Source organism: Oceanisphaera pacifica (assembly GCF_017498065.1).
GTDB classification, from domain to species: Bacteria; Pseudomonadota; Gammaproteobacteria; order Enterobacterales; family Aeromonadaceae; genus Oceanimonas; species Oceanimonas pacifica.
On sequence record NZ_JAGDFX010000002.1, the window covers coordinates 114,959 to 230,301 of the forward strand.

109 protein-coding genes (2 of these 109 running past the window's edge) are annotated in these 115,343 nt (G+C 47.5%); 53 read left to right on the top strand and 56 right to left on the bottom strand.

Going from position 1 to position 115,343, the window contains the following annotated elements:
- Positions 1–1,484, bottom strand: the 5' portion of a protein-coding gene (locus J3U76_RS01955) for a sensor histidine kinase (protein WP_208003990.1). Its footprint begins 376 nt before the window's first position; the window shows 1,484 of its 1,860 coding nt (coding positions 1–1,484); it begins with the start codon at positions 1,482–1,484; its stop codon lies beyond the left edge, outside the window.
- An 806-nt stretch (positions 1,485–2,290) separates the two neighbouring features.
- Between J3U76_RS01955 and J3U76_RS01960 the strand changes: the two genes are divergently transcribed.
- From J3U76_RS01960 to J3U76_RS01975, 4 genes are all read left to right on the top strand, one after another.
- Complete coding sequence (locus J3U76_RS01960; protein ID WP_208003991.1) at positions 2,291–3,697, top strand: cytochrome ubiquinol oxidase subunit I; 1,407 nt, start codon at positions 2,291–2,293, stop codon at positions 3,695–3,697.
- Positions 3,697–4,689 carry a cytochrome d ubiquinol oxidase subunit II gene (gene cydB, locus J3U76_RS01965; RefSeq protein WP_243453995.1) on the top strand — a complete coding sequence of 331 codons (993 nt, stop codon included), beginning with the start codon at positions 3,697–3,699 and terminating at the stop codon, positions 4,687–4,689. Before J3U76_RS01960 ends, cydB begins: the two co-directional genes overlap by 1 nt.
- Before the next feature lie 419 nt (positions 4,690–5,108).
- Complete coding sequence (locus J3U76_RS01970; protein ID WP_208003992.1) at positions 5,109–6,593, top strand: aldehyde dehydrogenase; 1,485 nt, start codon at positions 5,109–5,111, stop codon at positions 6,591–6,593.
- 123 nt (positions 6,594–6,716) lie between these two features.
- Positions 6,717–7,691, top strand: a complete 975-nt coding sequence (locus tag J3U76_RS01975) for a transposase (protein ID WP_208003993.1) — start codon at positions 6,717–6,719, stop codon at positions 7,689–7,691.
- Between the two features lie 399 nt (positions 7,692–8,090).
- Here J3U76_RS01975 and fis read toward each other — a convergent pair whose 3' ends face one another.
- The 14 genes from fis to J3U76_RS02045 form a co-directional block, all read right to left on the bottom strand.
- Complete coding sequence (gene fis, locus J3U76_RS01980) at positions 8,091–8,390, bottom strand: DNA-binding transcriptional regulator Fis (protein WP_208003994.1); 300 nt, start codon at positions 8,388–8,390, stop codon at positions 8,091–8,093.
- A gap of 25 nt (positions 8,391–8,415) precedes the next feature.
- The gene (dusB, locus tag J3U76_RS01985) at positions 8,416–9,381 is read right to left on the bottom strand and encodes a tRNA dihydrouridine synthase DusB (RefSeq protein ID WP_208003995.1); all 966 of its coding nucleotides are present in this window, start codon (positions 9,379–9,381) and stop codon (positions 8,416–8,418) included.
- A gap of 172 nt (positions 9,382–9,553) precedes the next feature.
- Positions 9,554–10,429: a 50S ribosomal protein L11 methyltransferase gene (gene prmA / locus J3U76_RS01990; protein ID WP_208003996.1), complete on the bottom strand. Its 876-nt coding sequence runs from the start codon at positions 10,427–10,429 to the stop codon at positions 9,554–9,556.
- Between the two features lie 108 nt (positions 10,430–10,537).
- Positions 10,538–12,037, bottom strand: a complete 1,500-nt coding sequence (gene panF / locus J3U76_RS01995) for a sodium/pantothenate symporter (RefSeq protein WP_208003997.1) — start codon at positions 12,035–12,037, stop codon at positions 10,538–10,540.
- The gene (locus tag J3U76_RS02000; RefSeq protein ID WP_208003998.1) at positions 12,027–12,338 is read right to left on the bottom strand and encodes a DUF997 family protein; all 312 of its coding nucleotides are present in this window, start codon (positions 12,336–12,338) and stop codon (positions 12,027–12,029) included. Before J3U76_RS02000 ends, panF begins: the two co-directional genes overlap by 11 nt.
- A gap of 176 nt (positions 12,339–12,514) precedes the next feature.
- Positions 12,515–13,855, bottom strand: coding sequence for an acetyl-CoA carboxylase biotin carboxylase subunit (gene accC, locus J3U76_RS02005; RefSeq protein WP_208003999.1), 1,341 nt, complete (start codon positions 13,853–13,855; stop codon positions 12,515–12,517).
- A gap of 10 nt (positions 13,856–13,865) precedes the next feature.
- Positions 13,866–14,333, bottom strand: a complete 468-nt coding sequence (gene accB, locus J3U76_RS02010; protein ID WP_208004000.1) for an acetyl-CoA carboxylase biotin carboxyl carrier protein — start codon at positions 14,331–14,333, stop codon at positions 13,866–13,868.
- Positions 14,334–14,356: 23 nt separating this feature from the next.
- Entirely contained in the window at positions 14,357–14,821 is a 465-nt protein-coding gene (gene aroQ, locus J3U76_RS02015; protein WP_208004001.1) for a type II 3-dehydroquinate dehydratase, read from the bottom strand.
- Between the two features lie 399 nt (positions 14,822–15,220).
- Positions 15,221–17,170, bottom strand: a complete 1,950-nt coding sequence (acs, locus tag J3U76_RS02020) for an acetate--CoA ligase (RefSeq protein ID WP_208004002.1) — start codon at positions 17,168–17,170, stop codon at positions 15,221–15,223.
- 265 nt (positions 17,171–17,435) lie between these two features.
- Positions 17,436–17,867, bottom strand: a complete 432-nt coding sequence (locus J3U76_RS02025) for a YqaA family protein (RefSeq protein WP_208004003.1) — start codon at positions 17,865–17,867, stop codon at positions 17,436–17,438.
- Complete coding sequence (locus tag J3U76_RS02030) at positions 17,867–18,607, bottom strand: gamma-glutamyl-gamma-aminobutyrate hydrolase family protein (RefSeq protein WP_208004004.1); 741 nt, start codon at positions 18,605–18,607, stop codon at positions 17,867–17,869. Before J3U76_RS02030 ends, J3U76_RS02025 begins: the two co-directional genes overlap by 1 nt.
- Entirely contained in the window at positions 18,595–19,563 is a 969-nt protein-coding gene (locus J3U76_RS02035; RefSeq protein ID WP_208004005.1) for an amidoligase family protein, read from the bottom strand. The genes J3U76_RS02030 and J3U76_RS02035 overlap by 13 nt, the downstream gene beginning before the upstream one ends.
- 41 nt (positions 19,564–19,604) lie before the next feature.
- The gene (locus J3U76_RS02040; RefSeq protein WP_208004006.1) at positions 19,605–19,964 is read right to left on the bottom strand and encodes a DUF2956 domain-containing protein; all 360 of its coding nucleotides are present in this window, start codon (positions 19,962–19,964) and stop codon (positions 19,605–19,607) included.
- Entirely contained in the window at positions 19,965–20,585 is a 621-nt protein-coding gene (locus J3U76_RS02045) for a molecular chaperone TorD family protein (protein ID WP_208004007.1), read from the bottom strand.
- A 293-nt stretch (positions 20,586–20,878) separates the two neighbouring features.
- On the opposite strand from J3U76_RS02045, the gene glyA reads away from it, so the two are divergent.
- The 6 genes from glyA (at position 20,879) to J3U76_RS02075 (ending at position 27,176) form a co-directional block, all read left to right on the top strand.
- Complete coding sequence (gene glyA / locus J3U76_RS02050; protein WP_208004008.1) at positions 20,879–22,132, top strand: serine hydroxymethyltransferase; 1,254 nt, start codon at positions 20,879–20,881, stop codon at positions 22,130–22,132.
- Between the two features lie 531 nt (positions 22,133–22,663).
- A complete protein-coding gene (nrdR, locus tag J3U76_RS02055; RefSeq protein WP_208004009.1) occupies positions 22,664–23,113 on the top strand; it encodes a transcriptional regulator NrdR in 450 nt (149 codons plus the stop codon).
- The gene (ribD, locus tag J3U76_RS02060) at positions 23,114–24,262 is read left to right on the top strand and encodes a bifunctional diaminohydroxyphosphoribosylaminopyrimidine deaminase/5-amino-6-(5-phosphoribosylamino)uracil reductase RibD (RefSeq protein ID WP_208004010.1); all 1,149 of its coding nucleotides are present in this window, start codon (positions 23,114–23,116) and stop codon (positions 24,260–24,262) included.
- A 102-nt stretch (positions 24,263–24,364) separates the two neighbouring features.
- A complete protein-coding gene (gene ribBA, locus J3U76_RS02065; protein ID WP_208004011.1) occupies positions 24,365–25,474 on the top strand; it encodes a bifunctional 3,4-dihydroxy-2-butanone-4-phosphate synthase/GTP cyclohydrolase II in 1,110 nt (369 codons plus the stop codon).
- A gap of 615 nt (positions 25,475–26,089) precedes the next feature.
- Entirely contained in the window at positions 26,090–26,755 is a 666-nt protein-coding gene (locus J3U76_RS02070) for an alpha/beta hydrolase (protein WP_341534284.1), read from the top strand.
- A gap of 76 nt (positions 26,756–26,831) precedes the next feature.
- Positions 26,832–27,176 carry a HopJ type III effector protein gene (locus tag J3U76_RS02075; protein ID WP_208004012.1) on the top strand — a complete coding sequence of 115 codons (345 nt, stop codon included), beginning with the start codon at positions 26,832–26,834 and terminating at the stop codon, positions 27,174–27,176.
- Positions 27,177–27,221: 45 nt separating this feature from the next.
- On the opposite strand, the gene J3U76_RS02080 is transcribed toward J3U76_RS02075, so the two are convergent.
- On the bottom strand, positions 27,222–28,121 hold the full coding sequence (locus J3U76_RS02080; RefSeq protein ID WP_208004013.1) for a DMT family transporter: 900 nt from the start codon (positions 28,119–28,121) through the stop codon (positions 27,222–27,224).
- Between the two features lie 323 nt (positions 28,122–28,444).
- Here J3U76_RS02080 and J3U76_RS02085 point away from each other — a divergent pair, with 323 nt between their 5' ends.
- The 11 genes from J3U76_RS02085 to fusA all read left to right on the top strand — a co-directional run bounded on the left by J3U76_RS02085 (position 28,445) and on the right by fusA (position 42,586).
- Complete coding sequence (locus J3U76_RS02085; protein WP_208004014.1) at positions 28,445–29,395, top strand: mechanosensitive ion channel family protein; 951 nt, start codon at positions 28,445–28,447, stop codon at positions 29,393–29,395.
- A 130-nt stretch (positions 29,396–29,525) separates the two neighbouring features.
- On the top strand, positions 29,526–29,993 hold the full coding sequence (gene ribH / locus J3U76_RS02090) for a 6,7-dimethyl-8-ribityllumazine synthase (RefSeq protein ID WP_208004015.1): 468 nt from the start codon (positions 29,526–29,528) through the stop codon (positions 29,991–29,993).
- A 13-nt stretch (positions 29,994–30,006) separates the two neighbouring features.
- Positions 30,007–30,417, top strand: coding sequence for a transcription antitermination factor NusB (nusB, locus tag J3U76_RS02095; RefSeq protein ID WP_208004016.1), 411 nt, complete (start codon positions 30,007–30,009; stop codon positions 30,415–30,417).
- A gap of 46 nt (positions 30,418–30,463) precedes the next feature.
- A complete protein-coding gene (thiL, locus tag J3U76_RS02100; RefSeq protein ID WP_208004017.1) occupies positions 30,464–31,429 on the top strand; it encodes a thiamine-phosphate kinase in 966 nt (321 codons plus the stop codon).
- Positions 31,430–31,537: 108 nt separating this feature from the next.
- A complete protein-coding gene (locus J3U76_RS02105; RefSeq protein ID WP_208004018.1) occupies positions 31,538–32,017 on the top strand; it encodes a phosphatidylglycerophosphatase A family protein in 480 nt (159 codons plus the stop codon).
- Positions 32,018–32,557: 540 nt separating this feature from the next.
- Positions 32,558–34,297, top strand: coding sequence for a dipeptide ABC transporter ATP-binding protein (locus J3U76_RS02110; protein ID WP_208004019.1), 1,740 nt, complete (start codon positions 32,558–32,560; stop codon positions 34,295–34,297).
- Positions 34,298–34,332: 35 nt separating this feature from the next.
- Positions 34,333–35,892, top strand: coding sequence for an ABC transporter substrate-binding protein (locus J3U76_RS02115; RefSeq protein ID WP_208004020.1), 1,560 nt, complete (start codon positions 34,333–34,335; stop codon positions 35,890–35,892).
- A 306-nt stretch (positions 35,893–36,198) separates the two neighbouring features.
- Positions 36,199–37,173, top strand: a complete 975-nt coding sequence (locus J3U76_RS02120; protein WP_208004021.1) for an ABC transporter permease — start codon at positions 36,199–36,201, stop codon at positions 37,171–37,173.
- A 4-nt stretch (positions 37,174–37,177) separates the two neighbouring features.
- Complete coding sequence (locus tag J3U76_RS02125; RefSeq protein WP_208004022.1) at positions 37,178–38,113, top strand: ABC transporter permease; 936 nt, start codon at positions 37,178–37,180, stop codon at positions 38,111–38,113.
- Positions 38,114–38,713: 600 nt separating this feature from the next.
- Positions 38,714–40,036: a hypothetical protein gene (locus J3U76_RS02130; RefSeq protein ID WP_208004023.1), complete on the top strand. Its 1,323-nt coding sequence runs from the start codon at positions 38,714–38,716 to the stop codon at positions 40,034–40,036.
- 456 nt (positions 40,037–40,492) lie between these two features.
- Positions 40,493–42,586, top strand: coding sequence for an elongation factor G (gene fusA / locus J3U76_RS02135; RefSeq protein WP_208004024.1), 2,094 nt, complete (start codon positions 40,493–40,495; stop codon positions 42,584–42,586).
- A gap of 93 nt (positions 42,587–42,679) precedes the next feature.
- On the opposite strand, the gene J3U76_RS02140 is transcribed toward fusA, so the two are convergent.
- The 4 genes from J3U76_RS02140 to xseB form a co-directional block, all read right to left on the bottom strand.
- Positions 42,680–43,351, bottom strand: a complete 672-nt coding sequence (locus tag J3U76_RS02140; protein WP_208004025.1) for a class I SAM-dependent methyltransferase — start codon at positions 43,349–43,351, stop codon at positions 42,680–42,682.
- A gap of 273 nt (positions 43,352–43,624) precedes the next feature.
- Positions 43,625–45,502 (bottom strand): 1-deoxy-D-xylulose-5-phosphate synthase, encoded by a 1,878-nt coding sequence (dxs, locus tag J3U76_RS02145; RefSeq protein WP_208004026.1) that lies wholly within the window; start codon positions 45,500–45,502, stop codon positions 43,625–43,627.
- Positions 45,503–45,522: 20 nt separating this feature from the next.
- Positions 45,523–46,413: a (2E,6E)-farnesyl diphosphate synthase gene (gene ispA, locus J3U76_RS02150; protein ID WP_424022291.1), complete on the bottom strand. Its 891-nt coding sequence runs from the start codon at positions 46,411–46,413 to the stop codon at positions 45,523–45,525.
- Position 46,414: 1 nt separating this feature from the next.
- Positions 46,415–46,660: an exodeoxyribonuclease VII small subunit gene (gene xseB / locus J3U76_RS02155; protein ID WP_208004028.1), complete on the bottom strand. Its 246-nt coding sequence runs from the start codon at positions 46,658–46,660 to the stop codon at positions 46,415–46,417.
- Positions 46,661–46,892: 232 nt separating this feature from the next.
- On the opposite strand from xseB, the gene pomA reads away from it, so the two are divergent.
- The 3 genes from pomA (at position 46,893) to thiI (ending at position 50,198) form a co-directional block, all read left to right on the top strand.
- On the top strand, positions 46,893–47,648 hold the full coding sequence (gene pomA / locus J3U76_RS02160) for a flagellar motor protein PomA (protein WP_208004029.1): 756 nt from the start codon (positions 46,893–46,895) through the stop codon (positions 47,646–47,648).
- The gene (locus J3U76_RS02165) at positions 47,648–48,541 is read left to right on the top strand and encodes a MotB family protein (protein ID WP_208004030.1); all 894 of its coding nucleotides are present in this window, start codon (positions 47,648–47,650) and stop codon (positions 48,539–48,541) included. Before pomA ends, J3U76_RS02165 begins: the two co-directional genes overlap by 1 nt.
- A 202-nt stretch (positions 48,542–48,743) precedes the next feature.
- Positions 48,744–50,198: a tRNA uracil 4-sulfurtransferase ThiI gene (thiI, locus tag J3U76_RS02170; protein ID WP_208004031.1), complete on the top strand. Its 1,455-nt coding sequence runs from the start codon at positions 48,744–48,746 to the stop codon at positions 50,196–50,198.
- A 115-nt stretch (positions 50,199–50,313) separates the two neighbouring features.
- Here the strand turns inward: thiI and J3U76_RS02175 are convergent, their stop codons facing one another.
- Positions 50,314–51,216 carry a ketopantoate reductase family protein gene (locus tag J3U76_RS02175; protein ID WP_208004032.1) on the bottom strand — a complete coding sequence of 301 codons (903 nt, stop codon included), beginning with the start codon at positions 51,214–51,216 and terminating at the stop codon, positions 50,314–50,316.
- 170 nt (positions 51,217–51,386) lie between these two features.
- Here J3U76_RS02175 and J3U76_RS02180 point away from each other — a divergent pair, with 170 nt between their 5' ends.
- Positions 51,387–51,869, top strand: a complete 483-nt coding sequence (locus tag J3U76_RS02180) for a YajQ family cyclic di-GMP-binding protein (RefSeq protein ID WP_208004033.1) — start codon at positions 51,387–51,389, stop codon at positions 51,867–51,869.
- Between the two features lie 146 nt (positions 51,870–52,015).
- Here the strand turns inward: J3U76_RS02180 and J3U76_RS02185 are convergent, their stop codons facing one another.
- The 4 genes from J3U76_RS02185 to J3U76_RS02200 are packed head-to-tail and all read right to left on the bottom strand — an operon-like array spanning position 52,016 to position 55,706.
- Positions 52,016–53,392 carry an AmpG family muropeptide MFS transporter gene (locus J3U76_RS02185; RefSeq protein WP_208004034.1) on the bottom strand — a complete coding sequence of 459 codons (1,377 nt, stop codon included), beginning with the start codon at positions 53,390–53,392 and terminating at the stop codon, positions 52,016–52,018.
- On the bottom strand, positions 53,393–53,977 hold the full coding sequence (locus J3U76_RS02190) for a peptidylprolyl isomerase (protein ID WP_208004035.1): 585 nt from the start codon (positions 53,975–53,977) through the stop codon (positions 53,393–53,395).
- Complete coding sequence (locus tag J3U76_RS02195; protein WP_208004036.1) at positions 53,974–54,555, bottom strand: YajG family lipoprotein; 582 nt, start codon at positions 54,553–54,555, stop codon at positions 53,974–53,976. Before J3U76_RS02195 ends, J3U76_RS02190 begins: the two co-directional genes overlap by 4 nt.
- Before the next feature lie 11 nt (positions 54,556–54,566).
- Positions 54,567–55,706, bottom strand: a complete 1,140-nt coding sequence (locus J3U76_RS02200; RefSeq protein ID WP_208004037.1) for a methyltransferase — start codon at positions 55,704–55,706, stop codon at positions 54,567–54,569.
- Positions 55,707–55,844: 138 nt separating this feature from the next.
- On the opposite strand from J3U76_RS02200, the gene J3U76_RS02205 reads away from it, so the two are divergent.
- The 10 genes from J3U76_RS02205 (at position 55,845) to dinB (ending at position 64,949) form a co-directional block, all read left to right on the top strand.
- Positions 55,845–56,162 carry a BolA family protein gene (locus J3U76_RS02205; RefSeq protein ID WP_208004038.1) on the top strand — a complete coding sequence of 106 codons (318 nt, stop codon included), beginning with the start codon at positions 55,845–55,847 and terminating at the stop codon, positions 56,160–56,162.
- 351 nt (positions 56,163–56,513) lie between these two features.
- Entirely contained in the window at positions 56,514–57,857 is a 1,344-nt protein-coding gene (locus J3U76_RS02210; protein WP_208004039.1) for a Na(+)-translocating NADH-quinone reductase subunit A, read from the top strand.
- Between the two features lie 3 nt (positions 57,858–57,860).
- Entirely contained in the window at positions 57,861–59,099 is a 1,239-nt protein-coding gene (locus J3U76_RS02215) for an NADH:ubiquinone reductase (Na(+)-transporting) subunit B (RefSeq protein ID WP_208004040.1), read from the top strand.
- Positions 59,092–59,862, top strand: a complete 771-nt coding sequence (locus J3U76_RS02220) for a Na(+)-translocating NADH-quinone reductase subunit C (protein WP_208004041.1) — start codon at positions 59,092–59,094, stop codon at positions 59,860–59,862. The genes J3U76_RS02215 and J3U76_RS02220 overlap by 8 nt, the downstream gene beginning before the upstream one ends.
- Positions 59,855–60,487, top strand: a complete 633-nt coding sequence (locus J3U76_RS02225; RefSeq protein ID WP_208004042.1) for an NADH:ubiquinone reductase (Na(+)-transporting) subunit D — start codon at positions 59,855–59,857, stop codon at positions 60,485–60,487. Before J3U76_RS02220 ends, J3U76_RS02225 begins: the two co-directional genes overlap by 8 nt.
- Positions 60,488–60,489: 2 nt before the next feature.
- On the top strand, positions 60,490–61,086 hold the full coding sequence (gene nqrE, locus J3U76_RS02230; protein WP_208004043.1) for an NADH:ubiquinone reductase (Na(+)-transporting) subunit E: 597 nt from the start codon (positions 60,490–60,492) through the stop codon (positions 61,084–61,086).
- 25 nt (positions 61,087–61,111) lie between these two features.
- Entirely contained in the window at positions 61,112–62,335 is a 1,224-nt protein-coding gene (gene nqrF, locus J3U76_RS02235) for an NADH:ubiquinone reductase (Na(+)-transporting) subunit F (protein WP_208004044.1), read from the top strand.
- Positions 62,336–62,392: 57 nt separating this feature from the next.
- Positions 62,393–63,451 carry an FAD:protein FMN transferase gene (locus J3U76_RS02240; RefSeq protein WP_208004045.1) on the top strand — a complete coding sequence of 353 codons (1,059 nt, stop codon included), beginning with the start codon at positions 62,393–62,395 and terminating at the stop codon, positions 63,449–63,451.
- 1 nt (position 63,452) lies between these two features.
- Positions 63,453–63,677 (top strand): (Na+)-NQR maturation NqrM, encoded by a 225-nt coding sequence (nqrM, locus tag J3U76_RS02245; RefSeq protein ID WP_208004046.1) that lies wholly within the window; start codon positions 63,453–63,455, stop codon positions 63,675–63,677.
- A gap of 213 nt (positions 63,678–63,890) precedes the next feature.
- Positions 63,891–64,949, top strand: a complete 1,059-nt coding sequence (gene dinB, locus J3U76_RS02250) for a DNA polymerase IV (protein WP_208004047.1) — start codon at positions 63,891–63,893, stop codon at positions 64,947–64,949.
- A 48-nt stretch (positions 64,950–64,997) separates the two neighbouring features.
- Here dinB and J3U76_RS02255 read toward each other — a convergent pair whose 3' ends face one another.
- From J3U76_RS02255 to J3U76_RS02265, 3 genes are all read right to left on the bottom strand, one after another.
- Complete coding sequence (locus tag J3U76_RS02255; RefSeq protein WP_208004048.1) at positions 64,998–65,360, bottom strand: hypothetical protein; 363 nt, start codon at positions 65,358–65,360, stop codon at positions 64,998–65,000.
- Between the two features lie 208 nt (positions 65,361–65,568).
- Entirely contained in the window at positions 65,569–67,047 is a 1,479-nt protein-coding gene (locus J3U76_RS02260; RefSeq protein WP_208004049.1) for an aminoacyl-histidine dipeptidase, read from the bottom strand.
- A 167-nt stretch (positions 67,048–67,214) separates the two neighbouring features.
- A complete protein-coding gene (locus tag J3U76_RS02265; RefSeq protein ID WP_208004050.1) occupies positions 67,215–68,849 on the bottom strand; it encodes a cache domain-containing protein in 1,635 nt (544 codons plus the stop codon).
- A 347-nt stretch (positions 68,850–69,196) separates the two neighbouring features.
- On the opposite strand from J3U76_RS02265, the gene gpt reads away from it, so the two are divergent.
- The 7 genes from gpt to J3U76_RS02300 all read left to right on the top strand — a co-directional run bounded on the left by gpt (position 69,197) and on the right by J3U76_RS02300 (position 73,754).
- Positions 69,197–69,658, top strand: a complete 462-nt coding sequence (gene gpt / locus J3U76_RS02270; RefSeq protein ID WP_208004051.1) for a xanthine phosphoribosyltransferase — start codon at positions 69,197–69,199, stop codon at positions 69,656–69,658.
- Between the two features lie 191 nt (positions 69,659–69,849).
- The gene (crl, locus tag J3U76_RS02275; RefSeq protein ID WP_208004052.1) at positions 69,850–70,248 is read left to right on the top strand and encodes a sigma factor-binding protein Crl; all 399 of its coding nucleotides are present in this window, start codon (positions 69,850–69,852) and stop codon (positions 70,246–70,248) included.
- A gap of 112 nt (positions 70,249–70,360) precedes the next feature.
- The gene (proB, locus tag J3U76_RS02280; protein WP_208004053.1) at positions 70,361–71,464 is read left to right on the top strand and encodes a glutamate 5-kinase; all 1,104 of its coding nucleotides are present in this window, start codon (positions 70,361–70,363) and stop codon (positions 71,462–71,464) included.
- 14 nt (positions 71,465–71,478) lie between these two features.
- The gene (locus tag J3U76_RS02285; RefSeq protein ID WP_208004054.1) at positions 71,479–72,735 is read left to right on the top strand and encodes a glutamate-5-semialdehyde dehydrogenase; all 1,257 of its coding nucleotides are present in this window, start codon (positions 71,479–71,481) and stop codon (positions 72,733–72,735) included.
- Positions 72,736–72,832: 97 nt separating this feature from the next.
- Positions 72,833–73,261 carry a hypothetical protein gene (locus J3U76_RS02290; protein WP_208004055.1) on the top strand — a complete coding sequence of 143 codons (429 nt, stop codon included), beginning with the start codon at positions 72,833–72,835 and terminating at the stop codon, positions 73,259–73,261.
- A 54-nt stretch (positions 73,262–73,315) separates the two neighbouring features.
- Entirely contained in the window at positions 73,316–73,498 is a 183-nt protein-coding gene (locus J3U76_RS02295) for an OsmC family protein (RefSeq protein WP_208004056.1), read from the top strand.
- Between the two features lie 22 nt (positions 73,499–73,520).
- Positions 73,521–73,754 (top strand): OsmC family protein, encoded by a 234-nt coding sequence (locus J3U76_RS02300; RefSeq protein WP_208004148.1) that lies wholly within the window; start codon positions 73,521–73,523, stop codon positions 73,752–73,754.
- A gap of 6 nt (positions 73,755–73,760) precedes the next feature.
- On the opposite strand, the gene J3U76_RS02305 is transcribed toward J3U76_RS02300, so the two are convergent.
- The 9 genes from J3U76_RS02305 to J3U76_RS02345 form a co-directional block, all read right to left on the bottom strand.
- On the bottom strand, positions 73,761–74,999 hold the full coding sequence (locus J3U76_RS02305) for an FAD-dependent oxidoreductase (RefSeq protein WP_208004057.1): 1,239 nt from the start codon (positions 74,997–74,999) through the stop codon (positions 73,761–73,763).
- 596 nt (positions 75,000–75,595) lie between these two features.
- Positions 75,596–76,951, bottom strand: a complete 1,356-nt coding sequence (locus J3U76_RS02310; protein WP_208004058.1) for a cytosine permease — start codon at positions 76,949–76,951, stop codon at positions 75,596–75,598.
- A gap of 288 nt (positions 76,952–77,239) precedes the next feature.
- A complete protein-coding gene (locus J3U76_RS02315) occupies positions 77,240–77,791 on the bottom strand; it encodes a protein disulfide oxidoreductase (protein ID WP_208004059.1) in 552 nt (183 codons plus the stop codon).
- Positions 77,791–79,869, bottom strand: a complete 2,079-nt coding sequence (locus J3U76_RS02320; RefSeq protein ID WP_341534285.1) for a protein-disulfide reductase DsbD family protein — start codon at positions 79,867–79,869, stop codon at positions 77,791–77,793. Before J3U76_RS02320 ends, J3U76_RS02315 begins: the two co-directional genes overlap by 1 nt.
- Positions 79,870–79,924: 55 nt before the next feature.
- Positions 79,925–80,329, bottom strand: a complete 405-nt coding sequence (locus tag J3U76_RS02325) for a hypothetical protein (RefSeq protein ID WP_208004060.1) — start codon at positions 80,327–80,329, stop codon at positions 79,925–79,927.
- On the bottom strand, positions 80,311–80,913 hold the full coding sequence (locus J3U76_RS02330) for a LysE family translocator (protein WP_208004150.1): 603 nt from the start codon (positions 80,911–80,913) through the stop codon (positions 80,311–80,313). The genes J3U76_RS02325 and J3U76_RS02330 overlap by 19 nt, the downstream gene beginning before the upstream one ends.
- A 176-nt stretch (positions 80,914–81,089) precedes the next feature.
- Positions 81,090–81,635 (bottom strand): YceB family lipoprotein, encoded by a 546-nt coding sequence (locus tag J3U76_RS02335; RefSeq protein ID WP_208004061.1) that lies wholly within the window; start codon positions 81,633–81,635, stop codon positions 81,090–81,092.
- Positions 81,636–81,676: 41 nt separating this feature from the next.
- Positions 81,677–82,114 carry a YaiI/YqxD family protein gene (locus J3U76_RS02340; RefSeq protein WP_208004062.1) on the bottom strand — a complete coding sequence of 146 codons (438 nt, stop codon included), beginning with the start codon at positions 82,112–82,114 and terminating at the stop codon, positions 81,677–81,679.
- Positions 82,115–82,119: 5 nt separating this feature from the next.
- Positions 82,120–82,512, bottom strand: a complete 393-nt coding sequence (locus tag J3U76_RS02345) for a DUF2750 domain-containing protein (RefSeq protein WP_208004063.1) — start codon at positions 82,510–82,512, stop codon at positions 82,120–82,122.
- Between the two features lie 479 nt (positions 82,513–82,991).
- On the opposite strand from J3U76_RS02345, the gene aroG reads away from it, so the two are divergent.
- Positions 82,992–84,047 (top strand): 3-deoxy-7-phosphoheptulonate synthase AroG, encoded by a 1,056-nt coding sequence (gene aroG / locus J3U76_RS02350; protein ID WP_208004064.1) that lies wholly within the window; start codon positions 82,992–82,994, stop codon positions 84,045–84,047.
- Between the two features lie 138 nt (positions 84,048–84,185).
- Here the strand turns inward: aroG and lipA are convergent, their stop codons facing one another.
- From lipA to leuS, 14 genes are all read right to left on the bottom strand, one after another.
- A complete protein-coding gene (lipA, locus tag J3U76_RS02355) occupies positions 84,186–85,151 on the bottom strand; it encodes a lipoyl synthase (protein ID WP_208004065.1) in 966 nt (321 codons plus the stop codon).
- Positions 85,148–85,816, bottom strand: a complete 669-nt coding sequence (lipB, locus tag J3U76_RS02360) for a lipoyl(octanoyl) transferase LipB (RefSeq protein ID WP_208004066.1) — start codon at positions 85,814–85,816, stop codon at positions 85,148–85,150. The genes lipA and lipB overlap by 4 nt, the downstream gene beginning before the upstream one ends.
- Before the next feature lie 32 nt (positions 85,817–85,848).
- Positions 85,849–86,112 (bottom strand): DUF493 family protein YbeD, encoded by a 264-nt coding sequence (gene ybeD, locus J3U76_RS02365; RefSeq protein WP_208004151.1) that lies wholly within the window; start codon positions 86,110–86,112, stop codon positions 85,849–85,851.
- A gap of 231 nt (positions 86,113–86,343) precedes the next feature.
- Positions 86,344–87,516 carry a serine hydrolase gene (locus J3U76_RS02370; RefSeq protein WP_208004067.1) on the bottom strand — a complete coding sequence of 391 codons (1,173 nt, stop codon included), beginning with the start codon at positions 87,514–87,516 and terminating at the stop codon, positions 86,344–86,346.
- Between the two features lie 58 nt (positions 87,517–87,574).
- Positions 87,575–88,492, bottom strand: coding sequence for a septal ring lytic transglycosylase RlpA family protein (locus J3U76_RS14585; protein WP_279382266.1), 918 nt, complete (start codon positions 88,490–88,492; stop codon positions 87,575–87,577).
- Positions 88,473–89,447: a lytic murein transglycosylase B gene (mltB, locus tag J3U76_RS02380; RefSeq protein WP_208004068.1), complete on the bottom strand. Its 975-nt coding sequence runs from the start codon at positions 89,445–89,447 to the stop codon at positions 88,473–88,475. The genes J3U76_RS14585 and mltB overlap by 20 nt, the downstream gene beginning before the upstream one ends.
- 12 nt (positions 89,448–89,459) lie before the next feature.
- Complete coding sequence (gene rodA / locus J3U76_RS02385; RefSeq protein WP_208004069.1) at positions 89,460–90,566, bottom strand: rod shape-determining protein RodA; 1,107 nt, start codon at positions 90,564–90,566, stop codon at positions 89,460–89,462.
- Positions 90,559–92,451, bottom strand: a complete 1,893-nt coding sequence (gene mrdA, locus J3U76_RS02390) for a penicillin-binding protein 2 (protein ID WP_208004070.1) — start codon at positions 92,449–92,451, stop codon at positions 90,559–90,561. Before mrdA ends, rodA begins: the two co-directional genes overlap by 8 nt.
- A gap of 2 nt (positions 92,452–92,453) precedes the next feature.
- Positions 92,454–92,924 (bottom strand): 23S rRNA (pseudouridine(1915)-N(3))-methyltransferase RlmH, encoded by a 471-nt coding sequence (gene rlmH / locus J3U76_RS02395; RefSeq protein ID WP_208004071.1) that lies wholly within the window; start codon positions 92,922–92,924, stop codon positions 92,454–92,456.
- Positions 92,924–93,265: a ribosome silencing factor gene (rsfS, locus tag J3U76_RS02400; RefSeq protein WP_208004072.1), complete on the bottom strand. Its 342-nt coding sequence runs from the start codon at positions 93,263–93,265 to the stop codon at positions 92,924–92,926. Before rsfS ends, rlmH begins: the two co-directional genes overlap by 1 nt.
- Before the next feature lie 34 nt (positions 93,266–93,299).
- Positions 93,300–93,947: a nicotinate-nucleotide adenylyltransferase gene (gene nadD, locus J3U76_RS02405; protein WP_208004073.1), complete on the bottom strand. Its 648-nt coding sequence runs from the start codon at positions 93,945–93,947 to the stop codon at positions 93,300–93,302.
- Positions 93,948–94,230: 283 nt separating this feature from the next.
- Positions 94,231–95,253, bottom strand: a complete 1,023-nt coding sequence (gene holA / locus J3U76_RS02410; protein ID WP_208004074.1) for a DNA polymerase III subunit delta — start codon at positions 95,251–95,253, stop codon at positions 94,231–94,233.
- Positions 95,253–95,738: an LPS-assembly lipoprotein LptE gene (locus J3U76_RS02415; RefSeq protein ID WP_208004075.1), complete on the bottom strand. Its 486-nt coding sequence runs from the start codon at positions 95,736–95,738 to the stop codon at positions 95,253–95,255. Before J3U76_RS02415 ends, holA begins: the two co-directional genes overlap by 1 nt.
- A gap of 163 nt (positions 95,739–95,901) precedes the next feature.
- Positions 95,902–98,496: a leucine--tRNA ligase gene (gene leuS / locus J3U76_RS02420; protein WP_208004076.1), complete on the bottom strand. Its 2,595-nt coding sequence runs from the start codon at positions 98,494–98,496 to the stop codon at positions 95,902–95,904.
- A 125-nt stretch (positions 98,497–98,621) separates the two neighbouring features.
- On the opposite strand from leuS, the gene J3U76_RS02425 reads away from it, so the two are divergent.
- Positions 98,622–99,107 (top strand): zinc ribbon-containing protein, encoded by a 486-nt coding sequence (locus tag J3U76_RS02425; RefSeq protein WP_208004077.1) that lies wholly within the window; start codon positions 98,622–98,624, stop codon positions 99,105–99,107.
- Positions 99,108–99,289: 182 nt separating this feature from the next.
- On the opposite strand, the gene lnt is transcribed toward J3U76_RS02425, so the two are convergent.
- The 5 genes from lnt to miaB form a co-directional block, all read right to left on the bottom strand.
- Positions 99,290–100,846, bottom strand: coding sequence for an apolipoprotein N-acyltransferase (lnt, locus tag J3U76_RS02430; protein ID WP_208004078.1), 1,557 nt, complete (start codon positions 100,844–100,846; stop codon positions 99,290–99,292).
- A gap of 2 nt (positions 100,847–100,848) precedes the next feature.
- Entirely contained in the window at positions 100,849–101,730 is an 882-nt protein-coding gene (gene corC / locus J3U76_RS02435) for a CNNM family magnesium/cobalt transport protein CorC (RefSeq protein WP_208004079.1), read from the bottom strand.
- A gap of 9 nt (positions 101,731–101,739) precedes the next feature.
- On the bottom strand, positions 101,740–102,204 hold the full coding sequence (ybeY, locus tag J3U76_RS02440) for an rRNA maturation RNase YbeY (protein ID WP_243453998.1): 465 nt from the start codon (positions 102,202–102,204) through the stop codon (positions 101,740–101,742).
- On the bottom strand, positions 102,201–103,280 hold the full coding sequence (locus J3U76_RS02445; protein ID WP_208004080.1) for a PhoH family protein: 1,080 nt from the start codon (positions 103,278–103,280) through the stop codon (positions 102,201–102,203). The genes ybeY and J3U76_RS02445 overlap by 4 nt, the downstream gene beginning before the upstream one ends.
- A 127-nt stretch (positions 103,281–103,407) precedes the next feature.
- Positions 103,408–104,838 carry a tRNA (N6-isopentenyl adenosine(37)-C2)-methylthiotransferase MiaB gene (gene miaB, locus J3U76_RS02450; RefSeq protein ID WP_208004081.1) on the bottom strand — a complete coding sequence of 477 codons (1,431 nt, stop codon included), beginning with the start codon at positions 104,836–104,838 and terminating at the stop codon, positions 103,408–103,410.
- 262 nt (positions 104,839–105,100) lie between these two features.
- On the opposite strand from miaB, the gene J3U76_RS02455 reads away from it, so the two are divergent.
- The 9 genes from J3U76_RS02455 to J3U76_RS02495 form a co-directional block, all read left to right on the top strand.
- Entirely contained in the window at positions 105,101–106,279 is a 1,179-nt protein-coding gene (locus J3U76_RS02455) for an FAD-dependent monooxygenase (protein ID WP_208004082.1), read from the top strand.
- A 427-nt stretch (positions 106,280–106,706) separates the two neighbouring features.
- Positions 106,707–107,825 carry a dual-specificity RNA methyltransferase RlmN gene (gene rlmN, locus J3U76_RS02460; RefSeq protein WP_208004083.1) on the top strand — a complete coding sequence of 373 codons (1,119 nt, stop codon included), beginning with the start codon at positions 106,707–106,709 and terminating at the stop codon, positions 107,823–107,825.
- Between the two features lie 270 nt (positions 107,826–108,095).
- Positions 108,096–109,064 carry a RodZ domain-containing protein gene (locus J3U76_RS02465; protein ID WP_208004084.1) on the top strand — a complete coding sequence of 323 codons (969 nt, stop codon included), beginning with the start codon at positions 108,096–108,098 and terminating at the stop codon, positions 109,062–109,064.
- A gap of 14 nt (positions 109,065–109,078) precedes the next feature.
- The gene (ispG, locus tag J3U76_RS02470; RefSeq protein ID WP_208004085.1) at positions 109,079–110,197 is read left to right on the top strand and encodes a flavodoxin-dependent (E)-4-hydroxy-3-methylbut-2-enyl-diphosphate synthase; all 1,119 of its coding nucleotides are present in this window, start codon (positions 109,079–109,081) and stop codon (positions 110,195–110,197) included.
- A 78-nt stretch (positions 110,198–110,275) separates the two neighbouring features.
- Positions 110,276–111,559 (top strand): histidine--tRNA ligase, encoded by a 1,284-nt coding sequence (gene hisS / locus J3U76_RS02475; protein WP_208004086.1) that lies wholly within the window; start codon positions 110,276–110,278, stop codon positions 111,557–111,559.
- The gene (locus J3U76_RS02480; RefSeq protein WP_208004087.1) at positions 111,549–112,193 is read left to right on the top strand and encodes a tetratricopeptide repeat protein; all 645 of its coding nucleotides are present in this window, start codon (positions 111,549–111,551) and stop codon (positions 112,191–112,193) included. Before hisS ends, J3U76_RS02480 begins: the two co-directional genes overlap by 11 nt.
- A 2-nt stretch (positions 112,194–112,195) precedes the next feature.
- Complete coding sequence (gene bamB / locus J3U76_RS02485) at positions 112,196–113,365, top strand: outer membrane protein assembly factor BamB (RefSeq protein ID WP_481130277.1); 1,170 nt, start codon at positions 112,196–112,198, stop codon at positions 113,363–113,365.
- 75 nt (positions 113,366–113,440) lie between these two features.
- A complete protein-coding gene (gene der, locus J3U76_RS02490; protein ID WP_481130278.1) occupies positions 113,441–114,973 on the top strand; it encodes a ribosome biogenesis GTPase Der in 1,533 nt (510 codons plus the stop codon).
- Positions 114,974–115,203: 230 nt separating this feature from the next.
- On the top strand, positions 115,204–115,343 hold the beginning of the coding sequence (locus J3U76_RS02495) for a universal stress protein (protein WP_208004090.1). Its footprint extends 301 nt past the window's final position; the window shows 140 of its 441 coding nt (coding positions 1–140); it begins with the start codon at positions 115,204–115,206; the stop codon falls past the right edge of the window.

Genomic DNA, 115,343 nt, shown 5'->3' on the forward strand with positions numbered 1-115,343 from the left:
AATTGCTCACGCAAACTGGTGAGCAGTGGCAAAACAGAAATGGGCTGGCGCTGAACGCTGATGGTGCCAGAATAAGTGAGCATATCGGAAATAAGCCGATCGGCGCGCTTAAGTTGGCTTTGGATCATGGCTTTGCGATCCGGAGCTAACCCTGCGCTGGCCATAGAGATAATATTCAGCGGATTACGCAGCTCGTGCGCCATGGCAGCGGACAAGCCCCCCAGCTCTACTAAATGCTGTTCTGATAAACGTTTACGCTCGGCTTCGGCTAACTGTAAAGAACGTTCAAGCAAGCTACAGCGGGTGGTTAATAGCGAGGCAAATACCTCTGCAGCTAGGCGCACACTGGGCGTGACATCATCAAATCCTTGTAAGCGAGATTGCCAGCCACCAGCATGATAAGCACAAATAATGCAGGGCCCGGAGGCACGTTGCTCGGGTTGCTGAGCGGGCAGCAGTTGTACGCAAATCGCTTGGCCCATTTGTTGGCGCAGTAATTGCTCGGCAATGGTGCTTAGCTCTGACCAATCGCGCGCCTCGGCTAAATGCTGCAACCAATCATCGAGGCGTTGCTCATCTAGCTGGCTGCCAGGATAAATAACACGCCTTACCAACTGGCTAACCGGCTGATATAGCGCTAAAGCCAGCGTGAGCAGTAGCATTGAATATAGCCATAATTGCCAGTTTGGGACGCTAGCCAACGCCTGCATACCAAACTGGCCAGCCATTGAGCTAAGCAGGGCAATAATCCCCAATATCAGGACAGTCATGAGTATCCATAACAGCGCGCGGTTGGCCCAGGCGTTAATATCCAACATTTGATAACGCACCACGCCATATACCAGCAGCACCACATAACTGGGCAGCAGTAACATGGGCCAAGGGTACCAATGCAGGCCAAGAGAGGGAAAAATAAAGCTGCTGGCCAACAAAAGCCCCCATGCACCGGCGGCAAACATAGCAGCAATAGAGCGACGTCGGTTACCGCGATGAATATGGCCGCCCCACAGCAAGAGCGCGTGCGCTAATATGCCAACAATAATGGTATAGGCGATGTTAAGCCACCCTATGCCGCTAAACACAAAATAGTGGCTAAAAGGACCAAAAGCGAGCACTTTGCCGCCCTGACCGAGCAAGCTAATGGCAATCACAAAAATGGCAGCGACATAAAGCAGCGCGCGCTTTTTGGCAAGGCGGGTGAGCCAAGCTCGTTGTGCGGGGCCTTGGTTAACAAAGCCGATGGCAAAGTCGAGAAAAAAGGTGGGCATAAGTGGGTTGGCTAAAATAAGTAACTTGCCCAATGGTTGCCAGCCATAAAACACCGACACATGGCCGCAACACCACAGCGCCATCATAATGCCAAAACCAGCCAGCGCTTTCATACTGCGCTGTTGGCGTGCGTGCCAAAATAGCCAAGCCGAGACTAACAGCGCACATGCCGCCGTAAGCAACATCATAAGTTCAAAAGCTAAATCAAGCGGCATTATTACCCTTTGTTTAAAGAAGCCTTAACCAGACAGGCATGAAATTAGCGCCGAGCGCCCAGCACCAAGCTAAACATGAACCCTTAGCCGACAGCTATACGCCTTACGCCGACCGCTAACAGACAGCTATACGCTTTACGCCGACCGCTGTACGAAAAGTCACCCTAGAGGCCCGTGTTTTAGGTAAAGAGCAGCTGGCCGGTGGCGCGCAGCGGCACAAAAAACCATCAAACCACGCCATATTCAAAGCCGATGTTATTTGTGAAATGTTTAAACCATGGGCGATTCAAACCTGATATTGTCTGTCGGTTCTTGTTTTGTTGCACAAAACCGGCCAGCTGAAGCGGCCTCTATCTTGGTGCATCATATAAACGTAGGCGCTGCTTTAGCTGCGCGGTCTTTAGGTTTTTCGTACGGCATACAGCGTAAAACGTACAGCGTTAATCGTATAGCGTTGATTTATCGGTATTTTCTCTTTTACTGATAGCTTACAGCTGTTCTAAGCTCGGCGCTGTTTCTTACCTGTCAACCTTGTTAACGCTGAGGTGGATGATAACTGTAAACCTTGTTGTCGGTTGAGACAAGAATTTATGCTTAATTGATCTAAGTTAAGGTAATTGCTGATGTTTTAGTTTATGGCACGCTTTATGCTTCATTGAAGGTATAACGATATAACTATTTTCTATATGAGTGTTTTTATGAACATTGTCACGTTATTACTGGAGTTTTCTGCCATCTTTATTGTATTGCTATTGGCTATTCTGCCGGCGGCAGTCAACCATTTTCAGCAGGCTTAAGGGGGCATTATGGAATTAGATTCGGCTATGCTGTCGCGCATTCAATTTGCGTTTACTATCAGTTTTCATATTATTTTTCCGGCCATTACCATAGGGCTTGCCACGGCGATTGCCATTTGGGAAGGCTTATGGCTAAAAACTCGTAATCCGGTTTATTTTCAGTTAGCTAAGTTTTGGATCAAACCCTTTGCGATTACCTTTGGTATGGGGGTGGTCAGTGGCATTGTGTTGTCTTATGAATTTGGTACCAATTTTTCTGAATTCTCCAAAATTGTGGGGCCAGTGTTAGGGCCTTTGCTGGCTTATGAAGTGCTAACGGCCTTCTTTTTAGAAGCCGGCTTCTTAGGCATTATGTTGTTTGGCTGGCGCAGAGTGGGGGAGAAGCTGCACTATTTTGCCACTTGTGTGGTGGCGCTGGGCACTTGGATCTCCTCGTTTTGGATTATTGCTGCTAACTCTTGGATGCAAACCCCGGCAGGATACATAGAGGTAGATGGTCATTTTGAAGTGGCCAGCTGGATGGAAGTTATTTTTAATCCTTCTATGCCGTATCGTTTAACGCATATGTTGCTGGCTGCCATGTTAACGGCAACCTTTTTAATTGGCGGCGTGAGTGCGTGGTATTTGCGTAAAAATCGTGACTTGGCGTTTGCCCGCAAGGGGTTGTCTATGGCGCTATGGGCGGCGCTTATTTTGGCTCCTTTACAATTAGTTGTTGGCGATTTTCATGGGTTAAATACCAAAGAGCACCAACCGATTAAGGTGGCGGCCATGGAAGGTATTTGGCCAGAGCAAGAAGCAGGCGCCCCTTTACTGTTGTTTGCCGCCCCAGATATGGAAAACGAAACTAACCATTTTGAAGTGAAAGTTCCTAAAGTGGCGTCTTTGATTTTAACGCATTCGTTAGACGGAGAGGTGCAGGGGCTCACTTCTGTGGCCAAAGAAGATCGACCTTATGTGCCGCTCATCTTTTTCTCATTTCGCATTATGGTGGGCTTAGGCATGTTAATGATAGCGGCGGCGGCTTGGGGATTATGGCTGCGTCGTAAAAGGAAAGTATTTGAAAGTAAGCCCTTCTTATTATTAATGAATCTGATGATCCCAACCGGCGTTATTTGCACTCTAGCTGGGTGGTATGTGACAGAAGTGGGACGTCAGCCTTGGTTGGTGCAAGGTTTAGTGCGCACCATGGAAGTGGTAACGCCACTTCCTGCCGAGCGCGTATTATTTTCGCTTACGTTATTTGTTGTGACCTACAGCACGCTGTTATTGGTGTATTTGTACTTTATGGCCAAGTTAGTTCGCAAAGGGCCTGCGGATTTAGCGCGCCTAGAAGAGGACATGGTGGGTGTAAACGCCCCAAGCTTTGCCCTTGAGTGGGTGAAAAAGCTGCAACGTGATGTGGTGGAGGACTAATGATGGATTTAGCGCTGTTTTATTACTTATTAATGGGCTTTGCGGTACTGATGTATGTGGTACTGGACGGCTTTGATTTAGGCTTGGGGATTTTATATCCCTGGTTTAAAAGCGAGAGTGAACGCGATCATATGATGCGCTCTATTTCTCATGTGTGGGATGGTAACGAAACCTGGTTAGTGTTTGGCGGTGTGGTGTTATTTGCCGCGTTTCCAGCCGCCTATGCGGGTATTTTATCAACTATGTATACGCCCATTATTATTATGCTGATTGGGTTAATATTTAGAGGTGTGGCTTTTGAGTATCGCTTTAAATCTCATCGCTCTAAGCCGCTGTGGGATGTGGCTTTTTGTTTAGGGTCGGCAATGGCTACTTTTTGCCAAGGCGCTATTTTAGGGGCCGTAGTGCAAGGGGTTGAAGCAGGAAAACAAGGTGCACTAGATTGGTTAACGCCCTTTAGTATTTTTACAGGCTTTGCATTAATGGCCGCTTACGCCTTATTGGCTTGTTGTTATTTGGTGATGAAAAGTCGCGGTAATATTATGGCTCGCTCTGCCCATTTAGGCAGAAAGTTAGTGCTAACGGTCATGATGATTTTTGCCATAGTGAGCCTGTGGACCTTATTGGCGAATGCCGAAGTGCGCGGGCGCTGGTTAGATGGTCTGAACTTTATCTACTTATTACCCCTGCCGCTGTTAAGCGCCTTGTTTGGTTGGTTGTTATACCGTGATTTAGACGGTGAACCCCACGAGACGCGTCCATTTTGGTTAGCCGTGGGCTTGTTTATTTTAGGCTTTGCAGGGCTGGTTGTAGGGCTATTCCCCTATTTAATCCCTCATCAGCTAACCTTATGGGAAGCCAGCGCGCCAGAATCAAGCATGATGTTTTTATTGCCGGGTATCTTCATCTTCTTACCGTTAATTTTTGCGTATACCTTATGGGGGTACCGTATATTTTCGGGCAAAGTGGAAGACTTTGAAGAAGGGTACTAAGCCATGTCGAACAATAAAAAAGGCTGGCTGTGGTTTGCCACTCTGTATGTAGGAGGCGTGCTATTGCTTACCTTAGTGGGGAGCGCCATTAAATTACTGCTCGCCGGTTTATAAAGGCCTGTATTCAACAAAAAAGTCGCAGTAGCGGCTTTTTTTATGTTTTAAATTTATATTTAACCAGACACCCATGATGGAGCATTAAGGGAGGGAGTATTAACCAGACACCCACGAAACCAGCGCCAAGCGCCGAGCACCAAGCTAAACAGGAACATTGCGGCGTACAGCGTTAAACGTATGGCGCTGTTTGTTGTATGGCAGTTAATTTGCCTTGTCGTGGGTGCCTTAGCCGATTAGAGTAAATATGCGTGCAGCGTCTTGTTGCTTGTTATCACACTATTGTACGTAGGGAGAGCATCGTTATGGAGTATAAAGACAAGGCGTATTGGCAGGGCTTAGCAGACAAAGTGACGCTTGAGTCGAGATTGTTTATTGCGGGTAAATATCAAAAATCCCATGCCAATGAGCGTTTTAATTGCATTAACCCAGCAACAGAACAGATCTTAGCTGAGGTGAGTCGCGCACAAGATGCCGATGTCAATAAAGCCGTGGCTGCTGCCAGAAGCAGTTTTGAATCTGGGGTATGGGCAGACGCTTCTCCTGCAGAGCGCAAAGCGGTGTTGCTGCGTTTAGCAACACTAATAGAAAAACACCAACATGAATTAGCATTGCTAGATACCTTAAATACCGGAAAACCAATCCGCCACAGCTTAAATGATGATGTGCCCAATGCCGTGCTAGCGATACGTTGGTACGCAGAAGCGATTGATAAAGTCTATGGTGAAGTTGCACCTACGCCAAACAATGTGTTGGCATTGATTACACGAGAGCCTGTGGGTGTGGTGGCCGCCATAGTACCGTGGAACTTTCCCTTGCTGCTTGCATGCTGGAAAATAGGTTCAGCGCTGGCAACCGGCAACTCTGTAGTACTTAAACCTTCTGAAAAAGCGCCGTTAAGTGCGATTCGTTTAGGGGCCTTGGCGAAAAAGGCAGGCTTGCCTGATGGGGTGCTCAACATTATTCCTGGTCTTGGCTTAGAGGCGGGTAAGTCACTGGCACTCCATCACGAGGTAGACTGTTTAAGCTTTACCGGCTCCACCGGAGTAGGCCGTCGCTTATTAGAATATGCGGGCAGTTCAAACATGAAGCGGGTGTGGATTGAAGGCGGTGGCAAAAGTGCCAATATTGTTTTTGCCGATTGCCCTGATCTAGCGAAAGCCGCAGCCACCTGTGCTGCTGCTATTTTTTATAACCAAGGTGAAGTGTGCATGGCTGGCGCGCGTTTATTGGTCGAGGCCAGTATAAAAGACGCTTTTATGGCTGAGTTTAAAAAAGCTGCCGCTAATTTTGTGCCCACAGACCCACTAGACCCCCAATCAATAATGGGGCCATTGGTTGATAAAAATCATCATGCCAGTGTGTGCCGCTATATTAACTTAGGGGTTGAAGAGGGCGCTAAGCTCACTTTAGATGGCCGAGATCATCAAGGTAACTTTATGGGGCCGACTGTATTAGAACAGGCAACTCCGAACATGCGTATTACCAATGAAGAGATATTTGGCCCCGTGCTTGTTATGGCCACTTTTACAAGTGATCAAGAAGCACTTGAACTGGCTAACAACAGTAAATATGGCCAAAGCGCCGGTGTGTGGACCGCTAATTTACAGCGAGCACACAGGCTGGCGCGTAAGCTTAAAGTGGGAGCTGTTTTTATCAATAGCTATAACGAGAGTGACATGACAGTGCCACTGGGGGGCGTTAAAAAAAGTGGTGATGGCCGAGATCAGTCATTACATGCGTTTGAGCGATTTACCGAACTAAAAACTACTTGGTTAACGCTAGATTAGCCACCCACTCTATCAGCCAAGCTTCGAGGCCGAATACTAATTAGACACCCAAACTTTGTGGTTGAGTATTGTACACTTGTCTACACTTAGTATGTTCACTCCTGAACATGCAAGGAGGCAAGTATGCCTAAGCCACGAGTAGAGCAAATTAGTTTACAGGATACGCCCTTTTATCACTGTGTGAACCGCACAGTGAGAAGGGCATTTTTATGTGGTGAAGATGATGTCACAAAGCGTAGCTTTGAGCACCGCAGAACATGGTTAGAAAAACGAATAATATACCTATCAAAGACCTTTTCTATTGATGTAGCAGCCTATGCAATTATGTCTAATCATCTGCATTTGGTGTTACATATAGATGCAGAAAAAGTGAAGGTTTGGAGTGATATTACGGTTGTAAAACAATGGCATAGAGTATTTAAAGGTACTGTCGTTACGCGAAAGTTTGCCAGAAGTGAGCCCATTGAGGCGCACGAAATTGAGCACCTTAATGAGCGAGTTGCGGAGTTTAGAAATCGGCTGATGGATATTAGCTGGTTTATGCGTTGTTTAAGTGAGCCACTAGCGCGAAAAGCCAATAAGGAAGATGAGTGTACTGGGCATTTTTGGGAAGGTCGTTTTAAATCACAAGCTTTGCTAGATGAAGCTGCCGTGTTGGCCTGCATGACTTATGTAGACTTAAATCCGATTCGCTCAAAAATGGCAAAAACGCCCAAAAAATCGAATTACACCAGTATTAAACAACGCATTGCGGCCGCAAAAAATAGCAAACAGCCGGAGTGTTTACTGCCTTTTATTGGCAATGAGAAAAAAGAGTCACTTAAAGGCTTGGTGTTTGATGTGCAAGACTATATCGCATTAGTGAATGATATGGGCCGTATACAACGGGATGATAAGCGCGGCGCCATTTGTGATAGTACAGCTAACTTATTGGAAAGGCTGAACATTACACTAGAAAGCTGGCAAGAAATTACGCAAGACTTTAAGCTTTTGTTTACAGGCCCTGTGGGTACGCTTGAAGACCTAAGCCGTTACTATACGCACTTAGGTCGCCAGCGCCGCTCACATATACAAAGTTGCCGACACTGGTCTCATTGAGGTTACTTATATTGACCTCGTTGAAGTTGTAAGCGACTTGTAGCTAAATAATCTTTCACCCTCTGAGCTTGAGTGGCTTTGTGCTGCCTAGCATTGGGCATTTTTGCTGATATTTTCTTATTTTTAGTCTTTTTCTTCGCCATGCAGATATTTACGCCTGTTTGCTCAAAGATAATACCAATTAATCATCCTATTAAGATTCGATTGAGTTTGGATTTAGACCGTTATTAATATTGCCTGTCTGGTTATCGGGGAATTTATTAGTGGTCTGGGGGTCAATATATGGTGTTAGTAGTCTGGGTGGCCGTATATGGGGGGGCTTGGTGCGGCACTTTCACAAAAAAAGCGTTACCTCCTATGAGGCAACGCTTTTAAATTCAACGATTTAATTAGACTACTCTAATTCATGCCATATTTTTTGAGCTTTTTGCGTAACGTACCGCGGTTGATGCCCATCATGTTGGCGGCGCGGGTTTGATTGCCGCGGGTGTATTGCATGATCACGTCTAGCATGGGAGCTTCGACTTCGGCGAGGACCAACTCATACAGCTCAGTTACTTCCTGACCGTTTAGCTGGGACAGGTAATTACGCAGCGCTTGGTCTACCGAGTTGCGCAAAGGGCGCTGAGTAGGTTGCTCTGAAGTGGGAGATTTAGTGGTAGTAACCAATGCATCAGGAGTTGTAGTTTGTTCGAACATATTTAGTCGGCTCTTCTTTTGTTCGTTAAGCTATATTCGCGAAATAATGCCCTAAGGCGTCAAGTTGATGCTCGGCGTCTGTGATGGCATTAAATTCACTGCGAAAGTCACGGCCCGCATCACTATCTTTTAGGTACCAACCCACATGTTTTCGGGCTATACGCACTCCCATTACTTCACCATAAAATGCGTGTAGTGCAATGAGGTGCTCCCGGATCATGGCGCGCTCCTGGTCCTTGTGAAGCGGCACGGGAAGGGTTCCGTGTTCAAGGTAGTGGCGGATTTCTCTAAAAATCCATGGCCGTCCCTGCGCAGCCCGGCCAATCATAATGGCATTAGCGCCTGTGTAATCTAATACAAAGCGCGCTTTTTGCGGGCTGTCGATATCCCCATTGGCAATAACGGGAAGTGAGACGGCTTGTTTTATTGCTCTAATAGTATCGTATTCGGCTTCCCCTCTGTACATGCAGGCGCGTGTACGGCCATGCACGGCTAGGGCCTGAATACCGCAGTCTTCGGCAATGCGAGCAATGTGCACGCCGTTGCGGTGCTCAGGATCCCAACCAGTACGAATTTTTAGGGTCACGGGAACCGATACTGCATTTACCACTGCACTAACAATTTCTTGTACCAGCTGTGGGTATTGCAACAGGGCGGACCCTGCCATTTTTTTATTCACTTTCTTTGCAGGGCAACCCATATTAATGTCGATTATTTGCGCGCCTTGGTCCACGTTGAACCGGGCTGCATCGGCCATTAATTCGGGATCTGCCCCTGCAATCTGGACGGATCGAATACCTGTTTCACCTGCATGATCCATACGCCGCAATGACTTCTCGGACTGCCATACCTTGGGGTTAGACGACATCATTTCTGATACGGCCATGCCCGCGCCCATGCGTAAGCATAAGGTACGAAATGGTCTGTCAGTTATGCCAGCCATCGGTGCCACCAATAATGGGGTAGACAGTTTGTAAGGACCAATTTCCATTAAGTAACAGCTATCTTTGCTCAGGGTCGCGTATATTACGCATTTTTTATGAGTCTGAAAAGGTCATAAATTGAGCAATTGATAAATATTTATAAGTCAAGATGATGAAGCGCCTTTTTGTGTAAAAAAACGGCGCTAATGGGCTGCAAATTTATTGAATTTAGTGCTAGGGCTAGCGCTTTTTACCGCTTAGGCGCGCCCATTCTTCACGCAGTTCAGGGGAGTCCATGGTAAACCATTGCTCATAAAGTGCATTTAGCCCCTCGGCTTGGCTGTCGAGAATGCCAGATAAGGCTAACTGACCGCCTGGGGTAACTAGGCTGCTTATTAGCGTAGAAAGCTCTTTTAACGGGCCAGCTAAAATATTAGCCACCACAATGTCGGCGGTTAAATGCTCAGGTTGCTCGTGAGGTAGGTAAACTTTTAGCCTGTCTGCCACGCCATTACGCTCGGCATTGTCACGGCTGGCTTGCAGCGCTTGGGGGTCTATGTCGATACCAATAACCTGTTTTGCCCCAAGCTTTAATGCGGCCAAAGCTAAAATGCCTGAGCCACAGCCAAAATCGATGACTGTTTTATCACTTAAGTCTTGGCCATCTAACCACTCTAGGCATAAGGCGGTAGTGGGGTGGGTACCGGTACCAAAAGCTAACCCTGGGTCTAGCATCACATTTACGGCACTGGGGTCGGGCACATCGCGCCAACTCGGACAAATCCACAAACGATCACCAAAGCGCATGGGATGAAAGCTGTCCATCCATTCACGTACCCAGTCTTTGTCTTCTAGCTGCTCAATTTTGTAGTTAAGATCTTTGCGGTAGAACTTTTTGAGAAAGCCGATGATAGGATCAGGATCTGTGGCTGCATCAAACATACCCACCACCACAGTATCGTCCCACAGTAGGGTCTCACCAGGTAGAGGCTCGTAGACGGGCACGTCTTCGGCATCCATATAGGTAACGGCTTGAGCCCCGCGACCCATCAGCATGTTGCTAACTTTGTCGGCGGTCTTTTCAGTGGCATTAATGCGAATTTGTATCCAAGGCATGGCGTGACTTCATCAAACAATAAAACGATGATTCTAGCATAAAAGCCTAGCGCTAGAACTTGTAGGGTGAAATTTGGCCTTACAAAGTCATTATCGCTCTGTCGGTTGTTAGGTATTTGTCTTGTGCTGTGCGCCTAGAGCTTGGTGCTGGTCGCTGTTTTTGCCAAATAAATCCTGTACTTGTGCGCAAGGAGCTGGGCTAAGCAGTGAGCCAATAACATAGGCTAACCCTGATAAAAACAGGCTAGGGATGATGGCATGTAAGCCTAATACTTTTATGCCCAAGGTCGCCAGAAGTCCGTAGCATATAGCGCCAGTAAGCATGGAGGCTAATGCGCCTACGGCCGTGCCGCGCCACCAGTATAATCCGAGCACTAATGGCCAAAAGAAAATGGCCTGTAGGGCGCCAAAGGCCAGTAAATTAAGCCAAATGATCATATCAGGTGGGCTAAGGGCGGCCCATAGTACGATTAAGCCAATCACTAAGGTCACCCCTCTGCTGGCTCGCTTAATCAATTGTGGCGAAGGCGGTTTGCGGCTCAAATAGTTAAGGTATAAATCTTTTACCAGTGTGGCTGACGCTTGGATTAACTGAGAGTCTATGGTCGACATAATTGCCGCCATGGGGCCGGCTAAAAATAAACCTGCCACTACCGGAGGAAGCACGGTTAGCATTAGGGTAGGCAGTACTTTATCGGGCACCGTTAGCTCTGGCACTAACACTCGACCAAGGGCACCGGCAAAGTGCATACCAAACATGAGTAGCGCGCCAACTAAGGTGCCAATTATAATGCCCCTGTGCATGGCTTTGCTGTCTTTATAGGCCAAGCAGCGCACGGCAGAATGAGGCAAGCCAATCACGCCAAAGCATACCAGTACCCAAAATGACAACATAAAACTGGTGCTTAAAAAGCCATCTGGCCCTTGAGGAGTGATAAGCCCTGGGTCTATCTCGGCCAGCTGACTAAACATGGCGCTGGCTCCGCCTCCGGTGTGTAATACACCCACTAACAGCACCAGCGTGCCAATCAGCATTAAAACACCCTGTACTGCATCGGTAAGCACCACGGCTCTAAAGCCGCCAATTAGGGTATAAAGCAAGACTGTGCCGGCAAAAATAATTAAGCCACCCTGATAGGGAAGTCCGGTCACGGTTTCAAGTAGGCGAGCACCGCCAATAAATTGCACCACCATGGTGGCAACAAAAGCCGCTAATAAGCCTAAGGCGGCCAAAATGACTACCAATGAGCTTCGATAACGCGCATAAAGCATATCGTTGATGGTTAAGGCGTTCACGCGTCTGGCAATATACGCAAATTGTTTGCCTAGCACGCCCAAAGTCAACCATACGGTGGGCACTTGGATCATCGCCAGCAACACCCAACCCAAGCCCATGCGATACGCAGCCCCCGGCCCCCCAATAAAAGAGGATGCCGAGGCATAGGTGGCCACCATTGTCATGGCCAATACAAAGCCACCCATGGAGCGGTTACCCAAAAAGTAATTTTCTATAAAGCTGCCTTGCTGTGGCCTGCGATTTAAATAAAAGCCCAGACCAAGCATCAGTATGAGATAGCTAATAAGGGGAAGGGTGAGTTTAAGATCCACAGAGTTTGTCTCTTTGTCGGCTATGGTTTGATGCTGAGTGGTGTTGCGCTAAATTGTGCGTGTTTAGAGATTTGGAGCTAAGTGCGACTGCGTTAAAGCAATAGCGCACCATAACCACACATAAGCCAACAAAAAGCAGGGGATTAAATAAGCAGCTTAATAAAAACCACAGTGGCCAGCCACCTAATGTGAGATGGGAAGGCGTTGCGTAGGCGCTTAGCCACCAAGCCAGCATATAAAGCACGGCCAATAACACGCTTAATAGTGCCTCGCGCCGAGCGATTGTGACAATCTTGTTCATTTTTTAGCAGGATCCTCTTTGCATTGGGAAAAGAGTAACATAAAAAATAGCGCCAAGCCCTAACAGACAGCTATACGCCTTACGCTTAGCGCTGTATTTCCGCTATAAAAAAACGACACCCTAGGGTGTCGTTGAGTTTTTATGCTGTTACCGGCTTTCACCAGTGCAAACCATCATTACAAACCGAGTTTTTTCTCTAGGTAGTGAATGTTGGTACCGCCGTTGCGGAAATTTTCGTCACGCATAATTTCTTGATGCAAAGGAATATTGGTTTTAATTCCTTCAATGACCAGCTCGTTTAAAGCGTGGGTCATGCGAGCGATAGCAATATCACGGTTTTCGCCGTAGCAAATAAGCTTGCCAATCATGGAGTCGTAATAAGGAGGTACCTTATAGCCGGCATAAATATGCGAGTCCCAACGTACGCCTAAACCACCAGGTGAGTGAAATAAGGTAATTTCACCCGGGCTTGGAATAAAGCTTTGTGGGTCTTCGGCGTTAATACGACATTCAATGGCGTGGCCGTGTACTGTGACTTGCTCTTGAGTAATAGACAGCGGCATGCCGGCAGCAATGCGCAGTTGTTCTTTTATCAAGTCAACACCGGTGATCATTTCGGTAATTGGGTGCTCTACCTGAATACGGGTGTTCATTTCAATGAAATAAAACTCGCCGTTTTCATATAAAAATTCAAAAGTACCGGCACCGCGATAGCCAATATCAACACAGGCTTTACAGCAGCGCTCACCAATAAATTTACGCATGGCTTCAGTAATGCCAGGAGCGGGGGCTTCTTCTACCACTTTTTGGTGGCGGCGTTGCATAGAGCAGTCGCGCTCACCTAAGTGAATAGCTTTACCTTGGCCGTCGGCTAAAATCTGAATTTCAACGTGGCGTGGGTTTTCTAGGAATTTTTCCATGTAAACCACGTCGCTACCAAAGGCGGCACCGGCCTCTGCTTTGGTCATAGCGATGGAGCTTTCTAGTTCGCTCTCGCTGCGTACCACACGCATACCACGACCACCACCGCCAGCGGCAGCCTTGATGATCACCGGATAACCAATGCGCTTAGCAATGGCGGCGTTTTTCTGGGTATCGTTACTAATAGGGCCGTCTGAACCAGGTACACAAGGTACGCCGGTTTTTTTCATGGCTTCAATGGCTGACACTTTGTCACCCATTAAGCGAATGGTATCGCCGGTTGGGCCTACAAATACAAAACCAGACTGCTCTACTTGATCAGCAAAGTCGGCATTTTCAGCCAAAAAGCCATACCCTGGGTGAATGGCTACCGCGTTAGTCACTTCTGCGGCGGCAATAATAGAGGGTATATTTAAGTACGACTGAGCAGACTGATTGCCACCAATACAGATGGATTCGTCGGCCAGTAATACGTGTTTTAGCTCACGGTCAGCCGTAGAGTGCACGGCCACCGTTTTAATTCCTAGCTCTTTACAAGCGCGTAGGATACGTAAGGCTATTTCACCGCGGTTAGCGATGACTACTTTATCCAGCATGAGACTTCCTTTATTCGATGATGAACAGCGGCTCGTCAAACTCAACCGGTTCGCCATTATCAACCAAAATTGCTTTCACTACGCCACTTTTTTCGGCTTCAATTTGGTTCATCATCTTCATAGCTTCAACAATGCAAAGAGTGTCACCCACATTAACGGTTTGACCCACTTCCACAAAGTTTGCCGCACCTGGGCTAGAGGCACGATAGAAGGTACCTACCATAGGTGAGCGCATGGTATGGCCACTTACGGCGGCTGGCGCGGCTTCTTCAGCAGCAGTTGCTGGTGCTAAAGCGGCTGCCATTGGCGCTGCAGGTGCGGCTTGAATTTGTTGATACTGCGGCTGTACTGCTTGTTGCTGGCCTGGGTTACCGTAACGGCTGATGCGAACCGACTCTTCACCTTCAGCAATTTCGAGCTCGGCAATGCCAGATTCTTCAACCAGTTCGATCAATTTTTTAATTTTGCGAATATCCATAAGTATTCTCTTGTTAGGTTGTACTAATTATTAAGTGAGGAAGGGTGGCGCAGTTGTCTGGCCGCCGCTTCTAGGGCAAATTCGTAACCATGGGCACCCAAGCCACTGATCACTCCTACTGCTTTATCTGCAAGGTAAGAGTGCTGGCGAAAGGGCTCACGGGCATGCACATTCGACAGATGTACTTCAATAAAAGGAATATTCACTCCTAATAACGCATCGCGAATGGCCACACTGGTGTGTGTAAACGCAGCAGGATTAATAATAATAAAATCTTGCTGGCCGTAAGCTTGGTGAATGGCGTCTATAAGTTGGTGCTCTGCATTAGACTGTAAATGGCTGAGTGTAACCCCTGCCTTGTGAGCTTGCTGCGTTAGCCTATCAACAATGTCGTTTAGGCTGTCTTGGCCATAGATACCGGGCTCGCGCTGTCCCAATAAGTTTAAATTGGGGCCGTTGAGCAATAAAATTCGGAATTTGTCGGCCATTGTGCAGCAATCCTCGTCTATCTTGCAGTGTTTGCAGTTAATTACAGAGAGACTAGCCGTTTTTACCTAGTGCTGGCAAATAAAATTACTCGACCGGGCTCAGATTGGTTAATTATAGTGATTTCGTGGAAATTGGCAGCAAAATACTGGTCTAATCACTAAATAAAGCTTCAATTTCTCTAAGAGGTTGCCTTAATTACGAATAAAGACAGCATCAGCCAAACGAATGCCGACCAGTAAAGCGCATATAGGCGATATTTCTGTGACCTATTCGATATTTTCGCCACTTAATTACAATTTTCCGCTTTTTCTCCATAATTGCCCTAAACCTTGAGCAAGCTTTATAAAAAAACGCCGCATCAGGCGGCGTTTGGTTTGCGGTGTGAATAAGCGGACTACTTAAGACGCTTGGCCGCGCTCTTCAATAAGGCGATCTACCACAGCCGGATCTGCCAGTGTTGACGTATCCCCTAAGCTGTCGGTTTCACCCGTGGCAATTTTACGCAAAATACGGCGCATAATTTTACCCGAGCGAGTTTTAGGTAAGCCTTCTGCCCAGTGAATAATATCGGGGGTGGCAATGGGGCCTATTTCTTGTCGTACCCACATCTTAATCTCTTTGTGCAGCTCAGCGCTCGGCTCTTCACCGTCGTTAAGGGTGATATAGGCATAAATGCCTTGGCCTTTAATGTCGTGCGGGACCCCCACAATGGCCGCTTCGGCAATTTTGGAGTGCGCCACTAAGGCCGACTCAATTTCGGCGGTGCCCATGCGATGCCCAGATACGTTAAGCACGTCATCTACCCGACCGGTTATCCAGTAGTAACCATCTTCATCACGTCTTGCGCCATCCCCACAAAAGTAGGTGCCAGGGAAAGTAGAGAAGTAGGTTTGTTCAAATCTGTCATGGTCGCCATAAATGGTGCGCATTTGGCCTGGCCAAGAATCTAAAATAACCAAGTTACCGTCTGTGGCCCCCTCCAAAACCGTCCCCTCACCATCAACCAAGGCTGGCTGCACACCAAAGAAAGGACGAGTGGCAGAGCCGGCTTTAAGTAAGGTGGCGCCGGGCAGTGGCGAGATTAAAATGCCGCCGGTTTCGGTTTGCCACCAAGTATCAACAATGGGGCAGCGCTCTTCACCAATAACGCGGAAATACCATTCCCAGGCTTCTGGGTTAATGGGCTCACCTACCGAACCCAAAATTCGCAAGCTACTGCGACTTGTGCCCTCAACGGCTTCATCGCCTTTGGCCATAAATGCACGAATGGCAGTGGGGGCTGTATAGAGAATATTCACCTGATGTTTATCAACAATCTGGCTCATGCGATTAGTTTTAGGGTAATTTGGCACACCTTCAAACATTAAGGTGGTGGCCCCGTTGGCTAAGGGGCCATACAGAATATAGGAGTGACCGGTAATCCAGCCCACATCGGCGGTACACCAATGCACATCACCCTGATGATAATCAAAAATATATTCAAACGTTAACGAGGCATACACTAAATAGCCGCCCGTGGTGTGCAATACCCCTTTAGGGGTGCCGGTAGAGCCTGAAGTATACAGAATAAACAGCGGATCTTCTGCACTCATCTCTTCGGGATCGCACTGAGCATCAACTGTGGTTATGGCTTCATGCCACCAAATATCGCGAGACGCATCCCAATTTATATCGCCACCCGTGCGCTGATAAACAATCACCTTGCAGTCGGGATGAATGCCAGGTTTTGTCAAAGCACTGTCTACGTTTGCCTTTAGCGGCACGGCTCTGCCACCGCGCAGGCCTTCGTCTGCGGTAATTACCACTCTGGCGTCTGAGTCAATCATACGGCTGGCTAGTGCATCTGGCGAAAAGCCGCCAAACACCACTGAATGCACGGCACCAATACGGGCACAGGCCAACATGGCCACGGCGGCTTCTACAACCATGGGCATATAAATGCTGACCACGTCGCCTTTGTTAACCCCTTGGGCTTTGAGTACGTTGGCAAAGCGGCAAACTTGTTCGTGTAATTGGCGATAAGTGACTTTTTTATCGTCGTCTGGGCTATCGCCTTCCCAAATAATGGCCACTTCATCGGCTTTGGTGGCTAAGTGACGGTCAATACAGTTAGCGGAGAGATTGAGAGTGCCGTCTTCAAACCATTTAATACTGATATGGCCGGGATCGTAAGAGGTATTTTTAACTTTGGTGTAGGGTTTTATCCAGTCTATGCGCTTACCTTGCTCGCCCCAAAATTGCTCTGGGTTGGCAATAGACTCTTGATACATGCGCTGATAGCCCGCCTCATCGACTAAGGCATGTTCAACAATATGAGGCATAACAGGATGAACCTTAGCTTCACTCATTATTCCGCTCCTTGGTGTAGTAACCAATAACCCTAGGGGATAGCTTATCGGTAAAGGGTATAAGGTTTATGTCATAATAGTTTATGTAGTAAAGGGATTATGTAGTTAAAGGCTAATGCAGTTAAGGTGGCGCAGAATATTTTTGCGCTCAATTAGACTTTTAGCTAACCATACCTCCATTACTAACATAAATTTTTGTCATTGTTATGGTTTTGTATGCTAATTGTGTGCGCCTTGTTCAACTTTTACCCGTTAACAGGCTTACTTATAATAAAAAGCGCTCGGCAAAGTAAATAACCACCCCATAGCGAGTAGCTTTACCGATAAAAACTAATAGGGTAAAGGGCAAAAGGCGCACTTTCATAATGCCGGCAATTAAGGTGAGGGCGTCGCCGCCAATGGGAGCCCAAGAGAGTAATAAGGTCCAAATACCAAAGCGTTGAAAGCGTGCCTGAGCGCGAGTGAGTGCTTTTTCTTTGATAGGAAACCAGCGTTTATGGCGATAATGCAGCAAGTATTTGCCCATCCACCAGTTGATGATTGAGCCTAAGGTATTACCTATGCTGGCCAATAACCAGAGCAATAAGGCGGCATCGGGCTGGCGGGTGAGCACAGCGGCTAACACCACCTCAGAATAAAAAGGGGCTATGGTGGCGGCCAATAAGCTGGCGCTAAAAACAATCAGGTAATCGAGCATTAGGGATAAAGTCGCTCAGCTGGTGCGGCTTTGGCTTTACTTACTAGGTGTTTAAAAATCGCCCGCTGATTGGCTAAGTAGGGCAGATACTCAGGGTGCCACTGCACGCCTAAAATATCATGCTCCCCTTGGTATTCAATGGCTTGAACAAAGCCATCTAAATCTGTCACCGTGACTTTGCATTGTTCGCCTATGCGCTTAATGGCTTGATGATGCAGGCTATTAATACGCCACTGGGGCTGGCCTATAAGTTGATATAAGAGACCGCTTTTGGTGCTGAGCGCGGTTTTCCGAGGCAGCAGGGTGCGACGGTTAGAAGTGTAATGACGTAGCGGACGAATATCTTGGTGCAGTGAGCCGCCTAACACCACATTGATTAACTGTGCGCCACGGCAAATACCCAATAAGGGTAATTGGGTGTGTAATGCATGCTGGATAAGGTCTATTTCAAAGGCGTCGCGCTCGGCATCGGCTGGGGCGCGCCCAGGCTCTGCAACATAAGGTTCTAACCCAGACTCCTCCGCATATAAAGCGGCATCGATATCGTCGCCACCGCCAATAATTAGCCCTTGTAACTTTTCTCTTTTATAAGTTTGAATACGTGATGGCGTGAGACGCAGTGCTTTGCCCCCTGCTAAAAAAATGGCAAAACGAGTGGCCCACCAAGCCCAAGGTAAGCGGCTGTCGGGGCCGGTTACGCCAATAAGAGGGGGATGAGTGTGCGCCTTTAACTGAGCCATTGTGCCACCTTATATTTCCAAGGATCTAAAAAGTCAGGCGTTAGCTGATCGAGATGATCAGCATAATGCTGGCATACCTGAGCCAGTTTTTGTTCATTATTGGCCAGCGCCTCTACTTGCAGCCAACCTTGCCAAGCATGAGCAAATGACCAATGCGGGTTATCAATATCTGAGTTGGGCAGTCGGTAGTGCAGGGTGGGCCTTTTATTTACTTTTGGGTCTTGTACCGCGCTTTGTACTAAGGCTTCATCGTGCCATGCCAATAGAGGCAATAAATCTAAAGCGCGATTACGACTTGGATTAAAGGCTAAATAATCGATACTAAAAGCTGCGATGCTTGGCCAGTATTGGGCATCAATCACTATGCGGCTATATTCTTGACTAAAGGCACGAATATAAGGGGACATTTTGCGCGCAGCAACTATGTCTTCGTGTGCTTCTAACCAATCGTGCAGGCATAAATAGGCTTTAACATAGCGCAGCAAAGTATAGCAGTCGGTGTTAGGCAGCTCGGGATTTAAGTGCAAACCAAAGGCGTAGTGTAGGGCATGGCGCGTGCCTTTGGCGCCGGCTTGTGCCAACTGGCTAAATAACGGCGTTAAGCTGTCTAGTTGCGACAGTGCCAAGGGCGGAGTGACCAGTTCAAGGGGCACTAATTGAAACGCTAACGAGCCCAGTAGTTCGGTAGCGGCTTGCTCTAACTCGCTGGGGGCTTGTTCGCGTTGCGCTCGAGCAAGGCGCTTTAAGTAGTCAAAATCAAGCTCAGCCCTAAAGGTGCCCATGGCGGTGGCAATATTAATTTCATAGTCTGAAACTGGCTCTAATTCACCCTTTAGTTGTGTGGCTAATATTTGGGCAAGTTGTGATAGAGACAGGCCATTTAACTCCAGCTCTACCCCAACACGGCGCTCATGCCCTTGAGCGGTGTGTGTATGTGCCGGTAAGCGAAGGGCCATGCTGCTTCCTTATGAAATACGCGATAAATGCCTAATATGGATCAGGCTGCTTGTTGTAACCACCAATAACCGGCAAAGCCGAGCCAACTGGCGATAAGTAATAGCCATGGTATCCAAGAGGGTAAGCCCGTCTTGCCATGGGGTGGCTCTGGTTGCTCCTGGTTTGGTTCATCACTTTGCTGGCTTTCAGCACGCAGCCGCTGTTTTTTTGCTTTATCTGCAGCCCGAGCGCGTGCTTTTTGCTGCTTTTTATATTCGTCTATGCCTTTTTGAATACCTTGAGCAATCAGTTTGGTTTGTTCTTTGGTTTGCCCAGGCTTTTGGGTGGCTTTGGCCATACGTTCGGCCTCGGCTTGGGTTTGTACCGACACCCCAGCTTTGCTTTTTTTGGGAGCGGCCATTTATTGTGCAACATTATTTAAGTAATGAATATCCATGCTAAACATGGCAAGTAACAAGGTGGCGGCACTGCCATAAAAGCCTTGTTTATCCTGTTGCTCGCATTGGCTTACAAATGCCGGTAATTCATTAAGCAGTACGTTATTAGCCAGCTCGCGCTGTTGGTCTAATAATGCCGTGCGGCTAGCATCGTCAGGGGCTGCTGCGGCTTTCATCGCCAGTGTAGCTACCATCTCTAAATGGTTGCAGATATTCAGCGGATCGTCGTCGGGCAATTGGGTGCCGTGCTCATGCAAGAGCACGCTTACAAAAAGTAACGATTCTTCACCACATTCAATTAAGGTGGAAACATCAAGTAATTGTTGCTCTACAAACAATTGCTGATAGTGCTGGCTAAGTTGATGTTGGGGGCTGGTGAGTGTTAATACTTTGGCAGTTTGTGCACGAAAGGCTTCTGTTGCTTCACGCAAGGGGTCAAGGGTTGCCAGACTGTCTAAAAAAGCGTGCATATCATAGCCACCAAATTGCTTTACTTCATCCTCCACTAACGGAGCGGCAAATAAAGCAGTAAACCAAGCGTAAAGTTCGGCTCGGCGCTGCGAGGTGACGTTAAAATGTGGCATAGGTTCCCCAACAAGTGTGGTTGTTATCGTATTCAAAAATAGGAGCATATTAAGCAACTGCTTAATATAATTGCGCTATTCTAGCGGCTTTATCTGCCAGATCTACCCCAGCATGCCTGACAATTCATCTCTATTTAAGGCGAGTTTGAAGCGATAACGGCCATCATATTTTACATAAAGATAAATAAGTGCTGCTAAGTGTGCAAGCGGGGCTAGGCTGCGCGCAGCCTAAAGGGTAAACTTAACAGATAAGGGTCGATTGATCCTATCCCCCCATGAGTCAGGAGAGACGGATGTTAAAGCGTGACATGAATATTGCCGATTATGATCCCCAGTTGTGGCAAGCTATTTGTGATGAAACCCAGCGCCAAGAAGAGCACATTGAGCTGATTGCATCAGAGAACTACACCAGCCCTCGAGTGATGCAAGCGCAGGGCTCTCAGCTGACCAATAAGTATGCTGAAGGGTATCCTGGCAAGCGCTTTTATGGCGGTTGTGAGTATGTGGATATTGCTGAAGAATTGGCCATTGAGCGTGCTAAGCAGTTATTTGGTGCCACTTATGCCAACGTGCAGCCGCACTCGGGCTCTCAGGCAAACTCGGCAGTATTTATGGCATTAGTGAAGCCTGGCGATACGGTAATGGGCATGAACTTGGCCCACGGTGGCCACTTAACACATGGTTCGCCGGCTAACTTCTCAGGAAAAATGTACAACATTATTCCTTATGGCATTAATGATGAAGGTGTCATTGATTACGAAGAAATGGAGCGCTTAGCGCTTGAGCATAAGCCAAAAATGATCATTGGTGGCTTCTCGGCCTTCTCTGGCATTGTCGATTGGGCGCGTATGCGTGAAATTGCCGATAAAATTGGCGCTTGGTTTATGGTTGATATGGCCCACGTTGCCGGCTTAATTGCCACCGGTCACTACCCAAGCCCGATTGAGCATGCGCATGTGGTCACCACCACCACCCATAAAACACTGGCCGGCCCTCGTGGTGGTCTAGTCTTGTCTGCCGCTAATGATGAAGCGCTAGAGAAAAAGCTAAACTCTGCTGTGTTCCCAGGTGGCCAAGGTGGCCCACTCATGCATGTGATTGCCGGTAAAGCCGTGGCCTTTAAAGAAGCCATGGAGCCTGAGTTTAAAGAATACCAAGGTCAGGTGCTAAAAAACGCCCAAGCCATGGCCGCCGCTTTTATTGAGCGTGGCTATAAAGTGGTGTCTGGTGGGACTCATAACCATTTATTTTTGGTTGATTTAATCGATAAAGGGATCACGGGTAAAGAAGCTGATGCCGCCTTAGGCAAAGCCTTTATTACGGTGAATAAAAACGCGGTCCCTAACGATCCTCGTTCTCCTTTTGTTACTTCAGGTATTCGTATTGGTACCCCAGCAGTAACACGCCGCGGCTTTAATGAAGCGGATGTACGCCAATTGGCGGGTTGGATTTGTGATGTGCTAGACAATATCAACGATGATGCCGCGATTGCTGGTGTAAAAGAGCAGGTGCAAGAAATTTGTCGCCGTCTGCCTGTTTATGCCTAATGGCCTAAGCTAAAAGATGAAAAGCGGGGCCTCGGGGCCCCGTTTTTTTTGCCGTCATCCTGACGAAAGTCAGGATCTCAAACAGACAGCTATACGCTTTACGCTGACCGCTATACGAGAAGATCAAAACAACACCGGTTTTAAATGTGGCGTGGTTTGATGGTTTTTTGTGTCGCTACGCGCCACCGTCCGCAAACAGATAGCTGACGCCGAGCGCTATACGAAAAAAATCAAAACCGGTGTGTTTCTTTAACGTACGGCGTGAAACGTACCGCGCTGGTTTTGGTGTTCAAACCATGCCGGACCTTAAAAATCACACCGTAGAGGCCGTTTCAGCTGGCCGGTTTTACTCACGGGGTTGACCTTGTCTTATATTAAAAATTAACCATTCATCATTAACCATTGTCGTTTGGGTGTTTGGTTTAACTGATAGCTGACGGCTGATAGCTGACAGCTTTCCTATAGCCGTTACTAGCATTCTTATGTCTGCTTATTTACACTAAAGGCCGATTTTTAGCCCTTGGAGGCCTCATGCACTGTCCTTTTTGTCAAACAACCGATACTAAAGTGATTGACTCGCGTTTAGTTGGCGAGGGCTTGCAGGTGCGCCGTCGGCGGGAGTGCTGCGCTTGTAAAGAGCGTTTCACTACCTTTGAAAGCGCAGAGCTGGTAATGCCAAGGGTGATTAAAACCAACGATGTACGAGAGCCTTTTAACGAAGCCAAGTTAGAAGCTGGCATGCAACGCGCATTAGAAAAGCGCCCTGTAAGTATCGAAGCAATAGAGCAGGCCGTGTGTCGCATTATGTCTCAATTACGCGCCACGGGTGAGCGAGAAGTTAAGTCTGAATATATCGGTAACTTGGTGATGGAAGAGCTTAAAGGGCTGGATAAAGTGGCCTATATTCGCTTTGCTTCTGTGTATCGTTGTTTTGAAGATTTACGTCAATTTGGTGAAGAAATCGCCCGGCTGGAGCAATAAGTGTTTAACTCTCAAGATGCGACTTATATGGCTCGCGCCTTGGCATTAGCCGCGCGCGGGCGTTTTACTGTTAGCCCTAACCCCGCAGTGGGCTGTGTGCTGGTCAAAGATAACCAGATTGTGGGGGAGGGGTATCACCAACAAGCCGGTGGCCCCCATGCCGAGGTGTTTGCCCTTCGCCAAGCCGCAGAGGCTACTAAAGGCGCCACCGCTTACGTTACCTTAGAGCCCTGCTCTCACTATGGCCGAACCCCACCTTGTGCTCAGGCGTTAATTGATGCGGGTGTGGTGCGTGTGGTGGTGGCCAGTGAAGATGCCAACCCTCAGGTGTCAGGCAGTGGCCTGCGCATGTTGCACGCGGCGGGCATAGATGCGAATGCCGGTTTAATGACCGCAGAGTCAGTGGCCATTAATCGAGGCTTTATGCACCGCATGCAAACCGGCAGGCCCTTTGTGACGCTAAAACTTGCCGCTACTCTAGATGGAAGAACCGCACTGGCCAATGGCCAAAGTCAATGGATCACCGGCCCCGCAGCACGACGCGATGTACAGCATCATAGAGCATTAAGCTGCGCCATTTTATCGGGGGCCGATACGGTGTTAGTGGACAACGCCAGCCTTAATGTGCGCTGGCAGGAGCTGCCCACCCAAGCACAGGCTGATTACGCCAACGCAATCTCTGACCAGAGTAAATGCCCAAGGGTGCGCCAACCGCTGCGCGTCATTATTGATACGCGCAACCGCCTGACTCCCTCGCTTAAGTTATTTAGTGTGCCAGGCCCCATCTTATTGGTGCGCGGCCAAGTGACTGGGGGCTTTACCGACCAAGTAGAAGAATGTGTACTCCCTCTTAGGGCAAACCATCAGCTTGATTTAACCGCTTTATTAACTGAGCTTGGCCGTCGCCAAATTAATGCGCTTTGGGTCGAAGCGGGGGCACGCTTAGGTGGGGCGCTATTAGAGGAAGAGCTAATTGATGAGCTGGTGTTATATCAAGCGCCTAAGTTAATGGGCAGCAGTGCCCGTGGATTATTTGATGTGCCAGAGCGTATTGCTATGAGCGAGGTCACTCAATTGCAGTGGCAAGATTGCCGCCATATCGGTAATGATATTAAATTAACGGCAACTTTTGTTAAAAACGAATCTTGAACCATGTAAAGGCGCCGGTTTATTGCATGCGACCCTGGCCGCTTGCGAATGTTGGCGCTTTCATCTCTATGTTCACCTGTTATAAAGCTGAAGGAAAATCCAATGGCGTTAAGTAGTCCCCAAGACATCATCGACGATATTCGTCAGGGAAAGATGGTTATTTTAATGGATGATGAAGATCGCGAGAACGAAGGCGATTTAATTATGGCCTCACACCATGTGCGCCCAGAAGACATTAACTTTATGGCGAAATACGGTCGTGGCCTTATCTGTTTAACGCTGACTGAGGCGCGCTGTCGCCAGTTAGATATCCCCCAAATGGTGAGTAATAATACCGAACAGTTTTCTACTGCTTTTACCGTGTCTATTGAGGCAGCTGAAGGGGTGACCACAGGTATTTCTGCCGCCGATCGTGCCCGTACCGTACAAGCGGCTGTGGCACCCGACGCTAAACCGAGCGATTTGGTGCAGCCTGGGCATATTTTTCCGCTAAAAGCACAAAACGGCGGTGTATTAACGCGCGCAGGCCACACCGAAGCCGGTTGTGATTTGGCCCGCTTAGCGGGATTTGAGCCCTCTTCAGTGATTGTTGAAATATTAAACGAAGACGGCACCATGGCGCGCCGCCCCGACCTAGAAGTGTTTGCTAAAGAGCACGACATTAAGCTTGGTACTATTGCTGATTTAATTGAATATCGTAATCAAAATGAAACCACCATAGAGCAAGTTTCGCGCTGTAACTTGCCCACCGAGTTTGGTGATTTTGAGTTAGTGACCTTTAGAGACACTATTGATAATCAAGTACATTTTGCTCTTAAAAAAGGCGAAGTTAACGCCGATGAGCCGGCTTTAGTACGGGTGCATATTCACGATATGTTTACTGATGTGTTAATGACAGACCGCCACTCGGCGCGCACTTGGCCGCTGAATAAGTCGATGCAGCGCATTGCCAATGAAGGCGGCGTGTTAGTGATTTTAGGCCGTGAAGAAACTCCTGATCATTTATTATCCCTAGTGCGCCAGTTTGAAGCGGTTGATAAAGGTGAGCGTCCAGCTGCGGCTAAGTGGCAAGGAACGTCTCGTCGAGTGGGGGTAGGCTCACAAATTTTGCAAGCCATGGGGGTGGGCAAAATGAAGCTGTTAAGCTCGCCTAAACGCTACCATGCCTTATCAGGGTTTGGCCTTGAAGTTGTTGAATATATTACTGATTAATAACTCATTGTCCTGTCTCTTCATCATATGTTTTCGTTGATGTTTGAGGAGGAGTCAGGCAGAGCGCACAACTGCGACCGACTCGCCGCTGGGCTAGCCACCTTTTCTGGGTAACGGCTGCAAATATTCACAGAATATTTGGTCCATTACCCCGCAAAGGTACACGGCAGCAAGCTGCCCCATACGGGTTCCGCCGCGCTATCTGACCGCCAAGGATGGCGGGAATGCAGAAATGGCAGGAGCATTTTTCTGCCATGGCGCGGAGGGTCGGCGAAGCTGATGCCCTCTGCCTTTCCATTAACATCTGAGTTGCCTGTCATTACAAACAGTCGGCATCGAAACATGAAGAAGAGACGGGAGGCATTGTCGTAGCCAACCGTCAAATGCCAGGGATGGCATTTGCCGAGCGCCGATGGGGCGAGCTTGTCTCGCCGTGACGAATTGTTTCTGCCTGACCGAACGTCCAGTGAATGTTCGCAGTAGGCAGAAACGATGAGTGTCATCAAACCAAGCGAGTTGGCGCAGGCAAGTCTGCCGGCTCTTCCTGCGTAATGACACTTTACAGACTTGTGACTAAGAGACAGGCTACTATCCCTTTGCTATGGAGAACTTCAAGTGACGCTTAATGCCATTATAAAAGAAACGGCTGCTAATCCGAGTGCTTGTGTGATTTGGTTACATGGCTTAGGTGCCAATGGCCATGATTTTGAGCCCATAGTGCCCGAGTTAGGCCTGCCCGCGAACAGCGCGGTACGTTTTATTTTTCCTCATGCACCGCAAATACCAGTGACCATTAATGGCGGGCATCGCATGCCAGCTTGGTACGATATAATGGCCATGACCTTAGACCGAGAAGTAGACGAGCGCCAGTTACGGGTATCGGCACGAGCTATTCAGGCCATTATTTACCAGCAAATAGCGGCCGGCATCGACAGTCGACGTATTTTGTTAGCCGGGTTCTCCCAAGGCGGTGCCGTGGCTTATGAAGCGGCGCTGAGTTGTGAGCAACCGCTGGCAGGCCTAATTGCCATGTCGACTTATTTAGCCACGGCGGACACAGTGCAGCGCCATCAAGCTAATAGTGCATTACCGATCAAGGTAATGCACGGCACCCGAGACGCGGTGGTGCCGTTAGCGCTCGGTGAGCGAGCCTGTCAGCAGCTGCAACAGTGGGGCTACACGCCTGAGTTTCACTCTTATTCGATGGAGCACAGCGTGTGTGCGGCAGAAATTGCCGATATCAGCCGCTTCTTATGCGCGCGCTTAGGCCTAGAAGGTTAACTCTAGGCCTAAGCAATTCATACCATTAGCGTCGAGTGATCGGCGCTATCTTTAATCTAACCTATCAGGAATATCCATGACCGAAAACGAGCTGATAACGGCATTGCAGCAATGCCCAGAACAAGTGGCTTTTGCCGATGCAATCGCGGTAATTGATGCCAACTACGAGTTTACGCCCACGGCTTTTACCAATGGCGGCTTAACGAATGAAGCAGGGCAAAATACGGGTTCGTGCAAAATTTTTGCCTTTGGCCAGTTACACCAGCTTACGCCAGATCAAACCTTAGGTTGTTTTGGTGAGCATTATCGAAGCGTACTATTGGATTTAGCAGGAGACAGCCACCAAAATATCCGCCACTTTATGCAACATGGTTGGGCGGGCATTGAGTACCAAGGCCAGGCATTAACCGCTAAAAGATAGTTCCCAGCACCAAGCCAGACACAAGGTGTGCATGTTGGCTTGGTACTAGGCACTAGGTGTGTGGCGCTTGCTTCTTAGACGATACCAAGTGAGTAGGCTGGCGCTGCGATAGCTAAGCAGGGCGGTGAGGATTAAGATACACCCCATTACTTTTTGGGCGGGCATGGGCTCGTGATACCAAAAAACACTGATCAAGACAGTCCAAATGGGCTCTAACATCATAATAAGTGCCGCATTACCCACGTTGCTGTACTTTTGGCCAACTGTTTGACTGCCAAAACGCAGTGAAGTAGCCAGTAATACACTGGCGGCAAACCATCCCCAAGTAACTGGCGCTATGTACGCCGGCCATTGTTCAAATAACACCGAATACAGCAAGTGCATTAAACCCACCACGGCTAGCTGAATGCAGGTGAGTGCCACAGGGTCGATGCGCCGTGCGAAGCGACTATTTAAATTAAAGTACATGGCCAGTGATAAGGAGGCGGCTAAGAAAAACGCTTGCCCTTTAGAAAAGCTTAAGCCATTGCCCATAGTCAGCAAAAATAACCCTACCACAGCAATAGGCAAGGCTAGCCAAAACGAACGCGTTGGTCGCTCTTTAAAGGTTAACCAGGCTAAAGGTGGCACCAGCAACATGGCCAAGCTCATAATAAAAGCGCCTTCGCCTATACCATGACTATTCGAAATTCCTTGGATCCAAAAAACTAAGTTTAAGGTCATGACCAAGCCAATGGCGGCAGCTTTTAGCAATAGCGCCAACGGCAGTGCAAACAGCTGTCGATAACAAAAGGGCAGCATAATGAGTGCGGCCAGAAAAAAGCGCCAACCAATAAAGCCAATGGGCGGAAGACCTGCAATGGCTTCTTTTGAAAAAAGCCAGCCCGCAGAGGCGAGTAGGGTGGCCAGTAATATGAATAAATCCCCTCGGCGTTCTGGCAACATAAATACCTCGTATTGTATGAAAGAACAAAGACAGAGCGCAGACTAGGTGCTCTCATTTATAACAGTGTGGTTCGGCCAAATATAAAGCTTAGTATGACTTATATTTGGCCGTAATTAGGACATTTTAACGCATAGTGAACTAACTGGTTATCAGTTTTACCTTATTTTATATTGCAATAATGCCTTGTTATTGTGTGATTGCAAAAGAAAGAGGAGAGGCGGTGGTGCGCTCGAGATGGCAGAACGTCATTCTGTTACTAAACTTCTAATGTAGGTGTAACGCTACAGAGTCGGCGTTATGGCGTGACTTCTTGGAGGTACCAATGGCAGAGAAAATTGAAAGCGCATCGACAGCTGAGTCCAGTGCTATTCAAGATACGCCACAACAAGTGGATATGGACTTTGGGGTTGCCATAGAGCGTATAGATAGTTGGATTGATGGCAGCATCCGCTTATTGCCTAACCTGATTGTTGCCACGTTATTTTTTGTTCTGTTTTATATTGTGGGTGTGTTGATACGGCGCTTTATTTTACGCCAAACCAGCCAGCGTGGCCGCGATAACTTAGGGGAGGTATTGGGGGGCTTTGTTAAGTGGGCTATTATTTTATTGGGCTTTTTATTGGCCGCGACCATAGTGATCCCCAGTTTAAAGCCCGGTGATCTTATTGCCGGTTTAGGGGTTAGCTCGGTGGCCATTGGTTTTGCATTTAAAGATATTTTACAAAACTGGTTGGCGGGCTTACTTATTTTGCTACGCCAACCCTTTAATCTTAACGATCAAATAGCGGTAAATGGTCACGAGGGGACAGTACAGCGCATAGAGACCCGAGCCACCCTGATTAAAACTTATGATGGCCAGCGTATTGTGATCCCCAATAGTGATATTTATACCCATGCAGTTAGGGTGATGACGGCGCATGATTATCGGCGTAGCCAATATGATGTAGGCATAGGTTATGACGACGATATAGATAAAGCATGTCAATTATTAGCGGCGGCCGTGTCTAAAGTGGCGGAGGTAGAGCAGGCGCCCGAAGCAGAAGCGTTACCTTGGGATCTCGCAGCCAGCTGGGTAACGATTCGAGTACGCTGGTGGACGCACAGCCATAGAGCTGACGTGACGCGTGTGCATGCACAAGTGATTCGTACTATTAAGTTGACCTTAGAGGAGGCGGGCATTGATATGCCAAGTGAGGGTTTAGTGTGTTGGCTACAAAAAACCGATGACACTGAAAATGAGAACGAAGGGCAAGATCCCACCGCTTTGACATAGCGGCATGAGTGATTTCCCTCCCTGATAATGTAGGGGATAAAGTATGATTGCTAAGTTCGTCATCTAATGACTTTTGTCACTCTCAGGTTGTGTTAGAATACGACCACTTTTTGTCTACACAGGGATTCCCATGAAGGTAATCGAAGGGCTAATGGCCGCTCCCGAAGCCAAGGTGGCGATCGTTGTCGCCCGCTTTAATAGCTTTATTAACGACAGCTTAGTGGCTGGCGCACTGGATGTGATCAAACGTCAGGGACAAGTAAAAGACGATAATATAACCTTAGTTAAAGTGCCTGGCGCCATTGAAATGCCATTGGTATGTAAAAAGCTAGCTAAAACCGGTGATTACGACGCCATTATTGCGCTGGGTTGTGTAATCCGTGGTGGTACCTATCACTTTGATTTAGTGGCGAATGAAAACAGCGGCAGCATGGCGCAGGTCATGATGGATCAAGAAGTTCCCATTGCCTTTGGCGTATTAACCACAGAAAACATAGAACAAGCCATTGAGCGTGCTGGCACCAAGGCGGGTAATAAGGGCGCAGAAGCCGCCCTCAGCGCACTTGAAATGATTAATGTCCTGCAACAGCTGGACTAAGAGGAGTATTGCATTGAAACCGTCCGAACGCCGCAAGGCCCGCCGTCTCGCTATCCAAGCCCTGTACCAGTGGCAGGTCACTCAGGATAACGTGGCAGATATTGCCCAGCAGTTTGCACTAGAACAAGATACTAAAGGTGTCGATTTGGATTACTTTCGTGATCTATTATTTGGCGTCTCTGTGCATGTTAACGAGCTGGATGCGGTGTACTCGCCTTATTTATCTCGTCCACTAGCCGATTTAGACTTGGTTGATAAGGCAGTATTGCGCTTAGCCTCTTATGAGCTAACGCGACGGGAAGATGTACCTTATCGCGTCGTGATTAATGAAGCCATTGAACTGGCTAAAGCATTTGCTGCTGAAGAAAGTCATCGTTTTGTGAACGGTGTGCTAGATAAAGTCACTAAGCAGTTGAAAAAATAACAATAAGTACGGGAAAAAAGCCAGCAATTGCTGGCTTTCATTTTTTATGAATGAATTCGATATAATAAAAAACTATTTTACGGTGGCCAGCCATCGTACAGACGTAGTGATGGGGCCTGGTGATGACTGCGCCCTGTTACAGATGCCGCCTAATACTCTACTAGCAGTAAGTACTGACACTCTGGTAAGCGGTGTACACTTTTTTGCTGATATGGCACCCGAGGCCTTAGGTCATAAAGCGCTGGCAGTTAATTTGTCTGATTTGGCCGCCATGGGCGCAGATCCTTGTTGGGTCTCGTTGGCGCTAACCTTACCTGATGTTGATCAAGACTGGATTCAGCAGTTTTGTGCGGGTTTTTTTGAGTTGGCAGAATATTATAATGTGGCGCTCATTGGCGGCGATATGACCAAAGGGCCGCTATCCATTACGGTTACAGTGCAAGGCACCTTACCAGAAGGAAAAGGGCTCAAGCGCAGTGGGGCGGAGGTTGGCGATGGTATTTATGTCACTGGTACGCTAGGCGATGCCGCGCTGGGTTTGCAACAGGCGTTAGGTAATATTGTGGTACCTGAAGCGCATAAAGAGTTTGTGCACCATAAGTTTGAGCATCCTCATCCGCGTATTTTAGTGGGACAGGCGCTGCGCGATATAGCCTCTAGCGCCTTGGACTTGTCCGATGGCCTACTGGGAGATTTAGCGCATATTACTCGTGCATCCGGTATGAGAGCTAAAATTGAACTCGAGCAGATCCCGTTAAGTGATGCGATGCAAGCGTCGGTATCACAAGAGCAAGCGTGGGAATTAGCCCTTACCGGCGGCGATGACTATGAACTCTGCTTTACGGTACCTGAGCTATACCGTGGTCAATTAGAAACCGCCTTAGCACATTGTGGCGTCAAGTTTACCCGTATTGGTCGCATGTTAAAGGGAGACCCTGAGGTTGCGATCACCTTAGAAAATGCGCCTTATCAGCTACAAAATCAAAGCTGGGATCACTTTCGCCAGTCTTAGTAGCCGTTAAAGAAAGTCGTTTTTTAACGTGATACGCCTAACGTTAAACATAAACTTAATGTTGTAGTACGGCGTTTAACCGCTTGTTTTGACTCAGGAGTGTGAATAATGAGAAAGCCTGAATTGGCGCCATTAAAGCTATCTAACCCTGTGCATTTATTAGCGCTCGGGTTTGGTAGTGGGTTAAGCCCCATTATGCCCGGCACCATGGGAACGCTGGCGGCCATTCCCTTATATTTGTTGATACAGGGCTTATCGGCACCTTGGTATATTGCCATTTTAGTGCTGGGCTTTATTGTTGGTATGTGGATTTGTGATGTGGCGACAAAAGCCATAGGTCAGCCCGATCACGGTGCCATAGTGTGGGATGAAATTATTGGTTTTGGCATCACCATGTTTGCCGCCCCTGCCGGTGTCGTCTGGATTGTGGTGGGCTTTGTGCTGTTTCGGATTTTCGATATTTTAAAGCCGTGGCCCATTCGCTGGTTTGATCGACGTATTCACGGTGGCTTTGGCATTATGTTAGACGATGTGATTGCCGGTTTATTCGCCTTAGCCTGCTTACAGTTACTAGCCCAGTATTTTTAGTCAAATCTAAACACCGCGAAAACAACGCGGTACGTTTTACGCTGACCGCCTTACGTTAAAGAAAACACCGTTTTTTCGTACAGCGGTTGGCGTAAAGCGTATGGCTGTTTGTTGGATGGATTGCCGCGTCGCTACGCTCCTCGCAATGACGAAAGGGGGATCTGGTTTTTTGTAGGGTCGAATTCATTCGACCAAAAAAGAGCAGCCCAGCGCCGATAGAGTGCGCATTCTCCATCACGGACAAACCACATTGTTTTTCTTTAACTTATAGCTGACAGCTTTCCCTTTCACACCACTTTTAGAATAAAAACTCCAGTAATGTTGCGCTTATGCTTGACCTTTGCCGTGCGCTCAGTCATAAAACCTATCTACTGTATTGTCTTTGACATTTATTGCTGGTTTTGTGAACTCATCCCGAATCAGTGGGGATTATCTTGGTATAAAGAGACGCGCATAATAACAAAAGCAGCAAGATGCGAGTGGCTGAGGCTATCAGTCCCGTGTAATGGATGATGGCGTAAACGGATTTTGAGGATCAGCATGTCCCTGTTAGAAGTAAAAAACCTACGAATTGAATATCCTTCTCGCCATGGTGTGATGGCCGCGATTGATGATCTTTCATTAAATATCGAAAGAGGTGAGATCTTAGGCGTAGTCGGGGAATCGGGGGCGGGTAAGTCTACCGTGGGTAACGCTGTTATCGATTTATTAAGCCCGCCTGGGCGCATTGCCAGTGGTGATGTTTTTTTAGATGGCCAGAAGATATCTGGTTTAAGCCCAAGCCAAATGCGCACCCTGCGTGGCAGCCGTATTGGCTTTATTTTTCAAGATCCCATGACCTCGCTTAATCCACTGTTTAGTGTGGAATACCAAATGGTGGAAACCCTGCTCGCCAATACGGACATGAGTCGGGAGGCGGCCCGTAAAAAATCCATTTCGTTATTAGATGCGGTAGGTATTCCTGAGCCTGAGCTGCGCATTAAGCAATATCCCCATCAATTTTCCGGCGGTATGCGCCAACGGGTGGTGATTGCCATTGCGCTATCTTGTGATCCTGAGCTGATTATTGCCGATGAGCCGACCACGGCACTGGATGTGTCGATTCAAGACCAAATTTTGACGCTTATTAGAAACTTATGTAAAGAGCGTAACGTGGGTTGCATGCTAGTGACGCATGATATGGGCGTGGTATCGAATGTGACCGACCGAGTCGCCGTTATGTATCGTGGTCGGTTAATGGAAATGGGCTCCACAGAGCAAGTGCTGGGCGCGCCTAGTCATGATTATACCAAGAGTCTCATTTCTGCCGTCCCTCGATCAGATGTGAAGTTACATCGCTTTCCGCTGGTGTCTTATATTGAAGACGCCAGAGAAAAAGTCACCCTAGATCTGAAAAGCCACTGGCTAGGCCAAAGCCAAGATCAACGTGAATATAGCGGCCCCTTATTACGCGTTGAACATTGTAATTTGCGCTTTATTACCAAAGATTCAATGTTCGCCGCTCGCCGTCAATATATACAAGCGACCAATGATGTGAGCTTTAACATTGAAGAAGGCGAAACCTTTGGCTTAGTGGGGGAGTCAGGATCGGGCAAGTCGACCATAGCCCGCTCTATTACTGGGTTATACCCACCCGATAGCGGCAAGATTTGGTTTGAGGGCGTTGATCTCACCGCCATTAAAAGTGAAAAAGCGCGTCGTCCTTTACGCCGACAAATGCAAATGGTGTTTCAAAACCCTTATTCTTCACTTAATCCGCGAATGCGAGTTGCAGATATTATTGCTGAGCCGATTCGCTTTCATCAATTAGCCAATAACGAGGCGCAAATTAGCGGCATTGTGCATGATCTGCTCGATTATGTGGGCTTGGGGCGCGCGGCGGGTTTGAAGTTTCCTCATGAGTTTTCTGGCGGACAGCGCCAGCGAATTTCTATTGCTCGCGCACTGGCTACCCGCCCTCGATTACTGATTTGTGATGAGCCAACCTCGGCGTTAGATGTGTCGGTGCAGGCGCAAATTCTTAACTTATTAAAAGACTTACAAGACGAATTAAAACTGACCATGCTGTTTATTAGTCACGACTTGCCAGTGATCCGTCAAATGTGTGATCGCATCGGTGTGATGAAGCAAGGGCAGTTAGTGGAAGTGGCAGCAACCGAACAATTATTTACCCATGCCAGCGATCCTTACAGTCGCTCGCTTATTTCGTTAATGCCCGAGTTTAAGGGGATGTCACGAGAAGGTCTGGATATTGCCGAGGCAAGCGCAATATCTTCATAATTAGTTGATCGTTAACCATATCAATGGAGTGTTACATGAAAAAAGGACTCAACAAAATAACCACCGCCTTGCTGGCTGCAGGCATGGCATTTAGTGCACAAGCGGCAGATATCACTATTGCTTATGATGCCGATCCTGTGTCTATGGATCCTCATGAGCAAATATCAGGTGCTACATTAGAAATGTCTCACTTGTTGTTCGACCCCTTAGTGCGTTGGACCAAAGACTTTGAAATTGAGCCGCGTTTGGCTGAAAGCTGGGAGCGCCGAGATGAAAACACAGTGCGCTTTCATTTGCGCCAAGGGGTTAAGTTTCATAGCGGTAATGAGTTTAGTGCCGACGATGTTGTATGGACCCTTAATCGCCTCAAAGCCTCGCCTGACTTTAAGGCCATTTTTGACCCCTTTAGTGCCGCCACTAAAGTGGATAAATACACGGTGGATTTAGTAACGAAAGGGCCTTTTCCATTAGTGCTTAATACCGTTACCTATTTATTCCCAATGGACTCTCAACATTACAGTGGTCAAACCGCCGAGGGGAAAGATAAAGCTGCATTGGTAAAACACGGTAGTTCTTTTGCCTCTACCAACCCCTCTGGTACTGGGCCATTTACCCTTAAATCTCGCCAGCAAGGCGTAAAAGTGGAATATGAGCGCAACGCTGATTATTGGGACACTGAGTCTAAGGGCAATGTGCAAAACATGACCCTAGTACCCATTAAAGAAGATGCCACTCGAGTAGCGGCCTTGTTAGCTGGGGATGTTGATTTTATTAAGCCGGTGTCACCTAACGATCAAAGACGCGTTAAATCTGCCGATGGCGTTAAGCTGGTGACCGAATCTGGTACGCGCATTATTACCTTTCAGTTAAACCAAGATAGCTTTGAACCCTTTAAAGATGTACGAGTTCGCCAAGCCATCAACTATGCGGTTAATCAAGACGGCATTGTAAAACGCATTATGCGCGGCTTTGGTACCACGGCTTCTCAGCAAACGCCTGCCGGCTATGTGGGGCATAATGCTGAGCTTAAACCCCGTTATGATGTGAAAAAAGCCAAAGCCTTGATGGCCGAAGCCGGCTACGAAGAGGGCTTTAAAATCAGCATGATTGCGCCTAATAACCGCTATGTGAATGACTTTAGAGTTGCCGAAGCGGTAAAAGCCATGCTGGCGCGCATTAATATTGATGTCGATCTGAAGACAATGCCGGTGGCGCAATATTGGCCTGAGTTTGATAAGTGTGCGGCAGATATGCTGATGATAGGCTGGCACTCAGACACTGAAGATGCGGCTAACTTCTCTGAGTTTTTAACCATGACGCGCAGCGAAGAAACCGGCCGTGGTCAGTACAACTGTGGGCATTATTCTAACCCTGAGCTCGATGAGCTAGTGGAATCGGCAAACTTAGAAACCGACGGTGAAAAGCGCGGCCTCATGTTACAAAAAGCAGAGCGAATTCTGTATGACGATGCGGCATTTGTACCACTGCACTGGCAAGATCTTGCTTGGGGGGCGCGTAATAATGTGGGCGCAGAGGCAGTGGTTAACGCCATGGATTTCCCCTACCTAGGTGACCTAGTCGTTAACGACCAATAATTACCCGTGCAGCTAAGTAACACTACGTAGTTGATATGGATTCCGTGGCCAACTTTCTTTAAAGACTAAAGATTTTCTTGGCCACGGAATACACGGAATCCACGGAAAAATTAAGACCAAAATGAATGTTGGCGTGGTAAGACCTTAAAAGAGTAATTGTCGCTCTTATCTTGCCGTTTTGGTCCGTGTTCTTCCGTGTATTCCGTGGCAAAAATAGCCCTTGGTTTTGGGGGAAGCTTTGGGGGTATGTCGTCCACTTTACCCCTCACGCTTTACTCTTCACTTTTTACTGTATTGGAATAGACAATGTTAACGTTTTTACTGAAGCGGCTGTTTCAGATGGTGGTGGTGATGTTCGTCATCAGTCTGATCGCGTTTTCGATTCAGGATAATTTAGGCGATCCGTTGCGTGAGCTGGTTGGCCAGTCGGTATCGGAAGAAGCGCGCCAACAAATGCGCACCGAAATGGGGCTAAACGATCCCTTTTTGGTTAAATACAGTCGCTTTGTGGGCAATGCGCTACAAGGTGACTTTGGTGATTCTTATTTTTATAAGAAGCCAACCCTTGACGTTATTTTTGAGAAGTTACCCGCCACCTTAGAGTTAGTATTCTGTGCCAGTGTGCTCATTATTGCCTTGAGTATTCCCATGGGCACCTACTCGGCCATTAAGCCGCGGGCCTTTTTATCTCGGCTGGTGATGGGCATCAGTATAGTGGGCATTTCGGTACCGGTTTTTTTAACCGCGATTCTTTTGATGTATGTGTTTTCAATTGAACTAGGATGGCTACCCGCTTATGGCCGCGGCGAGCTAACCAGCCCTTTGGGGTGGGAGTCGGGCTTATTTAACTGGCAAGGGTTTCGTAACTTGATCCTGCCAAGTGTTGCGCTGTCTTCTATTATGCTGCCGTTATTTATTCGGTTAGTGCGCTCAGAAATGCTGGAGCAGCTTAGCTCAGAATATGTAAAGTTTGGTCATGCTAAAGGCTTGTCTAAATACCGTATTTGGTTTGTACATGCGCTAAAAAATACCTTATTGCCACTGATCACCGTAGGCGGTGTGCAAATTGGTACCATGGTGGCATACACCATTTTAACTGAGACGGTGTTTCAGTGGCCGGGGATTGGCTTATTGTTTTTAGATGCGATTAATCGCGTAGATACGCCGCTTATTACCACTTATGTGATTTTTGTGGGCTTTGTGTTTGTGCTAACCAATACCTTAGTGGATTTGATCTATGGCGTGGTTAACCCCACGGTGAACTTGGCTGCAAAGGGATAATACAATGACAACAAATGCAAACCTTGGCCGCTGGGCTCGTTTTAAACAATCCGATTTTTTATATCATTTTGGCCGCGACAAGGTGGCAATGTTCAGCTTTACCTTGTTTGTGGTGTTATTGGCAGCCGCCTTGCTCTCGCCCATTATTGCACCGCATGACCCTTATGATTTGGCGACCATTGATATTTTAGACTCTGAGTTACCACCGAGCTGGTTAGAAATGGGGGATGAGCGCTTTTTACTGGGCACGGATATTCAAGGCCGCGATATTTTAAGCACCATTTTATATGGCTCGCGAGTCTCTTTGATTATTGGCTTGGGCGCGGTGGCCTTGCAGTTGCTGATTGGGATTACGGTAGGTTTATCGGCAGGCTATTTTGGTGGCCGAATCGATAATCTATTAATGCGTTTTGCCGATGTGCAATTATCATTTTCCACCATGATGGTAGCCATTATTGTCTCGGCGGTGTTTCAGGCCACACTGGGAGCCGACTTTTATGCGCAATACGCGGTATTAATGTTGGTGGTGATTATTGGTCTGGCCGAGTGGCCGCAGTATGCTCGCACCGTGCGCGCGACTGTGTTGGCGGAAAAGAAAAAAGAATATGTAGAAGCGGCGCAAGTGATGGGCTTTAAGTCGATGCGCATTATGTTTCGTCATATTTTGCCCAATTGCTTGTCGCCGATTTTGGTCATTTCTACGGTACAAGTGGCCAATGCCATTATGAGTGAAGCCGCCTTGTCTTTTTTAGGCTTAGGTATGCCGGTAGACAAACCTTCGCTGGGCTCCTTGATCAGCATGGGCTTTAGTTATATTTTCTCGGGATCTTGGTGGATTACTGCATTTCCGGGCATGTATTTAGTGGTATTGGTGTTAGTGATAAACCTACTGGGTGACTGGTTGCGCGATGTGTTTAACCCTAAATTGTATAAGGGATAAGTGCAGCTGGGAGCTTTCAGCCGTCAGCTATCAGCTAAAGAATAGGTTGAATTTTGAGCGCTGTGTGAATGTTGGTGTATGCCATTGGTTTTGTGCACTGTTTTTCCTTAACTGACGGCTGACAGCCTTCCTGCACGGTGTTAAGCAGCTGGGAGCTTTCAGCCGTCAGCTATCAGCTAAAGAATAGGTTGAATTTTGAGCGCTGTGTGAATGTTGGTGTATGCCATTGGTTTTGTGCACTGTTTTTCCTTAACTGACGGCTGACAGCCTTCCTGCACGGTGTTAAGCAGCTGGGAGCTTTCAGCCGTCAGCTATCAGCTAAAGAATAGGTTGAATTTTGAGCGCTGTGTGAATGTTGGTGTATGCCATTGGTTTTGTGCACTGTTTTTCCTTAACTGACGGCTGACAGCCTTCCTGCACGGTGTTAAGCAGCTGGAAGCTTTTAGCCGTCAGCTATCAGCTAAAAAATTGGTTGAATTTTGAGCGCTATGTGAATGTTGATGTATGACGTTGGTTTTGTGCACTGTTTTTCTTTAACTGACGGCTGACAGCTTATGGCTGACAGCTTTTCTTTAAGCGCTGTTTTTGTAAGGATATTTTATGTTGGTTGGTCGCCGTGTGGCGGGTGGGCTTATTTTGTTGGGCATGCTGCTGATTAGTGCCCAATTGTTAGGCTTGCCTGTGCCGCAGGGTGGGGCTGGGGTGGCGTATTGGTTGGCGGCAGGCTTATTGTGGCCTGGGCTGTCGTCACGTAACCGACTGCAAGCGAGTGTGCTGCTTATTATTGGGCTGGCTTGCTTAGGCATCAGTGTTTGGCTAGGAGGCGACTTTGAGCTTAGGCGTTTACTGGGCAGTAATGCTAACTTGCTGTCGATGCTGGTGGCAGTGAGCTTTTTAAGCTTGGTGAGTCGGCCGACTAACGAGCAAGATAAGCCCCTGCCTCGTGGGCGCGCAGCGCTGGCATCGACCTTGGCGGCGGTGCATGTGTTTGGCTCTGTGATTAATTTATCTTCGGTGTTTATTATTGGCGATAGGTTAGCCCAGCTTGCCAACTTAAGCCGTGAGCAGTCCATTGTATTGGTGCGAGGCTTTACAGCTGCGGCATTTTGGTCGCCGTTTTTTGCTGCCATGGCGGTGGCATTAAGTGTGGCGCCAGAGGCTAAACTAACTCAGTTATGGCTGGTGAGTATACCGCTGGCAGCACTAGGGTTGGGGCTAACCTATTGGCAGCTGGCTCGGCAAACATCAAGCCTTGTGGCCAAGCATGGCTCTCAGACCGAAGTGGCGGACTTTATTGGCTATCCGCTGCACCTTGGGGCTTTGTTATTACCTTGCATGCTTGCCATAGCAGTGTTGCTCTTTCATCAGTTGTGGCCTGTGTTGTCTATTTTAGCTGTCATTACCTTATTAGCGCCGCTGTTTAGCTTAGTGGTTTTAGTGGTGACTCAGCGCTCTGTACTGGCTGGCATTCGGCAGCTAACCGCTGGGCGTTTGCCGCAAATGGGCAATGAATTAGCGCTATTTTTAGCCGCCGGTGTTTTGGCTTATGGATTAGAAAGCCTATTACTCAATGCTAACCTTAGTTTACCTGTGCAACATTTTGGCGCGCTGGCGGCCAGCATCACCTATCTTGCGATTGTGTTGTTAGCACTGCTTGGCATACATCCTATTGTTTGTATTGCATTAGCAGCAAGCCTGCTCTCGCCGCTAGCCCCCGATCACACCTTGCTGGCGCTGGTGTTTTTATCCTCTTGGGCGGTGGGCACCTCGACTGGGCCTTTATCGGGCATTAATTTGGCGTTTCAGGGCCGCTATGGTGTGGATTCTTTTAAGATGATGCGCTGGAACTTAAGCTACTTAACCCTAATGTCGGTATGCGTACTGATAGGCATTGGCTTGTTAGCCCATTTATTGGAAGTTTAATGGATCTTAACGACTTAAAGAGCGCAGATCTGAGTAAACAAGAGCGATGGCATAAGGAGTACTATGAAATACATTTGGCTTAAGATTTTGATAACGATAGTTATTTTTGCAGGCTTATTTGCTTGGGTTTACTACAAAGTTGCGAGTGGAACGCTTTGAGTGGGCGTGTATTTAGACTCAACGTATACTCAGGATAAAGAGTTGTTTGTTGGCATTTGTTGTGAAAGGGTAGTTAAAAGCGCTGAAGTAGGGGGTGAAGTAGGGGGTGTTTAGCTTGATAAGTCGTGACTCTCTTTTTTTAAACGGACTATTGCTTAAAAAACCGTCCATTTTCATTCTTCCTGTTTGCGCCCCGTTAGGTTTTCAGCCATAATATGCGGCCTAAAAAAGGTGTCGGTGTATCAGCTATTTTTGGATGCTCCGTCTATTTCTTAAACTAATCATTAAAGTTGAATCATGGCCGAATTATCCAAATACAGAAACATTGGTATCTTCGCGCACGTTGATGCGGGTAAAACCACAACAACTGAGCGTATCCTAAAATTAACCGGTAAAATTCATAAATCCGGTGAAACTCACGATGGTGAATCTACCACCGACTTTATGGATCAGGAAGCAGAGCGCGGTATTACTATCCAGTCTGCTGCTGTTACCTGTTTCTGGAAAGACCATCAGTTTAACGTTATTGATACTCCCGGACACGTTGACTTCACTGTTGAAGTTTACCGTTCATTGAAAGTACTTGATGGTGGTGTAGGCGTATTCTGTGGTTCTAGCGGTGTTGAGCCTCAGTCAGAAACCAACTGGCGTTATGCTAACGAATCAGGCGTTGCACGTTTGATTTTCGTTAACAAACTAGACCGTTTAGGCGCTGACTTCTTGCGCGTAGTACAGCAAACTCGCGACGTATTAGCCGCAAACCCAGTGGTAATGACCTTGCCTATTGGTCGTGAAGACGAGTTTAAAGGCGTGGTTGACCTGTTAACTCGCAAAGCTTACATCTGGGATGAATCAGGTGATGCAGAAAACTTCGTTGTTGAAGATGTGCCTGCAGACATGGTTGATCAAGTTGAAGAGTATCGTGAGATGCTGGTTGAGTCTGCTGTTGAGCAAGACGATGACTTGATGGAAGCCTACATGGAAGGGACTGAGCCTTCTATTGAAGAAATTAAGCGCTGTATCCGTAAAGGTACTCGCACCATGGAAATCTTCCCTGCTTTCTGTGGTTCAGCCTTTAAAAACAAAGGTATGCAGCTAGTACTCGATGCGGTTGTTGATTACCTGCCAAGCCCTGTAGAAGTTGATCCTCAGCCACTGACCGATGAAGAAGGTAAAGAAACCGGTGAGTTCGCGATAGTTGACACTAAAGAGCCACTGCGCGCGTTAGCCTTTAAAGTAATGGATGACCGTTTTGGTGCCCTTACCTTTATTCGTATCTACTCAGGTGTGATCAACAAAGGTGATACTGTACTGAACAGTGCAACAGGTAAGACTGAACGTATTGGCCGTATGGTTGAAATGATGGCAGATCAACGTTCTGAAATTAGCCACGCAGAAGCCGGTGACATCATCGCTGTTGTAGGCATGAAGAACGTACAAACTGGCCACACTTTGTGTGATACCAAGCACCCTTGTACGCTAGAAGCCATGGTATTCCCTGATCCTGTAATCTCTATTGCAGTGGCGCCAAAAGACAAAGGCGGCTCAGAAAAAATGGGCGTGGCTTTGGGTAAACTGTTGGCCGAAGATCCTTCTTTCCAAGTAGAGACTGATCCAGATTCAGGCGAAACCATCCTGAAAGGTATGGGTGAGCTGCACTTAGATGTTAAAGTTGACATCTTGAAGCGTACTTACGGTATTGAATTAATTGTGGGTGAGCCACAAGTTGCTTACCGTGAAACCATTACCGCAGAAGTTGAAGACAGCTACACCCACAAGAAGCAGTCTGGTGGTTCTGGTCAGTTTGGTAAAATTGACTACATCATTCGCCCTGGTGAGCCTAACTCTGACTTCGTATTTAGCTCGTCAGTGGTGGGTGGTAACGTACCTAAAGAGTACTGGCCAGCAATCGAGAAAGGTTTTGCTAGCATGATGAACACAGGTACCATTGCTGGTTTCCCTGTGTTGGACGTTGAGTTTGAGCTAACTGATGGTGCTTTCCACGCGGTTGACTCTTCAGCCATTGCATTTGAAATTGCTGCTAAAGGCGCGTTCCGTCAGTCTATTGCTAAAGCTAAGCCGCAGTTGCTTGAGCCTACAATGAAGGTAGACGTGTTCACTCCTGAGGATCACGTAGGTGATGTAATTGGTGACTTGAACCGTCGTCGCGGTATGATCAAAGATCAAAACGCTGGCGTAACCGGTGTGCGTATCAAAGCAGACGTTCCTTTGTCTGAAATGTTTGGCTACATTGGTTCTTTACGTACTTTAACCTCTGGTCGTGGTCAGTTCTCTATGGAGTTCTCTCACTACTCCCCTTGTCCTGCTAACGTAGCAGAAAAAGTTGTAGCACAAGTTGCAGAGCGTAAAGAAGCTGAAGCGAAGAAGTAAATTCGTTTAAGGCTTTGAGCTAATAGTAAAAACCGCTGTCAAGACAGCGGTTTTTTTATACGTATTTAACGGAAATTGAAGGTGGGGATGACTTTAATCTGCTGCAATCAAATGGCGGGAGAAGGTTAAAATATGGCCTTTAAATGGTTTTTCTAAGTAATCGGTATGAGTGGGTTTGCTATGGGTGCTGGTAAAACCAAACTCAATCATTTTTTGGCTGATCTTATTTTTTCTTCCCCGACCTGGGTCCACTAAGATAACCTCGCATTCAGGGTTAGCATGGCGTTGAATGAAATTGGCCAGCATTATGATCTGTTGATCTTCATACAATAAGTCGCTGCCAATAATGAGATCAAACAAACCTAATTGGCTGTGATCGTCAGCCCAATCAACCCGTTCAAAGGCTATATTTTTACTGTTATTGAGTTGAGTATTTCGATCAAGAAAAGATTCAACGGTGGGATGATAGTCGGTGGCGGTAATATCAGCACCGCGTTTATTCAATACAATGCTGGCTAAGCCAATACCACAGCCAACTTCAAGAATGCGTTTTCCTTTAATATTATACTCTAACATATGGTGTGCCAGCACTTGGCTGGACGGCCATAACACGCCAAACAATGGCCAAGCACTATCACAAATGCCTAAACCTGCAGCAACGCCCTCGGGGTCACTAAATTGTTGATTATCACGTAAAGTGCACAAGTGAATATCTTTATGGCCAATCTCAATCGTTTGATAACGTACGCGCACGGGCGAAGTCATAATAAGTCCTAGGTAGGAGGCTAAGTTGAGACAAGCGCTTAGGCTTGTAACTCAACAACAAAAAACAAGATCAAGAAATTTAAGGACATTATAGTGCATTTTAATGAATGTTGCTGAAATTTAACGGCTTTGGTGCATTATGCTGTAGGGGAGGTGGGCACAGGGGATAGCGCTATTTTTTATGGGATATTTAGGTGATGTAACGTGAGAGAAGTTTTTTTGCAGTGAGCGAGAACAGCCATATCAGCGTGCAATATGGCTGTTCAGCCTAGGTTAAGTGGCTTGATATTCGTTAATTGAGCGCACCATGCCGTTCGCGTCTAAGCCAAGCTTAGCCAACACTTGTTGCTGGGAGCCTTGCTCAACAAAAATATCAGGTAGACCTAAGTTCAGCACAGGAAGCGGCTTTTTATGGCGCATTAGGCACTCATTTACCGCAGATCCTGCTCCGCCCATAATGGCGTTTTCTTCAATGGTTACCAGCAATGTATGATCAGCCACTAACGATAATAACAAGGTCTCATCTAATGGCTTAACAAAGCGCATATCGACTAAGGTGGCGTTTAACTCTTCTGCCGCAACCTGAGCTTGGCTCAACAAGGTGCCAAAGTTAAGTAAGGCAATTTTATTGTTCGCCTTATCTGATTGACGAACAATACGCCCTTTACCTATGTCTAGCGCCTGCATTTGTGCTTGTATCTGGGCATTAGGGCCGGTGCCGCGTGGGTAACGTACAGCTGCTGGCCCTTGATATTGGTAACCGGTATAGAGCATTTGGCGACACTCATTTTCATCCGCCGGCGTCATGATCACCATATTAGGCACAGTGCGCATAAAGCTTAAATCGTAAGCACCTTGGTGAGTCGGACCATCGGCACCGACAATGCCCGCCCGGTCGATGGCAAACAGTACATCGAGTTCTTGTAACGCCACATCGTGGATCAGTTGGTCATAACCGCGCTGTAAAAAGGTGGAGTAAATAGCCACCACGGGCTTTTTATCTTCTATCGCCATACCTGCCGCTAAGGTGACGGCATGTTGTTCAGCAATAGCGACATCAAAGTAGCGGTCGGGGTATTCTTTTGAGTATCGTACTAACCCTGAGCCTTCGCGCATGGCGGGAGTGATCGCCATTAACTGCGGACACACCTTAGCCATATCACATAGCCAGTCACCAAACACGGCTGAGTAACTGGGGCTTGAGGGAGCACTTTTTGGTAAAACGTTATCAGCTGGGTTAAATTTAGGCACACCATGATAACCAATCGGGTCTTGCTCGGCGGGTAAATAGCCTTTGCCTTTGCGAGTCATAATATGCAGAAATTGCGGCCCTTTGAGTTTGCGCATATTACGCAAGGTTTCCACTAAGGTATCAATGTCATGGCCATCAATGGGGCCCACATAGTTAAAGCCGAACTCTTCAAACAAAGTCCCTGGTACCACCATGCCTTTAATATGTTCTTCGGTACGCTTAGCCAGCTCTTTAAGCGGCGGTAATATTTCTAATGCCTTTTTGCCGCCTTCACGTAGCGTGCTATACACAGAGCCAGACATAATGCGTGCTAGGTGATTATTAAGCGCGCCCACGTTTTCTGAAATCGACATTTCGTTATCGTTTAAAATAACCAGCATGTCGTTATGCACATCCCCGGCATGATTAAGGGCTTCAAAGGCCATGCCTGCGGTAATGGCACCATCACCGATAATAGCCGCTACTTTGCGGTTTTTTTGTTCTTGTTCAGCGGCAATGGCCATGCCTAAGGCAGCACTAATGCTGGTGCTAGAGTGACCGACACTTAAGGTATCGTACTCACTTTCTTTGCGCCAAGGAAAAGGGTGTAAGCCTTCAAACTGGCGAATACTGGCAAGTTGTTCACGCCGTCCCGTTAAAATTTTATGGGGATAGGCTTGATGACCCACATCCCACACTAAGCGATCAAAAGGCGTGTTATACACGTAGTGTAAGGCGACAGTTAACTCAACAACACCTAGCCCAGAGGCGAGATGTCCACTACTCTGGCTCACTGAGTGCAACAGATAAGAGCGCAACTCTGAACACAAGAGCGCTAATCTATCTTGTGGCAAACTGCGTAACTCTTCGGGAACGTTCGCCAGTGCTAGGGTTGGATAATCGGCAATATTCAGACTCATAAGCTTATTATTATGCTGCTCTAAAAATCGCGCTTAACGATATAATGAGCAAATGCTTCCAGTGTTTGAGTTGGATAGGGGATATCAGCCAAAGCCGACAATGCTTGTTGCTGTAAGCTATCGGCAAGCGCACGAGCACCGTCAAGACCAAGCAGTGCTGGGTAAGTACTCTTTTGCTGTGCCTGATCTTTACCTTGAGTTTTACCTAAGGTTTGGGTGTCGGCGGTAATATCCAAAATATCGTCCTGCACTTGAAATGCTAAGCCAATGGCATCGGCATAACGACTTAATGCAGTAAAATGTGTTTCTTGCATATTGTTAGCACAAAGCGCCCCTAAGCGCACGGCGGCACGAATTAATGCACCGGTTTTGTGACTGTGTAGACTTTCTAGGGTGGCAGCATCAATGGTTTTACCTTCCGATTGTATATCGAGCGCTTGTCCGCCGCACATACCCTGATAGCCACTGGCTTTGGCTAGTTCTTGTACCATACGCAATTGTTGCTTGGCTGGTAAGCCTAAAGTGGGTTGGCTTAATAATTCGAAAGCTAATGCTTGTAAAGCATCTCCGGCCAGAATAGCAGTCGCTTCATCAAATGCTTTGTGTACCGTTGGTTGACCACGGCGCAAATCATCATTATCCATGGCGGGTAAATCGTCGTGGATTAATGAATAGGCATGAATACATTCAAGTGCGGCGGCGGCGGCATCCAAGGCGGCGTTATTGGGATGACCTAAAACGTCACCACTGGCGTAGACCAACATAGGGCGGACACGCTTTCCTCCTTGCAGCAAGCCATACTCCATTGCAGCTTTAAGATGAGGGGCCAATGTCGTGAGGTTATCCATCGCCCCAGCTAACACCTTAGTAATGCGCTCATGGTAGTGCTGCTGTTGTTGAATGAAGGGCACGTTAGCGTTCCTCTTGGCTCGTCGCGAAGGGGGCGAGTTGCTCTTCATCTTGTTGCAGTAATATTTGCACTTGTTGTTCTGCGTTAGACAGTCGGTGCTGGCCTGCGCGTACTAGCTGCACGCCGCGCTCAAAAGACTTGAGTGACTGTTCTAAACTGAGATCACCCTCTTCTAGCTGGTTCACCAAGCTCTCTAGTTCAGCGAGGGCACTTTCAAAATCCATATTTTCTGGTTTTTTGGTAGCCACAGGTATCCTCTGTCTGTCAGCAAAAATAATAATAAGCAATAGTACCATTGCCGCTGGGCTTTTGGCGAAACTTATAGATAGTAAGCAATAGAACGCAACAGGTTAAGAATTTAATGCGTTAGCCGATATAACCTAGGGGCGACAACGCAGGGCGTAACAAGGTAAGATTACTGACAATTATCTCTATAAAAACCATGTTTAAAAGCATGTAACAACCAATGAGGATCTAGCTTTGGATCTGGCAACGATTATCGGATTAGTCGGTGGTGTAGCTTTTGTGGCTATGGCCATGGTGCTAGGGGGCAGCCTAGGTATGTATGCCGATGTCCCTTCTTTTTTTATTGTATTCGTCGGCTCACTCTTCGTAGTGATGATGAAGTTCAATTTAGGACAGTTTTTAGGGGCCGCTAAAATTGCTGCCGGTGCGTTTTTCTTTAAGTTAGAAAAGCCTGAAGCTTTAATTGAGCGTGTAGTTGTACTGGCCGACTCGGCTCGTAAAGGTGGCTTTCTAGCGTTAGAAGAGGCGGAAATTACTAATCCGTTTTTACAAAAAGCAGTCGATATGCTGGTGGATGGCCATGAGCAGGGGGTGGTGAAGCAAGCCCTAGAAAAAGACATCGACTTAACGGCTGAGCGTCAAGAGCAAGGCGCGAAAATATTTCGTGCTTTGGGTGACGTTGCTCCTGCTATGGGGATGATAGGTACACTGATTGGTCTGGTGGCCATGTTGGCGAACATGGATGACCCTAAAGCCATTGGTCCGGCCATGGCGATTGCTTTGTTAACCACCTTATACGGCGCCATGTTAGCCAATATGATAGCGCTGCCCATTGCCGATAAGCTAGAGCTACGTTCAGAAGAAGAGCGGCTTAATCGTACCCTTATCCTTGATGCCATATTGGGTATTCAAGACGGGCAAAATCCGCGAGTGTTGCAAGGGTTGCTAGAAAACTACTTGGCTGAGTCTAAGCGGCCGAAGGAGGAATAGTGGCTAAAAAGTGCAAACAAGCCCCGGCAGGTGCCCCAGCTTGGATGGCGACCTTTGCCGATCTCGCCACTATATTAATGAGCTTTTTCGTTTTGCTGTTGGCGTTTGCCGAAATGGACGTGGTGAAGTTTAAGCAAGTTGCCGGCAGCATGAAGTACGCTTTTGGGGTACAAAATCAGTTAGAAGTAACCGAAATCCCTAAAGGCACCTCTGTGATTGCGCTTGAGTTTCGCCCCGGTCAGCCGCAACCCACGCCGATTGATGTGATCATGCAGCACACCACTGACTCTACTCAAGCCGAGCTGGATTTTCAGCCCGGCGAGGCAGACCGATCTGCCGGGCAAAGTCGTGAAAACGGTAATCAAAGTGGCGGAGAAGAAGCCGATATTCCCCAAGTAGATCCCCAAACCATGACTTTGGCACAAGAGTTAGCTGAGGAGTTAAGTGAGTCTATTGAAGTGGACGCAGTAGAAATAGAAGCACTGGGGCAACAAGTGATTATTCGCATTAAAGAAAACGCTTCTTTTTCATCGGGTTCGGCTTTTTTACAGCCACAATTCTGGCCTGTGGTGCGAAAAATTGGTGCCTTACTTAAGGATATACCTGGGGAAATACTCGTATCTGGCCATACGGATGATGTACAAAATAGTAATGAGTTATTTCGCTCTAATTGGGAGTTATCGTCCCAGCGAGCATTGGCGGTGGCCGACCAGTTATTAAAAGTAGATGGCTTTAATGAAGAACGCATGGTGGTAATGGGCATGGCTGGCACTCGGCCCCTAGCGAGTAATGAGACATCAGAAAGTCGCCGTCGCAATCGTCGGGTTGAAATTACTATTTCTCAAGGTAAGCCTAAGTTTACCGCGCCCATGGACTTAAACGCGCCGCGCTAGCTAAAAAATACAGTGCTACCAAGCCTTACGTTATAAGCCGTATGCCCTACGTTCAAGTTAAACAAAAGACGATGTTTATCTTTAACGTACAGCGTATAGCTTACGGCGAGGTTTTACGCTGGGCGCTCGGTGCTGTTTTGTGTATAATATTTCGCTTTATTTTTGTGTTTTTACTCTTTTGTTGCCTAGGCGTACTGAACTTATGAAATTTATTATTAAGCTGCATCCAGAAATTACCATTAAGAGCCGTTCGGTACGCCAACGCATGTGCAAGCTGTTGCAAGGTAATATTCGTAATGTGGTAAGACACTTAGATGAAAATGTCAAAATTCGTACAGAATGGGACAAGTTAGTGCTACGTAGTCAGTGCGATGAGCACCGCCAAGCCATAGTGGATGCATTAGCCTGTGTGCCGGGTATACAGTCGTTTTTAGAAGTACAAGAGCATCAAGTAAGTACGCTTGATGATATTTTACAGCATGCTGAAGCGGCCTTTGGTCATTTGCTAGAAGGTAAAACCTTTTGTGTGCGTGCTAAACGCCGAGGCCAGCAAAGCTTTAAATCGCTGGATGTAGAGCGCTATGTAGGGGGCGGGTTAAATCAGCGCTGTAATCCCGTGGGCGTTAAACTCAAAAATCCGGATATACAGGTTAACCTTGAGTTAGACGGCGAGCGTTTGTATTTAATTAATCAAATCTATAAAGGCTTAGGTGGTTATCCCATTGCAACGCAAGAGAGTATACTGAGCTTAATGTCGGGCGGTTACGACTCTGGCGTGTCCTCTTATCAGTTTATTAAGCGCGGTAGCCGAGTGCATTATTGCTTCTTTAACCTAGGCGGCCCAGAGCATGAAGCTGGGGTGCGTGAGGTGGTGTACTACTTGTGGAAAAAGTATGGGTCTTCGCATCGCGTTAAATTTGTCTCTGTCCCTTTTGAAGGGGTGGTTAATGAAATTCTTGAGAAAGTCGACAATGGTTATATGGGGGTTATTTTAAAGCGCATGATGGTGCGTGCCGCCGCCGTGGTCGCTGAAAATTTAGCGATTAATGCTCTGGTTACCGGTGAAGCCATGGGACAGGTTTCTAGCCAAACCGTGACTAACTTAAATGTGATTGACCGGGCAACGGATATGTTGATAATGCGCCCTCTGGTCGCCTCTGATAAACAAGATATTATTGATGTTGCCCGTCACATTGGCACGGCATCTTATGCAGAAAAAATGCCAGAGTACTGTGGCGTTATTTCGCAAAGCCCTACTATTAAAGCCAAGCTTGGTCGAGTGGCAGAAGAAGAGAGTCATTTTGACTTTAGTGTGTTAGATGCCGCGGTGGAAGCGGCGGTCATTAATGATGTTCGCCAATTAGAAGAAAAGTGGCAAGCGCCGAGCGTGGAGTTTAGTCAGGGGAATACCAGTGATGCGAATAGCACTGAAGTGATTTTAGATATTCGCCCACCCGAAGAGCAAGAAGCCGCGCCGCTTAAGGTTGCTGGACGCCCAGTTGTGGTGATGCCATTTTTTAAACTCGCGAATCAGTTTAGTAGCTTAGCCGCTGATAAAACCTATTTGTTATATTGTGATCGTGGGGTGATGAGTCGCTTACAAGCGATTCATTTAAAAGAGCAAGGTTTTGATAATGTGAAGGTATATAAGCCTTAACATATAGCGCCGAGCACCAAGCACCAAGCTATAAAGTGACTGCCCAGCACTAAGCAAATTATAAAAAACACCGAGCCTAAAAGCTCGGTGTTTTTGTTTTGCTGGGCGCTTGGCGCTAAGTCCTAAATCCTTCTCGCTTTTTCATTTCTTGGTACAGTTGTTGGCATACCGGCACTGGGTGTGGATGGGCGTGTTGAAGAATATAGCCGCTGATATAGCCATTTTCGCTAGGGCGACCCTGGGCAATATCTTGCTGCATAGAAGAATAGTTACAGGCGGTGAGCTCAATCACTTTGTGTAAGCGGCGGCGAAACTCAGACAGTGTTTCAGCTTTATCGCCTTGCAACCTTGAGATCACGTCATGCACTTCTTCGCTTAGTTGTGCGAGTACATCAGCAAAGCGTGGCTCTAATAACTGGCCGTTATTGATATCGTTACATGCAGTCAGCGGATTTATCACCGCATTAATCGCCAGCTTTCTTAGTTGTTGTTGCGCGATATCGTCGCTCCACTCACAATGACCGAGTGCAGCTGCTAGCGCAGGCACTAAAGACTGATAGGCTTTGCCTGCTTCATTTAACGGCCCAAGCCAAGTCTCTCCTTTACCCGTATGGCGCACCTGCCAATTTCCTTCTTTCATTGCACCATGACTACTAATGCCTGCTAATACAGGGTTGTTAGGAAACAGCGACAGCACTTGCTCAGCCACTCCCATACCATTGTGCAGTAAAATAACGGGAGTACTATTGGGTAGGGTTGTCAGCCTCTTGAGTGCATCAACAACTTGGTAAGCTTTGGTGAGCACGAGTAAACACTCTACTTTATAGGCATGTTCAGCGAACAAAGGGCGGCTGTAAAACAGCTGGCGCTGGCCGGTAATATCAAGCACTTCAATATGAGGATGAAAGTGACCTCTGTGGCGCTCAGATAACATTACAGCGACGCTTTCACCTTGTTGGCGTAATAGACCTGTCATTACACAACCTAAAGCGCCAGCGCCAAGTATGGTCCACTCCATCAGCTTCTCTCCCTAAATTTTGCTATTATGTTTTTCTTATCGAGCTATACGTTAGCCGTGAAGTCTGGCTGATGCCAATGTATTTTTTATTGTTGTGGGGGAGCTATCTTTTTAAGTAGCATTGTGCGCCCTGGTACTTAAAACATTATCTCTCTGATAAGGAGCTTACTATGCCATCTTTTGATGTGGTGTCTGAAGTAGAAATGAATGAAGTGCGTAATGCGGTAGAAAATGCTAACCGCGAATTATCAACTCGATTTGATTTTCGTGGGGTTGAGGCCAGTTTTGAGCTAAAAGATGAGCAAGTTAAGCTCAGTGCAGATGCTGAATTTCAGCTACAGCAAATGCGTGATATTTTGCGCGGTGCCTTGATCAAGCGTGGAATAGACGTGAAAGTGTTGGATCCGAGTAGCATTGTTCGCTCAGGTAAACGTCACCTTCAAGATATTTCTTTTAAGCAGGGTATAGCCCAGCCGCTTGCTAAAACGTTAGTGAAGCAAATTAAAGACAGTAAAATTAAGGTGCAAGCCTCTATTCAAGGTGAGCAATTGCGTATTACTGGCAAAAAGCGCGACGACTTACAACAAGTGATGGCATTGTTGCGCAGCGGCGATCAAGAACAACCGCTACAGTTTAATAACTTTAGAGATTGATTTAAGAGCAGCGCCGAGCGTTGAAAGGCAATGTTAAATGCTTAATGTTGAATGTTGAATACAAGAGAAACAAAAACACTAGCCCATAAATTGGCTGGTGTTTTTAGTTTCATTCAGCATTTAACATTCACAATTCAACATTGTTTTTACCGCTGGGCGCTAGACGCTGCTCTCCCCACTTGCTTGATCAACCCAAGTACCGGTAGACCGATGGCGGCGGTGCCGATAAAAAAGGGCGTGTAACCGTAGCCATCAACCACAATGCCGGAAAAGCCGGCTAAAAACTTGGGTAATAGCATCATCACCGAGCTAAATAGCGCATACTGAGTAGCTGAAAAAGCCACGTTTGTTAAGCTAGACAAATAGGTAATAAACGCCGCGGTTGCAATACCGGCACTTAAGTTATCGAGTGAGATAATCAGGGTTAATAAACGTACATCTGGGCCTAGCTGCGCCATAGCAGCAAACATAATATTGGTGCCGGCTGATAATACAGCGCCCAACATTAAAATGCGCAAGGTACCAAAGCGGCTGACTAAAATTCCCCCCAGTGCGGCGCCCACCAGCGTCATAATCACGCCATACACCTTAGTTACGGTGGCAATTTGTGACTTGCTAAACCCCATATCGACATAAAAAGGGTTGGCCATCACCCCCATTACCACATCTGAAATGCGATAACAGGCAATGAGCGCCAAAATAATCAGTGCTTGTTTACCAAAACGTTGAAAAAACTCGGCAAAGGGCGCTACAACAGCACTGCGCATAAAGGCAATAAAGCCGGCCAGTAATCTCGGATAACCTTGACTAATTAACTGCTGCTTATGCTCCGCCTGTGCTGATGCTTGCTGTCGTAAGTCAATGTTAGGCTCGTGAATTAATAAACAGGTGATCACCCCTACCAGCATAAAGCCTGCCATAGAAAGGTACGCGGTTTGCCAGCCGATGGGATCATAACCTAGATCGGATCCCGCCCAAGCAGCAATGGCTAAGGCTCCGGCACCGGCCATAATCATGGCCAGTCGATAGCCGGTCATATAGGCCGCGGCCAAGGCTCCTTGCAAATGTTCAGGGGCGGCTTCAATACGATAAGCATCAATCACAATATCTTGGGTAGCAGAGGCAAAGGCCACGGCTAAGGCGAACAAGGCAAAGGCCATAATATGCTGCGTGGGCTCTGCAAAGGCCATGCCTGTTAAGGCCCCCATAATCAGCAATTGCGAAAATAGCATCCAGCTGCGTCTGCGACCCATTAGCCGTGACAAAATAGGCAAGGGCAAGCGGTCAACCAAGGGCGACCAAAGCCATTTTACGCCATAGGCCAGGGCTACCCAGCTGAAAAAGCCGATGCTAGTGCGACTAACACCGGCTTCGCGTAACCAAAACGACAAGGTGCCAAACACTAATAAAATAGGCAAACCAGACGAGAAGCCTAATGCAAAGAGTGTTAATACTCTCCGCTCAGCATACAAAGCCACTTGCTGAACCCAGTTAAGCTTATCTTTTGGGGGATGTTGGTACACTTATTGGCTTGCCTGTTCGTCGTTTAAACGGCGCACCTGTTGCAAAACAATATTCTGCTTTGGGACATCGCGTGCGCGTAATGACATATTCATCCCGGTTGGGACTTGCGCCATTTTTGTTAGAATATCGTCGCCCAAAGTGACCTTACCAAACACCGTATAGCCGGCATTACGGCCAGCATTAAGCGACTGGTTATTATTGAGGTTAATATAAAATTGTCGCGTGGCGCTGTTGGGATCTTGAGTGCGCGCCATCGCCAATGTACCCCTTTGGTTTTTCAGCCCATTATTAGACTCATTAACCACAGAGCTGTAGGTTGGCAGCTTTTTATACTCAGTATCAAAGCCTCCCCCTTGTACGACAAACTCAGGGATCAGACGGTGGAAAATACTGCCATTATAACTACCGTCATCCACATAGCGTAAAAAGTTAGCCACGGTGGCGGGGGCGGCTTGATCATTAAGCTCTACTTTTAAGGTTCCCATATTAGTGATCAACTCCACCTTGGTCCCAGCTATAGCATGAGGTGCCATAAGGCTGATTGCCATAATAAAACCGGAGGTTAAACCTAAAAAGCGCTTCATGATTGGCTCCCTACAAATTGCTGTACATCTGTATCGGCCAGCATGTCTTTAACCATTAAGCTTAACTGTTCGTTTAATGCCGCTGTTACCTTGTCTAACTCAGGGTGTAAACGGCCCGGAAATTCTGCCTGTGCGCTGCGACGAAACTGTTTAGTAATAGTGCTACCATCGCGCTTTAGTGTGAGCTGCATACGTAATTGCTGCACCACGTCGTAGCTAATATGGCCACGAATAACGCGCGCTAGCACGTCTTGTAGTTCTAGCTCTATTTGCACAGGTGCATCATTTTCAATTAGCGCACCTTGGGTACTGAACCCCTCAGCCAGTGCTTGTTGCATTTGTACTTTGATATTGTTGCTGGCACCGATCACGACGGTTTTTTTGTTGTTTTGCTCAACTTGAATAATATAGTCGTTTTGGCGCGTATCTTGACTGCTTAGTGTGATGGGCAGGCTGCGGTACACACCAGCTCTGGCATCAACGGTGGGCGCTACATCTACAGCCACTGGGTAGTAACTGGCGCAGGCACTAAGGCTAAGAGCCAATAGGGCGGTAATACATCCTTTAGAAATCTTCATCTATTACGTCCTTAAGAAGTTTTAATGGCTTTGAGAATAACGAATTTATGATTAGCTGCCACTACCGTTTGATTGCCAAATAGGCGCTTTAACTTGATATGGTAATCAAGATGACGGTTGGCTACTACCCAGAGTTCTCCAGAGGGGTTGAGCACTCGTTTGGCGTCAACAAACATCTGCCAAGCAATATGGTCGGTAACGGCTTGTTGCTGGTGAAAAGGTGGGTTACATAAGATCAAATCTGCTGTATTTGTCGGCATTTCATCAAGACAGTTATTGACCATAAAGTGTGCCCGTTCCGCCTCTGAGGGCAGATTTTTTTGTACCGTATGTTGAGCACTGGCTATTGCCATGTAAGATTCATCGACAAAGGTTAAAGTTGTGTCTGGGTTATTGACCATGGCCATTAGCCCTAATACGCCATTACCACAACCCAAATCAATAATATGACCTGTGCGTTGGCAAGGTAGATGCTCTAGCAGAAAACGTGCACCTATATCGAGCTTAGCGCGAGAAAAGACGTTAGCGTAGTTATAAATAGTTAGCTCAGTGTTATCCAACGACCAAGCCAAAGGCGAGGGCAGTGGGCTGGCTGGTATCTTATTATCACGTTGACAGAAAATAAGCCGCGCTTTTTTCTTCGCCAAGCTGGTTTTAGTTTCACCAATATAGCGTTCAAAAAGCTGCAATGTTGATTTGTGGATGTCTTTGGCTTTGGCTGCGGCAATAAAGCAGGTTTTCGGGCCCATAATTTGGCTAAGGTAGGCCAGTTGATATTCCAATAAAGCATTGGTTCTGGGGAGCTTCATCAGTACGGCTCCCGGGGTTTGTTCTGGCCACGCATCTAAGCTGGTTAGTGATTGCCCGTTAAGGGTGAGCTGATTGTCTTGTGCGTTCGCGATTAATGCGAGCTGACTGATGCGGGAGTCACTGATGCTAATGGGAGCATAGGCTTGTAAAGCTAGCGTCAGAGCACCAAAGGCATCATTTAAAATCAGCAAGGGAGCATCAATGTCCCAACTGCGTGTTGCGATCTCACTCAGTAGATATTCATCGGCCGCCTCCCATGCTTGCAAGCCGTGTTGGGCTGAGCGAGGATAGCGGCGTAGCGATAGTTCACCGCCGTGAGGCAGAGGAAAAAGGTGATTCATGACGGCTTACTCAAAGATTAAAAAACTATGTTAACAGTAAATAGAGAAAAAGCAGTATGACGCTATGCGAATGATCGCCATAGCCCATCTAGATACCGCTTAAAGCAAAGCAGACAGTATTAAAACTAGGAGCCCCTTATGTCAATACAAGCGCAAATAGAGCAAAAAGTGCAAGCAGCACTGCAGCCAATACACCTAGAGGTGATTAACGAAAGTTATATGCATAGAGTGTTACCTGGCTCTGAAACACACTTTAAATTAGTGGTGGTGAGCGATCAGTTTGACGGCATGCGGCTACTGGCACGTCATCGCAAACTAAATACACTGCTTGGTGATGAGTTAGCTAGCGGTGTTCACGCTTTGGCATTGCATACTTTTACGCCAGCCCAGTGGGCGTCGCGAGCAAAAGTACAAGATAGCCCTGCTTGTCGTGGGCAAGGGGGAGTTAGCCGCTAATCATCTCTGTCTGAAGGGGATATTTGCACATTGAATCACATAATTAGCAAAGTGCCAACTGAGTTGTTTGAAAATCAACCAAAAAGTGAATGTAAAGACATGGTTTGTGTGGGGTTATTGTTGCATTCTCATCCTTTATGCTAATGAAGCGTAAATTTTGGTAATTGCCATGGCAGCCACCACGTTAAAAGTGCTAACATTATGCGCCTTTGGTTTTAGGCTGGATGTTACCGGACTGTGGTCAGGCTGTTGTCGACAAGATAGTGGGCAGACCGGTAGCGACTCATCAGCATGTTGTCATGTCTGTCATGGCAAGTACCTGTCTTCCTCTAACAAGTAGTGCAAGTGAGTATGATTACAATTAAAAAAGGGCTGGACCTCCCGATATCCGGGGCACCAGAGCAAGTAATCTACGATGGTCCTGCCATCAAGCGCGTTGCTACGCTGGGCGAAGAGTTTGTGGGCATGCGCCCTACCATGCACGTCAAGGTAGAGGATCATGTTAAAAAAGGTCAGGTTATCTTTGTAGATAAAAAGAACCCTGGCGTTAAGTTCACAGCTCCCGCCGCCGGTACCGTGGTTGAAATCAACCGTGGTGCTAAGCGTGTTTTGCAGTCTGTAGTAATTGCGGTTGATGACAGTGAAGATCAGATTACTTTTTCAAAGTATACCTCTGCTGAACTCTCTCAATTAGAGTCCGATACTGTTCGTGAACAGCTGGTTGAATCCGGCATGTGGACGGCATTGCGCACCCGACCTTTTAGTAAGGTGCCAGCTATCGACTCTACACCCAACTCCATCTTTGTGACCGCCATGGATACTAATCCACTGAGTGCTAACGCTGAGCTGATCATTAAGGAACATGCCCAGGCATTTACCGATGGTCTGCAAGTGCTAAGTCGCCTAACAGAAGGCCAGGTCAACGTATGTAAAGGTGAGGGTAATCTACCTCAGGCATCTGCTGCCAATATTAAAGAGCATGTCTTTACCGGCGTGCATCCAGCAGGTTTACCTGGTACCCATATTCACTTTATTGACCCTATAGTGCCAGGCAAAGTGGTATGGCAGATCAACTACCAAGATGTTATCGCTTTTGGCAAGCTTTTCACTACCGGTGAATTGTTTACCGATCGCGTTGTGGCGCTAGGTGGCCCTGTAGTGCAAAAGCCTCGCTTGTTACGCACTCGTCTTGGTGCCTCATTAGATACATTAACCTCGGGTGAGTTGCAAGAAGGCGAAAACCGCGTTATTTCCGGTTCTGTACTTTATGGTACAGCAGCTGCCGGCCCTCATGCCTATTTAGGGCGCTACCATCTGCAAGTATCAGTGATGGCTGAAGGTCGTGAAAAAGAGCTGTTTGGTTGGATTGCGCCGGGGGCTAATAAGTTCTCGGTGACGCGTGCCTATTTGAGTCACCTAACTAAAGGCAAGTTATTTGACCTAACGACCACCACAAATGGTTCGGCACGAGCCATGGTGCCTATTGGTAACTATGAGCGCATTATGCCGCTGGATATTTTACCAACTGTGCTGCTACGTGACTTATTGTCTGATGACACTGATGGTGCGCAAACCTTAGGTTGCTTAGAGCTAGATGAAGAAGATTTGGCGCTATGTACTTATGTGTGCCCAGGTAAATACGATTATGGCTTAGCACTGCGCAAGTGTCTGACCACAATTGAGCTAGAGGGCTAAGTAATGAGCTTAAAACACACTCTGGAGAAGATGGAACACCACTTCGAACCAGGCGGGAAGTACGAAAAATTCTACGCCTTATATGAAGCGGTCGCGACTGTGCTCTATACCCCAGGTATGGTGACACGCAACGCCTCTCATGTGCGCGACAGCATTGATTTGAAGCGCATCATGATTATGGTGTGGATGGCAACATTCCCTGCCATGTTTTTTGGCATGTACAACTCGGGTGGCCAGACTATTTCGGCCCTCATTAGTATGTATAGCCCAGGTGAATTAGCGGGTATTATTGATGGCAACTGGCGTTACAGTCTGGCTCAGGCACTAGGGGCAACCTTAGGCGAAGGGGCAGGTTGGGGCAGTAAAATGCTGTTGGGCGCCACTTACTTCTTACCCATTTATGCCACGGTATTTATTGTGGGTGGTTTTTGGGAAGTCTTGTTTGCCAGTGTTCGTAAGCACGAAGTAAACGAAGGTTTCTTCGTGACATCGGTACTGTTTGCCTTAATTGTTCCTGCGACTTTGCCATTATGGCAAGCTGCGTTAGGGATTACTTTTGGTGTAGTGATGGCCAAAGAAATTTTTGGCGGCACCGGTAAAAACTTCCTTAACCCAGCCTTAGCCGGCCGTGCATTCCTGTTTTTTGCTTATCCGGCAGAAATTTCAGGTGACACAGTTTGGACGGCAGTGGATGGCTTTTCTGGTGCTACCGCACTGGGTCAGTGGGCTGCGGGCGGACAATCAGCACTGATGGATGCCAACACTGGCAGCGTTATCAGCTGGATGGATGCTTTTATTGGTAATATGCAAGGCTCTATTGGTGAAGTCTCTACCTTAGCGCTCTTGATCGGTGGCTTTATTATCATCTATTTAGGCATTGCTTCTTGGCGCATTGTGGCCGGTGTCATGATCGGTATGATCGCCATGTCTGCGTTATTTAACCTAATAGGCTCCGACACTAACGCCATGTTCAGCATGCCGTGGTATTGGCACTTAGTAGTGGGTGGTTTTGCCTTTGGTATGGTGTTTATGGCAACAGATCCTGTGTCTGCTTCTTTTACCAATAAAGGTAAATGGTGGTATGGCGCACTGATCGGCGTCATGGTGGTGCTCATCCGAGTGGTCAACCCCGCCTTCCCTGAAGGCATGATGCTGGCTATTTTGTTCGCCAACTTGTTCGCTCCCTTGTTTGACTACTTTGTAGTGCAAGCTAACATCAAACGGAGACTGGCTCGTGGCTAAAAAAGAATCTATCGGTAGAACCTTTACCGTCATCGGTGCTTTATGTTTAGTATGTTCGATTGTGGTATCGGGTGCGGCAGTATTGCTAAAACCGACTCAAGAACGTAATAAAGCGCTGGATGTACAAACCAATATTGTTTCTGTGGCCGGCTTTGGGCGTCAAAATGTAGCCGAAAACTATGAGCAATTTATTGATGCTAAGCTATTAAACCTTGAAACAGGTGACTTCTCAGACAAGCCTGTTGTCGGTTATGAGCAACGTGTGGCAGCGAAAGAACCGGACTCGAGCATTAAGCTTGATGCAAGCGAAGACCCGGCCAGTATTCGTCGTCGTGCTAACTTAGCACCTGTGTATATGGCTCATGATGAAGACGGTAATTTGGACAGTATCATTCTGCCCATGCACGGTCAGGGTCTATGGTCGACCATGTACGCATTTGTGGCTGTGGCACCCGATGGTAATACCATTAAAGGTATTACTTATTACGAGCAAGGTGAAACACCGGGCCTTGGGGGCGAAGTAGAAAACCCAAGCTGGCGTGCACAGTTTGTAGGTAAGAAGCTGTATGACGAGAACGGTCAGCCTGCAATCAAAGTCGTAAAAGGCGGTGCTCCTGCTGATGCTCCTTCTAGTGTTGATGGTTTGTCTGGCGCAACCTTAACCTCTAAGGGTGTACAGCAGACCTTTGAATTCTGGTTAGGTGATAAAGGTTTTGGTCCTTTCCTAGCTAAGGTACGTGAAGGAGAGCTAAACAATGGCTGATAAAGCAGAAGTTAAAAAGGTTCTTTTTGGGCCTATTATCGGCAATAACCCCATCACGCTACAAGTGTTGGGCATTTGCTCCGCATTAGCGGTGACTTCACAAATGCAAACTGCGTTTGTGATGACGCTGGCGGTAGTTGCGGTAACCGCATTCTCGAATCTGTTTATTTCATTAGTGCGTAATCAGATCCCAAACTCGGTGCGTATTATCGCGCAGATGGCCATTATTGCCTCTTTGGTAATAGTGGTGGATCAGATCTTAAAAGCCTATGCCTATGAGATTTCTAAACAGCTGTCGGTCTTCGTTGGTTTGATTATTACTAACTGTATCGTAATGGGGCGTGCTGAAGCGTATGCCATGAAGAGTCCACCGTTAATGTCGTTTTTTGATGGTATCGGTAACGGCTTTGGTTATGGCTTGATCTTACTGATTGTTGCCACTATTCGTGAGCTATTTGGCTCAGGTACTTGGTTTGGCATCGAGATTTTGCCATTGGTCAAAAATGGTGGTTGGTATCAGGCAAACGGTTTATTGCTGTTACCACCAAGCGCCTTTTTTATTATTGGTGGCATTATCTGGGTGTTGCGTACCATGCGCCCAGACCAGGTTGAGGCGAAGGAGTAAGCATGGAACATTATATTAGTTTGTTTGTCCGTGCCATTTTCATCGAAAACATGGCATTGGCCTTCTTCCTCGGTATGTGTACCTTTTTGGCTGTATCTAAGAAGGTAAAAACGTCTTTTGGCTTAGGGGTTGCGGTAATAGTGGTACTGACGTTAGCAGTACCGGTTAACAACCTAGTTTACAACTTTGTACTAAAAGACGGCGCCTTAGTTGAAGGTGTGGATTTGAGCTTTTTGAACTTCATTACCTTTATCGGTGTTATTGCTGCACTGGTACAAATTTTGGAAATGTTGTTAGATAAGTTCTTTCCAGCACTCTATAACGCGCTGGGCATTTTCTTGCCGCTGATTGCCGTAAACTGCGCCATCTTTGGTGGTGTCTCTTTCATGGTACAACGTGACTATAACTTTGCTGAGTCTATCGTTTACGGCTTTGGCTCTGGTGTGGGTTGGATGCTGGCCATTGTATTGCTAGCGGGTTTACGCGAGAAGATGAAGTACTCAGATGTGCCTGATGGTTTACGCGGCTTAGGGATTACCTTTATCTCTGCCGGCTTAATGGCGTTAGGCTTCATGTCTTTCTCTGGCATATCCCTATAACCCGGTGATAGAAAAGGAATAAACGATGGAAATCATTCTAGGCGTAGTCATGTTCACCGTGATTGTGCTGGTCCTAGTAAGCATTATCCTGTTTGCTAAGTCCAAGCTGGTTGCGGAAGGGGATGTGACTATTAGCATCAATGATGATCCCGAGAAGGCGATCAAATCAGGTGCAGGCGGTAAGTTGCTTGGTGCCTTGGCCAATAGCGGTATCTTTGTGTCGTCTGCTTGTGGCGGCGGCGGTACTTGTGGCCAGTGTCGAGTACGAGTGTTAGAAGGCGGTGGTGAAATTTTACCCACTGAGCTTGACCACATCTCTAAAGGTGAAGCCCGTCAAGGTGAGCGTTTGTCTTGTCAGGTTAACGTTAAGCAAGACATGAAAATTGAATTGCCGGAAGAAGTCTTTGGCATCAAGAAGTGGGAGTGTGAAGTTATCTCTAACGATAGCAAAGCCACCTTCATTAAAGAATTGAAGCTAAAAATTCCGAACGGCGAAAGCGTGCCTTTCCGTGCCGGTGGTTATATTCAAATTGAAGCGCCACCGCATCACGTTAAGTACAAAGATTTTGATGTACCAGAGAAATTCCGTGAAGATTGGGACAAGTTCAACATCTTCGAGTTAGAGTCTAAAGTAGACGAAGAAACCATTCGTGCTTACTCTATGGCCAACTATCCGGAAGAAGAAGGCATTATTTTGTTAAACGTGCGTGTAGCAACGCCACCACCACGTAACTGGAGCGCGCCTCCAGGCAAAATGTCATCTTACATCTGGTCTCTGAAAGAAGGCGATAAAGCCACCATCTCGGGTCCATTTGGTGAATTCTTTGCCAAAGATACTGATGCTGAAATGGTATTTGTTGGCGGGGGTGCCGGTATGGCGCCGATGCGTTCACACATCTTTGATCAGCTGAAGCGTTTAGACTCTAAGCGTAAGATCAGCTTCTGGTACGGTGCGCGTTCACGTCGCGAAATGTTCTATGTAGAAGATTTTGATACGCTGCAAGAAGAGCATGATAACTTTCAGTGGCATGTGGCCTTAAGTGACTCAACACCTGAAGATGAGTGGACCGGTTATACTGGCTTTATTCATAATGTCTTGTATGAGAACTACTTGAAAGACCACGAAGCGCCAGAAGACTGTGAGTATTACATGTGTGGACCACCGGTAATGAACGCCGCTGTGATCACACTGCTCAAAGATTTGGGCGTAGAAGAAGACAACATTATGCTTGATGACTTTGGTGGCTAACCACTTAAGTTAACAGCAGCTTAAACACCCTAAGTAACAACAGGTGATTGAACGCTAATGAGTTCTTACATAACGAAATGGCTGGCCCCAGTGGGGCTGGCCTTTTTATTGGTCGGCTGTAAGCCCTCCAATATTAATGCGCCCTTGAATGGCGGTGAGCAACACCTTACCGGTAATACCATGGGCACCTATTACTCTATTAAGATTGTTGGTCTTGAGGCGGCACGGGTTGAAGCGATACAAGAAAATATCGATCAACGCCTAGCCACCGTTAATCAACAAATGTCGACTTATCTGACCGATTCTGAACTCAGTCAATTTAACCAATCCACTGACTCAGGTCCTTTTGCCGTGTCTGCTGATACCGCAAAAGTGGTAACAGCGGCGTTACAGTTGGGTCGACAAACAGAGCAGACCTTGGATGTAACGGTTGGCCCCTTAGTTAATTTATGGGGGTTTGGTCCAGATGAAAGGCCAGTGCAAGTACCCAGTGATAAGCAATTATCTTATGCGCAAATGCATACCGGCCTTGAGCATTTGCGAGTAGAATATGATGTTGATGGCCAATATTTATATAAGGCGATTCCTGAGCTGTATGTGGATTTATCCTCTATTGCTAAAGGCTTTGGGGTTGATGTTGTCTCAGAGTATTTATCTGAGCAGGGCTTAACCAATCACCTGGTTGAAATTGGCGGTGAACTGCGTTTGAGTGGTCATAATGGTCATAATAAACTCTGGACTGTGGCAGTAGAAAAGCCCCATAACAGTGATAATCGCAGTGATGAATTAGTACAGCAAGTGCTGGTGGCCGGCAATAATAGTGTGGCGACCTCAGGGGATTATCGTAATTACTATGAAGTTGACGGCCAGCGTCTTTCTCATACTATTGATCCTAAAACCGGCCAGCCGATCACTCATAATTTGGCATCGGTGACAGTCATTCATCCCTCCTGTATGATAGCGGATGGGCTTGCTACGGCACTGACTGTAATGGGCCCAGAGCAGGCACTTGCCTTTGCTAAACAACATGAGCTTGCAGTGTATCTGCTAACCAAAACGGACGATGGCTTTAAAGTAGATATGACCCACGCTTTTAAAAAGTACATAAGAGGTTGATATGATGTATTTTCTGATAACCTTCGCAGCGTTTGCCTTGGTCTTTTTTGCTATGGCTATTGGTTATATTGTGCAGCGAAAAACCATTGCCGGCTCTTGTGGTGGCTTAGGCAGTGTGGGCATAGATAAAGCCTGCGACTGTGACGACCCCTGTGAAAGCCGTCAAAAGCGCATGGCCAAAGCAGAAGCCAAACGCCAAATGCTCGAAGAAAACCGTATTATTTAACGCCAAAAGAGCAGCGATAAGCCGTAAGCTATCAGCCATCAGCTGCCCGCGTGGGCTGAGGTTTTAGTTTACGGCTTTTATTTATGGTGCTATTACGAGTTAGGAGTAAATCCTTGTTTCCTAAGAATGGCTCAATTATTTCAACGACGCTGTGTTACTGACAGCTTAAAGCTGATCGCTGATCGCTGATCGCTGATCGCTGTTTCTTAACTGATGCGTAAAATTATTCATGTTGATATGGACTGCTTTTATGCTGCAGTCGAAATGCGTGAACACCCCGAGTGGCGTGATATTCCTTTGGCTATTGGCGGCAGTGCCGAGCGCCGAGGCGTGATTGCTACTTGTAATTATCCTGCCCGTAAATTTGGTATTCACTCGGCCATGTCGAGTCATCAAGCCTTACAACGTTGCCCGCACTTATTGCTAGTGCGGGGGGATATGCCTAAATACAAAGCGGTATCAGGACAGCTGCAAGACATTTTTGCTCGCTATACCGAGCTGGTTGAACCTCTATCCCTTGATGAAGCCTATCTAGATGTCACTGATAGCCCTTGGTTTGCTGGCAGCGCTACCCGCATTGCCGAACATATTCGTTATACCATACAACAAGAACTGCAATTAACTGCGTCCGCAGGTGCTGCCCCTAACAAGTTTCTAGCCAAAATTGCCTCGGATGAAAATAAGCCTGATGGCTTATTTGTGCTGCCCCCCGCAGCCGTGGCCGATTTTGTGCGTGAATTACCACTGGCCAAAATACCCGGCGTGGGTCGCAAAACCGCAGAAAAGCTCAGTGCCATGGGGTTAACTCACTGTTATCAATTAGCAAAAGTCGGAGAAGCCGCGCTTATCCAGCGCTTTGGTAAGTTTGGGGCTTTATTGTGGCAACGTGGCCAGGGGATTGATGAGCGCCCAGTACAAACCGATCGTATTCGAAAATCAGTAGGAGTGGAAACCACCCTAGATAAAGATATTCAACAGGCTGAGCAGGGCATAGCTATATTGCATGAGCTGTGGCCAGAGCTTATTAAGCGGCTGAATAAAAGAGCCATTAAAGGGCTTTGTATTAAGTTAAAGTTTTCAGACTTTACCCAAACCACATTATCACGGCGCTCTCATTCACTTAATCTTGAGATGGCCGTGCAATTATGCACAGAGGCTTGGCAGCGCGCTAATGGCCGAGGTGTTCGGTTAGTCGGGGTAAGTGTTGAGCTTGACCATGAATCAGACGAGCCCTGCGATCAACTCAGCTTTAATTGGGAAGCACCCAGCTAAAAAAGCGGTCGACTTTTAGTTTAGCGCTTGGTGCTCGACGTCATATCTTTATTTCAAATGATCTTGTTCTTCAAACTGCCAGCCGTGGTTAGCCGCGACCGGTGCCAGTTGTCTAGCGGGAGCTTCAGCGACACTTGTGTTACTGGGTTTGCCTACTTGGCTGACGGCAATATTGGCATTTTCAGGCTCTAGGGCAGGCAGATCACGACCATCATTTGGGCTGGCTTGCACCACAGGAGCCGCTTCATTGCGTTTATCATACTGAATACCAGGGGCCAGCTTTTTGGTTTCATCCCACAGCTCTTGGCCAAAAGTCGCGATATCAGAAAAGAAGCTATTTGCCATCGCTGGTGTCGCCAGTAACGATAATAACAGCCAAGCGGCTGTTGATTTTGCAGTAAAAATATTCAAAAGCGCCTCTTAAATAGAGAATAGAGTGAGAGCTTAAATCAAGCAAGGTCGCTTTAATACTCGAATAACACGACTCAGGTCTAGGGTTGACGCACCCGCTGCGTGAAAATGTTGAATGAAAAAAGCGGCGTCTATATTCATAGACAGTATGAATATGGGCGCCGGGTTAGCTGAGCTAAACAACAGAAGGGGTTAGCTTGGCGTTGCTTTACTTAAAGCTGGCTGCTTTATCTTCAGGAATTTGTCGTAATACCCGCACTAATAATTGCCAGAAGCGAGATACGGCTTCAATGTGCACCCGTTCGTCTGGTGAATGCGCGCCTTGAATCGTTGGTCCAAACGACACCATATCCCACTCAGGATAAATGGCCTTAAATAAGCCACACTCTAAGCCGGCATGGATCACTTTTACATTAGGCACTAGATCAAACAGTTCTTTGTGGGTATTGAGCACCAGCTGCATAATCGCCGATTGTGGGTCGGGCTGCCAGCCTGGGTATGCGCCATCAAATTCACAATCTGCTCCTGCTAGGTTAAATACAGCGGCAGTGGCATTAGCCACCCGATCGCGCCCAGTATCATTGAGTGAGCGAATTAAGCACTGTACATAAATATGCTCAGTTTCTGTGTTGATCACGCCTAAGTTACTTGAGCTTTCTACAACATCAGCTATGTCACGGCTCGCGGCCATCATGCCATGAGGGCAGGCCAGCAGTGCCTGAGTTAATTTTTGTTGTAAATCACTCGTCATCACGCGCTGTGGCAGATCTGCGGATACGAGCTCAAGATCAATAAAGTCATCGACTCCGTTAAATTCTTGCTGATATTGCTGCTGGCGGGCGGTGATAAGCTCGGCGAGAGCAGGGTTAGCACTCTTGGGTAAGGTCAGTAGCGCGCTGGCTTCACGAGCAATAGCATTGCGCAATGTGCCGCCACTCACTTCAGACAGACGAATTCCTGCCTGCAACTTGTTTATTTCATTGAGTAACTCTGCCAGTAATTTATTGGCACTGGCACGGCCCTCATTAATGTTAATCCCTGAATGTCCTCCGCGCAGACCACTGATGTTTAAGCGCAGAGCCTGATGATCACTCGGTACAGACTCGGCTTGATAGGGCAGGGTAATGTTTGCATCAACCCCACCGGCGCAGCCCATATACACATCGCCGTCTTGCTCTGAATCTGTGTTCAGTAATATCTTGCCCTGTAACATGCCAGGCGCTAAACCAAAGGCCCCTGTCATGCCGCTCTCTTCATCAACGGTGAGTAACACTTCTAGGGGGCCGTGTTGTACTTTGTCATCGGCTAATACCGCTAAGCAGGCTGCTAAACCAATGCCGTTATCGGCGCCTAATGTGGTGCCGCGAGCACGCACCCAGCCATCTTCTATATAGGGCTGTATGGGATCTTTAGTAAAATCATGATCAACGTCGGCATTTGCTTGGGGCACCATATCCATGTGAGCTTGCAAAATAACGCCAGTGCGTTGCTCCATGCCTGGTGTTGGCGCTTTACGGATAATAAGGTTGCCAATGGTGTCTTGTATGGTGACTAAGCCACGCTCTTGTGCCCAGTCGGTTATCCACTGGCGAACCGCAGCTTCATGCCCTGAAGGATGAGGAATACTGCATAAGGTGTCAAAAAATTGCCACAATAGGCGGGGAGAAAGCTGAGTAATTGCGGTCATGAACATACACCTTTTTTAAAACAAACAGACAGGCAAATCGCCAAGCCATACAAGATAGCTAAGTTCTTTAAAATAGCCAAGCTAACAAAGCACCGCTTTGTTAGCCATGCGCCCTACGTCGACCGCGGTACGTAAAACCAAACAAGTTTGATCTTTAATACACTGCTTTATGCCTTAAAAGCACTCATTTCTGTAGCTAAGCGACGGCCAAGGCCGGATAAGGTTTCACCAGCATCATCGGTTTCTTGAGTTTTTATGCGGCCCTCTTCGGCTAACTCACTTAAGCGGTTTAAGTTTTCACTTATTTCACCAGTGGTTTGTCGCTGTTGTGCGGCGGCGGTGGCAATGTGACTGTTCATATCATTAATAAGCGCCATGCTCTGGTTGATTGCCTGTAAGGCATCACCGGCTTGATCGGCAGTATGCTGAGTGTCTGTTGCCCGTTGCATCAGGCCGTTCATCTGGGTGACAGTGGCACTGGCTTCTTGTTGTAAGCGCTGAATAATATCTTCAATCTCATCGGTTGAATTTTGGGTGCGAATGGCTAAGTTACGTACTTCATCGGCGACAACGGCAAAACCGCGCCCTTGCTCGCCGGCGCGAGCGGCTTCTATGGCGGCATTTAATGCCAACAAGTTGGTTTGTTCGGCAATAGCACGGATCACTTCTAATACAGTGCCTATTTCTTGTGCGCGTGCCGCCAGCGAGCTTAATTGTTGTTGGGTATCCGTGAGTTCACTTACCAGCTTAGCTGACTCAGTTTGTGTCTGTTCTACTTTTAATGTGCCATCTTGTGCGGCGCTGGCAGACGCTTGGCTCGCTGTGGCTGCTTGTTCAGCGGCGTTGGCGACCTCTTGGCTAGAAGCCATCATTTCATTCATGGCTGCGGCGACCTGTTCGGTCTCTTGGGACTGTTGTTCCGACACGCTGCGATTATGACGCACGATTTCACCTAAGCGTTCTGATGCACTATTGACCTCTTGGCTGATGGGCGAGAGTTTGAGTACGGTTTGTGCTAATCGTGAACAAAACTCATTAAAGCTTTTACTTAACTGGCTAACTTCATCTTTGCCCTTTTCATTTAAGCGTTGACGTAAATCAGCTTCGCCCCCCGAGATTTCTTGTAAAGCAAGAACGGTGGCATTAACGGGGTGTAAAATGCTGCGTATTAAAGCAAAGGCAACCGCTATGGCTATGACTCCTAACCCTATCACCACTAAAAAAATTTTACTGGCAATAGACAATAATTGGTCTTGCACGTCATCAACATATAAGCCAGTACCAATGATCCATCCCCAAGGGGTAAAGCCTTGCACATAAGAAATTTTATCCACGGGGTTTGCCAGGCCTGGTTTTGGCCATAAATAATCAACAAACCCTTGTCCTGAGTTGCTCACTTGGTTGGCCATCTCTACAAACAAGGCCTTGCCATCAGGATCAGTAAAAGGGCGTAGATCTTGACCGTTTAGCTTAGGATTCATGGGGTGCAGTATCATACTTGGCTGATTATCTTGCACCCAAAAGTAGTCATCATTGCCATAGCGCAAGGTATTAATGGCTGACAAGGCTTGTTGTTGTGCCTTTTGCTCACTTAAAAGCCCTTGTTGTTGCTGATGATGAAAAAAACTGACAAGGCTGACGGTAGATTCAACTTGGCGCCTAACTTGATCGCGCCTTTCGTCAATTAAACTGTGATAAAACAACCACAGTGTTAATAGCGTAATCATGATTACGCCAGCAGATAGCAAAGTTAAGTTTAAATACAATCGTTTAGCAATAGACAGTGAGCGCAGTAAAGACACATCCATGTTCCTTCTTAATAAGGGCCTGACTCAGAGGAGTGAGTAGCTGTTTAGCCTAATGTAATTTGCCTTGCAAACTAGGAGGTTTGTTTAATAAATGCGAGCTGTGTAGCTTAGCCTTTAGTCTTAGTGTTTTGTGAGGCGTGGAGAAGTGGAAAAAAACACACTATTTTTCACCATTACGTTAATAAAAAAGCTGTAACTCTGGTCAAGAATGAGAGGGATCTCTATAATGCGCCCATTGTTTGCTCGCTGTTTGGCTAGAACAAGCTCATTGAGGCTTTGTTTAAGTACAAAAACGGCAGCGGTGCCTAAATTGTCTGAAGCTAACACGCAAGGTTCTTCTTATGTCTAATAAATTCGTCGTCACTTGGGACTCATTTCAGCGCGAAACTCGTAAGCTGGCTGAACGTCAACTCCCTGCCAGCCAATGGAAAGGTATTATTGCTGTGAGTCGAGGTGGATTAGTGCCTGCCGCTATCATGGCTCGCGAGCTAGGCATTCGTCACGTTGATACCTTGTGTATTGCCAGCTATGACCACAATCAGCAGCGTTCTGATATGCAAGTGATTAAACAAGCCAATGGTGATGGCGAAGGCTTTTTAATTGTGGATGATTTAGTGGATACAGGCAATACCGCACGTGTGATCCGTGAAATGTACCCTAAAGCTAAGTTTGTGACTGTATTTGCTAAGCCTAAAGGCGAGCCATTAGTGGATGACTTTGAAACTCGCGTTGGCCAAGACACTTGGATTGAGCAACCGTGGGACATGGGCGTCGTCTTTGCTACTCCATTGTGTGAGCAGTAATTGAAATTAAAATAAAAAAAGGCTCCTTAGGAGCCTTTTTTTATTTATAGATAGATAAAGCGATAGCCCTCCCCAGTTACCAAAGGCTAAGGCTTGCTAGATTATAGACGATATTTATAGCAAGCAGGACTAGCGGCCTTTACCCCTGCACTAAAACACGTTACATATAGACAAGTTAACAAGGAGGTTGCATGTCTACAGATACCATTACGCACCGTAAACTTATACGGATATTAACGGCAATTGGTCCCTATTTACGAGAGTTGAAATCGAGCGAGTCACAGTACTTTTTTGATTGTTTAGCGGTATGCGTTAGCGCCAAAGCGGAGCCAAGTGAACGTGAATTTTGGGGCTGGTGGTTAACACTTGATAACCAAGACGGCCAACATTTTGAATTCTATTACCAGTTTGGTTTTTTTGATGTTGAAGGTGAATGGCAAGCACGTACTTTGCCTAAAAAACACCAAGCAGAAGTTACACGTACTTTACGTGATTTTTACGTTAAACTAGAGGCCTGTTTAGAGAATCAATCCCTAACGATGAACCCCTCTGCTGCACTAGAAAAAGATCATGTGCTCAGCATCGCTTAAGCGGTTATTGCCACATTGAGTTGCCATCTGGGGTGTTAGAGCGAAGGGTTTCATTTTATTCTCTTGTCGACTTTGTCGGCACTGTTGTTAGTTAAGATCTGCAGGGCGTTCCATGAAAGGCAAAACCATTGTTGTAAAATTGGGTACCAGTGTGCTCACGGGGGGCACTTGTTACCTAGACCGCGCCCACATGGTTGAGTTAGTGCGCCAGTGCGCGAGCCTCCATAGAGCCGGCCATCAAATTATTGTGGTTACTTCAGCGGCTATTGCCGCAGGGCGAGAGCATTTGGGTTTTCCTGAGCTCGCCAATACTATGGCTAATAAGCAAATGCTGGCAGCCGTTGGGCAAACTCAACTTATTCAAACTTGGCAGTCGTTATTTAACCTTTATAACTTACATGTCGGGCAAATATTACTGACTCGAGCCGATCTTGAAGATCGCGAGCGCTACCTTAATGCTCGTGATACGCTGCAAGCCCTATTAGATCAACGCATTATTCCGGTGATCAATGAAAATGATGCGGTGGCTACCAACGAGATAAAAGTCGGTGATAATGATAACTTATCTGCTCGGGCTGCTATTTTAGCCGAAGCCGACTTATTGGTATTATTGACTGATCAAAAAGGCTTGTTTACTGCCGATCCGCGTAACAACCCTAAAGCACAACTGATTGAAGAAGTAAAAACCATAGACGATACCCTGCGCAAGTTGGCGGGGGGAAGTATTGGTGGCTTAGGGACGGGCGGTATGGCCACTAAGTTGCAAGCCGCCGACGTGGCACGCCGTGCGGGCATTGATGTAGTGATTGCTACCGGCCAAGTGCCAGAGGTGATTGGCCGCTTAGCCGAGGGTGAGCGTATTGGTACTCGTTTTCCGGCATTGGCGACACCGTTAGAAAGCCGCAAACGCTGGATATTAGCAGGACCACCACCCCATGGCGAAATTCATATTGATGCAGGCGCAGTCTCTGCGGTTCGTGAAAAAGGCTCAAGCTTACTACCCAAAGGGATAGTGCGCATTGAAGGACGCTTTCGCCGAGGCGAGGCGGTACGCATTGTCAACCCTGAAGGGCGAGAATTGGCTCGTGGTATTTGCCGCTACGACGCCCTTGATCTGAATTTGATTAAAGGACAGCACTCAGAACAAATTGAATCCTTATTAGGGCATGGCCACGGCAGTGTGGCTATTCACCGTGATGATTTGGTGCTGCTGTAGCACTAGGAGATAGCATGAATTTGGAACAAATGGGACAAGCCGCGCGTGATGCGGCTTATGTGTTAGCAGACAGCTCAACACAAACCAAAAACAAAGCCTTATTAGTGATGGCTGATGCCTTAGAAGCTGCTGCTGAGCAAATTTTAGTAGCTAACCAGCAAGACTTAAATGCCGCTCGCGATGCGGGGATTAGCGAATCTATGTTAGATAGATTAATGCTAAACCCCGAGCGTTTAACCGCCATGGCCAATGATGTACGCAATGTGGTGTCTTTGCCCGATCCGGTTGGTGGAGAATTAGACAGCCGGGTATTAGAAAACGGCATGCGTTTATCTCGCCGCCGCGTCCCCCTCGGTGTGGTGGGGGTGATTTATGAAGCGCGCCCTAATGTGACCATCGACATTGCCGCCTTGTGTTTAAAAACCGGTAACGCCAGTATTTTGCGTGGTGGCCGCGAAACCTTTCACACAAACCAAGAGTTAGTAAAAGTTATCCAACAGGCGCTTAGCGCCAGTCAGTTGCCTGAAGCCGCCGTGCAATATATCAGTGAACCCGGCCGAGAGTGGGTGAGTGGTTTATTAAAGCTTGACCAATACGTGGACATGATTATTCCTCGTGGTGGCGCCAACCTACACAAATTATGTAAAGAGCAAGCTACCATTCCGGTGATCATTGGCGGCTTTGGTATTGGCCATATGTTTGTTGATGCCAGTGCCGATCTAGTGCGTGCCATTGAAGTGATTGATAATGCGAAAACGCAGCGCCCCAGCGTGTGTAACACCATAGATACGCTATTAGTGCATGAAGCGGCAGCGGCTGAATTATTGCCAGTCTTGAGTCAGCGTATGGCAGAAAAAGGCGTAGACTTGGTGGCAGATGCGACTGCCTTAACGCTATTAACCAATGGCCCAGCCAAAGTGCGAGCAGCCGGTGCTGATGATTTTGATACTGAGTGGTTAGGTCTCACCTTGGGCGTAAAACTGGTGCCTGATGTAGACAGTGCCTTGGCGCACTTGCGCAAGCATAATGCCAGCCACTCAGACGCAATTTTAACCAACAGCATGACCAGTGCTGAGCGCTTTATTAATGGCGCTCCTTCTGCTGCTGTGTATGTGAATGCGTCAACACGCTTTACCGATGGTGCGCAATTTGGCTTAGGTGCCGAAGTTGCGGTATCCACGCAAAAGCTGCATGCCCGTGGCCCTATGGGGCTAGAAGAGCTCACCAGCTATAAATGGATTGGCCAAGCAGATTATCTGATCCGTTCGTAAGCCGACAAATAGCTGGCAGTTAAGCTGCCAGCTATGAGTCAAATAGATAAAACAGTGCCCAGTGAAGTGGGATAGTACTTGGTGAAGAGAGGAAGTTATGCCATCCAAGTTGTTGGACGCCTTGTTATTGGCCATGCCCCTACCGCCCGCTTTAGAAACATGGCGGCTGCACTTAAAAAGTCAGTTACCGTATCCGATACAAGGGGCACAAACCTTGTTTATCGGCGACCCAACGTTAGTTATCGTCGCCTTTCAGCATGATAAGGTTGACGTATTACTGCCGGCTATTCAGTGGCGACATCACGATATTCATACCGCTAAACCAACCTCTCAAGGGGTAGTAACCGCTCACGACGGCACGCTAGAACAGTTGCTGGCGCTGGTAGAGAGCACCATAGCACTGCGCTTAAAATCATTTCATGAGTGTAGCTGTTGTGGTAAACGTTGTGCCCCTGAAGTGCTGGGCTCACTGCAAGGCGAACCTGTGTGCCGTAACTGCATCAAAGGCCGCCGAGTACTGTTTTAAGTGAATGACGTACGCTAACCGTTAAACAGAACACTATTTATTAGGAAGGATCCCATGGCTGTTGAACAATTTAATGCCACCGCAGATTTGCAACAGGACACCGTTGTTAAAGTACAAGCGCGCGGATTTGAATTTACGCTAGATGAGCCACCAGAGTTAGGTGGCACAGACACCGCCATGAACCCTGTAGAAGCATTATTGGGTACACTAGGCGCTTGCCAGCTATTTCGCTCGTAATGCCCCCAAGTTTAACGTTGAACTGGATGCGTTTTGGGTTGAGCTGGCAGGAGACTTAGATCCCGATGGCTTTATGAATAAAGCCGATGTGCGCTGTGGCTTCACCGATATTCGCTATACCTACCACATTAGGTCATCGTCACCAGAGCCAAGTATTAACGAGTTTATTGATTTTATAGGCACTAAGTGCCCGGTCGGCGACAGCCTAATACAAGGTGTTAAGCTAAGTCTTGCCGATGTTGTTCGTCACGATTAAGTTTGTTTATTTTAAACAGCGCCCTCTGGGCTCGTCACTTTTATGCAGCACTATGTCTGAGTGTAAAAACTGGGCGGCAGCGGCGGATTCTTGCACTTTAATTGCTGTGCGGGCCAGCATTTTTTCCTCAAAATCCTGTAATACAGCGTCTCGTATTCCTACTTCTCGCCATTGTGACTTAGGGTGACAGCCTTGTACTATGGCGCGAGCCAAAGCCAAGGCATCTAATAATGCCTGATTCGCCCCTTGGCCTTTAAAAGGACTCATGGGGTGGGCGGCATCGCCAATTAAGGTTGCAGGGCCGGCTTTTTTAAACTGCTCGGACTCAAGTAAAGCACGATCATAGACAGGGTAACCGGATATTTTCCCTTGCTCAGTGGCCGCTAAAATCTGTGGAATAGGAGAGTGCCATTGAGTGCGTTTGCAGGCCTCTGTTTTGAGAGCACTCACACCTTGTGCACTCAAGCTTTTTGCCTCCTCTTCGGGCATTGGAAAGCTAAGTTGCCACATTACCGAATCAGCATCATAGGGCATAATATAAATGCGCTCGTGGCCATTGGCGGTTTGAAACACGGTTGCCGAGTCTAATAACTCACTGTGCACTGCTGTTAGCGCACTTAATGGACAAATGCCTAAGATCACCATGCAGCCCAAATATTGCAACGAATGAGTATTTTGCCCCAGCAATAAAGCCCGAGTACGACTACGAATCCCATCGGCCCCCACCACCAGATCTGCATGGGCGCTATTAAGCTTACCGCCTACCCGAAAGCTGAGCTCAATATCCTGAGTGGTACTGGGTGTTATATCAGTCAATTGATGACCCCAGCAGATGTCTTGATGTCCCTGTAGCTGCTCTAATAGTGCTAGACGTAAAGACTGACGCGCAATATGCACATTCGTGCGCTTAGGCGCGCCTTGGGCGGTGGAGTGCAGCCATTTTCTCATGCCCCATTCGCCAACAACCAGCCCCTCAGGGGTATGTACCACATGACGAGTAGAGACGAGGCCGTGCTTGAGTTCAAACAGACCTAAGCCTTCAATGGCTTTGCTCGCTTGTTGCAAAGTCAGGCCATAGCCCTGTGCGCGGGCGGCAAAGTTGCTATCACGTTCATATAGGGTAAAGGGAATGCCACGGTGCAAACAGGCCACCGCCAAGGCAACGCCACCTATGCCGCCACCAATAATGGCCACCTTTGGATAGTTTTCTGTATCTGGCAGAGGTGGGCGATTAGCGGCGATCAACCCAGAGCCGCCACAGGCGGGGCAAGAAGATAAGTGCGCTTTAGGGAGAGCAGGTGGCTCGCCTTCACCGCCAGACTTTTCAAATAAAGCGAGTGCGACCTGATAACTTAGCTTGACTTTCTTGCGGATTTTTTGACTGTTTCTGCCGCGCCCTTGGCACTTTGAGCAGGGCGCCCAACTTGCCGCTTGGTTATGTAAACTGATGTGACCACCCTTAATTAATATGTGGCACTGCCATCAGTACCGCACTCTATTATAAAGGATAGCCACTTACTTGCCTTGTTTTAAATTAGTTAAGATGAGCATTAGACTTATTCGAAACGGCGCTTAAAGAAAAATAGTGATCATAATTCATACTAGTTTGAACTATTAGCTGATCTATTTCGCTTTACTGCACAGGCCAATAATGGGCTTCCTATACCAACAAGCTGCAAACACATCTATCATGTGTTGCTCAGCAATGTGATGGTCAGTGGAGAAGAGCTTTCATTCGTCCTTATGTTACGGAATTGGTATGACTTAAGGAGTGACACGGAGTGCCCCTCATAAAAAAGGCCCCTAAAGGGGCCAAGATAGATAGAGCTAAAGCTTAATAATCAGAACTTTGTGGGAGCTAAATTCACACCAGCAGGGCTGGCAAGAGGCTTCATTATGACGTAATAGCCAATCACACTCACGACTAATCCGACAAAAAACGCAAAGTCGATGAATACTAGGCTGCTTACAAAAGACAAACCATAAACTAAGAAAGCACGTAGGTTGTAATTATTTTGGTAAACGAAGGGGCCCTTAGGGTTATAAAAATCGTCCACGTTCAACTGACCACGGCGTAATAAATAGAAGTCAGTCAGCATGATGCCTGCAACAGGACCCAGCAAGCCGGAGGTTATAACACTGAACCACAGTAGGTTATCAGCAAACACCCAAGGCATCATCAGCAGTCCTATGCCACCAGATATCGACACCCCTTGGCCAAAAGTTAACCGAGGAAAGACGTTCATCAGAATAAGAGCAGACGGCATTAGGTTTGCGACAGTATTGGTGGACCATTGGGCAAAGGCGATAGTGAGCATGCTCAAAATTAACACTATTGGCGAACTCATTGAGTTGAGTACGATTTCGATAGGATCCCAAGTACCGGTAAGAATACCGCCAATCATGCCTACCATCAAAATGCCGGAGCCTATCACGATAAGGCCGGAGATCTGAGCGAAAAAGGGCTTGCGGTTACGGATAAAGAAATTACTACTACTATGATCGCGAGAACGCTCTAGCTTGCGGGTCATATCTGGGCTATTTAAACCCATAGTAATCCAAATGCCAGCAATAGCCATGACAGCGAACCAGAATGATCCTTCGTTTAACGAGGGTGCAGCTAGTACATCACCTATAGTGGCATTATTGTTATCTAACAACCAGAAGGTAACTAAACCTATCAATATGGTTAACGCAGGAATAGCCACCCAGTCGAACTTAGCCATGGCTTTCATGCCATAGATGGCATTGATGATTTGTAATGCCCCGAAGATCAAGATAAGGATGGTAGTGTTACTATAGCCAATCCACAATTCGAGTACCTTGCCAATGGCAACGGCCGCCACCCAGGTCTGAAAGCCGAACCAGAAACAGGCTGGAATGGCACGAAAGGCCGCAGGGATCTTGGCCCCCTGATAACCGAAGCAGCCACGGATATAAACGGTGAAGGGAATACCGTAACGAAGACCAATGTCACCAGCTAATATAAGTATGGTAGTTACAATTGCATAAGCGGCCAAGATTGCGCCTATAATAGTCCAAGGAGATAGCTCTGGATACAACTGAGCCCCCATAGTGAAGGCGCCCATGTTGATAGTCATCCCCGCCCATAGCATCGTAAAATCCCAGATATTAATATCCCGTTCCTCATCCGTTGACGGCATTAGCTCGGGGTTATTCATTTTATGTGTAGTCATGAGTTACATCTTCCTGTTAGTACTCTACGACAACCGTTGCCAACCACTCGGGTTGATTTACAGGTTTGTCATGAAACATCGTTTAAACAAAATAACCTATTCATGTAAACAAATACAGCGGTAATTTGTTATCAGGATTGACGTTATTGTTAACAATCGCTAATGGTGTGATCTGTGTCACTCTTTTTTCTGTTTCCCTTCAGGAACGAGTAGGCTAGATATAAAAAAAGCCGCACTCATAAGAGACGGCTCGTGTTTTAATGTTGGGTAATCAATATTAGCGGGCTCTTAGCCAGAAGCAGGGTTCCAAAACAGTGCCAGCCATAGCCTGGCGTACATGCCGGGTAGGGTGGTGATGCCGGTGGTGGCAAAACGCAACTCGCCTTTATAAGCCACCATTAAAGTGGGCGTTACGCTAATGCCTAGGGTTTGTCCTAGCCGATTATCAGCATCATTAACCACATCAAAGTTGTAGCCTTTATCACGTACATACCCCGCCACCTTAGGATCCACCCCCGAGGCGAGCGCTATGCTAACTACCGGGCCGCTCACCATATCGACCATGGGCGACACAAGGCGACACACGCCACACCAGGTCGCCCACACATAGACCAACACCGGTTGTTCATCGCTGATGGCTGGCAAATCTAGCGTTTCTCCTTTGAGTGTGGTGAGCGGGCCAAGTGCTGCTACATCACTGGGTAAGTCTTTACTGCGCCATAAATCCACGGCGGTAACGACCACAATCAGCAGTAACAAATAGACTAAGCCTTTGCCAAGTTTTGCGCCTTTAGCGTGTGACTTGTCTTGTTGGGTACTTTTATCAAAACGCGTTGCCATTATTTTGCCTCATCTAAAGCACTAATCACCTTATTGGTAGTGAGCAGCACTTCTAGCGCTTTACCTTGTGGTAGGCCTGGGCCAAACACTTGGTTAAACGGAATGCCAGCGCGTTGGTTGGCGCGTAAATAATCGGTAATGGCAGGATCGGGACGCGTCCAATCGCCACGCATCAGCACAATATCATCGTCTTGCAGTGCCGAATACACAGGGTCGCGCAAAGTCACCCCTACCTTATTGGCTTGGCAAGTGATGCACCAATCAGCGGTCACGTCGATAAATACCCGATTACCCGCTGCAACCTCGGTGGCAATGCGATCGGCATCCAGTGGTTGCCAGTCGAGTTCGTCTTTAACCGGGCTTACCCAATGAGATTGAGTGGTTAAGGCGACCACGCCTGCCACTGCACCCAGCAATAACATGCCGGCTATCCCAAATATAAGACCACGGGCGCCATTTTGGCGAACTAAAGACCAGAGGGGGAGCACAATCAGCAGAGCGGCTAAGGCCCATGTGATGCCAGAGCCTAAGGTATAGCTGAGCAGAGACAGCAGCCACAAACTGGTTGCCAGTAGCATTAAGCCAAACAGCCATTTAACTTTTTCCATCCAGATGCCGGGCTTGGGCAGTGCACGGATCACATTGGGGAATAACGCCAACAATAACCAAGGTAGCGCCATGCCTAACCCTAAACCAGTAAAGATGGCGATTAATATCACAGGTGATGAGGCCAGAGCCACGGCCACAGCTGTGCCTAAAAAAGGCGCGCTGCAAGGGGTGGCCAGCAAGGTGGCAAACATGCCTTGTAGTACATGGCCGCCATTGCCATTGCCCGGGCGGGTGGCCAACCAAGTATTAAGGCGTGCTGGTAGGCGTAACTCAAATAAGCCAAATAGGTTAAGTGAGAACAGAGCCGTCACTAACAACATAAAGCCGATAAAGCCCGGTTGTTGAAACTGAATTCCCCAGCCTAATTGAGCTCCCGACCAAGTGAGTATTAACATAAAGGCGGCAAGCAACCAAAACGACAACATAATGCCAAAGGCCGACCACAATAAAGGAGGGCGTACACTTAACGTATGTCCCTGAGCATTAGTGCGCTGGCCCAGTATTAAGCTATTGAGCTTAAGGCCTAACACCGGAAGCACGCAGGGCATAATGTTCAGCACCAAGCCACCCAAAACTGCATATAGCATTACCCACGCCAGCGAAGGCATGGCTTCGGCTGTGGGAGCTAAGGTCCCCGCACTAATGGTGGCAGTCAGCTCTTCGGCTAAGCCATTATCAATGGCGGTGATCACCACGGCTTGTTGGTCAAGGTTGAGATCATCATTCCAGCTATTAACGTTAAAACGCACCTGCAATAGGTCGTCGCTTATCGACACCTTAGGCTGACTAAAAATAGCCTCTTCCAGTTCATCGACATAAATCGCCGGCGCTTGCCAACCCCGTTCATTATGCAAGTTGACTGCTAACTGCTTGCTGTTGGCATCCCAAGTTACTGCTTGGCTACTAACCAGATTGGCCGGGCGTGGCACACGAGAAACGGCTTGTTGATAATCATGGTTTAACTGCTCATCAAGGCCTAAGCTGGGGTCCAGTGGCAACTGCAAGTCGTAGTCGGTGAGCACACAAATAGTGGTGCAACTGGGCAGCGTTAGTTTGGCATGAAAGGTGGCGCTCTTGGCACCATCAGCAGGCGTTAACTGTAGCGGAAAGTCTACGTCATGCTGATAACCCTGAGTTTCGACGCCGAGCAACATAAAGCGCTGGGGCACTGGCCACTGCCAATTTACCTTTGCTAAGTTATCTGACGACTGCCAATTTAAGCGAGGAGCAATGCCGCCCTCACCCGGAGAGCGCCAGTAGGTTTTCCAATCATCCGCCAAGCGAACTTGTAGCAGGGTAGGATAATAATTTTCAGTGGCATTATAGGGGCCGGTTTGTACTAAACGTACTTGCACCGGAGGATGCTCGGGTGCTTGTTGCCAGCCGGTGCTTTGCGCTGGCGCACTTTGGGCCAACAAGGTAAGCGGCGTACACAGTAGCACCATAAGTAGGGTCAATATTCTGATCACAAATACAATCTCCAATCAATAAACACAAAATAACAAGTGAGTATCTGTGTGAATGTCATTCTCTAAATACGCACAACACTAAGTGTCGTCGTCGACCAGAAAAGAGCAGCGGAGGAGGGTAACGGCGGCAATAATGGCTCAGTTGCGGCTGCAGTACCCACAAAAAAAAGGGCAGTAATAGCGCGATAAGCGAGGGATCTAATTGACCCCATACTTTGCTTAATAATTGCTCAGATAAGCTACAGCGCTCGTTATCCTCAGATTGAGTATGATCACTTAAATGAGGGTGTTCAGTGGTTTGGGTAATATGTTCAGAGGGTGCATAAGCACAGGCAGTAGCCAGCCCCATGCGCTGGCCTAAACATAGGCTAATAACAATGACGACCAGTAATAATGCCAACCAGGCAGGTTGACGCGATTGCTGTCGAGAAGCGGTTGCCATTAACCGAGCGCCAGCCATAAGGCGACTCCTAGCATTAAGCTGCCGGCAATGCGATTCATGAGCTGCACCTTGCCTTTTTGTTGTAATACACGGCTTAAAGTGCGCCCACCACTGGCATACAGCAGCATGCAGGTTAATTCGAGGGATAAAATAATAGACACTAATAGCAATAATTGGCCAGGCAGTGGGGCTTGGTTATTAATAAAAGGCGGCAGTAGGGCAATAAAAAACGCCCAGCCTTTGGGGTTAGCAATGGCGGTAATAAAACCTTGGCTGATTAAGGTGCGAGCGGGAATATGGCGTGGGCCAGCACCCACGGGGCTAAGTGCCAATTTACCTTTAGAGCGCCATAACTGAATGCCCAACCAGGCCAGATACGCACCGCCGGCATATTTTAGTAGCAAAAATAGTAGCGGGTATTGCAGCATAATAGCGGCGACTCCCACCACGGCTAAGCAGGCCACCAGTCCAACACCCACTAACTCGCCCAGCATCATCCACAGCGTGCGGCGCACGCCCACTGTCATGCCCAGCGACAAGGCCAAGGTCATACACATGCCGGGCGTCACTGATACAAAGAAAAAGGTGGGAACAAACACCATTAATACTGCCAAGCTAATAGTACACCTACCTCTGTTGCTGTTAACGGCTATCGATACGCCGCTTATTGTACGCTAACTCCTCAGTGACACAAAGAGTGATAGCCGTAAGCTATCAGCTATCAGATTGGACTTTAACTTATGGCTGACAGCTGACAGCTTAAGGCTGCTTTTAGCGTTTAATCCCCAAACCGTGGACTGAAGACGAAGCGCCCTGGGGCTATGCTCATGGCAACCGGAGCTTTGCTGATCCAGGCATACTTGGTGTCGTTGAGGCGATACACGGGTTGATTTTCTAGGATAGAGCGCAGCACTTGCATCATTCCCGTAGAGGCAGCAGTCATGTCTCCTTTGTAGCCAAAAGCATCGACTTTACTTTGCAACAGATTTAAATCGCGCAAAAAGATGGCATTTTGTTGGCGATCATAAACAGGGCGGCCTTCTACCACTAAGTCGAGTTTTGCCGGAAAACGTGCAATCAGGGCATTAATGGCGGTTTCACCGCTTAAATCAAGTTGCACTATATCTCGGTTATCGGGACCAATGCGCAAGTCGAGCTTATCAATTTGGGTCTCAACAAGCCCTTGAGTCAGGTTGGGCATTTGTTGCTCTAGCAAAGTGTACAGCGACTTTTCAATCTCGCTTTCAGATACGTTATATTGGCTAACAGTGGCACAAGCACTTAATAATAAAACGCCAAGAGTCATAGTTACGAGTTTAAACATATTTTATACCTTTAAGTTATAGCTATAGCCTTGAGCTAGGTTTATCTCAGCAATTGATCGAGCTGATTAGCAAAAGCTTGGCGGTCGGCGGCACTTAAAGCGGGCGGACCTCCGGTATGTACACCGCTCGAGCGTAAGGTATCCATAAAATCGCGCATGGTCAGCTTGGCGCGAATGGTGCCCTTATCAAACTTTTCACCGCGAGGCGTAATAACGTGCGCCCCTTTCTCTAACGCGTCAGCAGCTAAGGGAATATCGGCGGTAATCAAAATATCACCGGATGCTATACGTGACACTATTTCATCGTCTGCCACATCAAAGCCTTTGGACACCTGTACTTGTTTGATCAAGGGCGAGCCTGGCAAAGGCAGTGGATGATTCGCGACCATGGTGAGTGGTGTTTGTGTGCGGGTGGCGGCGCGAAATAAAATATCGCGCACCACTTTAGGACAAGCGTCGGCATCAACCCAAATCTGCATCTGTTTTATCGCCCACTTTGTTTGCGTTTAAAGGCATCTTGCAGCTCACCGGGCTCAACTAATGCGCCCGCGGCATCAGTCACAGGAAACACGGCGACCAGTAATTCGTCTTCTTCCATACCCGGAAGCCAGCGAGACTGCCAGGTTTTCATGCTAATGGCTTCTGGCTGACACTCGGCCCAATCCTCTACGGCCCATGTTTTTGCATAGTCAGCATGAGGCCACATAGGAATACAGTCTTCGTCTTCCTCTGTCGTTAGCATCATACAACCGTGCTCATCGGTTAAAATCCACATTTCTTGATGTTCCACGACCTTGTTAACGAAGTGGTTATAACGTTCGTTATCTTGCATTTTTTCTACTGCCGCTTGATCGGTGTCGGTTAAGCTATAGCTCATATTTTCTCTCTATTATCTGGTGATGAATCTCTGTTGGCATAATCCCACTGCAAGGCCGTGCTTGTCCAGTTTTGCCGAGCCTAGGGGACAGGGCAGCTGTCAGCTTTAAGCAGTCAGCATTCAGCCAAAACACGACTGGAGCTGACAAAGAGTCAGAGTGAAGGCTCGGCTATCGTGACTCAATTATGCCTAGTAGGATCTGATGCATTGATTTTTTCATTCAATCTATTTTTCAGATCCAGTTACTATTTTCCGTAGGTTCAGCGGGTTCCGTTGCAAAAGTGTTTAAGTCATTATCATTTAGCAAGTGATATCGGTGAAAGTGCGGCTTTTCTTCACTATTTGTCATTTAAACGCAAACAATTGCCTAATAGCACCATTTGAGCGTTTACAGTCGCGCTTGTGCGAGATAGATTAAAACTCATTCTTTTATATCAAGTGGGCCAAGGGCTCCAACTTACTTCTTAGCAGGGTTGCTCATGTACTTTCAAACCGACGATATTCGTATAAACCAAATTAAAGAACTCTTACCTCCTATTGCCGTACTAGAAAAATATCCTGCCACGGCTCAGGCTTCAGCGACGGTTTTTGAATCGCGCCAAGCCATTCACCGCATATTGGCAGGTGAAGACGATCGTCTGTTGGTTGTGATTGGCCCTTGCTCTATTCATGATGTGGATGCGGCTATTGAATATGGTAAAAAGCTTAAAGTGCTACGCGAAAAGTACGCCGACACCTTAGAGATAGTAATGCGAGTCTATTTTGAAAAGCCGCGTACTACCGTAGGTTGGAAAGGGTTGATCAACGATCCGCACCTTGATAACAGCTGCCAGATCAATGACGGTTTACGTGTGGGTCGTAAGTTATTGCTTGATCTTAATGACATGGGGCTGCCCACGGCCAGCGAGTTCCTCGATATGATCACGCCCCAGTATATGGCGGATCTGATGAGCTGGGGTGCCATTGGTGCTCGTACTACTGAGTCACAAGTACACCGCGAGTTGGCCTCTGGCCTGTCTTGTCCGGTGGGCTTTAAAAATGGCACAGATGGCACCATTAAAGTGGCCGCCGATGCCATAGGCGCGGCGAGTGCGTCACACCACTTTTTGTCGGTCACTAAGCTTGGGCATTCTGCCATTGTACAAACCGCAGGTAATCCTGATTGCCATATTATTTTACGCGGCGGCCGTGCCCCTAACTACAGCGCACAAGATGTGGCTGAGGTATGCAACGCATTAGATAAAGCGAATTTGCCGAAAAATATTATGGTCGATTTTAGTCACGCCAACAGCAGTAAGCAATATCAGCGCCAAATGGTGGTGTCTGAAGATGTGAGTGCACAAATTGCCGGTGGCCAAAAAGCGATTATGGGGGTGATGGTCGAAAGCCACTTGGTGGCGGGTCGTCAAGATTTAACCGATGACTTAACCGAACTTACCTACGGGCAAAGTATTACCGATGCCTGCATCGGCTGGGACGACACCGAAACTATGCTGGCGCAACTCGCCGGCGCCGTAACGGCACGACGTGGTTAACCGGTGCCCTTCGGGCAGTTTTAAGCTGTAAGCTGGAAGAACAAGACTAAAAATAAAAAGGAGCCTTGCGGCTCCTTTTTGTTTATTCGGATCTATACGTACGGCGTACAGCGTTAGACGTAAAGCGGCTCTTAAGGCTTACTTCACTTCCATACCCTGTACTTGCAGATCGGCGTGATAAGACGAGCGTACCAGTGGGCCGGATGCGGCGTGAGTAAAGCCCAAGCTATCTGCAATGTCTTTTAGCTCGGCAAACTCAGCGGGCGGCACATAGCGCTTCACCGGTAAGTGATGGCGACTAGGTTGCAAGTATTGGCCTAAGGTCAGCATTTGCACATCGTGCTCGCGCAAGTCTTTGAGCACCTCAACGATTTCGTCGTTGGTTTCGCCCAAGCCCATCATCAAACCAGACTTGGTGGTTACCTGCGGGTGCATTTCTTTAAAGCGACGCAACAATTCTAATGACCACTTATAATCTGCACCTGGGCGGGCAACGCGATATAGGCGCGGTGCGGTTTCTAGGTTGTGGTTAAACACATCTGGTGGTGTGTCTTTAAATATTTCTAATGCTTTATCCATACGACCACGAAAATCGGGCGTTAAGATCTCGATTTTAGTATTAGGGCTTTGTTCGCGTATGGCTTTAATGCAATCCACAAAATGTTGAGCACCGCCGTCACGCAGGTCGTCTCGGTCAACCGAGGTGATCACTACATATTTAAGAGCCAACTCTTTAATGGTTTTAGCCAATTTTGCCGGCTCTTCAGGATCGACCGCTAACGGGCGACCGTGGGCCACGTCACAGAAAGGGCAACGGCGGGTACAAATGGCACCCAAAATCATAAAGGTAGCGGTACCGTGGGTAAAGCATTCAGACAAGTTAGGGCAAGAGGCCTCTTCACACACAGAGTGCAAATTGTTCTCGCGCATAATGCCTTTGAGTTCCTGTATGCGCTTACTGCTTGGAGGAAGTTTGATCTTCATCCAATCTGGCTTACGCAACACTTCTTCGTCGGCTTCTGGCATAAACTTAACGGGAATGAGAGCCATTTTATCGGCGTCGCGTAATTTTACGCCAGGCTCGACGCGTACAGGTTTATTCATAATGTTAGCTTCTCTGTGGTGTAGTCGAGGTGTTGATAGCCCAACAGCTCTGCAAGCTTGGGTATCAGCTGAGACCGAGCCTCATCCAATGTCTGAGGGCCACCCCATGCACAACTCTGAGTCATGGCCATGCCGGCATAGCCGCAAGGGTTTATCCGCAGAAAGGGAGCCAAGTCCATATTTACATTTAGCGCTAAGCCATGAAACGAGCAGCCGCGGCGCACTCGTAACCCTAGCGAGGCAATTTTATTTTCTATACCATCGCTATTGGCAACATACACGCCAGGGGCATCGGGCTTAGCGTAGGCGTCAATGTGATAGTCGGCCAGTAGTCCAACAATGGCGTTTTCCATGCTGGTCACTAAGTGACGAACTCCGAGCTTCTTACGACGTACATCCAGCATCAAATAGACAATTAATTGCCCTGGGCCATGGTAAGTCACTTGTCCTCCACGGTCACTTTTAACCAAGGGGATATCACCTAAGTTTAAAATATGCTCAGGCTTGCCCGCTTGGCCTTGGGTAAACACCGGTGGGTGTTCAACTAGCCAAAGCTCATCTTGGGTCTCCGGGGTTCGCTGATTAGTGAAGTCTTGCATGGCATGCCATACCTCTTCATAAGCAACCTTGCCCCAGTGTCTAATTGTGAGTTGATGCTGTGCCATTGTGTGTCCTAAGTGGTAGAGGGACAACAGCCCTAGAGTACGTATTTAACCAGTTCTATCTCACCCAATTTTAGGTAGAGTTGTTCAACATGTTCTTTACTGGTCACGGTGACGGCCACTGACACTGAATGATAATTTCCTTTACTGCTAGGACGCACTTTGGGGCTGTAATCACCCGGGGCGTGTTGTTGCAGCACTTCAACTATCATATCGGGTAGGCGATCATCAGCCAGCCCTAAAATTTTAAAAGGGAACTGACAAGGAAAATCAAGATACTCATCAAATTTGGTGTTCAATTGGCTAGTCATAGCAAGCTTTACCTACTGCAGTTATTAATACGGGTGATAAATATCCAACCCAGATCACATTTTTACCATAAAACAGACGCCGCTTAAACCGACAACTTGTGGGGGTAAGCCAGTCCTTAAGGCAGCTATTAGCTGTCAGCGGTAAGCTTTCAGCTAAAGCTACAACAAAGTGCGCTGTTTTTTTGTTGAGCTAAGCGCCGAACGTCGGCGCTGTATCAATTAGCTAAATAAGTCTTTTACCAACAGCTTAATATAATCGATCATACGGCTGAAAATGCCCCCTTGCTCCACTTCTTCCAGCGCGACTAAAGGCATACTTGCAACATCTTTATCATCTAATTTTAAGTGCAATGTGCCCACTTGCTCACCTTTGGCAATTGGGGCTCTTAGCGCCGAGTCTAGAGTGAAATCAGCTTCTAAATTTTTAGCCTGACCACGGGGAATAGTCACAGATACCGCTTTATCTACACCCAGCGCTATGGTGTCTTGAGTCCCCATCCAGATCTGTTGATCCATCAGCTTAGTATTGGCTTCATAAGGGGTGAGGGTTTGGTAAAAACGAAAGCCGTAAGTGAGCAACTTTTTACTTTCGGTTGCGCGAGCGCGCTCGCTGCTGGCGCCCATTACCACAGCAATTAAACGCATATCATCTTGAGTGGCAGAAGAGACTAAGTTGTAGCCGACTGCGTCTACATGGCCGGTTTTAATGCCGTCTACATTTAACGATTTATCCCACAGCAATGAGTTGCGGTTATGCTGGGTAATGCCATTAAAGGTAAAAGATTTTTCAGAATAAATTTTATATTCTTCTGGCACATCGCGGATCAACGCCTGTCCCAACAATGCCATATCATGGGCTGTGGTATACATTTGATCACTGTGTAAACCGTGAGGTGTGACAAAGTGACTATTTTTCATGCCCAGACGTGCTGACCAGCCGTTCATTAGGTCAGCAAAGGAGTTAATGCTACCTGCTAGATGTTCGGCAATAGCGACGGTGGCGTCATTGCCCGATTGAATAATAATACCGCGATTAAGCTGATCGATACTGACTTCTTTGCCGACCTCTAGAAACATCACCGAAGAGCCTGGAAAGTTTTGTGCCCAAGCCGCTTCGCTAATGGTCACCATGTCGTCTTTTTGAACCTTACCTTCTTTTAACGCTTGGGCCAAAATATAGGAGGTCATCATTTTGGTTAAACTGGCGGGGGGCAACTTTTCGTCTGCCGCCTCTGATACCAAAACTTGGCCGCTATTATAATCCATTAATATATAAGATTTGGCCGCAATGGATGGCGCTTGTGGGATCATAGAAGTTAATACTTGCGCCTGGCTAGAAAAAGACACCGCGGCGGCAAGAAAGAAGGTTGGAAGAGTGGTAAGCATGCGCATAATGTCTGTTATAACCCTGTCAATATAGGCAAATGTGCCGGTGATAAATAAAAACGAATTAATTAATAAAATAGGCCTGAGCATACCCTTCGGCGATCAGCTGCTTTAAGGTGGCCTGTGTTTTGCTATTTGGAATGGGTCCCATTTGCAGGCGATACCATTCAGACTGGCGCTCAACTCGAGCTGGAAAGCCGTATTTTTTACTTAATTGAGCCGCCAGTTGTTTGGCTTTATCGCTAGAGCGAGTAGCCAATAATTGTATATGTTTGTTGGGCGCTACAGCTTCGTTTTTTTCCAAAGAGTGAGCTGTCTGTTGCGATACTGCTGATGGCTTATGCCCATCTTGTGGCTTTTGGGACGTCTTAGTTGGCGCTACCTTTATCAGTTCGACTTTAACGGCTGTGGTGCCGGTGTCTAGCATGCCGAGCTTATAGGCGGCGGCATAAGATAAATCTACCACTCGCCCTTCATGAAAAGGGCCACGATCATTAACGCGAACCACTACCTGTTTACCATTTTCTTTATTGGTTACTCGTAAAAAAGAAGGCAAGGGCAGGTGTTTATGAGCCGCCGTCATGGTGTACATATCATACACCTCGCCGTTAGAAGTGTGATAGCCATGAAACTTGGCACCATACCAAGAGGCCATACCTTCATCTCGGTAGTTTTCTACCTCTTGCCACACCTCGTAGTCTTTTCCCCATACGGTATAGTTTTTATTACCACCGCGAGTATAGGGCTCGTAACGCGGAACGGCATCTTGTATATGATCGAGGTTAGGCGCTGTGACAGGGGGTTTATCTTGGCGCAAACGATAGCGGCCACCGGCGGTTTCTTTTTCCCACTGCGCATCTCTCACTTCTTCTTGAGCGCCTTTAGGTGATGGCTCCGCTTGCTCTATGCTAGGCTGACTGCTGCATGCCATAATAGCTAAGGCGGTTAGCGGAAAAAAAGATTTAAAGAGATGTTTCATCATATTGCTGTTTCAGCTGCTCACTAAGTTGAAAAACGGCCATGGCATAAAGCGGACTGTGATTATAACGGGTTATGACATAAAAGTTATGCTGAACCACCCAGTATTCTGGGCCTTTTTCGCCATCTAAGCGCAATAACTTAACTGGGGTGTCTGCATCTAACGCTTGCGGCAGGGTAACGCCGGCAGCTTCTAATTCAGCCCAAGTATGATTTAACGTTAAGTCTTCAGTTAATAAAGAGGCGATCGCATCAGTATTGGTGATCTTGGCTGGGTGGGCTACTCCTTCGTTAGGGTGCCACTTATGTTCATAAAAATAGTTGGCAACACTACCAATGGCATCGTCTGCTAAAAATAGGTTACGTTCACCATCGGAGTCGAAATCGACCGCATAATGACGATAGCTCGATGAAATAAATTGTCCCATGCCCATGGCTCCCGCATAAGAGCCTTTTTGAGTGTCGAGCGACCAACCTTGCTCTTTTGCAAGCGCTAAGTAATGCCCCAGCTCAGAGCGAAAAAATTCACCGCGAGGAGGGTAGTGAAAGCCTAAGGTATAAAGCGCATCTAATACTTTATAGTTGCCCATGTGGGCACCATAAAAGGTTTCTACGCCAATAATGGCGGTAATGATTTCGGCGGGTATCTGTAATTGTTGCTCGGCACTGGTTAATAAATCTTGGTGCTGCTGCCAGAACTCCACGCCTTTGGTAAGGCGCTTTTCCGTTAAAAAGATAGGTCGATACTGATGCCAAGGTTTCCCTTCGGCGGGGCGCGTCATGGCATCAATAATAGATTGCTGATAATGGGCCTGAGTGAGTGCGTCGCTGAACTCGTTGACCGGAACCTCGAACTGACCTGCAAGTTCGTCTAGCCAAACGGCTTGTTCGGGAGGAGGAGCAATGGCTAATACAGAAGAGCTCACCAAAAAGCTGGCAGAAAGAAGAGCAAGACGCATTCAATTATCCTTTTATTTAGCCAACAGGCGTTTGTGAGTATGCACTGACATAAGAATGCCAAATCCGGCCATCAGTGTCACCATGGAAGTACCGCCGTAACTGATGAGGGGCAGGGGGACACCCACCACAGGAAGCAAACCACTGACCATGCCAATATTAACAAAGACATATACAAAAAACGTAAGAGTGAGCGCGCCCCCTAGCAAGCGAGGGAAGGCTCCGTGTGCTTGCATCGAAATATACAAGCCTCGCCAAATAATAAACAAGTAGAGTGCCATTAATAGGCAGACGCCAACTAAACCAAACTCTTCACTTAATACTGCAAAAATAAAATCGGTATGGCGCTCGGGTAAAAACTCTAATTGTGACTGTGTGCCTTGCAGCCAACCTTTGCCCCATAAACCACCAGAGCCAATGGCAATCTTTGATTGAATAATATGATAACCGGCTCCCAGAGGATCGCTTTCGGGGTTAAGCAGAGTCAAGACTCGTCGCTTTTGATAATCGTGCATCAGAAAAAACCACAATGCCGGTAAAAAGGCAGCCATGCTTATCACTGCTGCTAGAATTAGTCGCCATGACATACCCGCTAAAAAAATAACAAAAATACCTGATGCCGCCACTAATAAAGAAGTGCCTAAATCCGGCTGGCTGGCAATGAGTAGTGTTGGAGCAATCACCATAGCTAACGCGATAAAAACCCTTAATAAGCTGGGAGGTAAGGGATAGCGGCTAATGTAAGTGGCGATCATCATGGGCATCACCAACTTCATAATTTCGGAAGGCTGAAAGCGTATTGCTCCAAACTCAAGCCAGCGCTGTGCCCCTTTACCTATATCGCCGACCAAGAGTACTAGTACGAGTAATATGCAGCCTAACATAAAAATAGGTGGTCCCCAGCGCGCATAAAAGCTTGGTGATAATTGCGCAAGAGCAATCATCACGACGATGGACACACCAATACGCACCGCTTGGCGTATTAGCGAGTCCATATCTTCGCCTGAAGCTGAATATAAAATAGCCAAGCTTGCGCTTAATAAAGCAATGAGTGCCAGTAATAAAGGCCAATCTAGGTGTAATACCTCCCATAGCGAACGACGGTGTTGATGGCTACTCATCGGTTAGCTCCTGGGTATTGGGGGGATCAAGTATTTCAGGGATCATATATAGATCGAGTAAAGCACGGGCAACGGGAGCAGCTTGAGAGCTGCCGCCCCCGGCATTTTCTAACACCACTGAGACGACCACTTCGGGGTTTTCATAAGGGGCGAAAGCAACAAATAAAGCATTATCTCGCAGGTGTTCTTTTGTTTTGGCATGATCATACTGTTGGTTTTCAGCCAAGCTAAATACCTGTGCCGTGCCGGATTTACCCGCCGCAGTATAAGGCGTATTAGCAAAAGCGCGTCTGGCGGTGCCTTCTCTGCCATTAATTACGCGGTGCATGCCGGTGAGGGAGACATCCCAAAAACTTTCTTGTTTAAGATTAATGGGCTGGCCTTTACTTATTGGCATCGTAATCATGCCATCGGGGGCGCCTATACCATGCAATAATCTGGGGTGAACGGTGTCACCTTTGTCGACTAAAATACTGGTGGCACGAGCCAATTGTAAAGGCGTTGCGGTCCAGTAACCTTGGCCAATACCCACAGAAATAGTGTCACCTTGATACCAAGGTTGCTTATGGCGTGCTTTTTTCCATTCTCGCGAAGGGAGATTACCGTTGGCTTCTTCATGCAAATCTATGCCGGAATATTCACCAAAACCAAAGCGACTCATATAGTCATTAATACCATCTATGCCGACTTTATATGCCAAGTCATAAAAAAAGGTATCGGCAGAAATTTCAATGGCTCTATATACGTCCATCCAGCCGTGCCCCCAGCGTCGCCAATCGCGAAACTTACGTTTAGTATTGGGGATTTGAAAGTAAGGGCCACCAAAAAAGCGAGTATTGGGCGTAAATGCACCTTCATTTAGCCCCATGATGGCCAGCATGGGCTTAACGGTAGAAGCGGGGGCATAAATACCTTGGCTGGCACGATTAATCAGTGGCCGATCGGGGTTATTTAGTAAATGACGGTATTCGGGCCCACTAATACCGTGTACAAATAAGTTAGGATCATAGCTGGGGCTGGAGATAATACTGAGTACTTTACCGTCTTTGGGGGTCATGATCACCGCAGCCCCACGGCGGTTAGCCATAAGTTCTTGTGCTTGTTGTTGCAAAGCCACATCAAGGTTTAAGTAAATATCACTGCCCGGTATCGGAGGTTGATATTTAAGGGTACGAATAATGCGGCCGCGATTATTCACCTCTACTTCTTGGTACCCAGTTTGACCATGTAAGGTGTCTTCGTAATACCGCTCCACCCCAAGCTTGCCGATGTCGCGCGTAGCGGCATAGTTGGCGAGTTTATTATCTTTTTTTAATCGAGCGACGTCTTTGTCATTAATACGCGCTACATAGCCGACGGCGTGGGTAAAGGTATCGCGATACGGATAGAAACGCTTTAGGTAGGCTTCAATGGCCGCTCCGGGAAATTTGTGCTGGTTAATACTAAAGCGGGCGACTTGTTGTTCGGTGAGTCGATTGACCAGTACTACAGGGTTAAAGCGACGTTGGCGTCGGGCTTCGTTTAAGAAACGTTCTTTCACCTTTGGTTCGAGCTCAAGCAAAGTGATGAGCTGATCCACCGTCTTATCTAAGTCTTGAGCTTGCTCGGGAGTGATCTCTAGACTATAAATAGGACGATTTTCAGCCAGCAAGATGCCATTGCGATCATAAATAAGCCCCCGAGTGGGTGCAATGGGAACCACCTTAATACGGTTATCGTTAGAACGGGTTTGATAGCTTTGGTGCTCGGTTATCTGCAAATGGTACAGATTGGCAAGTAGGCCGCCCATTAGGGCAATAATGCCGATAAAGGCGATCACGGCACGCCGCCAGTACAAAGAAGATTCTGCGCCATGGTCGCGCATCTTTATCCGAGACGAAGCCATGATTATTCCCGGTGGTAAGGGTGGTTATTATTAATGCTCCACGCGCGATACAGACTTTCAGCGGCCACCACTCGCACCAAGGGATGGGGCAGGGTGAGCGGAGATAATGACCAAGACTGTTCCGCTGCGCTTTTACAAGCGGGCGCTAACCCTTCTGGACCACCAATTAAAATAGCCACATCACGGCCGTCTAATTGCCAACGTGTCAGTTCAGTTGCTAACTGGGGCGTGGTCCAAGGGCGACCAGGAATATCGAGCGTAACAATGCGTGCCGATTTAGCCACTGCTGCCAGCATTTGTTCACCTTCACGCTGTAATATGCGTTCGATGTCAGCGTTTTTTCCCCGCTTACCCGCTGATATTTCTATTAGCTCTAATGACAAGTCTCTGGGAAAGCGGCGTTGATATTCCTGAAAGCCAGTTGTGACCCAGCTTGGCATTTTTGTGCCTACTGCCACCAGTTGCAACTTCATTAGGCCGAGGCTCCTGTGGTATTGCTACCCCAGAGTTTTTCTAGTTGATAAAAATCGCGTGTTTCTTCTTGCATCACGTGCACGATAACATCGCCTAAATCTACCAATACCCACTCACCGGCATCTTTACCTTGCATGCTTAAATAAGTGAGGCCGGCTTGTTTTGCTTCCATCACCATATTTTCGGCAATGGCGTTTACATGGCGGCTAGAGTTGCCTGAGCAGACAATCATGCAGTCGGTAATGCTGGATTTACCGGTAACGTCTAATACTTGTATATCGTTGGCTTTGCTATCGTCGAGCTTATCGGCGATAAAATCGTATAATTCTTGACCTTGCAAGGGGGCTTACTCCAAAAATAAAAATGACGGCAGATTATAACACGCTAGATTGATAGAGTCGCTGTTCTCTAATGTAGTTAGCAACAGCCTCAGGCAACAAATATTGCGGATTGTTCCCTTGGTGAAGAATGCTGCGAATTTGGGTGGATGAAATATCCAACTGAGCGTTATTAAACAGATAAATATAGCCTGCTAAATGCTGCTGTAATGTACTGGATTCTGTGGTGCCATGGGCCTGATATAACGCCTTGATTGTGCTGTTAAAATGAGGTTGATATCCGGGTCTGTAACTCACTATTAGATGGGTATATTCCAATAACTCTTGCCAGCGATGCCAGCGATTGAGCCCACAAAATGCGTCCATGCCCATTAAAAAACACAAGGGCGTATCGGGGAGTTCAGCGCGTAGCTCTATCAGGGTTTCTAGAGTGTAAGAAGGGCGGTCGCGCATTAATTCTCGATCGTCAATAACGAGCCTTGGCGTCTGTTCGGCCGCTAATCGCGCCATTGCCAGCCTATGCTTAGGGGCACTGTCGGGTGTGGCTTTATGGGGCGGAATATAATTAGGCAACAAGCGTACCTCGGCTAAATTTAGCCGTTCTTGTAGTTCAATCGCTGGGCGTAAATGCCCGTTATGAATGGGGTCAAAGGTGCCACCCAACAAACCAATCGCTTTTTTCATTGTAAACAACCTATGTTAAGAGTGATGGGTAAAGGGTGAGGCGTAAAAAGCGCCTAGCACCCAGCGCCAAGTTAAGAGAAACACCAACACTAGACCTAGAGCTGCAACGAAATCCACGAAACCCGCGAAAAAATTAAAATGTGATAAGCGCGAAAGTGATTAAGGCATATTTTTTGTAAGGCCTTAACAATCAGATCCGTTTTTTCAGATTTGATCTCTATTTTTCTGTGAGTTCGTGGATTCCGTTGCGAAAAAGTATTTAATCTTTATTTTAAGTTTGGTGCTATGGGGTAATCACCATCAGGCGCTCATCGAGAAAGCCGACGCAAATGCTGTGTAACCAGCGCCAGGCTTGGTCATCGTCAAAGTTGGCGACGGCACGGTCGGTGGCGGCGAGCATAGCTTGTAGCTGTTGTATTTTTGCCAATGGCAAGCGAGCCAAAGCCGATTGCATCAAACCTTGGCGGCTCGACCATACGTGAAAATGGCTGGCTAATTGGCTAAATGACTGGCCACTAAGCAGCCCTAACTGCAACTGCTGTAAGGTGCTTAGCTCTCTGGCTAACAAGTGGCACAACATGCCGGCCTCTACGCCTTCAATGCGCAGCTGTAACAAAATACGGCAGGCACGCTTAATCTTGCCTTGTAACAGAGGGTCGAACAGCTGAAAGGGGTTAAACTGGTGTTGTGGCTGTACTCTGTGTTGTAATGCCGAGAGTGTTAACGGCTGCGGTAATGCTTGCAATGTCAGCTTTTCTATTTCTCCATTAACGCCGAGTAAGTTGCCTTCAAATGCATAAGCGAGCCATTGAATGGCTTCTGGCTCAGCACTCATATCATGTTGTTGTAGGCGCTGGGTTAACCAGCGGCCAAAGTGGCGTGCATCGGGAGTAAATACCGGAATAACGGGGCCGGTTGCGGCCAGCGCCTTAAACCAAGCTCCCTTTTGCTGTTGCTGATTAAGCTTAGGACCTGTGACTAACAGTAATAAGTCGGCATGGCATTGCTTAAGTAGCTCACGCAATCGCTCTGAGGCCGTTTTATCGAGTTTATCGGGTAAGTGCAATTCAATAATTTGCCGCTGGCTAAATAAACTCATGCTTTGGCTTTCAGAGAAAATGGCATCCCAGTCTAAATTGGGATCAGCATCAAATCGGCTGCGTTCATCAAAGCCTAAGGTGCGTGCGGTGTGGCGCAGGGCATCGAGCGCTTCTTGCTTTAACAGTGGCTCGTCGCCATAAATAAAGTAGCAGGGGGCGAGCCCTGCTTGTAAGTGTTGTGCGAGTTGTTCAGGATATAGGCGCATTAGAAAGATAAACGATTAAGCTGGCGTACAATTTGCTCTGCGGCTTCGTGCTCCATTTGTTCACGTAGCTGAAACTGCTCTCGGCTAGAGGCCAATGCTTGTGCTGACTTGTCGAGAAAACTGCGATTAAAGGTTACGTTAAATACTTGGCGCGCTTGGTCTGGCATATCTAGGGTAAAGCGAGTACCAAAGCGTGTTGCATATTCTAAGGCATCGGCACGGTTGTTAACCGACGCCACTGTATTACCTTGACCTAAGCCTGAGATGCTCAGTACGGGGGTTAAGGCATCGGGAGCAACAAGTTGAGCACCAGCGCGTTGCAAGCGTGCAGACACTAGACGATAAAATTGACTTTTATCGTCCCCGACCAAGGCAATGCGCTGCAACTCTGGCGCTAAATTATCGCCACCGCGCAACTGAAAACCACAGCCGACGAGCAGTAGGGTTAATAGGACTAAGCCGCTAGCTTTAATGCGATAAAGCATAAGAACTCCTTTGGATTGACGGCTCTCTAAGAGCGCCTTATTTTATGTGGTAATACTCGACTCACATTTATAGCCCGTTCAAAAAGGTAGAGTAAATTCGACCCTAAATTAAACAAGTACCCTGCTTGAATAGGGTACTTGTTGTTCTGATAGCTGACAGCTATTAATTCGCCACTATATTAAGCAGTTTACCGGGTACGTAAATCACTTTGCGTAGGGTTTTGCCTTCAAGGTGACGCGCCACGTTCTCATCGGCTTGTGCCGTTTGCTCAACGTCCTCTTTTGCGGCATCTGCGGCGACGGTAATCTTACTGCGTACCTTGCCATTAACCTGCACCACAATAAGCTTTTCATCTTCAATAAGTGCACTTTGATCAGCCTCTGGCCAAGGGGCATGGTCGATGTCTGTATTGCCTAATCCCTGCCACAGCTCAACACCAGTGTGGGGAATAATAGGGTGTAGCATTACCGTGATGGCTTCCAGTGCTTCTTGTAGTAACGCGCGGTTTTGGGCATCACTCATGTCTACTTTAGTCAGCTGATTCATCAGCTCCATTACGGCGGCAATGGCGGTATTAAAGGTTTGACGGCGGCCAATATCGTCACTGACTTTGTTAATGGTTTTATGTACAGCACGGCGCAGGGCTTTTTGCTCACGGCTTAAGCTGGCGACATTAAGCGCGTCAACAGGGCCGTGAGATTGATGCTCAAACACCAAACGCCATAAGCGTTTAATAAAGCGCTGTGCACCTTCTACCCCTGAATCTGACCATTCCAGCGTCATATCAGCAGGGGAGGCAAACATCATAAATAAACGCACGGTATCAGCACCGTACTTATCGATCATCACCTGCGGATCGATACCGTTATTTTTTGATTTCGACATCTTGGTCATGCCGGTATGCACCAGTTCGTTACCTGCTTGGTCTTTTGCCGTTTTAACGCGGCCTTTTTCGTCGCGCTCAAGGGTGACATCTAGAGGGCTAACCCAAGTACGAGCCCCTTTTTCATCGGTATGATAAAAGGCGTCAGCCAGTACCATGCCTTGGCACAATAAGCGCTTAAAGGGCTCGTCAGATTCTACTAAGCCGGTGTCACGCAATAACTTGTGGAAAAAGCGCGAGTACAATAAGTGCATGCAAGCGTGCTCTATGCCGCCAATATATTGATCCACGGGTAGCCAGTAGTTGGCTTTTTCAGGATCCAACATGCCTTGGTCGTATTCTGGGCTGCAATAGCGGGCATAATACCAAGATGACTCCATAAAGGTGTCAAAGGTGTCGGTTTCACGCAGTGCAGGCTGGCCGTTATAAGTGGTTTTGGCCCACTCGGCATCGGCTTTAATGGGGCTTTGAATGCCATCCATCACCACATCTTCTGGCAAGATAACGGGCAAGTCTGCTTCAGGTACGCCGACCACTGAGCCGTCTTCTAGGTTCAGCATCGGAATAGGGGCACCCCAGTAACGCTGGCGGCTCACGCCCCAATCACGCAGGCGAAAGTTAACGGTACGTTCACCGAGCTTTTTCTCGATTAAGGTATCGGCAATGGCATCAAAGGCGGCTTGAAAATCTAAGCCATCAAATTCGCCGGAGTTAAATAGTATCCCTTGTTCGGTGTACGCCTCTGTGCTGATATCTAGCTCACTACCATCGGCAGGCTTGATCACAGGAGTAATCTCAAGGCCATATTGAGTGGCAAACTCGTAATCACGTTGATCGTGTGCCGGTACCGACATCACCGCCCCAGAGCCATAATCCATTAACACAAAGTTGGCGGCCCAAATGGGGACTTGTTTGCCAGTTAATGGGTGTACGGCATATAAGCCAGTGGCCACGCCTTTTTTATCCATGGTGGCCATGTCTGCTTCGGCAACATTGCTGTTGTGTTTACAGTCTTCGATAAAAGCTGCAAGCTTGGGGTTGTTTTTAGCAGCTTGCTCTGCCAAAGGGTGACCGGCAGCAATGCCCACATAGGTTACGCCCATTAGCGTATCGGGACGCGTGGTGTACACATCCAATGCTTGAGTTTGCTCTGGTGCTTGGTCGGCCACGCCAAAGGTTAAGGTCACACCTTCGCTGCGGCCAATCCAGTTACGCTGCATGGCTTTAACTTGCTCGGGCCACTCATCTAAGGTGTCAAGATCAGCTAATAGCTCATCAGCGTACTCGGTGATTTTAATAAACCACTGCGGAATTTCTTTACGCTCAACCGGAGTGTCACAACGCCAGCAACAGCCTTCGTTGACTTGCTCATTGGCCAGTACGGTTTCATCGTGAGGGCACCAGTTAACCGACGAGGTTTTTTTATAAACCAAGCCTTTTTCGTACAGCTTTGTGAAAAACCATTGTTCCCAACGATAATATTCAGGGGTACAGGTCGCAAACTCACGATCCCAGTCATAACCAAAGCCCAAGCGCTTCAGCTGGTTTTTCATGTAATCGATATTTTCGTAGGTCCAAGGTGCGGGCGCCGTCTTGTTATTAATGGCGGCATTCTCGGCAGGCAAGCCAAAGGCGTCCCAACCTATGGGCTGCAGTACATTTTTACCTTGCAAGCGTTGGTAGCGAGAGATAACGTCACCTATGGTGTAGTTACGTACATGCCCCATGTGCAGTCGGCCTGACGGGTAAGGAAACATAGATAAACAATAAAATTTGTCTTTACCTGGCTGCTCTGTGGCCTTAAAAGTCTGCTGTTCTGCCCACAAGCGTTGCACTTTGGGCTCAATATCTTGGGGAATGTATTGCTCTTGCATGAATGATATCCGGATTTGTGAATTAGGTAATAAACCAAGGCTCTAAATAGCCATAGAATACCTTAGGGGAGGAAAGGCAACAATAGCCGTGCCCTGGGTGCTCACTATGATAAAGGAGATTGAGCATGGATAACCAACATAAGAAAAAGAAAAGTGGCTATGATGCCTTTGTTGACGATTTGCATAAGCGTTGGCAAGAAAGTGAAAATACCAGCATAAAAGAGTTGGTTGAAACCACACAAGCTTATATGGAGGCGGCCAGTGACTTAACCAAAGACGAGCTGGCGTTGATTGCTGAGTATGTAAAGCGAGACTTGGTGGAGCTTGAAGACAGTGGCGATGAGTTTAGAGACAGCTTATTTTATCGACGCATTAAAGAAACCGTTTGGGGATGGGTATCGGAAATTACCGATAAAAGTCAGTTAGAGTGGCAGGAGTTAGCCACAGAGTTGACCAATAATGGTGAATATCAAGCGGGTGAAGTGGTGGGGCCTGGCCGTTACGACTGCACCCTGTGCGCACATTCTCACGAAGTGACTCACCCCGAAGTGCTCACCAGCTGTTTAGAGTGTAATCATACTGCTTTTATTCGCCGTCCATTAGCGGTGTAAGTGACAGCCGTACGTGATACGCCGTACGTGATACGCCGTACGCTATACGTATAAGTACTAAAGAACAGTGTTATGCCGTACGATTTACTCTGCGTGTTAGGGCAATAAAAAACGCCGCGTCTGTTGATGCGGCGTTTTTGTTTTCTGTGCCGCGTATGTCGTACAGCTTACGGCGTTAAACGTTAACTTCTTGCTTTTGCTCTTAGGTTTTCTTGGGCGGCCAGTCGCTGTTGTTGGCCGCGATATTGGCGGCGGCCTTGGCTGGCACCGAATAGGCCGCTAATTAATAGCCAGGCAAACAAAGGTGTGCCACCAAAGCGAGCATAAGGTGTGAGGCCCGTCATACCTGTCACATTGGCATTCAATACACCATGCTCAAATTGCGGCAAACTTGCGATTAGCTTGCCTTTTTCATCTGTCACTAAGGTGACGCCATTGTTAGTGGCACGAATGAGCGGACGCCCTAGCTCTAAAGAACGCATGCGGGCAATTTGTTGATGCTGCCACGGACCAATTGAGCGCCCAAACCAAGTATCGTTTGACAAGGTGAGCAGGTAATCAGTGTCGGGTTTCATGTTATTGCGCACCAAGCTTGGGAAAGCGACCTCATAGCAAATGGCCACGCTAAGCTGTTGTCCTGCGGCGTTTAAGTCGGGCTGGTTTGCCTTACCTTGTGCAAAGGATGACATGGGTAAGTTAAAAAAGGGAGCTAAAGGGCGCAGTAAGTCGCCAAACGGGACGAACTCACCAATGGGCACTAAGTGCTGCTTATAATAGCGATTCGTATGTTCAAGTTGATAGGGAATAGCATTACGGCCCAAAGTAATCACTGAGTTATACATAGCGCCAGAGTCAGCTTGTGAGACTAAGCCGGTGATCAGGCTTTGACCGCGTTCTCGCATTAATCGGTCGACTTGTGCTAACCAAGGAGCCAAGCGCTGCTCGGTTTCTGGCAGTGCAGATTCGGGCCAAATTACCACATCGGCTTGGCGTTCGGGTAAAGTAAGGTTCATATAGCGATCAATGCTATATTCAAGCTGGCCAGATACCCATTTTAGTGATTGTTCAATATTGCCTTGAATGAGCGCAAAGCGGCTGCTTTGAGTAGGCGTAACCCATTGGATATATTGAGTGCTTATTGCAACTGCCCACAGGACTAGTGCGCCAAGACTTGGCCACCAACGCCAGTGTGAGTGGCGGCGAATGCCCAGCCAAAGTGCACCGGCTGAGAATGTCAACAGCCAACTAATGCCTTGTACTCCAAGAATAGGGGCAAGACCTGCCAGCGGCCCATCCAGCTGGCTATAGCCAAACCATAACCAAGGAAAGCCCGTTAATACCCAACCGCGCAGCCAGTCGGCCAGCATTAATAATGCGGGTAACACTAATAAGGCACGCCAGCGAGGGGTAGGCACTAGTCGCTGAGCCAGCCAAACGGCGGCGGCGGTATACAGACTTAAATACGCCGCCAGTAGGGCGACTAATAAAAAAGCAGCCCATAAAGGCAGACCACCAAACAGAGTCATGCTGTTATGGATCCACCATAAACCCACAAAATAAAAGCCAATTGCCCAGATAAAAGCATGTTTAGCTGCCTGCTTAGGGGGCTGAGGCTGGGTGAATGCATACAGGCTCAGTAAAGAGACAAGAGCGAGTGGCCAATAACCAAATGGGCTAAAAGCCAAAACGCCAAGAGCCCCGCTAAGCAGGGCCCCTATGTAAAGCAAGTAATGACGCACGTTTATATGTCTTCCGAAGTAGAGGTTTCCTGATTATCAGGTATCTTAACTTGCAACTGTAACAGACGTCGACGATCGGCATGGGCGACTTTAAAAATAAAGCCATTAATTTCTAACTGCTCGCCTTTAGCGGGTAAATGCCCGAAAGCATGCATTACCAAGCCCCCTACGGTATCTGCTTCTTCGTCACTAAAGTCCGTTTGAAAAAAGTCGTTAAAATCATCGATATCGGTTAATGCTGCCACCGTATAAACCCGCGACGTAACTTGGCGGATCTCGGCACTTTCTTCAGCATCAAACTCATCTTCTATATCGCCAACAATCAGCTCAAGAATATCTTCAATGGTCACTAAGCCCGAAACCCCACCAAACTCATCCACCACTATGGCCATGTGATAACGCTCTTGGCGAAATTCTTTTAGCAGCTTATCGAGCCGCTTACTCTCGGGAACGACCACAGCGGGGCGTAAAATATCATCGATAGAAAATTTTTCATCAGTGAGAGCCAGACCATATTGCAGCAAGTCCTTGGCTAGCAATATGCCCTCTATATGATCTTTATCTTCATTAACCACCGGAAAGCGCGAATGCGTTGACTCGATTATCATCGGTAGAAAATGAGAAACTGGCTGAGATTTTTCTACGGTCACCATTTGTGAACGAGGGATCATAATGTCGCGAACTCTAAGCTCGCTTACATCTAGTACGCCTTCAATCATATCTTTAGTATCTTGATCGATCAGCTCACGCTGGCTGGCGTCCATGATTACTTCTACTAATTCTTCACGGTTCTTCGGTTCGCCCTGAAACATTTGGCCTAGTTTTTCTAACCAATTTTTCTTAGTGGACGAACCGTAATCTGAGTTCGAGTTATCGTCGCTCATTGACCTAATTTAACCTTCATCATCAAGATAGGGATTGGCAATGCCAAGTGTTGCCAAAATGGCAATTTCCTTGGCTTCCATTATATCGGCTTCATCATCCTTAATATGGTCGAAGCCGAGCAAATGCAAGCAACCATGCACCACCATATGGGCCCAATGGGCTTCAAGTGGTTTTTGTTGCTGCTGTGCTTCGTGTTCAACTACTTGGCGACAAATCACTAAGTCACCTAATAGGGGTAAATCGATACCTGGCGGAGCTTCAAATGGAAATGATAATACATTGGTCGGCTTATCTTTACCGCGATAGTCACGATTAAGCTCACGACTTTCATTTTCGTCCACTAAGCGTACTGTTAACTCGGTTTCTTCGCGCTCAGAAGAAAGGGTAGCTCGTAGCCAGCTTTCTAGCTGTTGTTCGCTAGGTAAGCATGGCGCATCATCACAGGCAATTTGTACATCTAACCATAAAGTCATGATGGTGTCTCATTATTCGTTGGAGTACTTACATCTTGCTGTAGTAAGGGGGCTTTTTGCGCGCTGGTTGTTTGTGGTTGCTGCTGAGAGTCAAATGCCTCGTAGGCACGTACAATACGTGCCACCACGGGATGGCGCACCACGTCTTCAGCATGAAAGAAATCAAACGATAAGCCCTCTACGCCGTGTAACACTTCAATGGCGTGGCGTAAGCCTGATTTGGCATTACGAGGCAAGTCTATCTGGGTGATATCTCCAGTGATCACCGCGCGTGAGTTAAAGCCAATGCGGGTTAAAAACATTTTCATCTGTTCAACCGTGGTATTTTGGCTTTCATCAAGAATAATAAAAGCATCATTTAAAGTACGCCCGCGCATATAGGCCAGTGGAGCCACCTCAATAACATTACGCTCAATCAGCTTTTCTACTTCTTCAAACCCCAGCATTTCAAACAAAGCGTCATACAAGGGACGCAAATAAGGGTCTACTTTTTGGCTTAAATCACCGGGCAAAAAGCCCAGTTTTTCACCGGCTTCTACCGCGGGGCGAGTAAGCAAAATACGACGCACTTGCTGGCGCTCTAGGGCATCAACGGCAGCTGCTACCGCCAGATAGGTTTTGCCTGTTCCCGCTGGGCCTATGCCAAAGGTAATGTCGTGGTTAATAATATCTGTAACGTAATTCGCTTGACTGGGTGAGCGCGGTTTAATAAGACCCCGCTTAGTCTTGATACTGACCTCGTTGCGGTACTGATAATGCTCATCTGATTGAGAGGCTTGATCAAGCACTTGGCTGCCTTCAATCGCTAAGTGAACCATCTCAGGCGTAATATCAGCCAGACCTTGGCCACGTACGGGCTGGGTGTCTACATAAAGATCGGTGAGGATCTGTGCCGCAGCGTTAATTAACCGCTGGGCGCCAATGAGGGTGAAATCTTCATTATGATAATTGATTTCTACCCCAAGACGGCGCTCTAATTGTTTAATATTATCATCAAAAGGACCACATAAGCTCGCCAGACGTTGGCCGTCAGCGGGCTGCAATTCAAATTCTAAGGTAGTGACAGCAGAGGTCAAATTAACTCCTGTTCTAAAAAAGCTATCAGCCGTAAGCTTTCAGCTATAAGCCAAATCTTAAACACAGCTCCTGTAGGCTAGTGTTTTTCCTTAACTTATACTTACAGCTGATCGCTTAACGCTTTATTTAAGGGGTAAACGTCGCCACACCCACTTCATCGGCTACGCCATCGGGGCGTCGGGTGAGAATACTTTGTGGTGAGGTTTGTACACGTAACCCCATTTCATCTTCGCCCCGTACAAATTGGCCACGTAAACTATTGGGGCGAGCCTCAATGATTTCTACATCGGCAAAGCCACCAATCAGTGAGTGCGGCCCTTCAAAGTTAACCACGCGGTTATTTTCAGTACGGCCACGCAGCTCCATTGGGTTTAACTTGGACGGGCCTTCCACCAAAATACGCTGAGTAGAGCCCATCATCTGGCGACTGATTTGTTGTGCTTGGTTATTAATCAGTGTTTGTAATTTAGCAAGACGTGCTTTTTTCTCATCCAAAGGCACATCATCTGGCAAATCGGCAGCCGGTGTGCCTGGGCGAGCACTAAATATAAAGCTATAACTTAAATCAAACCCTATATCTTCGATTAACTTTATTGTTTGTTCAAAGTCATCGTTCGACTCACCGGGAAAGCCGATAATAAAATCTGAGCTTAAGGTGAGATCGGGGCGAGCTGCCCGTAATTTACGAATTTTAGATTTGTACTCTAATGCGGTATGAGCTCGTTTCATTAGCGTTAAAATACGATCTGAACCACTTTGTACCGGTAAGTGCAAAAAGCTGACTAACTCAGGTGTGTCTTTGTACACCTCAATAATGTCGTCAGTAAACTCAATAGGGTGACTGGTGGTATAACGGATACGGTCGATACCATCAATTGAGGCCACTAAGCGTAGTAATTCCGCAAAACTGCAAATGTCACCTTCGTGGGTATCACCGCGATAACCGTTAACGTTTTGCCCCAAAAGGTTAACTTCGCGTACCCCTTGATCCGCTAATTGAGCGATTTCATACAAGACATCATCGAGCGGACGGCTGACTTCTTCACCGCGGGTATAAGGCACAACACAAAACGAGCAATACTTAGAGCAGCCCTCCATAATGGAGACATAAGCACTGGCGCCTTCGGCTTTTGGCTCGGGTAAGTTGTCAAACTTTTCTATTTCAGGAAAAGTCACGTCCACTTGAGCCCCGTTACCTTCCATTACCGATTTGATCATGGCGGGTAAACGATGCAGGGTTTGAGGACCAAATACCAAGTCTACATAGTGTGCTCGGGCACGAATCGCTTCCCCTTCTTGAGAGGCAACACAGCCCCCCACACCTATCACTAATTTAGGATTAGCGGCTTTTAGTGGGCGCCAACGGCCTAGCTGATGGAATACTTTCTCTTGTGCTTTTTCACGAATAGAGCAGGTATTTAGCAGCAATACATCCGCTTGTGCAGGATCATCAGTTAGCTCGTAACCGTGGGCGGCGTCTAGCAGAACGGCCATCTTAGATGAATCGTATTCGTTCATCTGACAGCCCCAAGTTTTAATATGTAGTTTTTTGCTCATGGCACTCTTTGAATTACGACCGCGTTAATAACGCTAAAGGACATGGGTATAGAGCGATAATTCTACTCTCTTAGAGTGCGAGTGACCAGCAAGCGTGTGAAGAGTGATCGGAAAAAAAGCAACAGTTTGGGGTAAGTACAGGGTTCGCTTCATAAAAAACACTGACAGTTCAGGGATTAACTCAAACAGATAATTGATCGCTTTGCTGTCAATTAAACAATAGAGTTACGTTAGAATAGCCTAAAAATAATGAGGTGAGCACATGGACAAACAAGAACACTGCGATATTGCCATTGTGGGCGGCGGCATGGTGGGCGCATTAACAGCGGCATTGTTGGCACCAACCGGCTTGCATATTCGTGTTATAGAAGCGCGAACGGCCAAGGCGTTTAGCGCCGAACAGCCCGCAGATTTGCGCGTGTCCGCCATTAGTGCCACCTCGGTACGCTTATTAGAGCAAGCTGGTGCTTGGCAACATATTATAGCCATGCGCGCTTGGCCTTATCAGTGCTTAGAAGCCGCTGAGCTTGACGGCTTTTATACCCGCTTTAGTGCAGCGGAACTTAAATGTGATTATCTTGGATATATGGTCGAGAATCGCATTATTCAGCTAGGCTTGTGGCAGGAGTTAGCCAAGCACCCCAATGTACATCTTGATTGCCCTAATGGTGTGCGCGCCTTACAACAAAATGAGGCCGGGGCGCAGTTAAGCTTGACCGAAGGCCAGCAGTTGCAGGCTAAGTTGGTGCTGGCCTGCGATGGGGCTGAATCTGTGACTCGTCAGCTGGCGGGTATTGGCGTAACAGCTTGGGATTACAGTCAGCATTGCATGTTGATCAGTATTGAAGCGGACGAGTTAGAATCCGATACCACTTGGCAGCAATTTAGTGCCAGCGGCCCTCGGGCATTTTTACCCATGGGAGAAAAGCGCGGTTCATTGGTTTGGTATGATCACAAAGCGCGCATTCAGGCGCTGACTGCGCTGGATAATTCGGTATTAGCCGAGCAAGCTCGGGCACATTTCCCGGCCAGAATGCGCAATATAAAGGTGTTAGATAAAGGCAGCTTTGCCTTGCGTCGGCGTCATGCTAATCAATATGTAAAAGGGGCTGTGGTGTTGTTAGGCGATGCCGCTCATACCATTAATCCGCTGGCAGGCCAGGGGGTGAATTTAGGCTTTAAAGATGTGGCCCTACTTAATAAGCTGATTCATCAAGGGCTTGTGGCTAAATTAGACTTTGCCGCTGCTGAGCGGTTAGCGCGTTATCAGCGTGGGCGCCGGCCCGATAATTTGTTGATGCAGTCGGCGATGGATGTGTGTTATCACACCTTTAGTAATAATTTTTTGCCAATAAAAGTGTTGCGTAATTTAGGGTTAAAAGCCGCCGAGCACAGTGGGCCGCTGAAAAAACGAGTAATGAAATATGCAATGGGGTTGTAAGAGTGGCGCCGAGCCTGTCATCTCATCACATATTTTTTTGATATTTGAGTGGTAATCAGGCAGAGCGCGCTACTCCGCTCGACTCGCCGCTGGGCTAGCCACCTTTGCTGGGTAACGGCTGCAAATATTCACAGGATATTTGGTCCATCACCCAGCAGAGGTACACGGCAGCAAGCTGCCCCATACGGGCTCCGCCGCGCCCTCCCTGGCGCGGAGGGTCGACGGAGCAGACACCCTCTGCCTGCCCATTAGCATCTGAGCTGCCAGTCATTACAAACTGTCGGCATCTAAATATGAATAAAGGGCAAGCACCAAGTATCTGGTGCGCTTTTATGGGGTTATGGTGTAGCTCTGGTAAGTCTTTGCTAAATTCTGTACAATTTCGCGCCCCTGTGGGCACTGGTCAGTAAGCGATGAGGCAACCGAAATGAGTGATAAAAAAGTAAACCTACTAGATTTGGATCGTAAGGGGATGCGCGCCTTCTTTGAAGAGATGGGCGAAAAACCGTTTCGAGCCGATCAAGTGATGAAATGGATTTATCACTACGGTTGTGACGACTTTGAGCAAATGACCAATATCAACAAGGTATTGCGTGCCAAGTTACAACAAAAAGCGGAAATTCAGGCTCCCGAAATCAGCGTCGAAAAAATTTCTGATGACGGCACCATTAAGTGGGCGATGCAGGTCGGTTCCCAAGAAGTAGAAACCGTTTATATTCCCGATGGCGACAGAGCGACTTTATGTGTGTCTTCTCAGGTAGGTTGTGCCCTCGATTGTAAGTTTTGCTCGACCGCACAGCAGGGCTTTAACCGCAACTTAAAAGTGTCAGAAATTATTGGCCAAGTTTGGCGTGCCGCCAGTCGTGTTGGTTTTGTGCGTGACAATGAACGTAAACCCATTACTAATGTGGTAATGATGGGCATGGGTGAGCCGCTGCTTAACCTAAATAATGTGGTGCCAGCGATGAGCTTAATGCTGGAAGACTTTGGCTTTGGTTTGTCTAAACGTCGAGTGACATTATCTACCTCAGGTGTTGTGCCAGCACTGGATAAAATGGGTGACATGATAGATGTGGCACTAGCAGTGTCCTTGCATGCGGCCAACGATGAATTACGCTCACAAATTATGCCCATCAACGATAAGTACAACATTGCGACTTTGCTTGAGAGTGTGCGTAACTATATTAGTAAATCCAATGCGAATCATGGCAAAGTGACCATCGAATATGTGCTGCTTGATCATGTGAATGACGGCACCGAACATGCGGAAGAATTGGCGGAACTCTTAAAAGACTTACCTTGTAAGATCAACCTGATCCCCTTTAACCCCTTCCCAGGCAATGACTATGGCAAGCCGAGCAACAGCCGTATTGATCGCTTCAATAAAGTTTTGATGAAGTATGGCAACACGGTCACGATTCGTAAAACCCGCGGCGATGATATCGATGCCGCCTGTGGTCAGCTGGTGGGTGATGTTATTGACCGTACCAAGCGCACCATGAAAAAACGGATGCAGGAGCAACCTATATCCGTCACAATAGTTTAAGAAAGCGTTATAGTCTGTCGTTTAGTGCTATTGTGTGGCGGATGAGGTGAGTTCACTTAGGGTTTTTAGTGTTAATGGGAACATTTCTAGCAGGCCGTGGTCATGTGTAACTAGGCTGTGGTGTTTCCTACTATAATTAACCCAGTCCAACACGTTTATGGTTAACAGCACGTATTGAATTGGCAGCAAAGTCGCAATGAAGAGCAGATAACCGCTGCCCATCAAGACGCTTATTTCCAGACTCATAACAGGCTAGGCGATTGTTATTAAATGACGATAAATGAAGCAGATACACAGCCACAGGCTGACACTCCAATAACCTCTGGGCCTGGCTCCTTATTGCGTCATGCTCGCGAGGCTAAAGGGTGGACGCAAGCAGAGGTGGCTCGCCGACTTAACTTACGACTGGCAGTGATCGAGTCGATTGATAGCGATCAACATAAAGCCGGAGTGGCAACCACTTTTTTACGCGGTTATGTCAAAGCTTATGCCAAAGTGGTAGGGGTGGATGAGCGTCAGGCATTAGCGGCATTTGATGTCGTGAATACTGAAGAGCCAGCGTTTGAAGCATCAATGAAAAGCTTTTCTAAAAAAACGCGTCAACAAGCCAGTGATAAATGGCTAAAGCGCATTAGCTGGTTCGTTTTTTTAGGTTTACTCGTATCATTAGTTTACTGGTGGTGGCAAGAGGGCGGTGCTGAACAAATGGGACGGGGCTCTCCTGTGGTTCATGATCAGAGCGCTACAAATCTCTCTGAGCCTAAGGTATCAGCTTCGTCTAACTCGCCACTGGACGCAATTAATACATCCGAGACCCCATTAACGAACGTCGAACCTAATGCTAACACGCAAGTAATCCCTAATGCTGACGGGAATACCCCCACCACAAATGCACAAGCGAGTGGTGGCGTTCAGGCGAATAACCCCGAGGCCGATGCTGAGTCCACTGTAGCCACAAGTGAACCCTCTCAAGCAGATTCAATGCCAGACGCCAACCCTAGACTACTCAGTTTACGCTTTAGTGATGACTGCTGGATTAGAATTACCGACAGTAGCGGGGTAACACTGAGTGAAGGGATTAAAACAGCGCAGCAGACCTTAGCGTTAGAAGGAAAGCCTCCTTTTAAGGTGGTGTTAGGCGTACCCGGTGCGGCTCATATTGAATATATGAACCAAACCGTCGACTTATCCTCTTTTAGTGCCGGTCGGGCAGCCCGACTGACGATTCCCCTTGATTAAAGCAAGAGTAACTAATGTCCTTACATGACTCTCCTATTGTGCGACGTCAATCTAAACAAATTCGTGTAGGCTCAGTGTTAGTCGGTGGTAATGCCCCTATTAGTGTGCAAACCATGACCAATACGCTCACCACAGATGTTGAGGCGACGCTGGCCCAAATTCGGGCGGTTGAAAAAGTGGGCGCCGATATGGTGCGGGTATCTGTCCCTACTATGGAGGCGGCAGAAGCCTTTAAAGTGATCCGTGCTAACACCACAATACCCTTGATTGCTGATATTCACTTTGACTATCGTATTGCCTTACAAGTAGCAGAGTACGGTGCTGATTGTCTACGTATTAACCCAGGCAACATTGGCCGTGAAGACAGAGTACGTGCTGTTGTGGATTGTGCGCGAGACAAAGGCATTCCCATTCGTATTGGTGTGAATGGCGGATCGCTTGAAAAAGAAATTCAAGAAAAATACGGTGAACCCACCCCCAATGCTTTGGTTGAATCAGCCCTGCGCCATGTTGATATACTCGACCGCCTTAACTTTGATCAGTTTAAGGTTAGCGTTAAAGCCTCCGATGTCTTTTTAGCGGTGGGCGCTTATCGAGAGCTGGCACGTCAAATTGAGCAGCCTTTACACCTAGGGATCACCGAGGCCGGTGGTTTTCGTTCTGGGGCGGTGAAATCTTCTGTGGGATTAGGCATGTTACTGGCCGAAGGCATAGGCGATACGCTGCGTATTTCATTGGCGGCAGACCCGGTTGAAGAGATTAAAGTGGGCTTTGATATATTAAAGTCACTGCGTATTCGCTCTAGAGGTATTAACTTTATTGCTTGTCCGTCGTGCTCACGTCAAGAATTTGATGTGATTAGCACAGTGAATGAGTTAGAAAATCGCCTTGAAGATATTATAACCCCTATGGATGTATCTATTATTGGCTGCGTGGTCAATGGCCCAGGCGAGGCACTTATTTCGGACTTAGGCTTAGCAGGAGCCCAACGCAAAAGCGCTTTATACGACGATGGCGAGCGCATTGGTCGATTAGATAACCGCAGCTTAGTCGATAGCTTAGAAAGTCGAATTCGAGCCAAAGTGGCCATGATGGATCCCAATGCCCGTATTCCGGTACAAGGCAAAGACTAAGTCGAATTCCTTGATTGACCTTAGGCATTAAACCGATTTAAACGCATTTATTACACCGTCAAAGACAGAGATATTTTTGTGGCCAAACAAATTCAAGCAATTCGTGGAATGAACGACTGCCTGCCGGAGCAAACTCCCGCCTGGCAACAAGCAGAAACCGTATTACGTCAATTAATGGCCAGCTACGGCTATAGCGAAGTACGCATGCCTGTGATGGAAAATACTGGCTTATTTCGCCGCGCCATTGGTGAAGTGACCGATGTCGTTGAAAAAGAAATGTACAGTTTTGACGACCGTAATGGCGATAGCATGACCTTGCGACCAGAGGGGACGGCCGGTTGTGTACGCGCTGGTATTCAACACGGTCTTTTATATAATCAAGAACGTCGCATGTGGTACATGGGGCCGATGTTTCGTTATGAACGCCCTCAAAAAGGTCGCTATCGTCAGTTTCATCAATTTGGTGTCGAAGTGTTTGGCCTGCAAGGCCCCGATATCGACGCCGAGTTAATTATGCTGACGGCTCGGTTATGGAAGCAGCTCGGGGTAAGTGAGCATTTAGTGTTGCAACTAAATAGCTTAGGCCAGCCCGAAGAGCGTGCAGAATATCGCCAAGCGCTGGTAACGTATTTAGAGCAATATTACGAGCAACTTGATGCTGACAGTCAGCGTCGCTTGCACACTAACCCATTACGGGTACTCGATAGTAAAAATCCTCAAGTACAGGCGTTATTACAAGACGCCCCTATTTTAAGTGATTACTTTGGTGAAGCGACGCAAGCTCACTTTGCTAACTTAACGGCCTTACTGACCGCCGCAGGCATTGCCTTTGAAATCAATCCGCGCTTGGTTCGAGGGCTTGATTATTACAACCTCACCGTGTTTGAGTGGGTGACTGAAAGCCTAGGCGCGCAAGGCACAGTATGTGGTGGTGGGCGTTACGACGGCTTAGTGGAGCAGTTAGGGGGACAAGCTACCCCTGCTGTGGGTTTTGCCATGGGCATGGAGCGCTTGGTGTTACTGCTAGAAACTCTAGAAAAAGTGAACACGCAGCCTGCTCTTGCAGATGTGTATATCGCCATGATGGGCGAGTCGACACAAGTGGCCGGTTTTGCCTTAGCAGAACAGTTGCGAGACCATATTCCAAGCTTGAGCGTGATGAGCCACTGCGGTGGTGGTAACTTCAAGAAACAACTAAAACGCGCCGATAAAAGCGGTGCTAGCATGGCCCTTATTTTAGGGGAAGATGAAGTGGCACGAGGTGAAGTCACCATTAAATATTTACGTGGCCAAGGTGAACAGCAAACCTTGACCGTTAACGATATCATTGAACAGCTGAAAGGTGATCTAAGTGGACTTTAATAGCACGGAAGAGCAGCAAATAGAAACCCTCAAACGCTGGTGGTCAGAGTATGGCAAATCGATCATATTAGGGGCTGTTGTCGGGTTAGGGGGCTTATTTGGCTGGCGTTATTACCAAGCTGATCAAATAGAAACCCGTGCCGCCGGTGCCGATAGCTTTGCGTATGTCAGCGGTGAATTGGCCAGTAAAGGCCCAGATGCATTTGATGCAGCAGCAGAGTTTGTGGAACAAAACCAAGGGAACAACTACGGTGAGCTGGCCGCATTGTTGTTGGCCAGTGAAGCGATAAAAGCTAATCAATTACCGTTGGCTCAGCAGCAATTAGCGTTAGCGCTAGCTGGCACTCAAGATGAGGCACTGAGTAATACTATTGGTTTGCGTCTGGCTCGTGTCTTGTTAGCGCAAAATAATATAGCTGATGCACAAGCTGCATTAAATAATGTAACGGCAGATGCCTTCGCCGCACAGCGCAGTGAAGTTCAGGGTGATCTGTATATGGCGCAAGATAAGCCTGCTGATGCCAGTGACGCTTATCGCGCTGCCAGAGATGCTGGTGGCCTGACTGATAATCCTAGCTTACGCCTTAAATTAGATAATTTAGGTGTATCTGATAAACCGAGTGAGGATGCATAATGATGCGCAAACAGGTCTCGGTATTGTCTTTATTGCTCGCCATGGGGCTAAGTGCCTGCTCGAGCAATACGGATGTGATCCAAGTTAGCCCGCTGCCCGATATTAACAATACGCTAAACACGAAAGCGACGTGGTCAACCTCAGTGGGCAATGGCGTTGGAGATTTTTATTCTCAGCTGGCACCAGCAGTGGACGGCGAGCGTATTTTTGCCGCCTCACGAGATGGCAAGCTAGCCGCGTTTGATCGCCACAACGGCAAGCGCCAGTGGCAGCAGCGACTCGATAAATTAGCCATTAACGACAATCAACGCAGCCCACGCATTTCCGGCGGCTTAACAGCCGCCTACGGCAATCTGTATTTTGGCTCTGAAAATGGCATCGTCTATGCGGTTGCTCAATCGGACGGTGAAATACTCTGGACCCAAGTTGTACCCGGCGAAGTGCTAGCCGCCCCTGCCGTAGATGAAGGCAAGGTGGTGGTGCATACCAGTGCGGGTAATTTAGTTGCTCTAGACTCAAGCACTGGCGAGCAGCAATGGCAACTGCGTAATGAGCAGCCAAGCTTAACCTTGCGTAGCATGGCAACGCCGGTCAGTGTGGGCGGAGCGGTATTATACGGTCGTGCCGATGGTCGTTTAGGTGTCGCTTTATTGGCGAATGGTCAGCCGGTGCGTGATACCCGTATTGCCAGCCCCCGTGGAGCTACTGAATTAGAGCGCATGGTTGATGTGGCTGCCAAACCGGTAATTTTAGGCGATATCCTGTTTACAATCGCTTATAATGGTCAACTGACTGCTCATCAGTTGATTTCGGGGCAAGAATTGTGGAAGCGCCAGTATCAGGGCTCTCAGGATCTAAGCACCGACGGACGCCTACTTTATATCAGTGATAGCCGCAGCCACCTATTTGCAGTGGATGCGCGTAGCGGTATGGAAGTATGGTCGAATACCGAGCTGGAAAATCGTCAGCTAACCGCGTCAGCGGTGTTCGGTGATTATCTGGTGGCAGGTGATGCACAGGGATATTTGTACTGGTTTAATCGCCAAACAGGCGTGCTTGAATCACTGCAGCGTCTCGACAGTAAAGGGCTTTATATTGCGCCTTTAGTGGTTGATGACCTCCTTTATGTGCAGAGCCGTAGTGGCGATTTGGTGGCTATAGGTCAACCGTAAGCGTTACACAAGTACACCACCGGCTCCTGATCTACGATCAGGAGCCGTTATTGTTTTTTGGAGACTGATCTTATGATGCCAGTAGTGGCTCTGGTGGGGCGCCCTAACGTGGGCAAATCCACTCTATTCAACCGTTTAACCCGTACCCGAGACGCCTTAGTGGCCAACTTTCCTGGCCTCACTCGAGATCGCCAATATGGCCAAGCAAAAATTGGTGAGTTGGAATTTATCGTGGTAGATACCGGCGGTATCGATGGCACCGAGCAGGGTATAGAGCTTGAAATGGCTGCACAATCATTGGCCGCTGTAGATGAAGCCGATGTTGTATTATTTATGGTGGACGCAAGGGCCGGGCTTAGCTCGGCAGACGAAGGCATTGCGGCTCACCTGCGTCGTTGCCAAAAAAAGACCTTATTAGTGGTGAATAAAACCGATGGTATTGACGCTGACTCAGCCGTAAGCGAATTTTATCAATTAGGGCTGGGCGGTGTTTATCCTATTGCTGCCAGCCAAGGCCGTGGCGTACTTAGCTTAATTGAAACCGCATTGGCACCACAGTTAGCTGAGCTGGCAGAGGAGCAACAACAAGCTGCTACCTTATTAGCCGAGCCAGAGTCAGAGCAGGTTTCTGAGTCAGAAGAAGAGCTTGATTTTGGTGAGTTAGACGAGGATCAGGTGCAAGAACTGCTGACTGCCATGGATCAGGCAAACGAAGAAGATGCTCAGCAATTTGCAGATTTACCCATTAAGTTAGCGATTGTAGGTCGCCCTAACGTGGGTAAGTCGACGCTCACTAACCGTATCTTAGGTGAAGAGCGTGTGGTGGTGTATGACCAGCCTGGTACCACTCGTGATTCTGTGTATATTCCGATGCAGCGTGACGAGCAAGAATATATCTTGATTGATACTGCGGGTGTACGTCGTCGTGGCCGTGTGCATGAAGCGGTTGAAAAATTCTCGGTGATTAAAACCCTAAAAGCCATTGAAGATGCCAACGTCGTCTTGTTAGTTGTGGATGCTCGAGAAGGTATTTCTGATCAAGATCTAAGCTTGCTTGGTTTTGTGCTCAATGCGGGTCGCAGTATAGTGCTGGCAGTCAATAAGTGGGATGGTCTTGAAGATACGGTGCGCGAAGATATCAAACGCGAGCTAGACCGTCGGTTAGGCTTTATTGATTTTGCACGTTTGCACTTTATTTCTGCACTGCACGGTAGTGGTGTGGGTAACTTATTTGAGTCTATTCAAGAAGCTTACCAATCGGCCACTAAACGGGTGAATACCTCTATGCTGACGCGGATCATGATGATGGCGCAAGACGATCATCAGCCGCCACTCGTAGGGGGGCGCCGTGTTAAGTTGAAATATGCTCACGCTGGTGGCTACAACCCACCGCGCATTATTGTGCACGGTAATCAAGTTAATACCTTGCCAGATTCTTATAAACGTTATTTGATCAATTACTTTCGTCGTTCATTACAGATAATGGGCACGCCTATTCGTGTGGAGTTTAATGAGGGCATCAACCCTTATCAAGGCAAGAAGAATAAATTGACTCAAAACCAGATGCGCAAACGCAAACGCTTGATGCGTTTTAATAAGAAAAAGTAATTTCCAAACGCCGGCGCTCAGCCGGCGTTTTATTTTAGAACAGAGAAAAGAGCTAAATATAATCTAAGCGCCTCTTGTACCAACACCTACTACATCCACAAAAAAATAGTAATAGTCTCTAAAAGGAGAAGTTAATAATAATAGTGGCTATAAGCCGCAACGTCACTCATTGCTCACCATTATGGTCTATGATGAATAGCGAGATAGATTGTCTGTACTCGGAGGAATATATGTATACATCGTTACTGGTTGCGGTTGATGGTTCTAAACAAAGTGAAAAAGCGCTGACTTTAGCCTGTTATTTAGCGCAAAGTAATCAGGCAAAAATACATATTGTGCATGCGCCTGAAGTATTACAGCATCCGGCAAT

What these genes read in the sequence shown, in the direction of transcription:
- J3U76_RS01960 (WP_208003991.1), top strand. Translation starts at nt 2,291, where the DNA reads ATGGAATTAGATTCGGCTATGCTGTCGCGCATTCAATTTGCGTTTACT.
- cydB (WP_243453995.1), top strand. Translation starts at nt 3,697, where the DNA reads ATGATGGATTTAGCGCTGTTTTATTACTTATTAATGGGCTTTGCGGTA.
- J3U76_RS01970 (WP_208003992.1), top strand. Translation starts at nt 5,109, where the DNA reads ATGGAGTATAAAGACAAGGCGTATTGGCAGGGCTTAGCAGACAAAGTG.
- J3U76_RS01975 (WP_208003993.1), top strand. Translation starts at nt 6,717, where the DNA reads ATGCCTAAGCCACGAGTAGAGCAAATTAGTTTACAGGATACGCCCTTT.
- fis (WP_208003994.1), bottom strand. Translation starts at nt 8,390, where the DNA reads ATGTTCGAACAAACTACAACTCCTGATGCATTGGTTACTACCACTAAA.
- dusB (WP_208003995.1), bottom strand. Translation starts at nt 9,381, where the DNA reads ATGGAAATTGGTCCTTACAAACTGTCTACCCCATTATTGGTGGCACCG.
- prmA (WP_208003996.1), bottom strand. Translation starts at nt 10,429, where the DNA reads ATGCCTTGGATACAAATTCGCATTAATGCCACTGAAAAGACCGCCGAC.
- J3U76_RS02000 (WP_208003998.1), bottom strand. Translation starts at nt 12,338, where the DNA reads ATGAACAAGATTGTCACAATCGCTCGGCGCGAGGCACTATTAAGCGTG.
- accC (WP_208003999.1), bottom strand. Translation starts at nt 13,855, where the DNA reads ATGCTGGATAAAGTAGTCATCGCTAACCGCGGTGAAATAGCCTTACGT.
- accB (WP_208004000.1), bottom strand. Translation starts at nt 14,333, where the DNA reads ATGGATATTCGCAAAATTAAAAAATTGATCGAACTGGTTGAAGAATCT.
- aroQ (WP_208004001.1), bottom strand. Translation starts at nt 14,821, where the DNA reads ATGGCCGACAAATTCCGAATTTTATTGCTCAACGGCCCCAATTTAAAC.
- acs (WP_208004002.1), bottom strand. Translation starts at nt 17,170, where the DNA reads ATGAGTGAAGCTAAGGTTCATCCTGTTATGCCTCATATTGTTGAACAT.
- J3U76_RS02025 (WP_208004003.1), bottom strand. Translation starts at nt 17,867, where the DNA reads ATGCTCGATTACCTGATTGTTTTTAGCGCCAGCTTATTGGCCGCCACC.
- J3U76_RS02030 (WP_208004004.1), bottom strand. Translation starts at nt 18,607, where the DNA reads ATGGCTCAGTTAAAGGCGCACACTCATCCCCCTCTTATTGGCGTAACC.
- J3U76_RS02035 (WP_208004005.1), bottom strand. Translation starts at nt 19,563, where the DNA reads ATGGCCCTTCGCTTACCGGCACATACACACACCGCTCAAGGGCATGAG.
- J3U76_RS02040 (WP_208004006.1), bottom strand. Translation starts at nt 19,964, where the DNA reads ATGGCCGCTCCCAAAAAAAGCAAAGCTGGGGTGTCGGTACAAACCCAA.
- J3U76_RS02045 (WP_208004007.1), bottom strand. Translation starts at nt 20,585, where the DNA reads ATGCCACATTTTAACGTCACCTCGCAGCGCCGAGCCGAACTTTACGCT.
- glyA (WP_208004008.1), top strand. Translation starts at nt 20,879, where the DNA reads ATGTTAAAGCGTGACATGAATATTGCCGATTATGATCCCCAGTTGTGG.
- nrdR (WP_208004009.1), top strand. Translation starts at nt 22,664, where the DNA reads ATGCACTGTCCTTTTTGTCAAACAACCGATACTAAAGTGATTGACTCG.
- ribBA (WP_208004011.1), top strand. Translation starts at nt 24,365, where the DNA reads ATGGCGTTAAGTAGTCCCCAAGACATCATCGACGATATTCGTCAGGGA.
- J3U76_RS02075 (WP_208004012.1), top strand. Translation starts at nt 26,832, where the DNA reads ATGACCGAAAACGAGCTGATAACGGCATTGCAGCAATGCCCAGAACAA.
- J3U76_RS02080 (WP_208004013.1), bottom strand. Translation starts at nt 28,121, where the DNA reads ATGTTGCCAGAACGCCGAGGGGATTTATTCATATTACTGGCCACCCTA.
- J3U76_RS02085 (WP_208004014.1), top strand. Translation starts at nt 28,445, where the DNA reads ATGGCAGAGAAAATTGAAAGCGCATCGACAGCTGAGTCCAGTGCTATT.
- ribH (WP_208004015.1), top strand. Translation starts at nt 29,526, where the DNA reads ATGAAGGTAATCGAAGGGCTAATGGCCGCTCCCGAAGCCAAGGTGGCG.
- thiL (WP_208004017.1), top strand. Translation starts at nt 30,464, where the DNA reads ATGAATGAATTCGATATAATAAAAAACTATTTTACGGTGGCCAGCCAT.
- J3U76_RS02105 (WP_208004018.1), top strand. Translation starts at nt 31,538, where the DNA reads ATGAGAAAGCCTGAATTGGCGCCATTAAAGCTATCTAACCCTGTGCAT.
- J3U76_RS02110 (WP_208004019.1), top strand. Translation starts at nt 32,558, where the DNA reads ATGTCCCTGTTAGAAGTAAAAAACCTACGAATTGAATATCCTTCTCGC.
- J3U76_RS02115 (WP_208004020.1), top strand. Translation starts at nt 34,333, where the DNA reads ATGAAAAAAGGACTCAACAAAATAACCACCGCCTTGCTGGCTGCAGGC.
- J3U76_RS02120 (WP_208004021.1), top strand. Translation starts at nt 36,199, where the DNA reads ATGTTAACGTTTTTACTGAAGCGGCTGTTTCAGATGGTGGTGGTGATG.
- J3U76_RS02125 (WP_208004022.1), top strand. Translation starts at nt 37,178, where the DNA reads ATGACAACAAATGCAAACCTTGGCCGCTGGGCTCGTTTTAAACAATCC.
- J3U76_RS02130 (WP_208004023.1), top strand. Translation starts at nt 38,714, where the DNA reads ATGTTGGTTGGTCGCCGTGTGGCGGGTGGGCTTATTTTGTTGGGCATG.
- fusA (WP_208004024.1), top strand. Translation starts at nt 40,493, where the DNA reads ATGGCCGAATTATCCAAATACAGAAACATTGGTATCTTCGCGCACGTT.
- J3U76_RS02140 (WP_208004025.1), bottom strand. Translation starts at nt 43,351, where the DNA reads ATGACTTCGCCCGTGCGCGTACGTTATCAAACGATTGAGATTGGCCAT.
- dxs (WP_208004026.1), bottom strand. Translation starts at nt 45,502, where the DNA reads ATGAGTCTGAATATTGCCGATTATCCAACCCTAGCACTGGCGAACGTT.
- thiI (WP_208004031.1), top strand. Translation starts at nt 48,744, where the DNA reads ATGAAATTTATTATTAAGCTGCATCCAGAAATTACCATTAAGAGCCGT.
- J3U76_RS02175 (WP_208004032.1), bottom strand. Translation starts at nt 51,216, where the DNA reads ATGGAGTGGACCATACTTGGCGCTGGCGCTTTAGGTTGTGTAATGACA.
- J3U76_RS02180 (WP_208004033.1), top strand. Translation starts at nt 51,387, where the DNA reads ATGCCATCTTTTGATGTGGTGTCTGAAGTAGAAATGAATGAAGTGCGT.
- J3U76_RS02190 (WP_208004035.1), bottom strand. Translation starts at nt 53,977, where the DNA reads ATGAAGCGCTTTTTAGGTTTAACCTCCGGTTTTATTATGGCAATCAGC.
- J3U76_RS02195 (WP_208004036.1), bottom strand. Translation starts at nt 54,555, where the DNA reads ATGAAGATTTCTAAAGGATGTATTACCGCCCTATTGGCTCTTAGCCTT.
- J3U76_RS02200 (WP_208004037.1), bottom strand. Translation starts at nt 55,706, where the DNA reads ATGAATCACCTTTTTCCTCTGCCTCACGGCGGTGAACTATCGCTACGC.
- J3U76_RS02205 (WP_208004038.1), top strand. Translation starts at nt 55,845, where the DNA reads ATGTCAATACAAGCGCAAATAGAGCAAAAAGTGCAAGCAGCACTGCAG.
- J3U76_RS02210 (WP_208004039.1), top strand. Translation starts at nt 56,514, where the DNA reads ATGATTACAATTAAAAAAGGGCTGGACCTCCCGATATCCGGGGCACCA.
- J3U76_RS02215 (WP_208004040.1), top strand. Translation starts at nt 57,861, where the DNA reads ATGAGCTTAAAACACACTCTGGAGAAGATGGAACACCACTTCGAACCA.
- J3U76_RS02225 (WP_208004042.1), top strand. Translation starts at nt 59,855, where the DNA reads ATGGCTGATAAAGCAGAAGTTAAAAAGGTTCTTTTTGGGCCTATTATC.
- nqrE (WP_208004043.1), top strand. Translation starts at nt 60,490, where the DNA reads ATGGAACATTATATTAGTTTGTTTGTCCGTGCCATTTTCATCGAAAAC.
- nqrF (WP_208004044.1), top strand. Translation starts at nt 61,112, where the DNA reads ATGGAAATCATTCTAGGCGTAGTCATGTTCACCGTGATTGTGCTGGTC.
- J3U76_RS02240 (WP_208004045.1), top strand. Translation starts at nt 62,393, where the DNA reads ATGAGTTCTTACATAACGAAATGGCTGGCCCCAGTGGGGCTGGCCTTT.
- nqrM (WP_208004046.1), top strand. Translation starts at nt 63,453, where the DNA reads ATGATGTATTTTCTGATAACCTTCGCAGCGTTTGCCTTGGTCTTTTTT.
- dinB (WP_208004047.1), top strand. Translation starts at nt 63,891, where the DNA reads ATGCGTAAAATTATTCATGTTGATATGGACTGCTTTTATGCTGCAGTC.
- J3U76_RS02260 (WP_208004049.1), bottom strand. Translation starts at nt 67,047, where the DNA reads ATGACCGCAATTACTCAGCTTTCTCCCCGCCTATTGTGGCAATTTTTT.
- gpt (WP_208004051.1), top strand. Translation starts at nt 69,197, where the DNA reads ATGTCTAATAAATTCGTCGTCACTTGGGACTCATTTCAGCGCGAAACT.
- crl (WP_208004052.1), top strand. Translation starts at nt 69,850, where the DNA reads ATGTCTACAGATACCATTACGCACCGTAAACTTATACGGATATTAACG.
- proB (WP_208004053.1), top strand. Translation starts at nt 70,361, where the DNA reads ATGAAAGGCAAAACCATTGTTGTAAAATTGGGTACCAGTGTGCTCACG.
- J3U76_RS02285 (WP_208004054.1), top strand. Translation starts at nt 71,479, where the DNA reads ATGAATTTGGAACAAATGGGACAAGCCGCGCGTGATGCGGCTTATGTG.
- J3U76_RS02290 (WP_208004055.1), top strand. Translation starts at nt 72,833, where the DNA reads ATGCCATCCAAGTTGTTGGACGCCTTGTTATTGGCCATGCCCCTACCG.
- J3U76_RS02295 (WP_208004056.1), top strand. Translation starts at nt 73,316, where the DNA reads ATGGCTGTTGAACAATTTAATGCCACCGCAGATTTGCAACAGGACACC.
- J3U76_RS02310 (WP_208004058.1), bottom strand. Translation starts at nt 76,951, where the DNA reads ATGACTACACATAAAATGAATAACCCCGAGCTAATGCCGTCAACGGAT.
- J3U76_RS02315 (WP_208004059.1), bottom strand. Translation starts at nt 77,791, where the DNA reads ATGGCAACGCGTTTTGATAAAAGTACCCAACAAGACAAGTCACACGCT.
- J3U76_RS02325 (WP_208004060.1), bottom strand. Translation starts at nt 80,329, where the DNA reads ATGGCTGGCGCTCGGTTAATGGCAACCGCTTCTCGACAGCAATCGCGT.
- J3U76_RS02330 (WP_208004150.1), bottom strand. Translation starts at nt 80,913, where the DNA reads ATGGTGTTTGTTCCCACCTTTTTCTTTGTATCAGTGACGCCCGGCATG.
- J3U76_RS02335 (WP_208004061.1), bottom strand. Translation starts at nt 81,635, where the DNA reads ATGTTTAAACTCGTAACTATGACTCTTGGCGTTTTATTATTAAGTGCT.
- J3U76_RS02340 (WP_208004062.1), bottom strand. Translation starts at nt 82,114, where the DNA reads ATGCAGATTTGGGTTGATGCCGACGCTTGTCCTAAAGTGGTGCGCGAT.
- J3U76_RS02345 (WP_208004063.1), bottom strand. Translation starts at nt 82,512, where the DNA reads ATGAGCTATAGCTTAACCGACACCGATCAAGCGGCAGTAGAAAAAATG.
- aroG (WP_208004064.1), top strand. Translation starts at nt 82,992, where the DNA reads ATGTACTTTCAAACCGACGATATTCGTATAAACCAAATTAAAGAACTC.
- lipA (WP_208004065.1), bottom strand. Translation starts at nt 85,151, where the DNA reads ATGAATAAACCTGTACGCGTCGAGCCTGGCGTAAAATTACGCGACGCC.
- lipB (WP_208004066.1), bottom strand. Translation starts at nt 85,816, where the DNA reads ATGGCACAGCATCAACTCACAATTAGACACTGGGGCAAGGTTGCTTAT.
- J3U76_RS02370 (WP_208004067.1), bottom strand. Translation starts at nt 87,516, where the DNA reads ATGCGCATGCTTACCACTCTTCCAACCTTCTTTCTTGCCGCCGCGGTG.
- J3U76_RS14585 (WP_279382266.1), bottom strand. Translation starts at nt 88,492, where the DNA reads ATGATGAAACATCTCTTTAAATCTTTTTTTCCGCTAACCGCCTTAGCT.
- mltB (WP_208004068.1), bottom strand. Translation starts at nt 89,447, where the DNA reads ATGCGTCTTGCTCTTCTTTCTGCCAGCTTTTTGGTGAGCTCTTCTGTA.
- rodA (WP_208004069.1), bottom strand. Translation starts at nt 90,566, where the DNA reads ATGAGTAGCCATCAACACCGTCGTTCGCTATGGGAGGTATTACACCTA.
- mrdA (WP_208004070.1), bottom strand. Translation starts at nt 92,451, where the DNA reads ATGGCTTCGTCTCGGATAAAGATGCGCGACCATGGCGCAGAATCTTCT.
- rlmH (WP_208004071.1), bottom strand. Translation starts at nt 92,924, where the DNA reads ATGAAGTTGCAACTGGTGGCAGTAGGCACAAAAATGCCAAGCTGGGTC.
- nadD (WP_208004073.1), bottom strand. Translation starts at nt 93,947, where the DNA reads ATGAAAAAAGCGATTGGTTTGTTGGGTGGCACCTTTGACCCCATTCAT.
- holA (WP_208004074.1), bottom strand. Translation starts at nt 95,253, where the DNA reads ATGCGCCTATATCCTGAACAACTCGCACAACACTTACAAGCAGGGCTC.
- J3U76_RS02415 (WP_208004075.1), bottom strand. Translation starts at nt 95,738, where the DNA reads ATGCTTTATCGCATTAAAGCTAGCGGCTTAGTCCTATTAACCCTACTG.
- leuS (WP_208004076.1), bottom strand. Translation starts at nt 98,496, where the DNA reads ATGCAAGAGCAATACATTCCCCAAGATATTGAGCCCAAAGTGCAACGC.
- J3U76_RS02425 (WP_208004077.1), top strand. Translation starts at nt 98,622, where the DNA reads ATGGATAACCAACATAAGAAAAAGAAAAGTGGCTATGATGCCTTTGTT.
- corC (WP_208004079.1), bottom strand. Translation starts at nt 101,730, where the DNA reads ATGAGCGACGATAACTCGAACTCAGATTACGGTTCGTCCACTAAGAAA.
- ybeY (WP_243453998.1), bottom strand. Translation starts at nt 102,204, where the DNA reads ATGACTTTATGGTTAGATGTACAAATTGCCTGTGATGATGCGCCATGC.
- miaB (WP_208004081.1), bottom strand. Translation starts at nt 104,838, where the DNA reads ATGAGCAAAAAACTACATATTAAAACTTGGGGCTGTCAGATGAACGAA.
- J3U76_RS02455 (WP_208004082.1), top strand. Translation starts at nt 105,101, where the DNA reads ATGGACAAACAAGAACACTGCGATATTGCCATTGTGGGCGGCGGCATG.
- rlmN (WP_208004083.1), top strand. Translation starts at nt 106,707, where the DNA reads ATGAGTGATAAAAAAGTAAACCTACTAGATTTGGATCGTAAGGGGATG.
- J3U76_RS02465 (WP_208004084.1), top strand. Translation starts at nt 108,096, where the DNA reads ATGACGATAAATGAAGCAGATACACAGCCACAGGCTGACACTCCAATA.
- ispG (WP_208004085.1), top strand. Translation starts at nt 109,079, where the DNA reads ATGTCCTTACATGACTCTCCTATTGTGCGACGTCAATCTAAACAAATT.
- bamB (WP_481130277.1), top strand. Translation starts at nt 112,196, where the DNA reads ATGCGCAAACAGGTCTCGGTATTGTCTTTATTGCTCGCCATGGGGCTA.
- der (WP_481130278.1), top strand. Translation starts at nt 113,441, where the DNA reads ATGCCAGTAGTGGCTCTGGTGGGGCGCCCTAACGTGGGCAAATCCACT.